Source organism: Microbacterium aerolatum (genome assembly GCF_007988825.1).
GTDB classification, from domain to species: Bacteria; Actinomycetota; Actinomycetes; order Actinomycetales; family Microbacteriaceae; genus Microbacterium; species Microbacterium aerolatum.
The window spans coordinates 57,203-168,295 of record NZ_BJUW01000006.1 but is presented as its reverse complement, the minus strand read 5'-3'; the positions used below and the strand labels follow the sequence as shown (position 1 = coordinate 168,295).

Annotated in this window: 115 protein-coding genes, 3 tRNA genes and 1 pseudogene (2 of these 119 only partly in view); 60 read left to right on the top strand and 59 right to left on the bottom strand. The window is 68.0% G+C overall.

Features of this window, described 5'->3' with window-relative positions:
• Nucleotides 1-541, top strand: the end of a protein-coding gene (locus tag MAE01_RS08580; RefSeq protein WP_147039139.1) for an ABC transporter ATP-binding protein. The gene continues 596 nt to the left of window position 1, outside the view; only the last 541 of its 1,137 coding nucleotides appear in the window; the start codon falls outside the window, past its left edge; its stop codon occupies nt 539-541.
• Nucleotides 534-1,331, top strand: a complete 798-nt coding sequence (locus MAE01_RS08575; RefSeq protein WP_147039138.1) for an efflux permease Rv1217c-related protein — start codon at nt 534-536, stop codon at nt 1,329-1,331. Before MAE01_RS08580 ends, MAE01_RS08575 begins: the two co-directional genes overlap by 8 nt.
• A gap of 34 nt (nt 1,332-1,365) precedes the next feature.
• On the opposite strand, the gene MAE01_RS08570 is transcribed toward MAE01_RS08575, so the two are convergent.
• Nucleotides 1,366-1,563, bottom strand: a complete 198-nt coding sequence (locus MAE01_RS08570; RefSeq protein WP_147039137.1) for a CDGSH iron-sulfur domain-containing protein — start codon at nt 1,561-1,563, stop codon at nt 1,366-1,368.
• Nucleotides 1,560-2,648, bottom strand: a complete 1,089-nt coding sequence (locus MAE01_RS08565; protein ID WP_229718263.1) for an iron-containing redox enzyme family protein — start codon at nt 2,646-2,648, stop codon at nt 1,560-1,562. Before MAE01_RS08565 ends, MAE01_RS08570 begins: the two co-directional genes overlap by 4 nt.
• A gap of 189 nt (nt 2,649-2,837) precedes the next feature.
• Here MAE01_RS08565 and MAE01_RS08560 point away from each other — a divergent pair, with 189 nt between their 5' ends.
• From MAE01_RS08560 to MAE01_RS08550, 3 genes are read left to right on the top strand one after another with little or no spacing between them, the layout of a single operon-like run.
• Nucleotides 2,838-3,242, top strand: a complete 405-nt coding sequence (locus MAE01_RS08560; protein ID WP_147039136.1) for a GntR family transcriptional regulator — start codon at nt 2,838-2,840, stop codon at nt 3,240-3,242.
• Entirely contained in the window at nt 3,239-4,138 is a 900-nt protein-coding gene (locus tag MAE01_RS08555; protein WP_147039135.1) for an ABC transporter ATP-binding protein, read from the top strand. The genes MAE01_RS08560 and MAE01_RS08555 overlap by 4 nt, the downstream gene beginning before the upstream one ends.
• Entirely contained in the window at nt 4,138-4,824 is a 687-nt protein-coding gene (locus MAE01_RS08550) for a hypothetical protein (protein ID WP_147039134.1), read from the top strand. The genes MAE01_RS08555 and MAE01_RS08550 overlap by 1 nt, the downstream gene beginning before the upstream one ends.
• A 42-nt stretch (nt 4,825-4,866) precedes the next feature.
• Here the strand turns inward: MAE01_RS08550 and MAE01_RS08545 are convergent, their stop codons facing one another.
• Nucleotides 4,867-5,457: a winged helix-turn-helix domain-containing protein gene (locus tag MAE01_RS08545; RefSeq protein WP_147039133.1), complete on the bottom strand. Its 591-nt coding sequence runs from the start codon at nt 5,455-5,457 to the stop codon at nt 4,867-4,869.
• Nucleotides 5,458-5,532: 75 nt separating this feature from the next.
• Between MAE01_RS08545 and MAE01_RS08540 the strand changes: the two genes are divergently transcribed.
• Both MAE01_RS08540 and MAE01_RS08535 read left to right on the top strand, forming a co-directional pair.
• Entirely contained in the window at nt 5,533-6,957 is a 1,425-nt protein-coding gene (locus MAE01_RS08540) for an MFS transporter (protein WP_147039132.1), read from the top strand.
• A 57-nt stretch (nt 6,958-7,014) separates the two neighbouring features.
• Nucleotides 7,015-7,818: a MerR family transcriptional regulator gene (locus MAE01_RS08535; protein WP_147039131.1), complete on the top strand. Its 804-nt coding sequence runs from the start codon at nt 7,015-7,017 to the stop codon at nt 7,816-7,818.
• A 100-nt stretch (nt 7,819-7,918) separates the two neighbouring features.
• On the opposite strand, the gene MAE01_RS08530 is transcribed toward MAE01_RS08535, so the two are convergent.
• Complete coding sequence (locus tag MAE01_RS08530; RefSeq protein ID WP_147039130.1) at nt 7,919-8,137, bottom strand: SCO4848 family membrane protein; 219 nt, start codon at nt 8,135-8,137, stop codon at nt 7,919-7,921.
• A gap of 74 nt (nt 8,138-8,211) precedes the next feature.
• Between MAE01_RS08530 and MAE01_RS08525 the strand changes: the two genes are divergently transcribed.
• From MAE01_RS08525 to MAE01_RS08505, 5 genes are all read left to right on the top strand, one after another.
• Nucleotides 8,212-8,829 (top strand): RNA polymerase sigma factor, encoded by a 618-nt coding sequence (locus MAE01_RS08525; protein ID WP_229718264.1) that lies wholly within the window; start codon nt 8,212-8,214, stop codon nt 8,827-8,829.
• Nucleotides 8,822-9,271, top strand: a complete 450-nt coding sequence (locus MAE01_RS08520; protein ID WP_147039128.1) for a hypothetical protein — start codon at nt 8,822-8,824, stop codon at nt 9,269-9,271. The genes MAE01_RS08525 and MAE01_RS08520 overlap by 8 nt, the downstream gene beginning before the upstream one ends.
• Nucleotides 9,272-9,302: 31 nt before the next feature.
• Nucleotides 9,303-10,880 carry a S8 family peptidase gene (locus tag MAE01_RS08515; RefSeq protein ID WP_147039127.1) on the top strand — a complete coding sequence of 526 codons (1,578 nt, stop codon included), beginning with the start codon at nt 9,303-9,305 and terminating at the stop codon, nt 10,878-10,880.
• 215 nt (nt 10,881-11,095) lie between these two features.
• Nucleotides 11,096-13,537: a CHAT domain-containing protein gene (locus MAE01_RS08510; RefSeq protein ID WP_147039126.1), complete on the top strand. Its 2,442-nt coding sequence runs from the start codon at nt 11,096-11,098 to the stop codon at nt 13,535-13,537.
• A 229-nt stretch (nt 13,538-13,766) separates the two neighbouring features.
• A complete protein-coding gene (locus tag MAE01_RS08505; protein WP_147039125.1) occupies nt 13,767-14,360 on the top strand; it encodes a short chain dehydrogenase in 594 nt (197 codons plus the stop codon).
• Here MAE01_RS08505 and MAE01_RS08500 read toward each other — a convergent pair.
• Complete coding sequence (locus MAE01_RS08500; protein ID WP_147039124.1) at nt 14,357-14,656, bottom strand: chorismate mutase; 300 nt, start codon at nt 14,654-14,656, stop codon at nt 14,357-14,359. The two genes, MAE01_RS08505 and MAE01_RS08500, sit on opposite strands and share 4 nt — an antisense overlap.
• Nucleotides 14,657-14,717: 61 nt before the next feature.
• Here MAE01_RS08500 and MAE01_RS08495 point away from each other — a divergent pair, with 61 nt between their 5' ends.
• Nucleotides 14,718-15,989, top strand: coding sequence for an AI-2E family transporter (locus MAE01_RS08495; protein WP_147039123.1), 1,272 nt, complete (start codon nt 14,718-14,720; stop codon nt 15,987-15,989).
• Here the strand turns inward: MAE01_RS08495 and MAE01_RS08490 are convergent.
• The 8 genes from MAE01_RS08490 to MAE01_RS08455 all read right to left on the bottom strand — a co-directional run bounded on the left by MAE01_RS08490 (nt 15,986) and on the right by MAE01_RS08455 (nt 23,258).
• Entirely contained in the window at nt 15,986-16,648 is a 663-nt protein-coding gene (locus MAE01_RS08490) for a hypothetical protein (RefSeq protein WP_147039122.1), read from the bottom strand. The two genes, MAE01_RS08495 and MAE01_RS08490, sit on opposite strands and share 4 nt — an antisense overlap.
• Nucleotides 16,649-16,661: 13 nt before the next feature.
• Entirely contained in the window at nt 16,662-17,585 is a 924-nt protein-coding gene (locus tag MAE01_RS08485; RefSeq protein WP_147039121.1) for an ABC transporter substrate-binding protein, read from the bottom strand.
• Nucleotides 17,586-17,607: 22 nt separating this feature from the next.
• Nucleotides 17,608-18,345 carry an ABC transporter permease gene (locus tag MAE01_RS08480; RefSeq protein ID WP_147039120.1) on the bottom strand — a complete coding sequence of 246 codons (738 nt, stop codon included), beginning with the start codon at nt 18,343-18,345 and terminating at the stop codon, nt 17,608-17,610.
• Complete coding sequence (locus MAE01_RS08475) at nt 18,342-19,025, bottom strand: ABC transporter permease (protein ID WP_147039119.1); 684 nt, start codon at nt 19,023-19,025, stop codon at nt 18,342-18,344. Before MAE01_RS08475 ends, MAE01_RS08480 begins: the two co-directional genes overlap by 4 nt.
• A 1-nt stretch (nt 19,026) precedes the next feature.
• The gene (locus MAE01_RS08470; protein ID WP_147039118.1) at nt 19,027-19,869 is read right to left on the bottom strand and encodes an ABC transporter ATP-binding protein; all 843 of its coding nucleotides are present in this window, start codon (nt 19,867-19,869) and stop codon (nt 19,027-19,029) included.
• A gap of 25 nt (nt 19,870-19,894) precedes the next feature.
• Complete coding sequence (locus tag MAE01_RS08465) at nt 19,895-20,197, bottom strand: DUF427 domain-containing protein (protein WP_147039117.1); 303 nt, start codon at nt 20,195-20,197, stop codon at nt 19,895-19,897.
• A gap of 117 nt (nt 20,198-20,314) precedes the next feature.
• A complete protein-coding gene (locus MAE01_RS08460) occupies nt 20,315-21,739 on the bottom strand; it encodes a dihydrolipoyl dehydrogenase family protein (RefSeq protein WP_147039116.1) in 1,425 nt (474 codons plus the stop codon).
• Nucleotides 21,740-21,863: 124 nt separating this feature from the next.
• A complete protein-coding gene (locus MAE01_RS08455; RefSeq protein ID WP_371861768.1) occupies nt 21,864-23,258 on the bottom strand; it encodes an MFS transporter in 1,395 nt (464 codons plus the stop codon).
• On the opposite strand from MAE01_RS08455, the gene soxR reads away from it, so the two are divergent.
• On the top strand, nt 23,257-23,790 hold the full coding sequence (gene soxR / locus MAE01_RS08450; RefSeq protein ID WP_147039115.1) for a redox-sensitive transcriptional activator SoxR: 534 nt from the start codon (nt 23,257-23,259) through the stop codon (nt 23,788-23,790). The two genes, MAE01_RS08455 and soxR, sit on opposite strands and share 2 nt — an antisense overlap.
• Nucleotides 23,791-23,930: 140 nt before the next feature.
• Here the strand turns inward: soxR and MAE01_RS08445 are convergent, their stop codons facing one another.
• The gene (locus MAE01_RS08445; RefSeq protein WP_147039114.1) at nt 23,931-25,139 is read right to left on the bottom strand and encodes a lactonase family protein; all 1,209 of its coding nucleotides are present in this window, start codon (nt 25,137-25,139) and stop codon (nt 23,931-23,933) included.
• Nucleotides 25,140-25,343: 204 nt separating this feature from the next.
• A complete protein-coding gene (locus MAE01_RS08440; RefSeq protein ID WP_147039113.1) occupies nt 25,344-26,627 on the bottom strand; it encodes an adenylosuccinate synthase in 1,284 nt (427 codons plus the stop codon).
• Nucleotides 26,628-26,778: 151 nt separating this feature from the next.
• Between MAE01_RS08440 and MAE01_RS08435 the strand changes: the two genes are divergently transcribed.
• The 8 genes from MAE01_RS08435 (at nt 26,779) to MAE01_RS08395 (ending at nt 34,143) form a co-directional block, all read left to right on the top strand.
• Nucleotides 26,779-27,384 (top strand): hypothetical protein, encoded by a 606-nt coding sequence (locus MAE01_RS08435; protein ID WP_147039112.1) that lies wholly within the window; start codon nt 26,779-26,781, stop codon nt 27,382-27,384.
• A 460-nt stretch (nt 27,385-27,844) separates the two neighbouring features.
• Complete coding sequence (locus tag MAE01_RS08425; protein ID WP_147039110.1) at nt 27,845-28,810, top strand: AAA family ATPase; 966 nt, start codon at nt 27,845-27,847, stop codon at nt 28,808-28,810.
• Between the two features lie 24 nt (nt 28,811-28,834).
• Entirely contained in the window at nt 28,835-29,722 is an 888-nt protein-coding gene (locus MAE01_RS08420; protein WP_147039109.1) for a DUF58 domain-containing protein, read from the top strand.
• Entirely contained in the window at nt 29,709-30,197 is a 489-nt protein-coding gene (locus tag MAE01_RS08415; protein ID WP_147039108.1) for a hypothetical protein, read from the top strand. Before MAE01_RS08420 ends, MAE01_RS08415 begins: the two co-directional genes overlap by 14 nt.
• The gene (locus tag MAE01_RS08410) at nt 30,188-31,174 is read left to right on the top strand and encodes a VWA domain-containing protein (protein WP_229718122.1); all 987 of its coding nucleotides are present in this window, start codon (nt 30,188-30,190) and stop codon (nt 31,172-31,174) included. The genes MAE01_RS08415 and MAE01_RS08410 overlap by 10 nt, the downstream gene beginning before the upstream one ends.
• Nucleotides 31,171-32,187 carry a vWA domain-containing protein gene (locus MAE01_RS08405; protein WP_147039107.1) on the top strand — a complete coding sequence of 339 codons (1,017 nt, stop codon included), beginning with the start codon at nt 31,171-31,173 and terminating at the stop codon, nt 32,185-32,187. Before MAE01_RS08410 ends, MAE01_RS08405 begins: the two co-directional genes overlap by 4 nt.
• Nucleotides 32,188-32,299: 112 nt before the next feature.
• Nucleotides 32,300-33,058, top strand: coding sequence for a hypothetical protein (locus MAE01_RS08400; protein ID WP_147039106.1), 759 nt, complete (start codon nt 32,300-32,302; stop codon nt 33,056-33,058).
• Complete coding sequence (locus tag MAE01_RS08395) at nt 33,052-34,143, top strand: hypothetical protein (RefSeq protein ID WP_147039105.1); 1,092 nt, start codon at nt 33,052-33,054, stop codon at nt 34,141-34,143. The genes MAE01_RS08400 and MAE01_RS08395 overlap by 7 nt, the downstream gene beginning before the upstream one ends.
• A gap of 115 nt (nt 34,144-34,258) precedes the next feature.
• Here MAE01_RS08395 and MAE01_RS08390 read toward each other — a convergent pair whose 3' ends face one another.
• From MAE01_RS08390 to idi, 10 genes are all read right to left on the bottom strand, one after another.
• Nucleotides 34,259-34,960: a ZIP family metal transporter gene (locus tag MAE01_RS08390; protein WP_147039104.1), complete on the bottom strand. Its 702-nt coding sequence runs from the start codon at nt 34,958-34,960 to the stop codon at nt 34,259-34,261.
• 142 nt (nt 34,961-35,102) lie between these two features.
• Nucleotides 35,103-36,323: a ferrochelatase gene (locus MAE01_RS08385; protein WP_229718121.1), complete on the bottom strand. Its 1,221-nt coding sequence runs from the start codon at nt 36,321-36,323 to the stop codon at nt 35,103-35,105.
• The gene (locus MAE01_RS08380) at nt 36,320-37,798 is read right to left on the bottom strand and encodes an SDR family oxidoreductase (protein ID WP_147039103.1); all 1,479 of its coding nucleotides are present in this window, start codon (nt 37,796-37,798) and stop codon (nt 36,320-36,322) included. Before MAE01_RS08380 ends, MAE01_RS08385 begins: the two co-directional genes overlap by 4 nt.
• Nucleotides 37,795-38,676, bottom strand: a complete 882-nt coding sequence (locus tag MAE01_RS08375; protein WP_147039102.1) for a prenyltransferase — start codon at nt 38,674-38,676, stop codon at nt 37,795-37,797. The genes MAE01_RS08380 and MAE01_RS08375 overlap by 4 nt, the downstream gene beginning before the upstream one ends.
• Nucleotides 38,669-39,001 (bottom strand): lycopene cyclase domain-containing protein, encoded by a 333-nt coding sequence (locus MAE01_RS08370; RefSeq protein WP_147039101.1) that lies wholly within the window; start codon nt 38,999-39,001, stop codon nt 38,669-38,671. The genes MAE01_RS08375 and MAE01_RS08370 overlap by 8 nt, the downstream gene beginning before the upstream one ends.
• Entirely contained in the window at nt 38,998-39,336 is a 339-nt protein-coding gene (locus MAE01_RS08365) for a lycopene cyclase domain-containing protein (RefSeq protein ID WP_147039100.1), read from the bottom strand. The genes MAE01_RS08370 and MAE01_RS08365 overlap by 4 nt, the downstream gene beginning before the upstream one ends.
• Nucleotides 39,333-40,892 carry a phytoene desaturase family protein gene (gene crtI, locus MAE01_RS08360; protein WP_147039099.1) on the bottom strand — a complete coding sequence of 520 codons (1,560 nt, stop codon included), beginning with the start codon at nt 40,890-40,892 and terminating at the stop codon, nt 39,333-39,335. The genes MAE01_RS08365 and crtI overlap by 4 nt, the downstream gene beginning before the upstream one ends.
• The gene (locus tag MAE01_RS08355) at nt 40,889-41,755 is read right to left on the bottom strand and encodes a phytoene/squalene synthase family protein (protein WP_147039098.1); all 867 of its coding nucleotides are present in this window, start codon (nt 41,753-41,755) and stop codon (nt 40,889-40,891) included. The genes crtI and MAE01_RS08355 overlap by 4 nt, the downstream gene beginning before the upstream one ends.
• Nucleotides 41,752-42,813: a polyprenyl synthetase family protein gene (locus tag MAE01_RS08350; RefSeq protein WP_147039097.1), complete on the bottom strand. Its 1,062-nt coding sequence runs from the start codon at nt 42,811-42,813 to the stop codon at nt 41,752-41,754. The genes MAE01_RS08355 and MAE01_RS08350 overlap by 4 nt, the downstream gene beginning before the upstream one ends.
• Nucleotides 42,806-43,348 carry an isopentenyl-diphosphate Delta-isomerase gene (gene idi / locus MAE01_RS08345; protein WP_229718120.1) on the bottom strand — a complete coding sequence of 181 codons (543 nt, stop codon included), beginning with the start codon at nt 43,346-43,348 and terminating at the stop codon, nt 42,806-42,808. The genes MAE01_RS08350 and idi overlap by 8 nt, the downstream gene beginning before the upstream one ends.
• A gap of 64 nt (nt 43,349-43,412) precedes the next feature.
• Here idi and MAE01_RS08340 point away from each other — a divergent pair, with 64 nt between their 5' ends.
• The 6 genes from MAE01_RS08340 (at nt 43,413) to MAE01_RS08315 (ending at nt 51,542) form a co-directional block, all read left to right on the top strand.
• Complete coding sequence (locus tag MAE01_RS08340; protein ID WP_147039096.1) at nt 43,413-43,967, top strand: MarR family winged helix-turn-helix transcriptional regulator; 555 nt, start codon at nt 43,413-43,415, stop codon at nt 43,965-43,967.
• A 47-nt stretch (nt 43,968-44,014) separates the two neighbouring features.
• Nucleotides 44,015-45,460, top strand: coding sequence for an argininosuccinate synthase (gene argG, locus MAE01_RS08335; protein WP_147039095.1), 1,446 nt, complete (start codon nt 44,015-44,017; stop codon nt 45,458-45,460).
• A 246-nt stretch (nt 45,461-45,706) separates the two neighbouring features.
• Nucleotides 45,707-46,342 carry a TetR/AcrR family transcriptional regulator gene (locus MAE01_RS08330; RefSeq protein WP_147039094.1) on the top strand — a complete coding sequence of 212 codons (636 nt, stop codon included), beginning with the start codon at nt 45,707-45,709 and terminating at the stop codon, nt 46,340-46,342.
• A complete protein-coding gene (locus MAE01_RS08325; protein ID WP_147039093.1) occupies nt 46,339-46,944 on the top strand; it encodes a hypothetical protein in 606 nt (201 codons plus the stop codon). The genes MAE01_RS08330 and MAE01_RS08325 overlap by 4 nt, the downstream gene beginning before the upstream one ends.
• Nucleotides 46,941-48,761 (top strand): YhgE/Pip family protein, encoded by a 1,821-nt coding sequence (locus MAE01_RS08320; RefSeq protein WP_147039092.1) that lies wholly within the window; start codon nt 46,941-46,943, stop codon nt 48,759-48,761. The genes MAE01_RS08325 and MAE01_RS08320 overlap by 4 nt, the downstream gene beginning before the upstream one ends.
• A gap of 138 nt (nt 48,762-48,899) precedes the next feature.
• A complete protein-coding gene (locus MAE01_RS08315; protein ID WP_147039091.1) occupies nt 48,900-51,542 on the top strand; it encodes a penicillin acylase family protein in 2,643 nt (880 codons plus the stop codon).
• Nucleotides 51,543-51,545: 3 nt separating this feature from the next.
• Here the strand turns inward: MAE01_RS08315 and MAE01_RS08310 are convergent, their stop codons facing one another.
• Nucleotides 51,546-52,307, bottom strand: a complete 762-nt coding sequence (locus tag MAE01_RS08310; RefSeq protein WP_186806178.1) for a GntR family transcriptional regulator — start codon at nt 52,305-52,307, stop codon at nt 51,546-51,548.
• A gap of 252 nt (nt 52,308-52,559) precedes the next feature.
• On the opposite strand from MAE01_RS08310, the gene MAE01_RS08305 reads away from it, so the two are divergent.
• Genes MAE01_RS08305 through ehuA form a run of 4 tightly spaced genes read left to right on the top strand, consistent with a single transcriptional unit; the run spans nt 52,560 to nt 55,668 of the window.
• Nucleotides 52,560-53,453 (top strand): transporter substrate-binding domain-containing protein, encoded by an 894-nt coding sequence (locus tag MAE01_RS08305; protein ID WP_147039089.1) that lies wholly within the window; start codon nt 52,560-52,562, stop codon nt 53,451-53,453.
• A 19-nt stretch (nt 53,454-53,472) separates the two neighbouring features.
• Nucleotides 53,473-54,207 carry an ectoine/hydroxyectoine ABC transporter permease subunit EhuC gene (gene ehuC / locus MAE01_RS08300; RefSeq protein ID WP_147039088.1) on the top strand — a complete coding sequence of 245 codons (735 nt, stop codon included), beginning with the start codon at nt 53,473-53,475 and terminating at the stop codon, nt 54,205-54,207.
• Entirely contained in the window at nt 54,204-54,869 is a 666-nt protein-coding gene (gene ehuD / locus MAE01_RS08295) for an ectoine/hydroxyectoine ABC transporter permease subunit EhuD (RefSeq protein ID WP_147039087.1), read from the top strand. Before ehuC ends, ehuD begins: the two co-directional genes overlap by 4 nt.
• A 16-nt stretch (nt 54,870-54,885) precedes the next feature.
• On the top strand, nt 54,886-55,668 hold the full coding sequence (ehuA, locus tag MAE01_RS08290) for an ectoine/hydroxyectoine ABC transporter ATP-binding protein EhuA (protein ID WP_307723752.1): 783 nt from the start codon (nt 54,886-54,888) through the stop codon (nt 55,666-55,668).
• Between the two features lie 36 nt (nt 55,669-55,704).
• Here the strand turns inward: ehuA and MAE01_RS08285 are convergent, their stop codons facing one another.
• Entirely contained in the window at nt 55,705-57,075 is a 1,371-nt protein-coding gene (locus MAE01_RS08285) for an MFS transporter (RefSeq protein WP_229718119.1), read from the bottom strand.
• A 92-nt stretch (nt 57,076-57,167) separates the two neighbouring features.
• Between MAE01_RS08285 and MAE01_RS08280 the strand changes: the two genes are divergently transcribed.
• Complete coding sequence (locus MAE01_RS08280) at nt 57,168-57,932, top strand: alpha/beta fold hydrolase (protein ID WP_229718118.1); 765 nt, start codon at nt 57,168-57,170, stop codon at nt 57,930-57,932.
• 94 nt (nt 57,933-58,026) lie between these two features.
• On the opposite strand, the gene MAE01_RS08275 is transcribed toward MAE01_RS08280, so the two are convergent.
• The 8 genes from MAE01_RS08275 to MAE01_RS08240 form a co-directional block, all read right to left on the bottom strand.
• Nucleotides 58,027-58,902 carry an endonuclease domain-containing protein gene (locus MAE01_RS08275; RefSeq protein WP_147039086.1) on the bottom strand — a complete coding sequence of 292 codons (876 nt, stop codon included), beginning with the start codon at nt 58,900-58,902 and terminating at the stop codon, nt 58,027-58,029.
• 246 nt (nt 58,903-59,148) lie between these two features.
• Complete coding sequence (gene mnhG / locus MAE01_RS08270; protein ID WP_147039085.1) at nt 59,149-59,538, bottom strand: monovalent cation/H(+) antiporter subunit G; 390 nt, start codon at nt 59,536-59,538, stop codon at nt 59,149-59,151.
• The gene (locus MAE01_RS08265; protein WP_147039084.1) at nt 59,535-59,804 is read right to left on the bottom strand and encodes an MrpF/PhaF family protein; all 270 of its coding nucleotides are present in this window, start codon (nt 59,802-59,804) and stop codon (nt 59,535-59,537) included. The genes mnhG and MAE01_RS08265 overlap by 4 nt, the downstream gene beginning before the upstream one ends.
• Nucleotides 59,801-60,373: a Na+/H+ antiporter subunit E gene (locus MAE01_RS08260; RefSeq protein WP_229718117.1), complete on the bottom strand. Its 573-nt coding sequence runs from the start codon at nt 60,371-60,373 to the stop codon at nt 59,801-59,803. Before MAE01_RS08260 ends, MAE01_RS08265 begins: the two co-directional genes overlap by 4 nt.
• Nucleotides 60,370-61,923, bottom strand: a complete 1,554-nt coding sequence (locus MAE01_RS08255) for a Na+/H+ antiporter subunit D (protein ID WP_147039083.1) — start codon at nt 61,921-61,923, stop codon at nt 60,370-60,372. The genes MAE01_RS08260 and MAE01_RS08255 overlap by 4 nt, the downstream gene beginning before the upstream one ends.
• Entirely contained in the window at nt 61,920-62,489 is a 570-nt protein-coding gene (locus MAE01_RS08250; protein ID WP_147039082.1) for a Na(+)/H(+) antiporter subunit C, read from the bottom strand. Before MAE01_RS08250 ends, MAE01_RS08255 begins: the two co-directional genes overlap by 4 nt.
• On the bottom strand, nt 62,489-65,434 hold the full coding sequence (locus MAE01_RS08245) for a Na+/H+ antiporter subunit A (protein WP_147039081.1): 2,946 nt from the start codon (nt 65,432-65,434) through the stop codon (nt 62,489-62,491). The genes MAE01_RS08250 and MAE01_RS08245 overlap by 1 nt, the downstream gene beginning before the upstream one ends.
• Before the next feature lie 95 nt (nt 65,435-65,529).
• Nucleotides 65,530-66,594 carry a LacI family DNA-binding transcriptional regulator gene (locus tag MAE01_RS08240; RefSeq protein ID WP_147039080.1) on the bottom strand — a complete coding sequence of 355 codons (1,065 nt, stop codon included), beginning with the start codon at nt 66,592-66,594 and terminating at the stop codon, nt 65,530-65,532.
• Nucleotides 66,595-66,652: 58 nt separating this feature from the next.
• Here MAE01_RS08240 and MAE01_RS08235 point away from each other — a divergent pair, with 58 nt between their 5' ends.
• From MAE01_RS08235 to MAE01_RS08225, 3 genes are all read left to right on the top strand, one after another.
• Entirely contained in the window at nt 66,653-67,882 is a 1,230-nt protein-coding gene (locus MAE01_RS08235) for an MFS transporter (RefSeq protein ID WP_147039079.1), read from the top strand.
• A gap of 9 nt (nt 67,883-67,891) precedes the next feature.
• The gene (gene nucS, locus MAE01_RS08230; RefSeq protein WP_147039078.1) at nt 67,892-68,587 is read left to right on the top strand and encodes an endonuclease NucS; all 696 of its coding nucleotides are present in this window, start codon (nt 67,892-67,894) and stop codon (nt 68,585-68,587) included.
• Nucleotides 68,588-68,685: 98 nt separating this feature from the next.
• On the top strand, nt 68,686-69,366 hold the full coding sequence (locus tag MAE01_RS08225) for an HAD hydrolase-like protein (protein ID WP_147039077.1): 681 nt from the start codon (nt 68,686-68,688) through the stop codon (nt 69,364-69,366).
• A gap of 70 nt (nt 69,367-69,436) precedes the next feature.
• On the opposite strand, the gene MAE01_RS08220 is transcribed toward MAE01_RS08225, so the two are convergent.
• Nucleotides 69,437-69,643: a cold-shock protein gene (locus MAE01_RS08220; protein ID WP_147039076.1), complete on the bottom strand. Its 207-nt coding sequence runs from the start codon at nt 69,641-69,643 to the stop codon at nt 69,437-69,439.
• Between the two features lie 375 nt (nt 69,644-70,018).
• Between MAE01_RS08220 and MAE01_RS08215 the strand changes: the two genes are divergently transcribed.
• Nucleotides 70,019-70,192, top strand: coding sequence for a CsbD family protein (locus tag MAE01_RS08215; RefSeq protein ID WP_147039075.1), 174 nt, complete (start codon nt 70,019-70,021; stop codon nt 70,190-70,192).
• A 33-nt stretch (nt 70,193-70,225) separates the two neighbouring features.
• Nucleotides 70,226-71,317: a carboxylate-amine ligase gene (locus tag MAE01_RS08210; RefSeq protein WP_147039074.1), complete on the top strand. Its 1,092-nt coding sequence runs from the start codon at nt 70,226-70,228 to the stop codon at nt 71,315-71,317.
• Here the strand turns inward: MAE01_RS08210 and MAE01_RS08205 are convergent.
• Entirely contained in the window at nt 71,279-71,833 is a 555-nt protein-coding gene (locus tag MAE01_RS08205) for a small multidrug efflux protein (RefSeq protein ID WP_147039073.1), read from the bottom strand. The two genes, MAE01_RS08210 and MAE01_RS08205, sit on opposite strands and share 39 nt — an antisense overlap.
• Before the next feature lie 112 nt (nt 71,834-71,945).
• Between MAE01_RS08205 and MAE01_RS08200 the strand changes: the two genes are divergently transcribed.
• The gene (locus tag MAE01_RS08200; protein WP_147039072.1) at nt 71,946-73,172 is read left to right on the top strand and encodes a sensor histidine kinase; all 1,227 of its coding nucleotides are present in this window, start codon (nt 71,946-71,948) and stop codon (nt 73,170-73,172) included.
• The gene (locus tag MAE01_RS08195) at nt 73,169-73,771 is read left to right on the top strand and encodes a response regulator transcription factor (protein WP_147039071.1); all 603 of its coding nucleotides are present in this window, start codon (nt 73,169-73,171) and stop codon (nt 73,769-73,771) included. Before MAE01_RS08200 ends, MAE01_RS08195 begins: the two co-directional genes overlap by 4 nt.
• Before the next feature lie 3 nt (nt 73,772-73,774).
• On the opposite strand, the gene rarD is transcribed toward MAE01_RS08195, so the two are convergent.
• The gene (gene rarD, locus MAE01_RS08190; protein ID WP_267901851.1) at nt 73,775-74,689 is read right to left on the bottom strand and encodes an EamA family transporter RarD; all 915 of its coding nucleotides are present in this window, start codon (nt 74,687-74,689) and stop codon (nt 73,775-73,777) included.
• Between the two features lie 176 nt (nt 74,690-74,865).
• Here rarD and MAE01_RS08185 point away from each other — a divergent pair, with 176 nt between their 5' ends.
• Nucleotides 74,866-75,750 (top strand): AraC family transcriptional regulator, encoded by an 885-nt coding sequence (locus MAE01_RS08185; protein ID WP_229718116.1) that lies wholly within the window; start codon nt 74,866-74,868, stop codon nt 75,748-75,750.
• 135 nt (nt 75,751-75,885) lie between these two features.
• Here the strand turns inward: MAE01_RS08185 and MAE01_RS08180 are convergent.
• Nucleotides 75,886-75,968, bottom strand: a tRNA-Leu gene (locus tag MAE01_RS08180).
• A 245-nt stretch (nt 75,969-76,213) separates the two neighbouring features.
• On the opposite strand from MAE01_RS08180, the gene MAE01_RS08175 reads away from it, so the two are divergent.
• From MAE01_RS08175 to pknB, 7 genes are read left to right on the top strand one after another with little or no spacing between them, the layout of a single operon-like run.
• On the top strand, nt 76,214-76,897 hold the full coding sequence (locus MAE01_RS08175; RefSeq protein WP_147039069.1) for an FHA domain-containing protein: 684 nt from the start codon (nt 76,214-76,216) through the stop codon (nt 76,895-76,897).
• The gene (locus tag MAE01_RS08170) at nt 76,894-77,406 is read left to right on the top strand and encodes an FHA domain-containing protein FhaB/FipA (protein ID WP_147039068.1); all 513 of its coding nucleotides are present in this window, start codon (nt 76,894-76,896) and stop codon (nt 77,404-77,406) included. Before MAE01_RS08175 ends, MAE01_RS08170 begins: the two co-directional genes overlap by 4 nt.
• 7 nt (nt 77,407-77,413) lie before the next feature.
• Entirely contained in the window at nt 77,414-78,724 is a 1,311-nt protein-coding gene (locus MAE01_RS08165; RefSeq protein ID WP_147039067.1) for a PP2C family protein-serine/threonine phosphatase, read from the top strand.
• Complete coding sequence (locus tag MAE01_RS08160; protein ID WP_147039066.1) at nt 78,721-80,106, top strand: FtsW/RodA/SpoVE family cell cycle protein; 1,386 nt, start codon at nt 78,721-78,723, stop codon at nt 80,104-80,106. The genes MAE01_RS08165 and MAE01_RS08160 overlap by 4 nt, the downstream gene beginning before the upstream one ends.
• Complete coding sequence (locus tag MAE01_RS08155; RefSeq protein ID WP_147039065.1) at nt 80,106-81,557, top strand: peptidoglycan D,D-transpeptidase FtsI family protein; 1,452 nt, start codon at nt 80,106-80,108, stop codon at nt 81,555-81,557. Before MAE01_RS08160 ends, MAE01_RS08155 begins: the two co-directional genes overlap by 1 nt.
• Nucleotides 81,554-83,296 carry a protein kinase domain-containing protein gene (locus MAE01_RS08150; protein WP_147039064.1) on the top strand — a complete coding sequence of 581 codons (1,743 nt, stop codon included), beginning with the start codon at nt 81,554-81,556 and terminating at the stop codon, nt 83,294-83,296. The genes MAE01_RS08155 and MAE01_RS08150 overlap by 4 nt, the downstream gene beginning before the upstream one ends.
• 60 nt (nt 83,297-83,356) lie before the next feature.
• Nucleotides 83,357-85,063 carry a Stk1 family PASTA domain-containing Ser/Thr kinase gene (gene pknB, locus MAE01_RS08145; protein ID WP_147039063.1) on the top strand — a complete coding sequence of 569 codons (1,707 nt, stop codon included), beginning with the start codon at nt 83,357-83,359 and terminating at the stop codon, nt 85,061-85,063.
• 270 nt (nt 85,064-85,333) lie between these two features.
• Here the strand turns inward: pknB and MAE01_RS08140 are convergent, their stop codons facing one another.
• Genes MAE01_RS08140 through MAE01_RS08135 form a run of 3 tightly spaced genes read right to left on the bottom strand, consistent with a single transcriptional unit; the run spans nt 85,334 to nt 86,914 of the window.
• Nucleotides 85,334-85,960 (bottom strand): anthranilate synthase component II, encoded by a 627-nt coding sequence (locus MAE01_RS08140; protein ID WP_229718115.1) that lies wholly within the window; start codon nt 85,958-85,960, stop codon nt 85,334-85,336.
• Nucleotides 85,957-86,112, bottom strand: coding sequence for a hypothetical protein (locus tag MAE01_RS15945; RefSeq protein WP_186806177.1), 156 nt, complete (start codon nt 86,110-86,112; stop codon nt 85,957-85,959). Before MAE01_RS15945 ends, MAE01_RS08140 begins: the two co-directional genes overlap by 4 nt.
• Nucleotides 86,113-86,122: 10 nt before the next feature.
• A complete protein-coding gene (locus MAE01_RS08135; protein WP_147039062.1) occupies nt 86,123-86,914 on the bottom strand; it encodes a class E sortase in 792 nt (263 codons plus the stop codon).
• A 78-nt stretch (nt 86,915-86,992) separates the two neighbouring features.
• Between MAE01_RS08135 and MAE01_RS08130 the strand changes: the two genes are divergently transcribed.
• Nucleotides 86,993-87,232, top strand: a complete 240-nt coding sequence (locus MAE01_RS08130) for a cell division protein CrgA (RefSeq protein ID WP_147039061.1) — start codon at nt 86,993-86,995, stop codon at nt 87,230-87,232.
• A gap of 179 nt (nt 87,233-87,411) precedes the next feature.
• Here the strand turns inward: MAE01_RS08130 and MAE01_RS08125 are convergent, their stop codons facing one another.
• The gene (locus MAE01_RS08125; protein WP_147039060.1) at nt 87,412-88,305 is read right to left on the bottom strand and encodes a rhomboid family intramembrane serine protease; all 894 of its coding nucleotides are present in this window, start codon (nt 88,303-88,305) and stop codon (nt 87,412-87,414) included.
• A gap of 23 nt (nt 88,306-88,328) precedes the next feature.
• Nucleotides 88,329-88,886: a peptidylprolyl isomerase gene (locus MAE01_RS08120; RefSeq protein WP_147039059.1), complete on the bottom strand. Its 558-nt coding sequence runs from the start codon at nt 88,884-88,886 to the stop codon at nt 88,329-88,331.
• Nucleotides 88,887-89,051: 165 nt separating this feature from the next.
• On the opposite strand from MAE01_RS08120, the gene MAE01_RS08115 reads away from it, so the two are divergent.
• Both MAE01_RS08115 and MAE01_RS08110 read left to right on the top strand, forming a co-directional pair.
• The gene (locus MAE01_RS08115) at nt 89,052-89,543 is read left to right on the top strand and encodes a DNA helicase (RefSeq protein ID WP_282186477.1); all 492 of its coding nucleotides are present in this window, start codon (nt 89,052-89,054) and stop codon (nt 89,541-89,543) included.
• Nucleotides 89,544-89,644: 101 nt separating this feature from the next.
• A complete protein-coding gene (locus tag MAE01_RS08110) occupies nt 89,645-90,064 on the top strand; it encodes an aminoacyl-tRNA deacylase (protein ID WP_147039153.1) in 420 nt (139 codons plus the stop codon).
• A gap of 11 nt (nt 90,065-90,075) precedes the next feature.
• On the opposite strand, the gene MAE01_RS08105 is transcribed toward MAE01_RS08110, so the two are convergent.
• A complete protein-coding gene (locus MAE01_RS08105) occupies nt 90,076-90,498 on the bottom strand; it encodes an NUDIX hydrolase (protein ID WP_147039057.1) in 423 nt (140 codons plus the stop codon).
• A gap of 61 nt (nt 90,499-90,559) precedes the next feature.
• Nucleotides 90,560-91,693, bottom strand: a complete 1,134-nt coding sequence (locus MAE01_RS08100) for an aminotransferase class V-fold PLP-dependent enzyme (RefSeq protein WP_147039056.1) — start codon at nt 91,691-91,693, stop codon at nt 90,560-90,562.
• A 97-nt stretch (nt 91,694-91,790) separates the two neighbouring features.
• On the opposite strand from MAE01_RS08100, the gene MAE01_RS08095 reads away from it, so the two are divergent.
• Together MAE01_RS08095 and MAE01_RS08090 are read left to right on the top strand one after the other, a co-directional pair.
• Nucleotides 91,791-92,234, top strand: coding sequence for a hypothetical protein (locus tag MAE01_RS08095; RefSeq protein ID WP_147039055.1), 444 nt, complete (start codon nt 91,791-91,793; stop codon nt 92,232-92,234).
• Nucleotides 92,235-92,452: 218 nt separating this feature from the next.
• A complete protein-coding gene (locus MAE01_RS08090) occupies nt 92,453-93,529 on the top strand; it encodes a 3-deoxy-7-phosphoheptulonate synthase (protein WP_147039054.1) in 1,077 nt (358 codons plus the stop codon).
• Between the two features lie 19 nt (nt 93,530-93,548).
• On the opposite strand, the gene MAE01_RS08085 is transcribed toward MAE01_RS08090, so the two are convergent.
• A complete protein-coding gene (locus MAE01_RS08085; protein ID WP_147039053.1) occupies nt 93,549-94,067 on the bottom strand; it encodes an alpha/beta fold hydrolase in 519 nt (172 codons plus the stop codon).
• Nucleotides 94,068-94,167: 100 nt separating this feature from the next.
• Here MAE01_RS08085 and MAE01_RS15940 point away from each other — a divergent pair, with 100 nt between their 5' ends.
• Nucleotides 94,168-94,329 (top strand): hypothetical protein, encoded by a 162-nt coding sequence (locus MAE01_RS15940; RefSeq protein ID WP_186806176.1) that lies wholly within the window; start codon nt 94,168-94,170, stop codon nt 94,327-94,329.
• A 61-nt stretch (nt 94,330-94,390) separates the two neighbouring features.
• On the opposite strand, the gene MAE01_RS08080 is transcribed toward MAE01_RS15940, so the two are convergent.
• The 8 genes and pseudogenes from MAE01_RS08080 to MAE01_RS08045 all read right to left on the bottom strand — a co-directional run bounded on the left by MAE01_RS08080 (nt 94,391) and on the right by MAE01_RS08045 (nt 101,722).
• Nucleotides 94,391-94,463: transfer RNA gene (locus MAE01_RS08080), tRNA-Ala, on the bottom strand.
• 28 nt (nt 94,464-94,491) lie between these two features.
• Nucleotides 94,492-94,565, bottom strand: a tRNA-Ile gene (locus MAE01_RS08075).
• A 53-nt stretch (nt 94,566-94,618) separates the two neighbouring features.
• Nucleotides 94,619-95,584, bottom strand: a complete 966-nt coding sequence (locus MAE01_RS08070) for a DUF4097 family beta strand repeat-containing protein (RefSeq protein WP_147039052.1) — start codon at nt 95,582-95,584, stop codon at nt 94,619-94,621.
• A gap of 29 nt (nt 95,585-95,613) precedes the next feature.
• Nucleotides 95,614-96,291, bottom strand: coding sequence for a response regulator (locus MAE01_RS08065; RefSeq protein ID WP_147039051.1), 678 nt, complete (start codon nt 96,289-96,291; stop codon nt 95,614-95,616).
• Nucleotides 96,279-97,550 carry a sensor histidine kinase gene (locus MAE01_RS08060; protein ID WP_147039050.1) on the bottom strand — a complete coding sequence of 424 codons (1,272 nt, stop codon included), beginning with the start codon at nt 97,548-97,550 and terminating at the stop codon, nt 96,279-96,281. The genes MAE01_RS08065 and MAE01_RS08060 overlap by 13 nt, the downstream gene beginning before the upstream one ends.
• 188 nt (nt 97,551-97,738) lie before the next feature.
• Nucleotides 97,739-98,225: pseudogene (locus MAE01_RS16175) on the bottom strand (helix-turn-helix domain-containing protein); the annotation flags it as partial.
• A gap of 169 nt (nt 98,226-98,394) precedes the next feature.
• The gene (locus MAE01_RS08050) at nt 98,395-99,573 is read right to left on the bottom strand and encodes an acetyl-CoA C-acyltransferase (protein WP_147039048.1); all 1,179 of its coding nucleotides are present in this window, start codon (nt 99,571-99,573) and stop codon (nt 98,395-98,397) included.
• Nucleotides 99,566-101,722 carry a 3-hydroxyacyl-CoA dehydrogenase NAD-binding domain-containing protein gene (locus MAE01_RS08045; protein ID WP_147039047.1) on the bottom strand — a complete coding sequence of 719 codons (2,157 nt, stop codon included), beginning with the start codon at nt 101,720-101,722 and terminating at the stop codon, nt 99,566-99,568. Before MAE01_RS08045 ends, MAE01_RS08050 begins: the two co-directional genes overlap by 8 nt.
• Nucleotides 101,723-101,865: 143 nt before the next feature.
• On the opposite strand from MAE01_RS08045, the gene MAE01_RS08040 reads away from it, so the two are divergent.
• The 5 genes from MAE01_RS08040 to MAE01_RS08020 are packed head-to-tail and all read left to right on the top strand — an operon-like array spanning nt 101,866 to nt 105,388.
• Entirely contained in the window at nt 101,866-102,351 is a 486-nt protein-coding gene (locus MAE01_RS08040) for a VOC family protein (RefSeq protein ID WP_186806175.1), read from the top strand.
• Between the two features lie 42 nt (nt 102,352-102,393).
• Nucleotides 102,394-102,906 (top strand): nuclear transport factor 2 family protein, encoded by a 513-nt coding sequence (locus MAE01_RS08035; RefSeq protein WP_147039045.1) that lies wholly within the window; start codon nt 102,394-102,396, stop codon nt 102,904-102,906.
• Between the two features lie 20 nt (nt 102,907-102,926).
• Nucleotides 102,927-103,358 carry a PaaI family thioesterase gene (locus MAE01_RS08030; protein ID WP_147039044.1) on the top strand — a complete coding sequence of 144 codons (432 nt, stop codon included), beginning with the start codon at nt 102,927-102,929 and terminating at the stop codon, nt 103,356-103,358.
• Nucleotides 103,359-103,373: 15 nt separating this feature from the next.
• Nucleotides 103,374-104,585, top strand: a complete 1,212-nt coding sequence (locus MAE01_RS08025; RefSeq protein WP_147039043.1) for a CaiB/BaiF CoA transferase family protein — start codon at nt 103,374-103,376, stop codon at nt 104,583-104,585.
• Entirely contained in the window at nt 104,582-105,388 is an 807-nt protein-coding gene (locus MAE01_RS08020) for an enoyl-CoA hydratase/isomerase family protein (RefSeq protein ID WP_147039042.1), read from the top strand. Before MAE01_RS08025 ends, MAE01_RS08020 begins: the two co-directional genes overlap by 4 nt.
• Nucleotides 105,389-105,612: 224 nt before the next feature.
• Here MAE01_RS08020 and MAE01_RS08015 read toward each other — a convergent pair whose 3' ends face one another.
• From MAE01_RS08015 to MAE01_RS08000, 4 genes are all read right to left on the bottom strand, one after another.
• Complete coding sequence (locus MAE01_RS08015) at nt 105,613-106,452, bottom strand: ATP-binding cassette domain-containing protein (protein ID WP_147039041.1); 840 nt, start codon at nt 106,450-106,452, stop codon at nt 105,613-105,615.
• Complete coding sequence (locus MAE01_RS08010) at nt 106,445-108,193, bottom strand: dipeptide/oligopeptide/nickel ABC transporter permease/ATP-binding protein (protein WP_186806174.1); 1,749 nt, start codon at nt 108,191-108,193, stop codon at nt 106,445-106,447. The genes MAE01_RS08015 and MAE01_RS08010 overlap by 8 nt, the downstream gene beginning before the upstream one ends.
• A gap of 92 nt (nt 108,194-108,285) precedes the next feature.
• Entirely contained in the window at nt 108,286-109,224 is a 939-nt protein-coding gene (locus tag MAE01_RS08005; protein ID WP_147039039.1) for an ABC transporter permease, read from the bottom strand.
• Between the two features lie 88 nt (nt 109,225-109,312).
• A complete protein-coding gene (locus MAE01_RS08000; RefSeq protein ID WP_186806172.1) occupies nt 109,313-110,821 on the bottom strand; it encodes an ABC transporter substrate-binding protein in 1,509 nt (502 codons plus the stop codon).
• Between the two features lie 196 nt (nt 110,822-111,017).
• Between MAE01_RS08000 and MAE01_RS07995 the strand changes: the two genes are divergently transcribed.
• Nucleotides 111,018-111,093: the 5' end (the start) of a MarR family winged helix-turn-helix transcriptional regulator gene (locus MAE01_RS07995; RefSeq protein WP_147039037.1), read on the top strand. Its footprint extends 527 nt past the window's final position; 76 of the gene's 603 nt are visible here — the first part of the coding sequence; its start codon is at nt 111,018-111,020; its stop codon lies off the right edge, out of view.

The following is a 111,093-nucleotide window of genomic DNA, read 5'->3' as shown; positions in this document are numbered from 1 at the left end:
GCAGACCGCCGATGAGGTCGCGGTGCTCGCGAGCGGGCGCATCGTCGCCGAGGGCGACGTCGCGTCACTGCGACTCGGATCCGTGCGCCGCGTGCGCGTGCGCATCCGCGGGGCGGATGCCGCGGTCGCGCGTACCGCGTTCGAAAAGATCGCGGGGGTCGAAGGTCTGGATGTCGCCGCGACCGCTGCCCCTGCGGTGAGCGGCGACCCCGCGACGGGTGCTTCGACCACCGCCTCGGCGACCGGTGCGAGCGTCCACCTCTCCGCGACGATCGAGGGCGCGGTCGATCCGTTCGTGAAGGCGCTCGCACAGTACGAGGTGCTGGACCTGACGGTCGAAGAACCCGACCTCGAGGAGTCGGTGCTGCGGCTGTACGGCGATGCCACCGGAGCCGATACGTCGGCGCCCCCTCCTGCCGCCGACGCCCCCAGTAAACGACGTCGCCAGGTGGAGGCTTCGGCGGCAGACGGGGGCGTCGATGAGGACGCACCGCGGTCGCGCCGCTCGCGGAGCCACGGACGGGAGGGCGATCGTGCGTAGCCTCCTGCCGGTGTTCCGGCGCAGCATGCGCGAATCGTGGCGCAGCCTTCTCGGCTGGACACTCGGCATCGCCGCCGTCCTGTTCCTCTACCTGCCGCTGTATCCGAGCCTCGGCGCGAGTGCCGAACTGCAGAGCCTGATCGATTCGCTGCCGCAGGAGCTCATCGACACCCTCGGGTACGACCAGATCGCCAGCGGAGCCGGCTACACCGAGGCCACGTTCTACGGCCTGCTCGGATTCCTGCTGCTGACGATCGCAGCCGTGATCTGGGGTTCGTCGCTCGCCTCGGCCGAGGAGAGCGGGCGCGCCGAACTCGATCTCGCCCACGGCATCGGTCGCAGCCAGTACGCCCTGGAGACGGCACTGTCGGTGCTCGTGCGCCTGCTGTGGCTCGGCGTGTTCGCGGGCCTGGTGGTGTGGGCCATGAACGGGCCGGCCGAGCTCGAGCTGGAGCCCGCGCGGATCGTCGGCGCGAGCGTCTCGCTCGTCGGGCTGGCGTTCCTCGCGGCGGGCGCTGCGCTGCTCGCGGGTGCCGCGACCGGCCGCCGCATCTGGGCCACCGGCGTCGGTGCCGGCATCTCGGTGCTCGGGTACATCCTGCAGGCGCTGGCCAAGCAGTCCGGCGACCTCGAGTGGCTGAACGCGCTGTCGCCGTACGCCTGGGTGTACCGGCAGTCGCCGTTGGCGGAGGGCGTCGACCTCGGGGGCCTCGCCCTCACCTGGGCGGTCGCGGTGGTGCTGGCCGCGGCATCCGCACTGGCGCTGCGCGCCCGCGACCTTCGCGGCTGACGCCCGGCGGCGCGCGGCTCGCGACCCGCGACGCTCACTCCGCGCGGAAGCCGACCGACTTGTGCGTCCCGTCGCAGTACGGCTTGATCGTCGAGACTCCGCAGCGGCAGAGGGCGACGGTACGGCGCGTGCGCGGGACTGCCCTGCCCTCATCGTCCAGGATCTCGATGTCGCCGCGAACCAGGAGCGGACCGTTGGGGCAGGGGGTGATGCTGACCGGCGCGTCCGTCATGCTGCCACCGTTCGGTCGATCGAGCGCGCCGCTTCGGAGTCGCGCAGCGACGACTGACCGGCGTTCCAACGCTCGAGGATGAGGTCGCCGGCCCACCCCTCCACGGCGAGGCAGGCCGCGGCGCCGAACACGATGTCGCCCACGAGCTCCGGCTCATCCTCGGCCAGCGATCCGGCGAGATCGCGTCCGGCGATCTGCTCGTGCACGGCATCGGCTTCGACGTGCTCGTCGTAGTACGCGGCGACGTCGTCGCCGAAGCCGACGCGGCGGAGCCCCTCCGCGACGAAGCGGCACGGGATGGACGAGGTCATCTCGAACGCGGCGAGATGACCGACGGCGGCACCGCGAAGGCGCCGGTTCATGCCGAACATCGTCATGAGGTTGAACGCCGCCAGCGTGACCGCGGGAACCGCGTCGACGTAGCGGCCGTAGGTGTCGTCGAGTCCGGCACCGCGGAGGCTGCTCGCGTACATCACCTGATGCATCCGCTGGTGGCTTCCGCCGCCGTACTCGTCGGCCTGGATCTCGAGCAGCGCCGCCTTCGCCCGCCCAGTCAGCCGCGGGATGGCCCAGGAGTGCGCGTCCGCCTCGCGCAGCGTGTAGATGCTGTGCTGCGCCAGATACTCGCGCGCCTGAGCGGCATCAGCATGTCGCGCGATGTAGCGCGAGAGGCTCGGACCAGGGGTCGGCTTGGTCATCTCGAACAGAGCCTCGGCAACCTCGCCCGCGCGCGGCGCGGGTTCCACGAGTGGTCCGACCTGCCGCCGAACCGCCGCCTCGAAAGCACGCTCGAGGATCAGGCGGGCCTCGATCAGTCGCGTGTCCCATTCCCAGTCGGCTCCGTGCTGCGCGAGGGAGCCGTAGCAGAGCGCGTACAGCAGGAACAGCGACAGCTGAACGTCGTCGTCGCGTGCGGCATCCTCCACTTCCTCGGCCGCCGCGGCGAGCGCGGCGAGGTCGTCGGCGCGATTCGCGTCGCCGGTCAGGATGCCGAGGATCGCATCGCTGAGCGCACCTCGGGATTCGATTGAAACGGCCCCCAGTTCGTATGCCGAGGTCGCCGTCGCGGGCATCACGTCCGTCACTGTCTCCTGCTCCTTCTGCTGTGGGCGCGCAGGCGGCGCCATCGTCGGGGACGTTACGCGCCGGCACGACGATGCGCAGGGGTCTTGACGACCGTCCGCGCACGAGGCTAGGGCGAAACGGGTGTTGACACACACAGGGTTAGATGGTTACCTAGTCGAGTAAGTAACCAGCTGACCACCGGAGGCATCGTGATCGAAGAAGGCAAGGCGCTCTTCATCCAGATCGCCGAGCAGATCGAGGACCAGATTCTCGACGGCTCGCTGGAAGAGGAGTCCAAGGCGCCCTCGACCAACGAGCTCGCCGCCTTCTACCGCATCAACCCCGCCACCGCCGCGAAGGGAGTCGCCATGCTCACTGAGAAGGGCGTGCTGTACAAGCAGCGCGGAATCGGCATGTTCGTCGCCACCGGCGCCCGCGCGACGCTGCTCACCGAGCGGCGCTCCGCGTTCGCCGACCGCTACATCGATCCGCTCCTCGCCGAGGCCCGCACGCTCGGGCTCGGCGCCGAAGACCTGGCCGCCCTCCTGCGCGAACGCGCCGCCGCGGCATCCACCACCGCGTCCTCCGCGAAACCTGAAGGGAACCCCGCATGACCGCCGTCATCGAGGTGCACAACCTCACCAAGCACTACAAGGACAAGAACGCGCTCGACAACGTGTCGCTCGACATCGACGGCGGCGCGATCTACGGACTGCTCGGCCGCAACGGCGCGGGCAAGACCACGCTGATGTCGATCCTCACCGCGCAGAACTTCGCCTCCTCCGGCGAGGTGCGCGTGTTCGGCGAGCACCCGTACGAGAACACGCGGGTGCTCAGCCGGATGTGCTTCGTCCGCGAGAGCCAGAAGTACCCGGATGACGCGACACCGCGGCACGCGTTCAAGGCGGCCAGCCTGTTCTTCGAGAACTGGGACCAGGCCTTCGCCGACGAGCTCATCAAGGAGTTCCAGCTGCCGACGAAGCAGACCATCAAGAAGCTCTCGCGGGGCCAGCTCTCTGCCGTCGGCGTCATCATCGGGCTCGCCTCGCGCGCTGAGCTGACGTTCTTCGACGAGCCCTACCTCGGGCTCGACGCGGTCGCCAGGCAGATCTTCTACGACCGGCTGATCGAGGACTACGCGGAGCACCCGCGCACGATCATCCTCTCGTCGCACCTGATCGACGAAGTCGCCAACCTCATCGAGCGCGTGATCGTGATCGACAACGGGAGGATCCTGCTGAACGAGGAGACGGATGCCGTACGCGACCGCGCCGTGACCGTCATCGGAGACGCTGCCAAGGTCGACACCTGGGCCGCCGGCCGCGAGGTCCTGCACCGCGAGGCGCTGGGACGCGTGGCATCCGTGACCGTGCTCGGCACGCTCGGCGCGGACGAGCGGGCGGAGGTCGTGGCATCCGGCCTGGACCTCGCGCCGGTCTCCCTCCAGCAACTCATCGTCCGCCTCACGCAGAAGGCCCAAGCCAGCACAGAGACCGAGGAGGTCGCCTGATGTCCCGCATCCTGAACGTCGTCCGACTGCAGCTGATCAACAGGCAGACATTCATCTGGGTGCCGCTTATCATCCTCGGCGGCGCGCTGCTGGTCTCGATCGCCATCTACGCGATGATCCCGGTCGACGAGCCCAAGTACGGTGGCGGCAGCCAGGCTCCGCTCTGGTACTTCTTCGGCATCGGTATCGGCGCCCTGTCCTACACCTTCCCGTTCTCGCAGGCGCTCAGCATCACGCGGCGTGACTTCTTCCTCGGCACGATGCTCACGGCGGCCGCGGCGTCGGCGCTGCTCGCGGTCATCTTCATCGTCGGGGGCGCCATCGAGCTCGCCACGAACGGGTGGGGGATCAACGGCTACTTCTTCCACCTGCCGTGGGTGTGGGAAGCCGGTCCGCTCGGCGCCGGATTCACCTACTTCGTCGTCGCCCTGCTGTTCTTCGTGATCGGGTTCACCGCAACCACGGTGTTCAAGACCTGGGGAATGACCGTCCTCACGATCGTCTGGGTGTCCCTCGCCGTGCTGATGGTCGGCGTCGCCTTCCTCATCACCCGGCTTGAGCTGTGGGCGCGGGTGTGGGCGGGCGTCGTCGAGCTCGGCGCCGTCGGCCTCGCGGGCTGGATGCTGGTCGCGACAGTCGTGATGATCGTGATCTCGTTCTTCGTGATCCGGCGCGCGAAGCCGTAGTCCTGCTGTGATCTGAGGGGTGGATGCTGCGGCATCCGCCCCTCAAATCGTGTCGTCGGCCGCGATGATGTCGAGGGCCCAGAGGCGGTTCTCCGGATCGTCGGGGTCGTGCGCATCCTGCACTTCCTTCATGACCTCCTGAATCCGACGTTCGAGCTCCCGGAACTCCACCTCGGTCAGACGCAGGTTGCTCTGCGCGAACGTGCCGTGGATCTCGGCCGTCCGTCCCGACACGTACTCGGGCACCCAGGCCATGACGCGCCGGACGAGATCGATGTGGTCGTCGGCGAGCGCGGACATGAGCACCCCGCCGAGCACCTCATCTGCGACCGGATGCTCCGGAGAACCGATGTTCCACGCCCCCTCGACCGACTTCCAGACGCGATCGCGTCGGTCGCGGGCGAGTTCGGGAGCCTCTTCGATGAGTCCGGCCTCGGCGAGCACCCGCAGGTGGAAGCTCACGCTGTTCGCCGGAACGTCGAGGTCCGCCGCGACATCGGCCGCCCTGGCGTGCCCGCGCCCCGCGATCACCTTGGCGATGCGCCGCCGGAGCGGGTGCGCGTAGGCCTTGAGCATCTCGGTCGTCGCCTGCTTGGCGTCGGGATGCACCGGCTTCGGCCGCTCGTCGCTCATGGCCCGAGTCTACTCACAACAAAAGTTGCGCAATTACTATTGCGCAATGATCATTGCGGATCTACCATCGATCGCATGACCACCGCCACCGCTCCCCACAGCCTGACCCGCAACGGGCGCTACGCCGCCTGGCTGGTCAGCGACACGGCCAAGGGCCTGGCGAGCGCACTGTTCGGCTTCGCGATCCCGCTGATCGCCCTGTTCGTAACGAACGAACCCGCCCAGGCCGGGGCGATCAGCGCGGTCGGGATGACGATCCGTACGGTCACGACCGTGTTCGGCGGCGTGCTCGCCGACCGCCACCGCCGCATCGTGATGATGGTGATGGGCTCGCTCGTCGGCGTCGTCCTCTCGGTCGCGTTCACGGTGCTCGCGCTGACCGATGCGCTCACGTTTGTGACGCTGCTGATCATGGAGATCCTGCTGGCCGCCCGCACCGGACTGTTCGACATCGCCGGCGAGAGCGCGCTGAAGGAGATCGTGCCCGACGACGCGATGGGCAGGGCGCAGGCCGCGAACCAGGGCAGGGATGCCGTGCTGCAGCTGGCCGGTGGGCCGCTCGGCGGCGTGCTTCTGGCCGCCGGAGCATGGTTGATCGGCGCCGCGATGGCCGTGTGCCATCTGATCGCCGCCGTGACCGCGTGGTTGTTGCAGAGCTCGGCCGTGGCATCCACAGCCCCCGCCCGCTCGGAAAACGGGGACGAGTCGGCGCGTCGCCGGAGTGTCAATGCGCGACGCGCCGACGACACGCCAGATGATCCCGGTTTTCCGGATGAGGCCGCGGACAACGGGCAAGGGGCGGATGCCGCGGCATCCGACACCGGTCTCGTCGCCGCCGCCATCGCGGTCGGCAAACCCAACGCCCTGCGCGAGGTGCGCGAGGGGTTCGGGTGGCTGTTCTCCCGCGTCGACCTTCGCGGCGTGCTGTTCGTGGCGACGATCGTCAACCTCGGCTTCAGCAGCGCCCTGACCACCGTCATTTACGCGCTGCAGCAGCAGGGCCACACGCCGCTGACGATCGGACTGCTCGCGACCGGCGCCGGGGTGGCGATGCTCGTCGGCGCCCTGTTCGCGCCGCTGCTGGTCTCGCGCGTCCGCGCCGGAACGGTCATCATCGGCGGTCTGGCCGTGTCTGCGATCGGGGTGTTCGCGCTGATCCCGTTCCACTCGCCGCTGCTGCTCACGCTCGTGCTCGCCGGGATCGTCCTCTTCATCCCCGCGGTCAACGCCGCCCTGATGGGCTACTTCATGGTCGCCACGCCCACCGAGATGCTCGGCCGCGCCAACAGCGCCTCGGCTGTGCTCGGCATGGGCGCGATGCCGCTCGCGCCGCTGGTCGCCGGCATCGGCCTGTCGCTGATCGGCCGCGAGGCGACCCTCGTCGTCGGCGCCGTGATCTGCGCGATCGCCGTGCTGCTGGCGGTCTCGAACGCCGCTCTGCGGGCGCTCCCCGCCGAGTCCGGCTGGGCCGCGCACGCCGGGCAGTTCGCGATCCGGTAGCCCGATGCCGCACGCGATACTTGACCCTGACACTGTGGCAGGCAGGAGAACGGAAGCATGCTGTCCATCGGAGCGTTCGCGCAGATCGGCCAGGTGACCCACCGGATGCTGCGGCACTGGGACACCGCCGGGCTGCTCGAGCCCGCCCACGTGGACGAGTTCAGCGGCTACCGCTCCTACGATCCGTCACAGCTCGAGAGGCTGCACCGGATCGTGGCCCTGCGTCAGCTCGGCTTCGGCCTTGATGACATCTCCATGATCCTCGACCAGGGCGTCGATGCCGAGCGCATCGGCGGCCTGCTGCGCGTCCGCCGCGCAGAGGTCGAGGAAGAGCACCGGATCGCGGCCGAACGACTCGTCGACGTCGAGCGGAGGCTCCACCTCATTGAGAAGGAGAACCAGATGTCCCAGATCGAGATCATCGAAAAGCCCCTGCCCGCCGTCCGCCTGGCCGCCCGGCGGGCCGTCGTGACATCACAACCCGAGGTCGCAGGCGTCGTCGGCCCCGCGTTCGACGCCGTCGCCGGAATCATCGGCGGCGACCCAGGCACTCTTGAGACACCGATCGCGCAGTACGAGAACGTCGAGGACGGCATCTCTTTGGTCGTCGGGTACACGTACACGGGACCTGAGCGCGACGGAGTCGAGATCGTCGGGCTCCCGGCTGTGGATGCCGCCGTGTGCGGCATCCATCTGGGTTCGATGGACGGAATCGCCGAAAGCTGGCACGCGATCCACACGGAGATCGTCGCGCGCGGACTCGTCCCTGCGGGACCGTGTCGTGAGCTGTACGTGCGAGCCGTGTCCGATGATCAGTCCGACTGGGTCACCGAACTGCAGCAGCCGGTCGCGCGCGCCTGACGGCAGGCCGCTGGGCAGGCTGAAGGCTTCGACTCCGGCGCTGCGCGCCTGCGCTCAGCCCGGTCGATGACCCGCGGCGCCGGGCGGGCGGATGCCGCCGCTACAGCGCCCCGACGAGCGCGGCGATACCGGCGATGACCGAGACCAGAGCGAGCACCAGCGCGACCGCGATCAGCACCGCGTGCACCTTGAGGAACGCGGTGGCGCGGCCTTCGGCATCCCGGGCCCGCGGGTCGCGCGCGACCCGCTTGTAGAACTGGGGCCACACGACCGCATTGAAGGCGGCGTTGATGAAAAGGAGCACGGCGAGAGCGATCACCTCTCCAGAGTAGGCGCGTCATGTATCAGGAAACGCTTGCCGTGCTCCTGGTAGGTGTGAGCACAATGATCTTCATGACCGACCCTTCACCCGGGGGCGCTGTCAGTGACGGTTCGGCGCGGTGGGAGCGTGCGGCCGATCTGTTCGCCGACTGGCGTTCCGGAAACGGGCGCGCCATGGACGATCTGGTGCGCCTCATGACCCCTGTCCTGTGGCACGTCGTGCGCGCCTACGGCCTTGAGCGCACACTCGCCGAGGACGTCGTGCAGACCACCTGGCTCGCCCTCGTGCGCAGCCACGAGAAGATCTCCGACTTCCGGGCGATCTCCGGCTGGCTCACGATGACCGCTCGCCGCGAGGCGTGGAAGGTCTCGAAGAGCCACCGGCGAACGGATGCCACCTCCGACGAGGTGCTCGAGCCGATGCTCCCGACACAGGAATCCGCAGAGACCGAGGTCGCGGCATCCGACGAATCGCGCCGCATCTGGAAGGCCGTGGCGGCCCTGGATGAGCGCTGCCGGCGACTGCTGCGCGTGATCGCCTTCGACGACCGCCCCGACTACGCCGCGCTCGCCACCGAACTCGAGATGCCCGTCGGCAGCATCGGACCGACCCGCAGGCGTTGCCTGGTGAAACTGCGCACGCAACTCACCCACCGCGGCGACTTCGGCGAAGGGGGGCGCGATGACTGACACCGATGCGGAACTGCTCCCACGACTGCGCGCCGCAGCCGAGCAGCTCGACCCGCCGCCGTCCGATCTCGCCGAGCGCGTGATCGCGGCGATCGCGATGGCCGACATCTCACGCGAATACGCGCTGCTCACCCTGATCGACAACGCCGAAGCCGCCGTCCGCGGCAGCGACGGCGAGACGACGACGCTGCAGTTCAGCGACGGGTCGGCCAGCATCCTGCTGCACGTCAGCCACACCGAACGCGGCCGCCGCCGGGTGGACGGCTGGGTGGATGCCGGCGCCGTCGAAGTGCACCTCACCCAGGACGACCGCACCTTGACCACGACCCCCGACGACCAGGGACGCTTCGCGTTCGAGGACGTCGCTCCGGGCCTCTGTCGCGTGCGCCTGGTCGTCGGCGGCGATCAGAAGGATCTGCTCACGCCTCACTTCGAGGTGTGAGGACTGAAGCGTCGAACCGAGAGGGAGAGCGATGGCGCAGCCCGAGAACTGGAGTTGGCAGGACCGTGCGGAGGGGTCGATCCCCCGTGGAGCGGCCCTGGATCCGACCGTGGAGCCGGTTGACGGCATCCGCGCCTACCCCACCGCATACTTGCCGGATCGGATGCTGATCTCCGAGAACCTGGACGGTGAGAACGGCGCATACGATCGCGACCTGCGCGCCCTGACCCAGGCCGCCGACTCGTTCGGCTGGCAACTCGAAGTAGAGGACGACGATGTCGTGCGCGCAGGGCGCGGCAAGCAGATGCTGCCCGGCATCCCCGGCGTGCACCGCGCGGTGCTGACGACGCCGGAGATCCCACGCGAGGGCGAGTCACCCGTTCCGCCGGATGCCTGGCGGGTGTTGCAGCGGGCCCGCCGGATCGTCCGCGGCCCGATGCCGAGGGCGAGCCTCGAGCACGTGCTGGCGATCGATCCCGTGGGCCTCAACCCGTTCACGCGCACGAACCCGTTCACCAGGACCAACCCGTTCACCCGCACCAACCCGGTGCGCGGTGCGGGACCGGTCGGCAGCGACGACTACCTCGAGCCGGGCCGGGGCGGCAGGCAGCCGATCTCCTGGATCGGCGCGGCACCGGTTCGCGGCGACGTCGCGCGCAAGCAGCGGCGGGCGGTCGTGGCAGTGCTCGACACCGGGTGCGGGGAGCACGAGTGGCTGCCCGACTCGATCGTGACCAGGTCGATCGACCTCGACGGCCTGCCGATCGGGCTGACCGGCGATGACGACCCGGAGAAGTATCCCGACCTGTACGGCCAGCTCGACGATGAGATCGATGCGGTTGCTGGCCACGGCACGTTCATCGCGGGGCTGATCCGGCAGACGGCGCCGGATGCCGACATCCTCTCGATCCGCGTCTCCGGTTCGCTGGGCGTGGTGGATGAGAGCACGTTCCTGCAGGCCCTCGCGGCCGTGATCGAGCTGCAGCGGCGGTTCGTGAACGGCGAGGACGGTGGGCACCCGATCGACGTGCTGAACCTGTCGCTCGGGTACTACCACGAGACGCCGCTGGACGGACAGTTCTCGCTCGTGCTGCACGACCTGCTGCACACCGCGCGGTCGCTGGGGACGGTCGTGGTGTGCTCGGCGGGCAACGATGCGATCGACCGGCCGTCGTTCCCCGCATCGCTGTGGGCGTGGCCGGGCGCCGACAACGGGCTCGCACCCGACAAGGCCGTACCGCTGGTGTCGGTCGGGGCGCTGAACCCGTCGCGTCGGTCGCTGGCACTGTTCTCGAACGTCGGGCCGTGGGTGCGGACCTACGCACCCGGCGCCATGGTGGTCTCGACGACACCGGCATTCACCGGTGGCACTCAGGCGGCGACGCGGGCGGACTTCGGCGGGTTCGAACGGCAGACCGTCGACCCCGACGACTACCGCGGCGGATTCGTCGCGTGGAGCGGCACGTCGTTCGCCGCGCCGTACGTGGCGGGCAAGGTCGCAGCGCTGCTGGGGGCGCTGCCGGTGGATGCCGCGGCATCCGCGTCGGCCGCGAAGAAGGCCGTGGCTGAGGTGCTGGCGGTGCTTCCGCCGGACGCTCCGTTGGGTTGAGCGGTGCGGCTGGGGCAGGCTTCGACTCGCTGCGCTCGCTCACCCCGTTTCGTCTTCGGCGGCTGCGCCGCCTTCGCTCAACGACCCGCAGCAGCTGCCACCCACGGGTCGTTGAGCGAGCGCAGCGAGACGAAACGGGGTGAGCGACGAGCGCAGCGAGGAGTCGAAGCCTCCCCGCCCTTCCGCGAAAGCGGCGGACACGGCATCCTGAACGGATGGGGAATTCTGCGCGCGAGCTGTACGAGCGCGGACGCGCAGCATCCAACGCCCAGCGCTATTCCGAGGCGCGTCGTCTGCTCGGACGCGCGGCGGCGGCAGCGGCACCGGACGACGCCGACCTGCACGCGCGGATCGCGGGCACCACGGCGTACGTGATGGCGCAGACTGGCGAACCCGCCCGCGCCGAGGCCATCTGCCGCGAGGCCCTCGACCGAGAAGGTGTGGGCGAGGAGACCAGGGCGATCCTGGCCGGACAGCTCGGCGTGCTCTTCACCCGGGCAGGCCGGCTCGGCGAGGCCGAGGACATGCTAACCCGCGCCATCGACCACCTCGACGGTACGGCGCAGGCGAACTGCCTGCTGAACCGCTCACTCGTGCACATGCACCGCCGCGCGTTCGACGCCTGCACCGCCGACCTGGAGCGCGCCGTCACGATCTATGAGGCCGCGGGCGAACGCGAAGCGGCAGCCGAGGCGCGACACAATCTCGGCTATACCGCCCTCCTGCGCGGCGACCTCGTCGAGGCGCTCGACCTGATGGCGCAGTCCCGTCCGGTGATCGCGGCGGGCTCTCCGGTGAACGCCGCGATGAGCGATCTCGATCGCGCGGAGGTGCTGCGTGACGCCGGCCTGGTCGATGAGGCGGAGCACCTGCTCGAAGATGTCGCCGTCACGTTCGGCTCGGCCCGCATGCGGCAGGCTCGCGCCGAGGCCGAGTTCCACCTCGCCCGCTCGCTGCTGCAGCACGATCCGCAGCGCGCCCGGCAGGTGGCGAAGACCGCCGCCGCGCGGTTCCGGCGACTGGGCGCGGACAGCTGGGCCGCCCGCAGCGAGGCGATCCGCCTGGACGCCGAGCTGGATGCCGGCACCGCACCGCCTGAGGCCGTGTTCGCCGCGACGGCCGCCGAACTCGACCGGGCCGGGTTCCCGAGCGAGGCGACCGCCGTACGGCTGAGCGGCGCGCTGGCCGCGATCCGCCGCGGCGGGCAGAGCCGGCCGATCCGGGTGCCGCCGCACGCCCCGACCCCGCTCCGGCTTCGGGCGGCGGAGGTCCGTGCCGTCCGCGCGCTGTCGCGATCGCGGCTCGCCGAGTCGCGCCGCCATGCCGCCGACGGACTCGACCTGCTCTCGCAGTGGCAGCGATCGTTCGGGGCACTCGACCTGCAGGCGTCGCTCGCCATGCACGGCACGAACCTGGTGTTCGCCGGACTGTCCGCCGCTGCCGAGAGCCGCGACCCCGAGACGCTCTTCGACTGGTCGGAGCGCGCCCGGCACCTCAGCCAGCAGGTCGCCCCGGTGCGTCCGCCGCACGACGGCCGGCACGCCGCCGACCTCGGCGAGCTGCGGATGCTGCGCACCGAACTGTCCGGTCAGGAGTGGACGACGCATCCGCGGGTCCGTCTGCTGCGCGACCGCGTTCGCGAGCATCAGTGGACAGCGACCGGCGCCGGAGACAACCGTCCGCGCATCACGCTCGACCGGCTGCGCGAAGAACTGACCGGTGACGACGACACCACCGCCGCGCTGTCGTACGTCTACACGGGCGACCGGATGCTGTGCGTGATCACGACATCCGACAGCAGCACCGCGGTGACGCTCGATCATGCGGAGATCTTCCGTGCAACGGACGGGCTGCGCGCCGACCTCGACGTCTCGGCGTCGATCCGCTCCGGACCGATGGCGGCGGTCGTCGCCCGCGCGCTGGACGAGCGGTTGCGCCGACTCGACGAGGCGCTGCTCACACCGGTCCGCGATCGGCTCGGCGACCGCCGCGCGGTGCTGACCGTGCCCGGCATCCTGGCAGGCATCCCGTGGGCCATGCTCCCGACCATGACCGGTCGGCCCTTCACCCTGGCGACGTCGATGTCGCGATGGGTGCAGGATCGCCGCACCGGGCGCTCCCTGCAGAGGGCCGGGTTCGCGGCCGGCCCGCGGGTGCCGCGCGCCGCCGACGAGGTGCGCACCGCGGCTTCGGTGTGGGAGCGCGCGGTCGTGCTCACCGCGGACGACGTCCGAGTGGATGCCGTGACGGCACTCGCCGCCGACGTCGACGTTCTGCACATCGCCGCGCACGGCAGGCACGCGGCAGACAACCCGCTGTTCGCGGGCTTCGAGCTCGCCGACGGCACACTGTTCGGATACGACGTCGACCTCATCCCGCGCGTGCCGGACACGGTCGTGCTGTCGGCGTGCGAGCTCGGCAGATCCTCGGTGCGCTGGGGCGAGGAAGCGCTGGGAATGACGAGGGTCTGGCTGCATGCCGGTGCCCGCAGCGTGATCGCGGCGCCATCCGTCGTGCCGGACGACGTGGCGAGCGAGCTGCTCAGTGCCCTGCACACCGGGCTCAGCAGCGGCCGCTCCCCTGCGGAGGCGCTGGCGACGGCATCCGGGCAGACCGGGCTGCGCGCTCCGTTCCAATGCCACGGCGCCGGATTCTGAGGAATTTCTCCATTCGATGTATCAGGAGAGGGCCGACGCGCTCTTGATCATCGGAAGGTGTCACGCGGACGCCCCACAGGGGCAAGAGGGTGACGCGGTCGCGCTGGGGATGCGTGGGGGCGCAGCGACAGACACCGACTACTCAGGAGGGCGTCGCGGAATGCATCCGCGGCGCCCTCCGTTTCGTGACAGCGGCCTGGCTCGCGGGCCCGCGCATAGGATCGACGGCATGAGGATCCTCGTCATCGGCGCAACCGGACGCATCGGCAGCGTCGTCACCTCGGACTTCGAATCCCGCGGGCACGAAGTGCTGCGCGCCTCACGCAGCAGCCAGTGGAGCGTCGACATCACGGACCCCGCGTCTGTGCGTGACCTGTTCGACAGGGTCGGCGAGGTGGATGCCGTGGTCGCCGCCGCCGGATCCGTTCCGTTCGCGCACCTCACCGAGCTGCGCCGCGACGACTATCTGCAGGCGTTCATGTCCAAGGCGCTTCCGCAGATCGACATCGTGCGGTGCGCGCTGGACCACGTGCGCGATGGCGGCTCGATCACTCTGACCACGGGAGTGCTCGCCCGCGAGCCGATCGCGACGGGGGCTGCCGCTGCGGTCGCCAACGGCGCCGTGGAGTCGTTCGTGATCACGGCTGCGGCGGAGGCGCCGCGCGGCATCCGCATCAACGCCGTCTCGCCGAACGTGCTGGAGAGCTCGAGCGGGCAGCATGCGTTGTTCGCCGGCCAGCGGCCGGTGCCGGATGCCGAGATCGCACGCGCCTACACGCTCGCCGTGGAAGGCCTCGTGCGCGGGCGGATCCTGACTCTCTAGCGGCCCTCGGCCGCCTCGGTGTGATGGCGGATGACCTCGGCGACGATGAAGTTGAACCACTTCTCGGCGAACTCGGGGTCGAGGTGCGCCTCTTCGGCGAGCGCGCGCAGGCGCGCGACCTGCTGCTCCTCACGCGCCGGGTCCGAGGGCGGCATCGCGTGCTCGGCCTTGAGGACCCCGACCTGCTGGGTCGCGCGGAATCGCTCGGCGAGCATGTAGATCAGGGCGGCGTCGATGTTGTCGATCGTGCCGCGCAGGCGCAGCAGTTCGGCGCGGGGGTCGTCGGCGTCGGTCATGGCTCTCCCTGTTCGTCGGCGGTTAAGACGATATCGCGGGACCGGGCTCTAGAGTTGGCGCATGAGCAACGATCTGCCTCCCGCGACAGACGACGCCCGTCCGCAGGAGGACGCGCCGACCTCACGTGCGGAGGCCGCGACGCGTGCGGATGCCGCCTCGCGTGCGGATGCCGCGGCGAAGACCAAGAAGGCTCCGAAGGCCTCGAAGGCGAAGAAGCCGGAACCCGTCGACCCGGACATCACTCCGAAGCCCGTCGTCGAGCCGCAGCCCTCTTCGCGTTCGTTCTGGACGCGCATCGACCGGCCGTTCGTGTTCGGGTTCCTCGTCACCCTCGGCGCGCTCACCGCCATCCTGCTGGGGCTCGCGCTGTCGAACCTGTCGACGGTGATCATCTACATCGCACTGGCCCTGTTCGCGGCGCTCGGACTCGACCCCGCCGTGCGCTTCCTCGAGCGCCGTGGTCTCGGACGCGGGTGGGGTGTGCTGATCGTGCTCGTCGCGCTCATCGCCGTGCTCGCACTGATCCTCTGGACGATCATCCCGGTGGTCGTCGAGCAGATCACGATGTTCGTCAAGAGTGTGCCGGGCCTCGTCGGCGACTTCATGGCCAGCGACGTCTACGCCGCGCTCGAGGCGCAGTTCGGCGATCAGTTCGAAGACCTCGTCAGCGACGTGCAGGGGTTCCTGACCGATCCGGGCAACATCGCGGCCATCGGCGGCGGTGCGCTGCAGGTCGGCGCCTCGATCGCGAATGCCATCTCCGGTGTGGTGATCGTGCTCGTGCTCGTCATCTACTTCGTCGCCACTCTGCCGGGCATCAAGCAGGCGATGCTGCGCCTGGTGCCGGCACGCGACCGCGAGAACACCGAGATCATCACCGATCAGATCACCGACTCGGTCGGCGGGTACGTGATGGGAATGGTGACCCTCGCGTTCATCAACGCCCTGGTCGTGCTGCTGCTGTACACGGTGATGGGGCTGCCCTTCCCGCTGCTGCTGGCGGTGGTGGCGTTCCTCATCACGCTGATCCCGCTGGTCGGTTCGCTCATCTTCTGGGTGATCGGTACCGGCATCGCGCTGTTCGCCGACCCGATCCTCGCGCTCGTGTTCGCCGTGATCTACCTGGTGTACATGCAGGTGGAGTCGTACTTCCTCACCCCGCGCGTCATGAACCGGGCGATCTCGATCCCCGGCTCGCTGGTCGTGATCGGCGCCCTCGTCGGAGGAACCCTGCTCGGACTGCTCGGAGCGCTCGTGGCCGTGCCGGTGACGGCATCCATCCTCATCATCATCAAGAAGGTGTGGATCCCGCGGCAGGACTCCAGGGTCTAGAGATCGCCGTCGAACAGCCCGCCGTCGAGCAGCCAGTGGTTGCGTAGACGAAGGGCCCGCTCGGTGCTGGCCAGGAGGGTCGCCACCAGCAGCGAGATGTTCGCCCACGCAGGGAGCTGGACGGGTGACGTGAACTCGCCGATGTTCTCGGAGACCCATGGGATGTGCGTGATCTGCTCGACGATCTGCGGGATGCCGAGCACGACCGCCACGCCGAGCACGATGAACGACACCGCACCGATCGCGCGCCCCGTCGTGGGGTGCTCACGATCCAGCCGGGCGCGGCGCCCTTCGGCCGATGCTCGGTCCGGTGACAGTTGCGTCTCGGAGCCGTCTGCGGCGATGAAGTGGCATCGCTTCAAGCCGTACCCGCTCGCGACGACCTCGATCGTCCCGCCCGGCGCCGCGAATGCGGCGGGAAGCTTCGACACCGCCACGTTCACGCCGTCCCGGTAGAGCTGCGCGATCACTTCACCGTTCGAATCGCCCCAGAGCCGGACGTCGACGGACCACGTGTGCGGCAGCGCATCCTCCTCGACGATTCGGGTGTGGAACAGCGCGCGCGAGAACAGCTGCCACCAGCGGAAGCGCCGGAGAGCGTGCCCGTCGCCGGGCTTGACCTTCTTCGCCGCTCGCCGGCGCTTCCTGTCCGAAGCCACGTGGATCCGGTCCTTACTCGACGAGGCCCTTCTCGGCCAGCCATTCGGTGGCGATGTCCTCGGACGACATCTGGTCCACCGTGCTCTGCACGCCGAGTGCGACAAGGTCGTCGACCGACAGCTCGGCGCTCACGGCGTTGATGACGTCGGCGATCTCGTCGGCGATGTCGCTGGAGGCGATCGGCACGACGTTCGAGGCGAGGATCAGGCTCTCGGGGTCTTCCAGCGCGACGATGTCCTCGGTCTGGAATCGCGGATCGGCGGAGTAGATGTCTGCCACCTGGATCTCGCCGGCGATCAGGGACTCGAAGGTGGTGTCGCCGGTCGCCGAGAACGCGAGATCGAGCCCGTAGACCTCCTTGGCACCGGCGGGACCGTACGGACGCTGCTCCAGCTCGGGCGCACCGCCGAGCGTGACAGTGCCCTCGACGTTCGCGAGATCGGCGATCGAGGTGAGGCTGTTCGCATCGGCGAACTCCTGGGTGACCGTGTAGGTGTCCTGGTCGCTGGCCTCGGCGTAGTCGAGGGCCGTGAGTCCCTCCGGCAGCGCGTCCTGCAGCGCGGCGTAGACGTCGTCGGGGCTCGTGGCGTCAGCGGCGTCGTCGTAGAACTCCAGCAGGTTGCCGGTGTACTCCGGGAACAGGTCGATCGCGCCGGACTCGACGTCGGGGATGTATGCGTCGCGCTGCCCGATGTTGAACTGGCGGTCGACCGTGAAGCCGGCGCCCTCGAGCGCCTGCGCGTAGATCTCGGCGATGATCTCGTTCGAGTAGTACGCCTGTGAGCCGACGACGATCGTGTCGGAGCCGCCCTCTCCTGCGGTGTCGTCGGTGGGCGCGTCCAGCGGATTGCTGCTCGCGCAGCCGGCGAGCGCGAGGCCGGCTGCGAGTGCGACTCCGGTCGCGAGGGCGAGGCGTGACTTGCGTGCGGTGAACATGGTGTTCCTCTCTGGTGGGAAGTCAGGCGGATGCTGTGGCTGTGGCGGATGCCGCGCGGCGGGCCGCGCGCGGTGCGGGGCTGCCGGGCTTGGCGACCCGGATGCCGGCGGGAACCGCGGCACGCTGCGCGAGGGCGAGCAGCAGGTCGGCGATGAGGGCGAGGACGGCGACGAGGATCGCGCCGCCGAGCACCTGGTCGAAGCGCTGCAGCGGAATGCCCTGGATGATCGGCCAGCCGAGTCCGCCGAGATTGACGTAGGCGGCGATGGTGACCGTGGCGATGACCTGCAGTGTGGCCGAGCGGAGGCCGCCGACCAGCAGCGGCATGCCGAGCGGCACCTCGACCTTCCAGAACACCTGCCACTGGGTCATGCCGGTGGCGCGCGCGGCGTCGATCACGTGGCGGTCGATCGCCTCGAGTCCGGTGTATGCACCGGCGAGCAGGGACGGGATCGCGAGCAGCACGAACGTGATGGTGGCGGCCTCGGGCACGCGCAGCACGCCCAGCAGCAGCACGAGCAGCACCATCAGACCGAACGACGGCACTGCGCGCGCGGCACCCGAGACGGCGACGGCGACTTCGCGCCCGCGGCCGGTGTGCCCGATGAGCCAGCCGATCGGGACGGCGATCAGCGCGGCGATCAGTACCGAGACGACGGTGTAGAACAGGTGCTGGCCGAGCAGGACGGGCAGCGCGTACTGCCCCTCCAGCCGTTCCGGGGAGAACAGCCAGGCGAGGGCGTCGGCGAACAGGTTCATGCGGCCGCCCTCATCGGGAGGACCCGGCGACGCGTGCTCTTCACACCGGCGCTGCGCGTCCACGGCATGATCGCGCGACCGGCGAGCAGGAGCAGCAGGTCGATGATCAGTGCGATGACGACGACCGCGAGGACGCCCGCGAGCACCTCGGGGATGATGCGGCGCTGCAGCCCGTTCGTGAACAGGTAGCCGAGGTTGGTGACACCGACGAGGATGCCCACCGTGGCGAGCGAGATGGTGCTCACCGCTGCGACGCGGAGGCCGGCGAGGATCACGGGGCCGGCGAGGGGGAGGTCGACCGTCCAGAACCTCCGGCCGCCGCCGTAGCCCACCGCCGAGGCGGCCTGTCGCACGTCAGGGTCCACCGAGTCGAGGCCGTCGGCGACCGAGCGCACGAGGATCGCGACGGCGTAGATCGTGAGCCCCACGACGAGGTTGGCCTCGCTGCGGGCGGAGTAGCCGACCACAGAGGGAAGCAGGATGAGCAGCGCCAGCGAGGGGATCGTGTAGAGCAGCCCGGTGAGCACGATGACCGGGCCCCGCACGAGCCGGTACCGCCAGGCGATCCACCCCAGGGGCAGCGACAGGACGAAGCCGAGCACGATCGCGATCGCACTCTGGCGCAGGTGCACGAGGGTGAGCTCGAGGATCAGATCGAGGTTGTCGGTGACCCAGTTCACATCACCCGCCGTCCCCGACCACGTCGGCCGTGTCATCCAGCAGCGCCCCCTGGGTGCGCCCCTCGGAGTCGACGACGACGCGGCCGCGCGGGGTGTCCTTGATGCGCAGCGCACGGCGGCCGCGCTCGGCGCCGATGAAGGCGGAGACGAAGTCGTCGGCGGGGTTCTCGATGATCTCGCTCGGGCTGCCGACCTGCTTGATGCGCGCGGCCTTGTCGAGGATGACCACCTGATCGCCGAGCAGGAACGCCTCGTCGATGTCGTGCGTGACGAACACGACGGTCTTGTCGAGCTCGCGCTGCAGCCGGATGAGCTCCTGCTGCAGGTCGGCCCGCACGATGGGGTCGACGGCACCGAACGGCTCGTCCATCAGGAGGATGTTCGGGTCGGCTGCCAGGCCTCTGGCCACGCCGACGCGCTGCTGCTGGCCGCCGGAGAGCTGGCTCGGGTAGCGGTCGGCGAGTGCGCGGTCGAGTCCGACGGTGTCGATCAGGTCGAGAGCGCGCTCGTGCGCCCGCTTCTTCGGCGTGCCGTTCAGGCGCAGCACGGTCGCGACGTTGTCGATGACCGAGAAGTGCGGCATGAGCCCGGAGTTCTGCATGACGTAGCCGATGCTGCGGCGCAGGGTCACCGGGTTCTTACCGAGCACGCTCTCGCCGTCGATCTCGACGTCGCCGCCGGTCGGCTCGACCATGCGGTTGATCATGCGCAGCAGCGTCGTCTTGCCGCTGCCGGACGACCCGACGAACACGGTCGTCTTGCGCGAGGGCAGCACGAGGCTGAAGTCCTCGACGGCGAGCGTGCCGTCGGGGAATCGTTTGGATGCCGAGCGGAACTCGATCATGCGCGGGCGGGTCCCTTCGTTCGGGCTATGGTCCGACCTCCACGTCGGGCGAGAACGCGATGTGCCCGGAGATGTCCTTGCCGAGTCGCTCGAACGCCGTCGCGTACGGATTCGGGTAGCCCCATGCCGCATCGACGTGGGTCTCGCCGTCGACGACAGCGGAGTAGTACTGCGCCTCGCCCTTCCAGGGGCACGTGTACGGGGTAGGGCTCTCGACGAGTACGCCCTCCTTCACGGACGACAACGGGAAGTACCAATTGCCCTCGATCGGGATGAGGTCGCTGTCGTCGGCCTCGGCGATGACGGTTCCTGCGAGTACAGCCTTCATGGTGATGCCTCCTCGGATTCGGTTTCGAGCGTATGGGATGCCTCGGACATGCGGGGCGGATTCAGCGGGCGTTGACACACATCAGGTGTTCGGAGCAGTGCCGCGACCGGATGGGGCTCACGCCGAGTCGCGGCCGTAAGCCTCGAGCATCCGCAGCCAGATCTCGCTGACGGTCGGGTAGGAGGGCACCGCGTGCCACAGTCGTGCGATAGGCACCTCGCCGACGACCGCGATGGTCGCCGCGTGGAGCAGGTCCGCGACGTCGGGACCGACGAACGTGACGCCGAGGATGACGTCGCGATCGGTGTCGACGATCATGCGCGCCTTTCCGCTGTAGCCGTCCTCACGCAGGCTCGCACCGGCGACGGAGCCGAGGTCGTAGTCGACCACGCGCGTCGTGTATCCGGCATCCTCGGCCGCCTGTGCGCTCAGGCCGACCGATGCGACCTCGGGTTCTGCGAACACGACCTGCGGGACCGCGGCGTGATCGGCGGTCGCGACGTGCCGGCCCCACGAGCCGTCGTCGACGTCCTCGCCCTTCGCGCGGGCCGCGATCACGTCACCGGCGGCGCGCGCCTGGTACTTGCCCTGGTGGGTGAGCAGCACGCGCCCGTTCACGTCGCCGACCGCGTACAGCCAGTCGGTGCCCGGCACCAGCAGGGTGTCGTCGGTCTCGATCGACTTCCCCGGTTCCAGCCCGACCGTCTCGAGGCCGATGTCTCCGCTGCGCGGGGTGCGACCGGTCGCGGCGAGCACCTCGGCCGCGACGATCTCCTCGTTGTCGCCGATCGTGATCGTCACGCCGTCGCCGTCGCGCCGCACGCGGGTCGTGGCAGTGTGAGTGCGCACATCGACGCCCTGTGTGCGCAGACCCTCCGCGACGAGTTCGCCGGCGAACGGGTCCATGCCGGAGAGCAGCTCGCCGCGCGCGATGAGCGTCACGGCGGAGCCGAGTCCCGAGTAGGCCGTGGCCATCTCGACGCCGACGACGCCTCCGCCGATGATGGCGAGGGATGCCGGGATCTCCTGCGCGCTCGTCGCCTCGCGGCTCGTCCAGGGCGCGGCATCCCTCAGTCCGTCGATCGGCGGAATCGTGGCATCCGTGCCGGTGCTTACGGCGACCGCGTGGCGCGCCTTCAGGACGCGGGCGGCGCCGTCGGCATCCGTGACCGTCACCTCGCGTTCGCCGCTGAGGCGGCCGTGTCCGCGCACCAGGTCGATGCCGGCGGAGTCGAGCCAGGCGACCTGGCCGTCGTCGGACCAGTCGCTCGTGAAGGAGTTGCGGCGGGCGAGAACGGCGCGCACGTCGAGCGGCCCTGTCACCGCCTCGGCCGCGCCGGCGACGTGCTGCGCCGCGCGCAGCGCCTGGGCCGAGCGCAGCAGCGCCTTCGACGGCATGCACGCCCAGTACGAGCATTCGCCGCCGACGAGCTCGCTCTCGACGATGACTGCGGTGAGGCCGGCTTGCACGGCACGGTCGGCGACGTTCTCGCCCACCGGCCCTCCGCCCAGGACGATCAGGTCGTATTCGTCTGTCGACATGGTGACGCCTTCTTCCGGTCGGACGTGGGAGAGCCAGTCTTCCCGAAGTGAAACCGTGTGTCACGGGGTTTGTTCCCCCTGCGATCTCGTTCGTGAAGATCCTGCCCGTCGATTCCCGCACAACTCAGGAGAGCGGAGGCGCCGTATCCGGACCGGACTTCACCCTGGGTGCCAGGACGACCGCCGCCGCCGCGAGCAGCGCGGCCAGTGCGAACACCGCGACGAACGCGAAACCCCCTGCCGCGAGCGCCGCGAAGAGCACGCCGGTGACCGCCAGCGCCAAGGCGGTACCGAACGAGTCGGCGACCGTCATTGCGGCGCTGTTGAACCCCTGGTCGTCCGGTGCCGACATCGCAAGCGTCAACGCGCTCAGCCGCGGGCTCGCCAGCCCCATTCCGCCACCGGCGAGCACCCATGCGGCCACCACCACGAGCGGAGAGAGTTCGAGCAGCGCGGTCGTGAGCACCGCAGTGACGCCGGTCAGTACGAGGACGGTGCCGATGCGCACGGCGCGTTCGCTGGCGAGCCGCATGCCCAGCTTCCCTTGCACGATGGAGGCCCCGGACCACGCCAAGGCGCCGCCGGTCAGAGCGAGACCCGCGAGCGTCGGGGTGAAGCCGTAGGCGCCCGTGAGCAGGTACGGCAGATAGATCTGCGTTGCGAAGAAGCCTGCTGCGAGAGCGCCGCGGACGAGGATGGCGGCAGGGAGCCCGCGTCGCGCGCGCAAGGTTCTCCTCGGCACCAGCGGACGCACCGCGACCAGGGCGACGACGACGGCGACGGCGGCCAGCGCCGGCCCCACGGCCGGAAGGTCAGCGACGAGGTTCAGCGCGAGCACGGCGATCGAGGCCAGCGCCGCCCATCCGAGTCGCCCGAAGGCCCACGGCGCGGCGCGTCCCGCGCCGCCGCGCTCGAGCCCTCGCAGCGCCGGGATGACCATGAGCAGCGCCGCCAGCACCAGCACGACGACGCCGAGGAACACCCAGTGCCAGCTGAAGAGCTCGGTCACCACACCGGCGACAGTCGGCCCGATCAGTGAGGGCACGACCCACGCTGCGGCGAATCCGGCGAAGATCGCCGGATGGAGTCGCTGCGGGTACACCCGCGCGACGACGACGTAGAGCGCGACGGTCAGCGCGCCGCTGCCGAGCCCTTGGATGAACCGGCCGACCACCAGGATCTCCATGGTGGGCGCGAGTCCCGCGATGAGCAGGCCGATGACGAAGACGGCGACGGACGTGTACAGCGGAGCCGTGGGTCCGCGACGGTCAGCCCAGTTGCCGGCGCCGACCATGCCGATGACTCCGGTGGCCAGCGGCCCGGCGAAGGCGAGCGCGTACAGTCGCTCGCCTTCGAGATCGGCGCTCACCACGGGCATCACGGTCGTCACCGCCAGCGATTCGAACGCCCCGAGGAAGACGAGCGCGCACGCGCCGATCGTGATCCATGCGTAGGCGCCGCTCATGATTCCCGGCGCGATGCCCTGCGGCGTCCGCACCTCACCCGTGTCCGTTGTCATGAGGATGAAGCTAGGACCTCAACTATGGTTGAGGTCAAGTCCGACGATCGGAGGAGACACCATGCCGCAGCTCGAGGGCGACAAGGACCGTCGCATCACGATCGGTGAACTGTCGCGGCGCAGTGGCGTCGCCGCATCCGCCCTGCACTTCTACGAACGCAACGGACTGATCGATTCCGAGCGCACGGACGGCAACCAGCGCCGCTATCGCCGCGACGCGCTGCGCCGGGTGGCGTTCATCCGGGTGTCGCAGCGGGTCGGCATCCCGCTCAAGGACATCCGCTCGGCTCTCGACTCTCTGCCTGACGGGCGCACGCCGACCAAGAAGGATTGGGCACGTCTGTCCCAGCGGTGGCGCGACGAGCTCGACGCCCGCATCCGCCAGCTCGAGCACCTGCGCGGAGATCTGGACGGATGCATCGGATGCGGCTGCCTGAGCCTGACCTCCTGCGGACTTCAGAACCCCGGTGACGTGCTCGGCCTGGAGGGCTCGGGGCCGATCAGGTGGACGGGGTCGCCGGCGGCGGAGTGAGCGCGCGCGTCGCGTGCACGACTTCGGACCTCGCAGCGGAAACGCCGGGCCGGAGGCGGATGCCGCGGCGTGTCGGCGGCCGGATCCGAAGTTGTGCGCGGGGTGGACAGCGGACGGGCAGGATGCTGGCGCCCGCAAGATCAGCGGGCGAGCAGGATGCTGGTGGGTGCCGGTGCCGCGGTGCGGTGGCGGATGCCGCGGGGCGCACCCGTGCGCTCGTCGAGGTCGAGGACGCTGATCTCGTCCGATCGCTGCCCGGCGACGAGCAGGGCGCCGTCGTGCACGAGGTGATGCCGCGGCCACTCCACGCCTGATTCGGCGAGCGCGAACGGCTCGACGATCTCGCCCGCGCCGCGCACACGCAGGGCGGCGATCGTGTTGCTGCCGCGAACGCCGGCGTAAAGCGTCTCGCCGTCGCGGGAGCGGGACAGCTCGGACGGGTAGTCGATGCCGACCTGCGCCGCCGGGCTCACGGTCGTGGCCGCGGCGAGGGCCCAGCGTCCGTCCGCGCCGGCGGCGAGCGTGAACACCTCGCAGGAGTACTCGGTGACCACGTGCAGGTTGCCGCTCGGGTGCACGACCATGTGCCGCGGGCCGACGCCGTGCGGCAGGACGACCTGGTGGTCGAGGACGAGCCCGGACCGGCCGGCTGCTGAGTCCGTCGAAGCACGCCAGATGCGCACGAGGTCGAAGCCGAGATCGGTGGTCGCGATTCGGCCGTCCGGCAGGAACGCCGCGGCGTGCGCATGCGAGGCGCGGGACGGGGCCTCGACGGGCTCGGGCTCTGGTTCGGGATCGGGTGTCGCGTTCAGCCCCAGGGCCTCGTCGAACAGCAGCAGTCCGGTGCGCGGCGCTTCGGGCTGCGGTTCCTTGAGCGATGCGAGCACCTCGGCGAAGTCGATCGCGCGCGGCTGGTTGGTGCCGGCATCCGTCCCGTAGGGGTCGGTCGCGGCATCCCCGGCCGAGGCCGCGCCCGGCCGGCCACCGGCATCCAGCGCGATGCGCACCACGCGTCCGTCGCCGTAACAGCTCGCCACGAGGTAGCCGCCGCTCGGGGCGACGGCGACATGGCAGACGCCGGAACCGGCCTCGACGGGGTCGCCGAGCGGCACCAGCGTCGACGGGCCGTTCCGCACGAATGCCTGCACCGTGCCGGAGCCCTCGAGTGCGGCATAGACGACGTCGAGACTCGGGTGCGCCGCAAGCCACGACGGCGAGGCCGCCGCCGCGACGACGCCGCGATAGGCGAGGGTGGCGGGTTCACGCCCCTCGTCTCCTTCGAGCAGGCCGATGCCGCCGGCATCCCCGTCCATGTCGGCGCCGTAACCGCCGATCCAGAACTGCGTCATGGGTGCATCCTCACGCTCGGGCCTCGCCGGGGGTCGCAAGTTGTCGCCACCGAGCCGTCGAGGCGACCATTTGCGCCACCTCCCGGACGGCGCCCCGCGGGAGGGGTCGCAAAATGCCGCACCGGACGCGGTTCAGCGACCATTCGCGCCACCTCCCGAACGCCGCACCTCGCGAACGCCGCACCTCCCGAACGCCGCGAAGCGTCACACGAGGTCGTGGCGGACGATCACCTGGTCGCGCTCGGGGCCGACGCCGATGACGGAGATCCGCGTCTTGCTCATCTTCTCGAGCGCGAGCACGTAGTCCTGCGCGGTCTGCGGCAGGTCCTCGAACGTGCGGGCGGTGGAGATGTCTTCCTTCCAGCCCGGGAAGTACTCCAGGATCGGCTTCGCGTGGTGGAAGTCGGTCTGGTTGACCGGCACGTCATCGAAGCGCGTGCCGTCGACGTCGTAGGCGACGCACACCGGGATCTGGTCGAGCCCGGTGAGGATGTCGAGCTTGGTGAGCACGAGGTCGGTGATGCCGTTGATGCGCGTGGCGTACCGCGTGATCGGGGCGTCGTACCAGCCGACCCGGCGCGGACGGCCGGTGGTCGTGCCGAACTCGAAGCCGGCCGAGCGCAGCCAGTCGCCCTGCTCGTCGAACAGCTCGGTCGGGAACGGACCGGAGCCGACGCGGGTCGTGTACGCCTTGACGATGCCGACGATGCGGTCCAGGCGCCCCGGTCCCACCCCGGAGCCGGATGCCGCACCCGCCGCCGTCGCGGTGGACGAGGTGACGAACGGGTAGGTGCCGTGGTCGATGTCGAGCATGGTCGCCTGACCGCCCTCGAACACGACGATGTCGCCGCGGTCGAGCGCCTCGTCGAGAAGGTGGCCAGTGTCGGCGACCATCGGGCGCAGCCGCTCGGCGTACGCGAGCAGGTCGTCGACGATCTCGTCGCACGTGACGGCGCGGCGGTTGAAGACCTTCACCAGCAGGTGGTTCTTCTGGTCGAGCGCGCCCTCGACCTTCTGGCGCAGGATGTTCTCGTCGAACAGGTCCTGCACGCGGATGCCGACGCGGTTGATCTTGTCGGCGTAGGCCGGGCCGATGCCGCGGCCGGTGGTGCCGATGTTGCGCTTGCCGAGGAAGCGCTCGGTGACCTTGTCGAGGGTGCGGTGGTACTGCGTGATGATGTGCGCGTTGGCGCTCACCTTGAGCTTGGAGACGTCGATGCCACGGGCGGACAGCGCGGTCAGCTCGTCGAAGAGCACCTCGAGGTCGATGACAACGCCGTTGCCGATCACCGGCGTGACGCCGGGGGACAGGATGCCGGACGGCAGCAGGTGCAGCGCGTACTTCTCGTTGCCGACCACGACCGTGTGGCCGGCGTTGTTGCCGCCGTTGAACTTCACGACCCAGTCGGTCCGGTCACCGAGCAGATCGGTTGCCTTTCCCTTGCCCTCGTCGCCCCACTGGACGCCGACGATCACGATTCCTGGCATGGGTGAACCCCCTGGGCTTTCGCCCGTGCTTCGCCGGGTTTGCACCGGCTGATGAGCTGGCCCGATTCGGGCGATTCCATCCTACCGAACGGCCTCTGCGGCACGTCGGGGCGCTAGCCTCGTGGGGTCCGCGCAGTCGAGGAGCACCGAGTTGACGACCATCACCGCCGAGGAATGGAACGACGTGCTGTTCGGCGCGGCCGACCTGGAGACCGGTCCCTCCGGCGGTCGGATGCCGCATCGGATTCCCGCGGGACTGCGGCGTCAGCTGGACGGCGACGCGATGTTCGAGTGGGTGGAGTCGTGCTCCGCCGGCGTGCGGATGCGGTTCCGCACGAGCGCCGACCGGATCGCGCTGACCGTGGCGAGCACGACGCTCGCCACGAACGGGGTGCATCCGCCCATCGCGCTCGTGGTGCGTCAGGGCGATGATCGATCGCTCGTGCCGCTCGGCGACCCCACCGTGGTCGAGATCGACGCGAAGCGGAGGGTCACCGGCATCCGTCCCGCCGCCCCGGAGACGGTGAGCGTCGCGGTCCGTCCCGAGCAGCCCGTCGAGATCCGCCTGCCGCACAATGCCCGTGTCGAGCTCATCTCGCTCACCGCCGACGGCACGATCGAGCCTGCGCCGCCGTCGGGACGGCGCTGGATCCACTACGGCAGCTCGATCAGTCAGGGCATGGATGCCGTCGCCGCCGATCGCACGGGCGCGCACGCGCGAGATCATCGCCGATGCCGTCGCTTCTCGCGGAGATGACGCGCTCACCTGCATCGACGGGCGCGAGCTGCTGGGCGCCCACGAGGCCGACCGGCTCTACGATCGCCTGCACCCGGATCAGCTCGGACTGGACCTCATCGCCGAGCGCTTCGTCGCGATGATGCGCTGAGGTGCGCCGGAGCCGTCATCGCGCTTCGTGCGACGATTACGCTGTTCCGAGGGAGGGCGCCGCGACCGTCCCGCATGCGAGGAGACAGCAATGAGTGAGCCGCACGCCCAGAGCACGGGGATGCCCGCAGCCCCGCCGCCCCCGCCCCGCCCGCCGGCGCCCGCCGCTCCGGTCGTGTCGCAGGTTCCGGGCCCTTCGACAGGCTCAGGGACCGGAACGAGCTCACGGGCCGGAATAGGCCCAGGGACCGGAACAGGCTCAGGGACCGGAACAGGCTCAGCGACCGGCAGCGCGGGCTCAGGCGCAGGCGGCGCCCCGACCGATGCCGAGATGGCACGGGCCGGCCAGATCCTCAAGGTCATCTCCAGCGCCTACTCGGCGAAGATGGTCGGCCAGGACCGCCTGCGCACCAGCCTGCTGATCTCGCTGATCGCGGGCGGCCACATCCTGCTCGAGTCCGTCCCAGGGCTCGCCAAGACGACTGCGGCATCGACCCTGGCCGACACGGTCAAGGCGACCTTCAAGCGCATCCAGTGCACGCCCGATCTGCTGCCCAGCGACATCACCGGCAACCAGATCTACGACGCCCAGACCGGCTCGTTCCGCACGGTGCTGGGTCCGGTGCATGCCAACTTCGTCCTCCTGGACGAGATCAACCGCTCGAGCGCGAAGACCCAGTCGGCGATGCTCGAGGCGATGCAGGAGCACCAGACCACGATCGGCGGCGAGGTGCATCACCTGCCGAAGCCGTTCCTCGTCATCGCGACCCAGAACCCGATCGAGCAGGAGGGCACCTACGAGCTGCCCGAGGCGCAGATGGACCGGTTCCTGCTCAAGGAGATCGTCGAGTACCCGAGCCCCGCCGAGGAGCTCGAGGTGCTCAGCCGCATCGACTCCGGCGTGCTCGATCCCGACCGGCACGTCGCCAGCGCCGTCTCGCTCGAGGATGTGCAGCTGCTGCAGGACGTCGCATCCCGCATCTACGTCGACGCCGCGATCCGCAACTACATCGTCTCGATCGCGTACGTGACCCGGAATCCTGCGCCGTACATCGGCGAGGAACGCGCACGGTTCATCAAGTACGGTGCGAGCCCCCGCGCGAGCATCGCATTCCTGCAGGCATCCCGCGCGCTCGCCCTGCTGAACGGCCGCGCGCACGTGCTGCCGGAGGACATCCGCACCCTCCGCCATGTCGTGCTCCGGCATCGCGTGCTGCTGACGTTCGAGGCGGATGCCGAAGGCATCCGGAGCGAGGAGATCATCGACCAGATCTTCGCCGCGGTGCCGACGCCGTAGCCCTTCGACAGGCTCAGGGACCCGATGGCAAGTCTGATCACGCAGGTGAAGAGCAAGCTCTTCATCCACTCGTCGCAGAAGTCGATGCACGCGCTCGACGGCGCCTACGCGTCGCTGCTGCACGGCCGCAGCCTCGACTTCGAGGACCTGCGCGCGTACGAGTACGGCGATCAGGTGCGCGACATCGACTGGCGGGCGACGGCGCGGATGGACGTGCCGATGGTCAAGCGGCATCGCGCCAACCGGATGCACACGGTCCTGTTCGTGGTCGACACCGGACTGTCGATGACCGCGCTCGCGCACGACGAGAAGCCGAAGAGAGACCTCGCGATCCTCGCCACCGGCGCCCTCGGCATCCTCGCTCTGCGGCATGGCGACGACTTCAGCGTCATCCATGGCGATGCACAGCGCATCCGCCGCCGTGCTCCCGGCCGCAGTGAGGGAGCGCTCGAGCACGCGCTGCGCACGATCGACCAGGAGATCGCGACCGCGAGCGCACCCAGCGACCGCGACGCGCTGCTCTCGTTCGTCGCGCGCACGATCGCGCGCCGCTGCATCGTCGTCATCGTCACGGACGAGGCGCCGGTCACCGACGAGACCGAGCGGATGCTGCGCCGGCTGCGCGTGCAGCATGACGTCGTCTGGGTGACGATCCGCGATGCCGACCCTGTGCTCGATCACGTCTCGCACGCCACGCGTGCCGACGTCGGCACGCGTTGGGCGATCCCGGATTTCGTGCACGGCGACCCGGAGGTGCGCGGCGAGATCGTCGCGCAGGCCGAGGCGGATGCCGCGCGGCGGGACGATCTGCTCGACCGGCTCGAGATCAGCAGGGCCGCCCTCGAGACCCAGGATGCCGCGGTGGGCGAACTGCTGCGCATGCTGAATCGGAGGACTCATGTCCGCAGCTGACGAGTTCTACCCGCCGGCGCAGTACGGCTGGGGCTGGATGCTGCTCGCGCTCGGCGTCATCGCGCTGCTGATCCTGCTGGGCTGGCTGCTCTTCTTCCTCACCCGTCCGAAGCGCAGCATCGTCCTGCCGGGTGCCGAGCAGATCACGCCACCGGCGGGCGATGTCCTTTCTATGCTCCGAACGGAATACAACGCCGAGATCGATCGCATCGAGGGTGCATACCGCTCTGGCGCCATCGATGCGCGGGCCGCCAACCTCGAGCTGAGCCGGGTCGTGCGCACCTTCGTGAACGAGTACAGCGGGCTGGAAGCACCTGTGCTGACCCTCGACGATCTCGTGCGCCAGGGCGTCCAGCCCGAACTCATCGACGCGGTGGGCCGGCACTACTACCCGAGCATCTTCCGCCGTGGATCCGCCATCGATCCGCATGCCGGTGCCGAGGCAGCGCGCCTGGTGGTGAAGACATGGCACTAGCGAACGGGTGGATCCTTCTCGTCGCGGTTGCCGTCGTCATCATCGCGATCGCCGTCGGGCTCGTGATCGGGCTCCGCCGCAGCGCGCGGCACCGTGCAACTCCCAGCGCGCCGATAGCGCGCGCCGAGCGCCTGCGCGCTCTGCCGTCGTTCCGCAGGGCTGTGCAGCGGCGGACCACGGCGCTGGCCGGCATCCTCGCCCTCGGAGTCATCGCCGCGGTGGTCGGCGGTGTCGTCGCCGCCCGGCCGATGTCGTCGCAGACCATCCAGCCGGTGAACACCAGCCGCGACATCATGCTGTGCCTGGATGTCTCCGGATCCATGAGCGATGTCGACGTCGAGGTGCTGACTGTGTTCGAGGACCTGCTCGACGGCTTCGAGGGCGAGCGGATCGGGCTGACGATCTTCAACAGCTCGCCGGTGCAGGTCTTCCCGTTGACCGACGACTACGACTTCATCCGCACGCATCTGGAGAGCATCCGGACGAGCTTCGACTTCATGGAGGACATCCCGGAGCACTGGGTCGGCACGCTCAACGGGCCTGGCGCCTCGCTGATCGGCGACGGGCTGGCCTCGTGCGCCATGCGATTCGATCACCTGGACGACGAGCGCAGCCGCTCCATCATCCTCGCCACCGACAACGAGCTCGCCGGTGCCTCGATCGTCACGCTGGAGGAGGCAGCGAACTATGCGGCATCCGTCGGTGTCCGCGTGTTCGCGCTGAACCCCGTGCAGGGCGTGAACAGCGAGATCAGCGAGGAGCTGGTGGCGGCGGCGCGCGCCACCGGCGGCGAGGCGTACGGGCTGCGTGAGACGACGACGGTCGCCGACATCGTCGCCGACGTGCAGGAGCAGGATGCCACGGAGCTGCGCGGCCAGGCGCAGGTGGTCTGGACCGACGCCCCGAACCTGTGGCTCGTCGCGCTGCTCGTGCTGACCCTCGGGTTCATCGTCCTGATGTGGAGGGTCCGCCTGTGATCTTCCAGCCCGTGCTCAACGTGTTCCTCCTCGTGCTGCTGTTCGCGCCCGTGGCGGGTCTGGCGGTGTGGATGCTGGTCCGCTCGGTGCGCCGCACCGCCGACGGTGCCTCCGGTGCCGGCCCCGTCATGTGGTCGCTGCGACTGGTGATGGTGCTCGCCTGCTTCGCGATGCTGCTGCGCCCCGGCATCCCGGGCGGAGCTGTACAGACGCTCGCGACCGACACCGACGTGGTCATCGTGCTCGACACCACGGCGAGCATCGTCGCCGAGGACTGGTACGGCGACCGGCCGCGGCTCGAGGGCGCGCGTGCGGATGTGCAGGCGATCGTCGACGAGTACCCGGGCGCGCGCTTCGCGCTCATCACCTTCGACGCGGCCGCCGAGCAGCGCCTTCCGCTCACGACCGACACCACGGCGCTGATGTCGTCGCTCGAGATCCTGCGTCCCGAGGTGACCGCGCAGTCGCGCGGCAGCTCGATCGGGATCGCGAACGCGATGCTGCAGGAGACGCTGGCCGCAGCGGCTCAGAGCGCACCGGACCGCTCGCGCATGGTGTTCTACCTCGGCGACGGCGAGCAGACGGCTGCCAGCGATCCGGAGTCGTTCAGCGGCAGCGCCCAGTTCGTCGACGGCGGTGCGGTGCTCGGCTACGGCACGGACGAGGGCGGCCCGATGCGGATCACGTCTGGCTCGTTCGAGGCCGGAGACCCCGGGTACATCGAGTACCAGGGCGCACCGGCGATGTCGGTGCGCGATGACGCCAACCTGCAGACCATCGGCGACGAGCTCGGCGTGCCGCTGCAGATCCGCGACGCGGCCGCTCCGATCGACCTGCCGACCGCGCCCGCGACCACGACGAACTACGCCGAGTCCGGCGAGGTCGGCAACGTGATCGAGCTGTACTGGGTGTTCGCGATGATCATGGTGCTGCTGCTGGGCGTCGAACTCGCGCGCGCGGCGATGCTCGCCGCGCAGCTGCGCGGTCTCGCGCTGCGAGGAGATGCTCGATGACGACTGCACCGGAACAGAACAGGCTTCGACTCCCTTCGGTCACTCAGCCCGTTTCGACTGCGGCTGCTGCGCAGCCTCCGCTCAACGACCCGCGTTCTGGCGGAGGTGACTCATGACCCCCGCTCCTTCGGATGCCGCGGCCGCTCTGCTCGCCGCGAATCGCCGGCGCCGCAGCATCCGTCGCTGGCTCGTGATCGGCACGCTGCCGATCACGCTGGCCGCGCTGCTGTTCGTCGGCAAGCTGCTGAGCATGTACGGGTTCGCGCACCAGGCGATCTCGACGTACGTCGTCGGCGACTACTCGGGGTCCACGAGCGCGGCACAGGGTCAGGAGTTCCTGAACTGGTTCGAGCCGTACAAGGCGCCGTACAACATCGGCACGGCCCGGGCCGGCGCGGAGGAGCTGGATGCCGCGCGCGGCAAGCTCGACGAGGCGCTCACACTGGCCTCCGGTCTCGAGGTCTGCGCTGTGCGGGTCAATCTCGCGCTCGTGATCGAGCGGCAGGGCGACGCGGCGCTGAGCGACGGCGACGGACCCGGTGCCGCCGAGCTGTACGGCGAGGCACTGCGCGTGACGGCCGAGACGCCGGAGGAGTGCAACAGCGAAGAGGCAGACTCGCAGTCGCCCGACCCCGATCGCAGCATGAGCGACACGCTCGAGGACCTCGAGAACCGGCTGCAGGAGAAGCAGCAGCAGAGCGACCAGAACCAGCAGCAGAATCCGGACGGCGGCGAGGACGGCGAGCAGCAGCCCCAGCCCGGTCAGGACGAACTCGACGAGCTGCAGAAGAAGCTCGAGCAGGGGGCGGAGGAGCGTCAGGAGAACCAGGGCGACGACACCCCCGGCGGCGGGACGGACAAGCCATGGTAGATCCGCAGCGCGCGCGCTATATCGCAGGCGTCGAGGGCGCCCCGCCCGTCCCTCCGCCCGGCGGTTACCACGGCGCGCGTCGCACGTCGGCGCCGACCGATGCGCCTTCGCCGATCGTCAGCTCGGCCACCGTGCCGAAGGACAAGCAGCCGGCGAACGCGATCGGCTGGGTCGCCCTGCTGAGCGCGATCCTGTTCGCACTGGTGCTGCTCAGCGCGCTGCTGGCCGGCGGCACGGAACTGCTCTACGGCGCGACGATGCTGGCGCTGCAGCTGATCGTACTCGGCGTCGTCGTGGCGGCGGTGCTCACCCCGCGCGGCCGGGTGCTCGGAGCATCCGCCCTGGTCATCACGCTGCTGCTGAACGTCGCCACGGTCGGAGCGGCGAGCGCGCTGCAGACCTCGGCATCCGGCAGCTACGACGGCCAGAAGTCGGCGGAGCAGAAGCACGAGGAGGCGTTCCCCGGCATCAAGGACATCTCGTCGAGCCAGATCCTCGCGCAGCCCTCGCTCGAACAGGTGCGCGCGCAGAGCGATGCGGCGCTGGCCGAGATCCGGGAGCGGCTGAGCGACCGGTACGGCTACACGTGGACAGAGGTCGGGCCGGAGGATCTGCGCCCCGAGCGCAACGGCTACGGCGGCGAGTCGATGCTGGTGCAGTACATCTCCGTGCCGTGGATGACGAACGAGCCCATCCAGGACTACGACCGCAAACTCGACGTGATGAGCGTCATCCAGGACGTGCTCGTCGAGTACGGCATGTACGGGATGTACTCGTTCAACGATCCGTCCTCGAACCTCGACGACGCGATCCTGCAGCGGTTCTACGGCTCGAACGACCCCCGCACGCAGCACACCTGGGAGTGGTACACCGACAACTATCCCGATCCGATGCGCTTCTACGCCGTGATGTACGACCTCTCCAACGACCCCGCCGGCGAGCTGCGCGCCGAGCGCGAGGCCGACAGCGCGAAGTCCGGCGAGCCTCTGGAGGGGCTGCAGATCTACTTCCTCGCGCCCGAGCTGCTCAGCGAGGCCGACCGCGCCGAGTTCGAACAGCGGCTGCAGGAGTACCCCGGGTTCTGATTCGCCCGGCCGGTTCGGAAAACCCGGACCATCTGGCGTGTCGGCGGCGTGTCAGGGCTCGACGCACCGTCGACACGCCGACTCGTCTGGGTTTTCCAACTCTGACCGACGCCGCTCAGGACGCCAGTGACAGCCCGGCGGCGAGCGCGAAGCCGAGGACCGTGGCGAGCCCCGTGGACTCCTTCGCCTTGGACTGGGCGTCGGGGACCATCGAGTCCACGAGCATGACGAGCAGCGCCCCGGCCGCGAAGCCGCTCGCCCCGGCCTGGAACTCGGGGCCGACGGCATCCGCCAGTGCGAAACCGGCGATCGTCGCGAGGGCGCACACGACGGCGACGCCTGCCCACAGCCCGAGCACGCGTGCGCGCTTCATGCCGCCGTCCAGCAGGTCGGCGGCGGATCCGATCGACTCGGGCAGGTTCGAGACGACGATCGCGATGACGAGGGCGACGCTGACGCCTTCTCCGGACGCGAGTCCGATGCCGAGGACGAGCTGTTCCGGGATGCCGTCGAGCAGCGCGCCGACGGCAAGCGGGCCTCCCGCCCCGTGCGAGGCGGATGCTCGCCGCTCCACGATCCGGTCGGCGACGTAGTACGTCAGCGCACCGGCGGCGACACCGACGACGAGCGGGATGGGACCGGCGAGATCCAGCCCCTCCTCCCACAGCTCGAAAGCGATCGACGCCATGAGCGCTCCGGCGCCGAAGCCGAGCACGATGCCGAGCAGGCGCGGTGGCCACTTCCGCAGCATCGCCAGCACCGCACCGACGAGCAGCGGCGCCGCCGCGACCGCGCCCCACAGGATCGCCTCGCCCATGCAGCCACCGTAGCGGCGGCATCCCGTCGGCCCCCAGGTGGAAAACAGACATCGACTGGCGTGTCGTCGGCGCGCCGGCCATCGACACTCCGGCGACACGCCAGATCGTCCGGGATTTCCAACGGCGGCAGCGGCCGAAGGGCTACGGCTGCAACCCCGCGATCGCCGGCTTGAAGCCCAGGCGCGGGTTCGCGCAGCATCCGCCCCTGCACACGTCGTACCAGGGCCCGATCTCGGTCTCGTTCAGGCGCTGCTCGACGGGGATGCCGGCGATCCGCTCCCGCACCAGATCGACGAGCGCCGCGACGAAGGCGGGGTGCGTGCCGGGGGTCGGCGTGCGCGCGAACCACAGGCCGTGCTCCTCCGCCGTCTCCCGAGCTTCCGTGTCGAGGTCCCACATGACCTCCATGTGGTCGCTCACGAACCCGAGCGGCACGACGATCACCGCGCTGCGGCCCTCGAGCGCCTCGGTCGTGTCGTTGATGTCGGGCTCGAGCCACGGCTGCGACGGCGGACCCGAACGCGACTGGAAGACGAGCTGCCAAGAGATCTCCGGCGCCGTCTTCGCGATGACCTCGCGTGCGACGGCCAGGTGCTGCGCGACGTAGCCGCCGCCGTCCACCCCCGTGAAGTCGGCGCCCCCGGAGAGCGCGGCGTCCTCGGTCGGGATGCTGTGCGTCGAGAACAGCACCTCGATGCGGGTGTCGTCGTGGCCGGCCTGCCGCGCCGCGGCGAGCGCGTCGCGCAGACCGTCGACGAACGGGCGGATGAAACCGGGATGCGAGAAGTACTGCCGCACCTTGTCGATCTGCACCTGGCTCTGAAGACCCGCGGCCTCCAGGGCGTCGGCCCAGTCCTCGCGGTACTGGCGGCATGACGAGTACGAGGAGTACGCGCTCGTCGGAATCGCGATCATGGTGCGGACGCCGTCGCCCGCCGCCTGAGCCAGCGCCTCGTCCAGGTAGGGCGCCCAGTTGCGGTTGCCCCAGTAGACGGGGAGGTCGATCCCTTCGCCGGCGAGCGCCGCCCGCAGCGCCCGCAGCAGTTCGCGGTTCTGTTCGTTGATCGGGCTCACACCGCCGAAGTGGCGGTAGTGGTGCGCCACCTCCTCGAGCCGTTCGTCCGGAATGCCGCGGCCGCGGGTGACGTTACGAAGGAACGGCAGCACATCCTCCTGCCCCTCCGGGCCGCCGAATCCGGACAGCAGGATGGCGTCGTAGACCATCGGCTGCGTGGCGTGCTCCGGCCCCTCCCGCGTCGCGGCGGTGGCGGAGGGGACGGCGGCGCCGTCCTCCACGTGCACGCCCGTGGCCGCGGGCGGCTTGGTCTCCCGCCGGGGTCGCGCGTTCATGTCGGTGCTCATCGTCCTCGCTCCTTTCCGTCCTTCTGCTCCGCCTCGTGCAGGATGCTGGCGGCCATGCCGTTGAAGATGATGCCGTGGAACGGCAGCAGCACGAGCCAGTACAGCCGGCCGCTGAGGCCCTTGGGGAAGTACACGGCGCGCTGACGATACGCGCTTCCTTCCTCGGCCTGTTCCACCCCGAGTTCCAGCCACCCGCGACCTGGCATCCTCATCTCGGCGCGCAAGCGCAGCATCCGCCCGCGCTCGATGGATTCCACCCGCCACACGTCGATGACGTCTCCGCTGTTCACTCGCGAGGGATGCCGGCGACCTCGCCGCATCCCGACCCCGCCGACCAGTCGGTCGATCCAGCCGCGGGCGGCCCACGCCAGCGGGAAAGAGTGCCAGCCCTTGTCGCCGCCGATCGCCTCGATCACGTCCCACACCGCGCCAGTGGATGCCGTGGTCCTGCGCTCACGCAGGTCAGTGAAGACCGTGTGCCCCGCCCAGTCCGGGTCGCTCGGCAGGGGGTCGCTCGGGGCGCCAGGCACCGTCGCGCTCTGCCAACTCGTCTCGACCTCGCCGTCGGCTTCACGACGCAGCGCCAGGCGTACGGCGGTGCGGTAGGGCAGCAGCCCCTCTTCGGGCGGCGGGATGTGGGCGTCGATGTCGTGCTCGATCATGACGCAGTCGTTCTGCAGCGACGCAATGATCGGAACCGCGATCTGCCGCGGGACAGGGCTCACCAGGCTCACCCACTGCGAGGCGAGCCACGGCGTGAGGACCGGGAGGGCTGCGATGTGACGCTGCGGAAGGCCGGCTTCAACCGCGTAGCCGTTCATCATCTGTCCGTACCGGAGGATGTCGGGGCCGCCGATGTCGAACGTGCGGTTGAGCGTTCCTTCGACATCGACGGCTCGAACGAGATAGCGCAGCACGTCGCGGACGGCGATGGGTTGCACCCGGTTTCGCACCCATCGCGGCGCCGGCATGTACGGCAGCACCTCGGTCAGGTGCCGGATCATCTCGAACGACGCCGACCCCGACCCGATCACGATCCCGGCTTGGAAGACGATGGCCGGAACGGGGCAGTCCAGGAACACCTGGCCGACCGCCGCGCGGGAGGCGAGGTGCTCCGACAGCTCGACGTCGTCGGGATGCAGTCCGCCCAGATACACGATGCGCTGCACGCCGGATGCCGTGGCGGCCTCGGCGAAGGTATCGGCGGCCTGCTTCTCGGCTGAGCGGAACCCGCGGCCGGCGCTCATGGCGTGCACGAGGTAGAAGGCGACGTCCGCTCCCCTCATCGCTCGTCGCGTCGCGACCGGGTCGGAGAGGTCTCCGGAGAAGACCTTCACCCGGCTCCGCCATGGCACGTCGCGCAGCTTCCATGTCGAGCGGACGTACACGCTCACCTCGAACCCGGCATCCAGCAACTGCGGCACGAGACGTCCGCCGATGTATCCGGTCGCACCGGTGACGAGCACGCGCGTCATGCGAACAGCCCCTCGATCGTGCAGACAATGAGCAGCATCGTGATCGCGAATCCCACCGCGTAGTTGATCGCGAGGAATCGGCGCCATGCACGGTTGGCCTCGGCCGAGTGCGCGTCGTCGATACGCAGGAACGGCGCGACGATCGCGATGTACGGCACCGCCGCGAGCGCGGCCAGGTTCGCCGGCCACGGGACGAAGAGCATGAGTACCCCGGCGAGCGCCCACAGCCCGACGGCGATCCGGACGGTCGTGGCAGCTCCGAACACCGTGGCGATGGATCCGATCCCGGCATCCCGATCGGGGACGATGTCCTGCACGGCGCCGAACGCGTGGCTGGCCATGCCCCAGCAGAAGAACGCGATCATCGTGATGACGATCGCCGGTGTGACGGTCGTGCCTGCAAGGGCGAGCGCGTACAGCGCCGGGGTGACGAAGTGCGTGCTCGAGGTGATCGAGTCGAGAACCGGGATCTCCTTGAACCGCAGACCTCGCACCGAGTAGGCGAGCACGGCGAACAGGCTGATCGCCAGCACGAGCCAGGACATCGGCCGGTCCGCGCCGAGCACGACCAGTGCGATCACGAACGGGATCGCGAGCACCGCGGCGGCGACCAGCGTCGTGCGGTGCAGCCTGGGCGGGAGCTTCGCGCCCTCCGCCCCGCCCTTGCGCGGGTTGGCGAGATCGGACTCGTAGTCGAACACATCGTTCACGCCGTACATCGCGAGGTTGTACGGCACGAGGAAGAAGAGGGTCCCCACGATCAGCACGACATCGATCGTCCCGATGGTCAGCAGGTAGACCGCGGCGAACGGGTACGCGGTGTTGATCCAGCTCAGCGGCCGGGAGGCGATGAACAGCGCCTTCGCGGTCTCAATCATGGCCGCCATCCCCTCTGCGGGAGCCGCCGAGCAGCTGCCAGACGCCCGACAGCAGTAGTGCCCCGACGATCGGATAGAGGAAGTCCTCGAGCGGCATCAGCCCCAGTCGCAGTCCCGAGATCTGCTCCGTGCCGTAGTCGAAGAAGCCGGCCATCATCATCACGTTGTCGAACACCGCCGTCAGGATCAGAAGCGCGCCCGTCGCCGCGGCCCACGACGAGAAGTAGCGGTCGGCGGTTCTGCGGCGGGTCGCGTGCAGCGCACCGAGGGCGAAGACGATGAGCCCCGCGCCGAGGAAGGGGAGCGACATGAGCAGGTAGGTCACCGGGCGTCCTGCCTCTCGCGCCGCGGTTCCTCGCGCCACCGTCGCCACCCGCTGAGCAGAATCAGCGTGAGATAGCAGAGGAACAGCAGGAAGAGCAGCTCCTCGAGGGGGAATTCAGGAGCGAGCAGGATGCCGGTGGCCCAGGACGAATCCAGATGGCGGAAGACTCCGAGCCCGATGCCGACGGCATCCCATGCGACGAAGAAGACCACCCCGATGGCGAGCGTCGCCGTCGCGATCAGCGGGCGTCGGCGGAAGACCAGCCCGAAGCGGACGTCGAGCAGCACCAGGCAGGCCGTGCTGACGACCAGCGAGACCGCGTAGACGGCACTCACGATTCCTCCAGGGGGCCCGGCGAGTGATCCCCGCGCACGTGCTTGAGCACGAGCTCCGCGCTGATCAGGCACATCGGGAGCCCGACGCCGGGAACGGAGGTCGCCCCCGCGTAGAACAGCCCGTCGACGCGACGCGACCGCGTCACCCCGCGGAAGAACGCGCTCTGGGCGAGGGTGTGCGCCGGCCCCAACGCGCTTCCCCGGAAGCTGTTGAACTGCGATGCGAAGTCGGCCGGGCCCACCGTGCGCCGCACGACGATACGCGAGGCGAGATCGGGGATGCCCGCCCACGCGGCGATCTGTGCGATCGCGGCATCCGCCACCTCGCCCACCGCCGCGTCGCCCGCGGAGCCGACGCCGCCGTGCCCGATCGAGGTGTCCGGCGGCAGCGGGACCAGCACGAACAGGTTCTCCGCTCCGGCCGGCGCGACGCCGTCATCGGTCGCACTCGGCTTGCAGACGTAGATCGACGGCGTCCCCGGAACCCGCGGCGACGGCCCGAAGATCGCGTCGAAGTTGTCGTGCCAGTCCTCGGAGAAGAACAGCGTGTGGTGCCGCAGTTCGGGCAGCGCGCCGTCGACGCCGAGCATGACGAGAACGGCGCTGGGCCCGGTGATCTGCTTCTGCCACCGTTTCGCCGGGTACGACCGGTCGGCCTCCTCGAGCAGCACGGTCTCGGTGTGGTGCTCGTCGATCGCCGAGACGATGATGTCGGCCTCGAGCCGGCTCCTGCGACCGTCGCGCTCGAACTCGACCGCGCGTGCGGCGCCGTTCTCGCTGCGGATCGCGGTGACATCGCTGCCGGTGAGCAACTCGACGCCCTGTGCGCGTGCGATCTCGACGAGCGAGTCGACGAAGGCGCGGAAGCCCCCACGCGGATACTGCACGCCGTCGACGAGATCCATATGGCTCATCAGGTGATAGAGCGCCGGCGCGTCGAACGGCGAGGTGCCCAGGAACACGGCCGGGTAGCCGAGGACCTTGCGCAGCAGCGGATCGCGGAACCGCCGGGCGACGAACGACCACAGCGATCGCACCAGCAGCGGGATCACCGCCGGAGCGGCCGTGAACACCGCGGGATTCGCGAAGTCGCGCCAGGAGGAGAACGGGTTGTAGAGGAACGAGGCGACCGACGCGCGGTAGGTCTTGGTCGCGGACGCCAGATAGCGACGCAGGCGGATGCCGGCGCCGGGCTCGCGGCGTTCGAAGAGCTCGGCGACGGCGTCGGCCCCCGTGCTGACGTCGATGTGCTCCGCGGCGGCCACCCCCGTCGGCTCGTCATAGACCCGGTAGCCGGGCTGCAGCGGCACCAGCTCGATCTGCTCGGCGGTCGTCGTGCCCATCAGCCGGTAGAAGTGCTCGAACACCTCGGGCATGAGATACCACGACGGGCCCGTGTCGAACGTGAATCCGTCCTGCTCCCAGGCGCCGGCCCTGCCGCCGAGTTCGGCGTTCTTCTCGAGCACCGTCACCCGGTGCCCGTCTCGTGCGAGCAGGCACGCCGTGGCGAGCCCGGTCACGCCGCCGCCGATGACGACGACCCGCGGAGCCGTCATCGTGCCGCCTTCATCCCCATGGCGCGCACGAGAATGCGCGCCTTCACGGGGTCGGGCACGCGCACGCGGGTGTGCGCCAGGACCGCCGCAGGAGTCGACTCGATGCGGTCGGTGAGATCGCGGAACATCGCCTGCGCGGCCCACACCGACGGGCGGCACGCTGTCGTCAGCAGAGGGATGGCGGCATCCGCCGCGCGCAGGTCTTCCCTGATGGACCGGACGATCTCGCCCTTCGCCTCTTCCGTGAGCTCTTTCGCCGTCCCGGGGAAGTACGTGCGGCCCAGCTCGTCGTGGTCCTCGGCGAAGTCGCGGAGGAAGTTGACCTTCTGGAACGCGGCACCCAGGCGGCGAGCGCCGTCGCGCAGCACGCGGCGCTCCTCCTCTCCTCGGACCCTGCCGGTCTCGAACACCGCGAGGCACATCAGGCCCACGACCTCGGCCGAGCCGTAGATGTACTCGTCGAGTCCTGCTTCGTCGAATGTCGCGTCGTCGAGGTCTCTCCGCATCGATGCGAAGAACGGGCCGCACAGGTCCATGCCGATCCCGTGCTGACGCGCGGTCAGGGCGAACGCGTGCACGATGAGGTTGGTGCTGAACCCCAGCTTGAGTGCCCTGGCGGTGTCGGCCTCGAGCTCGTCGAGCAGGATGCCGCGGGTGGCCTTGTCCACACCGGCGGCCTCGGCCGGACCGTCCACGAGCTCGTCGGCAAGACGCACGAGGGCGTAGATGTGCGCGACATGCTCGCGCATGGGAGCGGCCAGGAGCCTGCTCGCCCAGCCGAACGACGTCGAGTAGCGCCGGATGACCGTCGAGGCGCTGGCCTTCGCGGTCGCGTTGTAGAGCTCGATCCCCGTGTCGCTCATGCGTCCCGCGATCCGCAGGCGTGCGTGAGCGCCGCCAGCTGTTCCCTCAGGGCCGCGGGGATGTGCGCGTCCCCGATCAGCCGGTGGACATCGTCACAGCGTTCGGCGATGACGGATTCGACGGCGGCGAGCGCCCCCGACTCCTCGACCACCCGGCGAAGCCGCTGTCCGCCGATCTCGTCGAGCTGCTCGTCACCGAACAGGGCGGCGACCTCGGCCCACCCTGCCGAGGAGCGCGCGTACGCGACCAGGAGGGTCTCCTTCCCCTCTCGCAGGTCGCTGAGCGTCGACTTGCCGGTGCGCCGCTCATCGCCGAACAGACCGAGGACGTCGTCGCGCAACTGATAGATCACTCCGATGCGCCGGGCGATCTCGGTGAGCTCGTCGACGATCGGCTCGCCCGCGCCGGCGAGGATCGCCGCGAGCGCGAGCGGTGCCTGGAACGAGTACGCGGCGGTCTTCTGCTCCGCCATCCTCAGCACGTCATCGGGGCCTGCAGGATCGAGATGCAGGCTGAGCCACACGTCACGGTGCTCCCCCGCCGCGCTCTCGTACACGGCATCCTCGAAGGCGTCGAGCATCGCGGCGCGTCGATCGTCGTCGACATCGATCCGCGCGAGGATCGAGTGCGCCATCGTGAGCATCAGATCGCCGGCGAGGATCGAGGATGCCTCGCCCCAGGCCCGTGCGGCGTCGCGCTCTGCGCCGAGCAGCATCGCGTCCGTCGCGAACCTGCCCGTGATGTTCAGCTCACCCCTGCGCGTCAGATCCTGGTCGATCACGTCGTCATGGATCACCAGCGCGATGTGCAGAAGCTCCACCGCACATGCCGCGTCGATCGCCGCTCTCTCGTCGGTACCGCCCAGGGCCCGGTAGGCGTCGATCAGCATGCGCGGCCGGACCCGCTTGCCTCCGCGTGCGATGTGCTCAAGGGATTCCCAGAGCTGCTCGAACGGCGGCGCGAAGGATCGCGACCGAGCTCGTGCGGCCGTCAGCAGCTCGCCGAGACGCGCGTCTAAGGTGGGCACGAGCTGTGCGGTGGCGGTCATCTCAGACATCGGCGTTCTCGGTCATGCGCGCCAGGTGCGGTGCCAGCTCGTCGAGGTGGGAGACGAGCCAGGGGCTGAACGCCCAGGGTGCCGCGTCAACGGCGGTGGTCAGGGCCGACGGGGTGGTCCACTGGAACTCGGCGACCTCGTCGGGGTTCGGGGCGAGAGCGGACGCCGTCCTCGCGATGAACACCGGGCAGTGCTCGTTCTCCTCGATGCCGGATGCATCGCGGGCCGAGTAGCCGAAGTCGGGGATGACGCAGACGACGTCCGACACCTCAGAGCCCAGTTCGAACGCCACCCGGCGGCGCACCGCCTGTTCCAGCGACTCCCCCGGCCCTGGATGCCCGCACACCGCGTTCGTCCACACTCCCGGCCAGGTGCGCTTCGCGAGCGCCCGCCGAGTAACGAGCACCCGGCCGGCATCGTCCACGATGTGGCAGGAGAAGGCGAGGTGCCGAGGCGTGTTCGAGCCGTGCACGCTCTCCTTGCTCTGCGTTCCGACGGCTTCACCGCGGTCGTCGACCAGAATGACCATCTCCATGCGACGGCCTCCATTTCTCTAGCCTGGCGAACATTATGCCCAGCGTAACAGCTAGGATGTGATCATGCACAAGTCAACCCGAGGGCGGGCAGAAGAGAAAGAGATCCGGTACTTCGCAGCGGATTCCGATCTCATCGATCGCACCGGCCTCTCGGAAGGGGAGATCGACCAGTGCTACCGCGTCCTCGAGGCGCTGCGGGAATGGCAGGTCGCGTCGCGTACGTTGTCTGAGGCATCCAATCGCTACATGAAGCTCAACGAGAGCGACATGCGCGCGATCCGAATGATGATCCGCGCACAGGATCAGGACCAGCTCGTGACGCCGAAGGACATCGCGCGAGAAGTCGGCATCTCCAGCGCGTCGACGACGAAGCTCGTCGACCGGCTCGTCGCAGGGGGTCATGTCATCCGCGTGCCGCATCCGAACGACCGCCGCACCACCTGCCTCGAAGTGACGGAGGCCACCCGGCGATCCGCGCACGACACGATCGGGCGTCAGCACGCCAGGCGGTTCGCTGCCGTCGCCGCGATCAGCGCCGACGAGCGCGCTGCGGTGATCCGGTTCCTCCGCGGAATGGTGGACGCGGATGCTCCGCAGGGAGAGCTCGCCTCCTCCTGAGGAGCAGCCCGCAGGGCGACACGCCGCGCGCCGATAGACTGGACACCATGTCCAAGGTCCTGCAGTCCCTCCCCGTCGGCGAGCGCGTCGGCATCGCATTCTCCGGTGGTCTTGACACCTCCGTCGCCGTCGCGTGGATGCGCGACAAGGGAGCAGTCCCCTGCACCTACACCGGCGACCTCGGCCAGCCCGATGAGGACGACATCGAGTCGATCCCCGGGCGTGCGCTCGAGTACGGCGCCGAGATCGCCCGCATCGTCGACTGCAAGACCGCGCTCGTCGAAGAGGGCTTCGTCGCACTGCAGTGCGGCGCCTTCCACATCCGCTCGGGCGGAAAGACCTACTTCAACACCACCCCGCTGGGGCGTGCCGTCACCGGCACCATGCTCGTGCGCGCCATGAAGGAGGACGGCGTCGACATCTGGGGCGACGGCTCCACCTACAAGGGCAACGACATCGAGCGGTTCTACCGCTACGGTCTGCTCGCCAACCCGCGCCTGCGCGTGTACAAGCCCTGGCTGGACGCCGACTTCGTCACCGAGCTGGGCGGCCGCCAGGAGATGAGCGAATGGCTCGTCGAGCACGGCTTCCCGTACCGCGACTCGGCGGAGAAGGCCTACTCGACGGACGCCAACATCTGGGGCGCGACGCACGAGGCGAAGACCCTCGAGCACCTCGATGTCTCTCTCGAGACGGTCGACCCGATCATGGGCGTGAAGTACTGGGACCCGTCGGTCGAGATCGAGACCGAGGACATCACCCTGACGTTCGAGGCCGGTCGTCCCGTCGCCATCAACGGCGTCGAGTACACCGACCCGGTGGCCCTCGTCCTCGAGGCCAACGCGATCGGCGGCCGCCACGGCCTCGGCATGAGCGACCAGATCGAGAACCGCATCATCGAGGCGAAGTCGCGCGGCATCTACGAGGCGCCCGGCATGGCGCTGCTGTTCATCGCCTACGAGCGCCTGGTCAACGGCATCCTCAACGAGGACACCCTCGCCACCTATCACGAGCAGGGCCGGCGCCTCGGCCGCCTCATGTACGAGGGACGCTGGCTCGAGCCGCAGTCGCTCATGCTGCGCGAGTCGATCCAGCGCTGGGTGGGCCTCACGATCACCGGCAGCGTCACGATCCGCCTGCGCCGCGGCGACGACTGGACGATCCTCGACACCACCAGCCCGAACCTGTCGTACGGCCCCGAGAAGCTCTCGATGGAGCGCGTGGGAGATGCCGCCTTCGGCCCCGTCGACCGCATCGGCCAGCTCACCATGCGCAACCTCGACATCGCCGACTCGCGCTCGCGCCTCGAGCAGTACGCGGGCCTGGGACTGGTCGGCGGCGCCACGGGCGAGCTCGTCGGCCGCGTCACGGCGGGCGAGGCATCCGAGATCACTGATCGCGTCGAGGACTCGGTCTCCGACACGGACGAGAAGCTGGCGGATGCCGTGGACTGGGCGTCCGAGGCCGCCGCGTTCGACTCCGGCACGGACTGACCCCACCCTCCCCCTCGGCGGCTTCGACTCCGTCGTTGCGCGACTGCGCTCAACCCGTTTCGTCTGCGGCGCTCCGCGCCTTCGCTCAACGACCCGCAGGCGCTGTTCCCGCACGCGCTCTCTCCGCGGGTCGTTGAGCAAGCGGAGCGCGACGAAACGGGGTGAGCGAGCGCAGCGAGTCGAAGCCGTTCTGAGCATTCGCTGAACTAACTTGCACAGGACTGTGCAAGTTTCTAGAATGGTGCGGTGACACCGACCCCTCGACCACCCCGCGCCGACGCGCAGGCCAACCGCGAGAGCATCCTCTCGGCCGCTCGCGAAGTCCTGGCGCAGGATCCGCGCGCCTCCATCGACCTCATCGCGCGGACCGCCGGCCTCACGCGCCGAGCGCTTTACGGGCACTTCGAAGACCGCGCCGCACTCGTGAACGAACTCATCGTCACCGGCGCTCAGCGCTTCAACGACATCGCGGATGCTCCGGCCACCGGCGACGCGCGGCTCGATCTCGCCCGCCTCGCCTCACGGCTGTGGGATGCCGCCGCGCATATCCAGCTGGTTGCGGCCATGGCGCTGGACGATGACCACGTCGCCGCGACCGCGGCCGCCCTCGCACCGGTGCGCCGCATGCTCGCCGAGATCGTCGCGCGCGGCCAGGCGGACGCCTCGCTGCGCACCGACCTGAGCGCCGAGATGCTCGCCCGCCTCATCGAGGAGACCGCCCGCGCCGTCGTGAGCCGCGCACCCCTGTTCACCGAGAACCCGGCGAGCCGGCCCGGCTCGATCGCCGTGCGCGCCGTGCTCAGCATCGCAGGGCTCTCCTGGCGAGAGTCCGATGAGCTGCTGCGCACGAACGACGACCTGCTGACGGAGACGTCGCGATGAAGGTCGAGCTGCTGGGCATCTCGAAGGGGCGGCAGGGCCAGGCCCTGCCCGAGACGACCCTGGCGTACCGCACGGGGGAGGCCACTGTGGCCTTCGCCGAGACCGAGCAGCGCCCGACCGTGCTCGGACTCATCGCCAGTGGTCGCATGCGCCCGGACACCGGCAGCGTCACGATCGACGACGCGAAGGATGCCGCGCTGCTGCGCCGCCGCGTCGCGCTGTGCGACGCGCCAGACGTCAACGACCCGCACCCGGACGTCGCCGTCGCCGGAGTCGTCGCGGAGGAGCTCATGTTCGCCGGCCTCGGAGCCACTCCCCTGCACGCACGCCGCTGGCTGAAGCACATCGGCTATCCCGAACTCGCCGGCGTCCCGTTCAGCGCCGTCCCCACCGCGGCCCGGGTCCGGCTCCTGTGCGAGCTCGCCGTGCTGCGCGAGGGCGTCGAGGGTCTCGTACTCGCGCATCCCGATCGGCACGGCGGACGTCCGGAGTCCTGGTGGCCGATCGTCCAGGAGTTCGCCGATCGCGGCCTCGCGATGCTCGTGATCGTCGGGGGCGCGGCCGCCGCAGCGATCGAGCGGATGCCGGAGGCGCAACGATGAAGGTTCCCGCCATGGTCGCGGCCGAGCTGCGCCGGCTGACCTCGACGAAGATGGGCCTGATCGCGCTGATCGCGCTGATGCTGGTGCCCGTCCTGTACGGCGGGCTCTACCTCTGGGCCAATCAGGACCCGTACGCGAAGCTCAGCGAGGTGCCCGTCGCGCTCGTCGTCGACGATGCGGGTGCGCCGTCGGCATCCGATCCGGAAACGCAGATCAACTACGGCGAAGACGTCGCCGAGACGCTGATCGACGGCGCCGCATTCGACTGGCAGAGGATGGATGCCGGCCAAGCCGCCGACGCGCTGCAGGCCGGAGACGTCGACTTCGCCGTGACCATCCCCACCGACTTCTCGACCGCGCTCACGTCGGCATCCGGCACCGAGCCGCGCCAGGCTCTGCTGCAGCTCGCCACCAACGACGCCAACAACTACCTGGCCTCGAGCATGGGCGCCCAAGCCGTGGAGAAGATCCGCAGCACGGTCGCCGAGAAGGTCGGCACGGAGGCTGCCAGTCGCCTGCTCACCGGCCTCGCCGATGTGCGCGCCTCGCTGGTGGATGCCACAGACGGAGCATCCCAGCTGGCCGACGGCGCGGCATCCGCCCGAACGGGCGGCACCGAACTGGCCGACGGCACCGCGCAGCTCTCCGCGGGATCCGCACGCCTCGCCGACGGCTCGCGGCAGCTCTCCGACGGCGCTCGGCAGGTCGCAGAAGGCAACGCCCAGCTCGCCGCCGTCGCGCACCGCGTCAGCGGGGCAGCCCGCGACGTCGAGGACGCACTGCCGCAGGTGCGCTCGGACATCCGTGCCGCCCTCGTCGAGCGGGGACTGACGGGTGCCGAGATCGATGAGGTCATCGCCGCGCTGCAGCCGCTGGAGGATCGAGCCGAATCCGCAGCAGGACAGGCGCAGACCGCGATCGCCGACATCGACCGGCTCGCGGCCGGCGCGTCGACGCTGGCGTCGAGTGCGGCCACCCTGGCCGACGGCGCCGCGACCCTCGCCGAGGGTGCGGCCTCGGCGAACAGCGGTGCCGCCGCCCTGCGCGACGGGCTGAGCACGCTCGCCGACGGGACGGTGCAGCTGCGCGACGGACTCTCCTCCGGTGTCGAGCAGATCCCGGCATCCACGGCCGAGCAGCGCACGGCCCAGGCGAACACGATCGCCGATCCGGTGCGGGTGTCGACCGACGACGGCGCAGCCGCCGACGACTACGGCGCGGGCCTTGCTCCCTTCTTCGGGGCGCTGGCGGGCTGGATCGGCATCTATGCGCTGTTCCTCATCGTGAAGCCGGTCTCCCGTCGCGCCGTGACCGCCCTGCATTCACCGCTGCGCATCACGCTCGCCGGCTGGCTGACCCCGTCGCTGCTCGGGGCGCTGCAGATGGTGGCACTGATGGGCGTCCTGACGCTTGCGCTCGGCTTCCGGTTCGACAACTTCCTGGGCGCCCTCGGGATCCTCGTCGCGGCATCCGCCACCTTCACCGCGATCATCCTCGCGCTCAACGTCTGGCTGGGTTCGGTGGGCCAGTTCCTCGGGCTCGTCCTCATGGTGCTGCAACTGGTCACCGCCGGAGGCACGTTCCCCTGGCAGACGCTGCCAGGACCGCTCGCCGCACTGCATCACGTGCTGCCAATGGGGTTCGTGGTCGATGCGATGCGGCAGCTCATGTACGGCGGCGACATCGCACGGGCGTGGTCCGACCTCGGCATCCTGGCCATCTGGCTCATCGGCGCCCTCCTGCTCGCGGCGATCGGGGTGACCAGGATGACCCACCGGCGCACACTGCGGGATCTCCAGCCGAGCCTGATCGGATGACGGCACGGCGGCGAAACTCCTCCACAAGTCTTCGGACCGGAAATCCCCCGATCGGTTAGGCTTCGAGGGCGCGGACCCGAAACGCGCTCCGGGATTCGGTGACACCGAATCCCACCTGCGACCCTGAAAGCTGTGCCGATGACGACCGAATCCGTTGACCCTGCCCCCAGGCGCCTCGGCGCCAAGATCGGGAGGATCGCCTTCCTCGTCGTCGCAGGGCTCACCGTCATCGTGGTCGCTGCCGCGTTCTTCGTCGTCTGGACGATTCAGCGCTCCTTCCCGCAGACGTCCGGCGAGCTCCAGGTCGACGGCCTGCAGTCCCAGGTGACCGTGCAGCGCGACGCGCTGGACGTGCCGACCATCACGGCCGACTCGTCCGCCGACCTCTTCTACGCGCAGGGGTACGTGCACGCGCAGGACCGCTTCTTCGAGATGGACTTCCGCCGGCACGTCACCAGCGGCCGGGTCGCCGAGATGTTCGGCGAATCCCAGGCGGCGACGGACATGTTCCTGCGCACCCTGGGGTGGCGCGACATCGCCGAGCAGGAGGTCGAAGCCCTCGACGAGACCAGCCTGTCGTACTACCAGTCCTACGCGGACGGGGTGAACGCCTATCTCGCCGAGAATGACGGCGCCGACGTATCCCTCGAATATGCCGTTCTCGGCATGCAGAACGCTGACTACGAGATCGAGCCGTGGGAACCGGCGGATTCGGTCGCCTGGCTGAAGGCCATGGCCTGGGATCTCCGCACCAACATCGAGGACGAGACCGAGCGAGCGATGCTCGTCGCCGAGACCGGAGACACCGCGACGCCCGACGACAGCCTCGCCCTCCTCGAACAGCTGTACCCGGCCTACCCGTTCGACGAGAACCCCGTGATCGTCCCGAGGATCTCGACTGTGCCGGCGCTGGAGACCGACGCCGCCACGGCATCCTTCACCGACCCCGCTGACGACGCCGGAATCCAGAACGCCGTCACGACGATCGAGTGGGCCGAGGCCGACACCGTCATCGAGGCAGCGAGCATGCTCCTCGGGGATGCCGGCGAGGGCATCGGCTCCAACTCGTGGGTCGTCTCCGGCGAGCTGACCGAGAGCGGGATGCCGCTGCTGGCCAACGACCCGCACCTGGGCGCGGCGCTGCCGAGCGTCTGGTACCAGGTGCAGCTGCGCTGCTCGACGGTCAGCGAGGCGTGCCCGTTCGATGTAGGCGGCTTCTCGTTCTCGGGCATGCCGGGCGTCGTCATCGGCCACAACGACCGGGTCGCCTGGGGCTTCACGAACCTCACCACCGACGTGGCAGACCTGTATGTCGAGAAGGTCGACGGAGACGAGTACTGGCGCGACGGCGCTCTCGAGCCGCTCGACGTCCGCGAGGAGACCATCAAGGTGGCCGGTGGTGACGACATCGACCTCACGATCCGCTCCACCGTGCACGGCCCGATCATCTCCGGTCTCACCGACGACTTCACTGCCATCGCCGACGGCGAGGTCTGGGCCGACGGCACTGGCCTCAGCCAGGGCGAGACGGATGCCGCCGCCGGCATGTCCGGCGAGTACGCCGTGAGCCTGCGCTGGACCGCCCTGGACCCCGGCACGACCGCACGGGCGCTGTTCGCACTGAACACGGCGCGGGACTTCGACGGCTTCCGCAAGGCGGCGTCCCTGTTCGACGTCCCCGCTCAGAACCTCATCTACGCGGACGTCGACGGCAACATCGGCTATCAGGCACCGGGTCGGCTGCCCATCCGCGGCGCGGGCGACGGCTGGTTGCCGCAGCCCGGCTGGGACAGCGCGTACGACTGGACCGACTACATTCCCTTCGACGAGCTGCCGGTGTCGTACAACCCGAGCTCCGGCTACATCGTCACGGCGAACAACGCCATCGTCACCGACGACTACGACCACTTCCTCTCCCGCGACTGGGACTACGGCTACCGCGCCGCGCGTATCGCGCATCTGATCGAGCGCAAGGCCGCCGCCGGTCCCCTCACGGCCGCCGACCTGCGCGACATCCAGAACGACAACGAGATGTGGATCGGCAAGAAGCTCGCCACGGTGATGGGCGACGTCGAGGTAGAAGGCAAGGGGCCGCAGGAGGCGGTGGCGCTGCTGCGCACGTGGGACGCGCAGAACAACGCCGACTCCCCCGCCGCGGCGTACACCAACGTGCTCTGGTCGAACCTGGTGCTGAACCTTTTCGCCAACCGCGAGCAGCCGCTGCCGTACGGCGGCCAGGGCCGCCTGTTCACGGTGGTCGACGCGCTGCTCGACGACCCGGCCGATCCGCTGTGGACCAACGAGCAGATAGACGTGTCCGGCATGGAGGAGATGCTCGCCCTCTCTGCCGAGCAGGCCTATGACGAACTCGTGTCCCTGCAGGGCACCGCCGCCTCGCGCTGGAACTGGGGCGGCCTGCACGCGATCACCCTGACGAACGAGACGTTCGGCTCCTCCGGCATCGCCCCGATCGAGATGCTCTTCAACCGCGGCCCGTACCCGGTCGGCGGCGGCGCATCGGTCGTCAACGCGACAGGCTGGATGATCGGCGAGTCGTACGCGACCACGACGGTGCCCTCGATGCGCATGGTCATCGACCTGGCCGACTTCGACGCCTCATCGTGGAACCACCTCACCGGCGCGTCCGGCCACACCTTCCACCCGCACTACGTCGATCAGACCGAGAACTGGGCCGCCGGCATCCAGACCGTCTGGGCCTACACGCCGGATGCCGTGGACGAGGCGACCGTCGACACCCTGGTGCTGTCGCCGAAGAAGTGAGGGTCAGACCTCGTCGGTGAACTCGATCGGCGTCATGGTCGGGATCGCCTCGGTGACGGGGCGCTCGACCGTATCGACGTCCTCGTCCTCGCCGGTCAGCCGTGCGACGGCCTCGGCGAACTGCTGCTCGAGTGCCGCGAACGCCGCTGACGTGTCGCCTGCGGCGAGCGCGTCGAGCAGCTGACGGTACGTCTCCGAGATGGAACGTCGCACCGTGTAGCCGTTCGGATCGCTGAAGCTGGCGATGCGCGTCTCGATCACGAGCGTCGACATGTAGTGGCTCAGGCGGCGGCTGCCTGCGGAGTCGACGAGCAGCCGGTGGAACTCGATGTCGGCGTCACCGATGGCGACGGCATCCTCGCCCTTGCTGGCCTCGACCAGCGTCGCGTAGGCGCGCTCGATCGAGCCGATGACCGCCGAGGCACCGGTCTTGATGATCAGTCGCGCCGCCTGCGCCTCGATCGCGAGTCGGGCGTCGTAGACGTCGGCCACGTGCTCGGGTCCGATGACGCTGACCCGCATTCCCCGGCCGGGGGATGCCGTGAGCAGACCCTCCTGCACGAGGCGCTGCGTGGACTCCCGCAGCGGGCTCCGGCTGACGCCGAGCTGCGAGGACATCTCGACCTCGCCGATCGGACTGCCCACCGGCAGGGCTCCGGTGAAGATGGCCTTGCGCAGCTCGGCGGTGATCAGGTCGACGGTCGACGGGCGCGCCACGCGAACCATCGAGATCGGGGTCACCGAGCGCGGAGTGTGTGAGGCCATGTGCATCCCTTCAGCCCGTAGCCGCCGTCATGTCGTGCGCGAAACAGCGGACATCTCATTGTCGATGCTCCGCGTCCGGATGCGAAGTCGACTCGGCGATTCAGTCTGCCTCAAGATCACGTTTTTGTATACGTGTCGACAATCTGCGCGTCTGACTGTACATATCCTGACATATTCCTTAGTCTGGGGCACGGTCAACGGCCGCCTGCGGCGCGCCCGCGAACGCAACCCGATACGGAACGCGAGGACATCATGACGAAGAGAACGACACGGATCGGCATCGCCACGGCGGCGATCGGCACCCTGACCCTCGGCCTTCTGGCCGGGTGCGCATCGGGCGGCGGCGGGGACACCGAAGGCATGAACACGCTTGAGAAGGCACAGGAAGAGGGCACCATCACCCTCGCGGTCGCCTCCGAGCAGCCCTACTCCTGGGTCGAGGACGGCGAGGCCACCGGCGCCACGATCGCCATGCACAAGGAGATCTTCAGCAACCTCGGCATCGACAACCTCGAGATCGAAGAGGTCGACTGGAACTCCCTCATCCCCGGCCTCAACGCCGGACGCTGGGATGTCGTCAGCGCCGGCATGTCGATCCTCCCCGATCGCTGCGCAGAGGCTGCGTTCAGCGACCCCGAGATCATGTACACGACCGCCCTGGTCGTCCCCACCGGCAACCCGAAGAACCTGAGCGACCTCGACTCGATCGCCGCAGGCGGCGGAGACGTGACGCTCGCCGTGCAGTCAGGTGCGATCGAAGAGGGATACGCCTCCGACCTCGGCATCTCCAACGTCATTCAGGTCGACAGCGCGACCGCCGGCATCGAGGTCGTGCAGGCCGGCCGTGCCGACGCGTTCGCGCTCACCGCGGTCTCGATGAATTGGATGACCGAGAACATGGACGACGTCGAGACCACGGACGCGTTCGTGCAGGAGATCGACGGCGTCGAGCAGATCGGCGCGGGCGCCACGGTGTTCCGCCAGGACGACACCGAGCTGCTCGAGGCTTACAACGAGGAGCTCGCTAAGATCACCGCCGATGAGAGCACCTACCTCGGCCTGGTCGAAGAGTTCGGCTTCACCGCCGAGAACCTGCCCCCGGCAGATCTCACCACCGAGCAGCTCTGCTCGGGCGAGCTCGGCTGAGGCCTGATCCCGCACTGACGTGACTGAGAATCTCGAAGCGCTCGGGAGTGCGCTGCCCTATCTGCTTGAAGGGGTGTTCATCACCCTGCAGCTGACCGTGGGCGGCGCTCTCCTGGCGATCGTCGTCGCCATCGGGTTGGGCCTGCTGGCACGATTCGACAACATCATCCCGCGCGGGTTCGCGCGCATCGTCATCGAGCTGTTCCGCGGGACGTCGCTGCTGGTCCAGCTGTTCTTCTTCTTCTTCGTACTGCCGCTGCCGCCGTTCAACATCGAGCTGCCCGCCGTCTTCACCGGCATCCTGGCGCTCGGGCTGAACTACGGGGCCTACGGCGCCGAGATCGTGCGCGGGTCGATCAACTCCGTCGATGCCGGCCAGTGGGAGGCGACGACGGCGCTGAGCATGTCGCGCACGCAGCGCATGTGGCGCGTGATCTTCCCGCAGGCGTGGGCGCTGATGCTGCCCTCGCTGAACAACCTGCTGATCCAGCTGCTGAAGGGAACGGCGGTCGTCTACCTGATCACGATCGTCGACCTCACCGCCGAGCTGAACCGCCTCCGGGTGCAGACCGACGTCTTCTTCGCCTACGGGCTGGGACTGCTGATCTACTTCGCGATCGCCTACCTGCTCACGCTGGGCATGAACGCCCTTGAGACCCGCGCCAAGCACCGTCTCGGACAGGGCGGGAAGTGGCGCGACACCATCACCTCGACGCCGATTCCAGACGCCAAGGGGGCGGGCCAGTTCGGATGAACGACGACAACAGTTTCTGGAGCTGGGACCACGCCGCGGCGGCCTTCCCGGAGATCCTCGAGAAGTTCCTCACCGTCACGCTCGTCGTGACGATCATCGGCAGCATCATCGCCGCCGTGCTGGGCCTGGTCATCGCCCTCGGTCGCCGCACCACGCCGCGGCCGGTGAGCGCGGTGATCACGCTCGTGATGAACTTCATCCGGATGACCCCGCTGGTGGTGCAGCTGCTCTTCGCGTACTACGTCTTCACGACGGTGTCCCCGCTCATCCTCGGCACCATCATCATCGGCATCCACTACGCCACCTACATGGCCGAGGTCTACCGCGCCGGCATCGACGCGGTGCCGCCCGGCCAGTGGGAGGCGACGACCGCGCTCTCGATGTCACCGGGGCGCACCTGGACCGCCGTCATCATCCCTCAGGCGCTGCGTTCGACGCTCCCGGCGCTGGCCAACTACGTGATCTCGATGTTCAAGGACACCCCGTTCCTGATGGTCATCACGGTCGTCGAGATGGTGCGCCAGGCGCAGCTGTACGGCAGCAAGAACTTCCGCTTCGTCGAGGCGATCATCATCGCCGGCCTCATCTACCTGGTCGCGAGCCTGCTGAGCTCGCTGCTGGCCAGGCGATTGGAGAAACGTCTTGAATACACCACCGCTTGACACCCACACGGGTGCGATCACCCTCGATGACGGCGAGCTGCCGGCGATCCTCTTCAACAAGGTCGAGAAGCGCTTCGGCGACCACGTCGTGCTGCACGACCTCGACTTCACCGTGCGCAAGGGCGACCGGGTGACCCTCATCGGGCCCAGCGGCTCCGGCAAGACCACCATCCTTCGGCTCGTCATGACGCTGGAGGAGGCGAACGAGGGATACATCCTCATCGACGGCAAGCCTCTCACTCACTATGAGAAGGACGGCAAGCGGGTCGAGCTGAAGGAGAAGCACAAGAACGAGATGCGCAAGCGCATCGGGATGGTGTTCCAGCAGTTCAACCTGTTCCCCAACATGACGGTGATCGAGAACATCATCGAGGCGCCGGTGCACGTGCTGGGGCTCTCGAAGAAGGATGCCATCGAGCGCGGCCGCGCCCTGCTCGAGAAGGTCGGGCTGCCCGACAAGGAGAACGCGCACCCCACTCAGCTCTCCGGCGGACAGCAGCAGCGTGTGGCGATCGCGCGAGCGCTCGCTATGGAGCCCGAGATCCTGCTGCTCGATGAGGTCACCAGCGCCCTCGACCCCGAGGTGGTCGGCGAGGTGCTGAACATCCTGCGCGACATCGCCCGGGACACGGATGTGACGATGCTGATCGTGACGCACGAGATGCAGTTCGCGCGAGACGTGTCGAACCGGGTGCTGATGTTCGACAGCGGCCGCATCGTCGAGGAGGGCACCCCCGAGCAGATCTTCAGCGACCCGCAGGAGCAGCGCACCAGGGACTTCCTCTCGGCTGTGCTCTGACGCGAGTCCCGGCCGGGCGTGAGGTCGCGCCGCCGCTCAGTCGGCGATGCGCGGCTCCACGGCGGTCGTCGCGCGATGCGCGATCGCGGCGATGCCCAGCGCCGATCCGAGGAAGATGACGGCGAGGATGGCCCAGCCCGCGAACCCGAGTTCGATGGCGGTCGCGTTGACCAGGATCGGTGCCGCGAGCGCCGAGATGGAGAAGCCCATGCCGAAGACGCCCTGGTATGCGCCGGCGCGTTCAGGATCCGCCAACTCGAAGCTGAGCCCCCACGCCCCGGCCTGCGAGAGGACTTCGGCGAACGTGTGGCCGACGGCCGCGATGACGAGCACCACGATCGCGAACCACGCGGGCAGCCCTGCGGAGAGCGCATAGACGATGCATGCGGCGGCCATCAGCCAGCCGGCGAGCATCGTGACTCGGCCGGCGGTGCGGATGTCGTGGGTGCCGCGCGACATCGGCACCTGGAAGATCACCACCAGCGTGGTGTTCACGATCAGCAGGATCGCGACCATTACCTCCGGCGCGTTCGTGGCGGTGGTGATCCACAACGGCATCCCGACCTCCGCGACGCCGAACTGCATGCCGAAGATCGCCGAGAGCAGGGACAGCAGCAGGTAGCGCGGGTCGCGCCATGGCGAACGCCGATTCCAGTCGCGACGTGACGCCCGCGCGGCAGCCTTGTTCGCCGAGGTGTCGATCGATCCCGTCTCCGTGCGCACAGGTTCGACGATCGCGCGGGCGGGCGCGTCGACTCGTGCCGGCAGTCGCAGCAGCGCGAGCGCTCCGAGCACGCCCAGAGCGCCGGCCACGACGATGACCGCCCGATACGCCCATGCGGTCCCGCTCGCCAGCGCCACCGCCGCGATGCCTGCGCCGAGCGCGATGGAGAGGTTGGTGACGGTGCGCAGCACGGCCCTCGCGTGTACCCGCTTGTCGGGGGAGAAGCCGCGGGCGATGATCGCGGAGCGCGCGGAATGACCGATGGTGTCGAAGAAGTTCCCCGCGCACGCGATGACCAGCGCGCTGACGAAGTCGCCGACGAAGGCGTAGCCGATCAGGAACAGGCCTCCGAGCGCTTCGAACGCGAATGTCAGCCGTCGCGCGCTCCAGCGATCGGCCAGCCAGCCGCCGAGGAACGACGCAGCCACCCCGAAACCGCTCGCGGCGGCGAGGACGACAGCGGCCTGGGTGCCGCTGAGTCCGATGATCTGCGTGAAGAAGAGAACGGTGATCGCGAAGAACACGCCGCGGCCGATGCGTGACACGGCGGTTGCGGTGACGAGTGTCCGCAGGACCGGATCCGCCATGCTGGTTCGGACCCACACGCGTAGACGGGTGAGTGCGTCTGCTGATCGTGCCTTCTCGATCTGACTCTCATCGGCGGCGGAGTCTTCAGAAAGCACACGTCATCCTCGCATATCTTTGACCGCTGGTTCGTCGACTGCTGAGCTGTGCTGCTCGCGGCGGCGAGCGGCAGCTCGGCTACGCTCGGATTGTGCCGCCGTCTCGTCTCCTCGCCCCCGATGGCGCGGCGGCATCCGTGGTGAGCTTCCGCCATGGGAGCGCGTCGCTCGTCGCCGAATCGTTCGGCGAGGGCGAGCGCACGTACGTCCTGCTGCACGGGATCGGCATGGGGCGCAGCGTCTTCGTCGATCTCGCGTCGCGCCTGAGCGGACGTGTCATCGGCATCGACCTGGCCGGCTTCGGCGAGGCCCCCGAGCCAGAGGCACTGCTCAGCATGCCGGCGCACGCCGATCTGGTCGCCGCCTTCCTCGGCGCCCACGACATCCGGGATGCCGTGATCATCGGCCACTCGATGGGATGCCAGGTCGCGATGGAGATGGCGGTGCGAGCACCGGACCGGGTCGGCGCCCTCGTGCTCGCCGGTCCCACTGTCGACGCGAGCGCCCGCACGCTGCCTCAGCAGGCGTGGCGGATGCTGCGGGACGTCCTCCGCGAACGCTCGGTGGTGATCTGGCGCGGGCTGCGCGAGTACGTCCGCGGCGGCCCCCACGTCTTCGGCAAGATCCGAGCCATGCTCGATCATCGTCCGGAGGATCTCGGCCCTCGCATCCACGTCCCCGCGCTCGTCGTCCGCGGCTCGGACGATGAGGTCGTGCCCGAGCAGTGGGCTCGGCGGCTCACCGCCACCATGGAGCACGGCGCGTACGCCGAGATCCACGGTTTCCGCCACGAGACGATGATCTTCGACGCAGTGCCCGTCGTCGCCCTGATAGACGAGCTCGTCGACAATCTCTGACGCGGTGGCGGCTGCGCCGCACAGCTCAGGAGATCTGCTCGGTTTCCCTGCATCTGGGGCTTCGTTCCGGCCGCGGGCCGCGGATTCTCCTGAGTTATGCGGCGCGAGCACGACGCATCCGCCGACCACAGGTGTCAATGATTTCCGCGATCTGCTCCCGGACGACCGCGGAGTCGAACAGAATGTCCGACGCAAGCGGACGAACGGTGGTGTAGCCGAGGCGGGCGGCTGCAATATCTCTTCGGCGATCCTCCGTTTGCTTCTCCCACCCTTCGTGGAATTCCTTGCTGTCGCATTCGATGATGAGCCAGCCGTCAACGACGAAGTCCACTCGCCCGACACCCGGGATCGATACCCGCGTCGCGAAACGAACGCCGAGCGTACGGAGAATCAATCGCATGAACGTCTCCGGCCCGGACTCGGCTGACTGGTCGACTAGATCCAACAGGGTGCGCAGTCGGATCGGGAGGCTTCCGAAGAGCTCCTCCAACTGCGTCCGTGTGGCGAGTCGCAGATGAAGGATGCTGTCGAGGGTCGCGATCGCCGCTCGTGGTTCCTGGCAGAGGATCGACTGCCGGGCGGCATCCCTGATCGATACGACGTGTCGGTGGCCGCCCGCCAGTGTCCACCGCGACCAGTGCATCACTGTCGATGTCGACTGGCGGTCCCGAAGGCGCGACATACGGGGCGCGAGGTGCATGTGCAGCCCGGACGACTTCAGCACGAAGACGCCGAGCATCTGCAGCAGCGTCAGGCACGCCACTCTTCCCCCTATCCGCACCGCTTCGGCAACCTCCGGGTCCACGTCGGGGTACGCGTAGTGGTCTCGGCGCAGCCGCAAGAGTGCGCCGGCTCGCACCGCGCGAGTGATGTCGCCTCCCGTTGCACCGTCTCGAAGCAGATCGCCACGGGAGAACACCGTCGGGGCATAGGTCCGCGCAACTCGCTCAGCTGTCGTCTTCTTGTTCATCCTCCGAATCGTCGCGGGTCCGGGAGTCGCGCAAACGCCCAGAACCCGAGATCTGTGGGTAACCGGTGGCTCCGGGCTGCGGTGCAGAACGAGTGGGCGCGCCCGGTTCGCCCGCACAACTCAGGAGGTTTCGGCTGGATTCGCGACAACTCGGCAACCTGCGACTCCGTTTGGCCCGTTTCTCCGGAGTTGTGCGGGACAACGGGAGCGGACGGCGGGTTGCGGGAGTCGATGCGGCGGACGGCGTCAGCCGGCGGCGGGCGGGGTCTGCTTCGACTCGGCGAGCTCGTCGATCACGAGCGTCCGCTCCTCTGGCGTGCCGTTGCGGTACGCCTGACGGCCGACGATGTGAGCCGACAGCGGCGCAGTCGCGAACTGCATCAGTACGATCGGCGCCACCAGTGCGAGACCCAGCAGGATTCCGCCGACTGAACGCTGAGACAGCGCGACGGCCAGGCAGATCAGGACGACCCCGAGCACCTGAGGCTTGGTCGCAGCGTGCAGCCGCGACGGTACGGCACGGAAGTGAAGCAGCCCGACCGCGGCGGAAAGGCACAGCACCGCGCCGAGGAGGATCAGCACGAGCACCGCCACGTCGATGACGGCATTCGGGATCTCGAATCCGAGCACGTTCATGATGTCGTGTTGTCCCTCCTTGCGACATACCGCGCGACGGAGATGGATCCGAACACCCCGACCGCGGCGATGATCAGCAGCACGGGGATGCTGCGGGTGTGCCCGTTGATCGCCATCTCCGCTCCGAGCACGCACATGATCTCGGTGAGCAGCACGTCGGACGCCACGGCGCGGTCGAGGATCGACGGACCGCGGATGATGCGGACCACGGTCAGTATCGCCGCGACGCTGAACACGACGACGATCGCCAGCATCAACCAGTTCATCGCTCGCCTCCCGCCCGTTCGTCCGCCTTGAGCGCACGATACTGCGCCGGGCTGCCGAGCGCTCGGATGATCCGCCGCTCCCACCGCAGCACGGCCTGCCGCTGCTGCTCGACGTCGTCGAGATTGCGAACCCCGATGATGTGGAGATACAGGATGCCGCGATCCCGATCGGCCTCCACGACCAGCGACCCCGGGATCAGCGACGAAGTGATCGAGACGTGCGTCATGATGAGGTCGTCGGCGTATCTCAGAGGCACTCCGATGATCGCCGCTCCCGGCTGATGCCGGAAGTCGAAGACCTGAACGGTCACCGCCAGTGCACCACGAAGGACCGCCCAGAGGAACTGCGTCACGAACAGCGCGCCGTACCAGAGGTTGATCCGGCCGGAAAGCTCGACCGTCGGCAGTCGGAACACACGGGTGACGAAGATCGCGACGACCAGGCCCGTGACGAGCGCGAGCACCGTGAACTGGTTCCACACCAGCATCCACAGCACGATGAGCCAGGCGAGGAACGGCACCTGCAGAGCGATGTCGCGCATCAGGCCGCGGCGGGAGTCAGGACTCACGGGTCGACCTCCTCCTCGAGCTGGACGAGGTTGACCGGCTGCAGCAACGAGTCGCCGATGCTGGCGCACAGCGCGTACAGAGGCCCGGCGAACACCGTCAGCAGGACGGTCACCCCGACCATCCCACCGGTGGCGACGATCATGATCCGCGGGATGCGGCGACGCTCCTGCTGCTCGTCTGCGGCGGGCGCATTGCCGAGGTAGGCCGTGCGGACCTCGGTCTCTGTGGAGTCCTCCTCCTCGCGCCAGAAGGCGAGGTTCCACGCCCGCATGAGCGCGTACAGCGTGAGGAGGGAAGTGAGGATGCCGCCGAAGATCAGTACGATCATGACCGGCGTGCCGACCGATGCCGCGGCCTCGAAGAGCGCGAACTTGCCGATGAATCCCGAGAACGGCGGCAGGCCGCCGAGGTTGATCGCGGGGACGAAGTACAGCACGGCAAGGAGAGGTGCCGCTTTCAGGAGTCCCTTCACGCGCAGGATCGACGTGCTCCCCGCGCGACGCTCGATCAGTCCGACGGCGAGGAAGAGAGTCGTCTGCACGATGATGTGGTGGACGATGTAGTACACCGTCGCGCCGATCGCCGCGGGCGTCGCTATCGCGAGGCCGAAGATCATGTAGCCGACGTGACTGACCAGGGTGAACGACAGGATGCGTTTGAGTTCCGCCTGCGCCACCGCGCCGAGCACTCCGACGATCATGGTCGCGAGCGCGACGATCAGCAGCAGCAGGTTGATGTCGTTGCTGGCGAAGAGCTGGGTCTCGGTGCGGATCAGCGCGTACACGCCGACCTTGGTCAGCAGGCCGGCGAACACAGCAGTGACCGGCGCCGGCGCGGTCGGGTACGAGTCCGGCAGCCAGAACGAGACGGGGAAGATCGCGGCCTTGATGCCGAAGGCGACGACGAGCATGAGGTGCAGCACGAGCTGGGTGTCCTGCGGGAGCTCACTCATCCGCTCGGCGATCTGCGCCATGTTCACCGTGCCGAGCGCGCCGTAGACCATGGCGATCGCCGCGAGGAAGAGGATCGACGAGACCAGCGAGACCACGATGTACACCGCGCCGGTGCGGATGCGGGACTCGGTGCTGCCGAGCGTGATCAGCACGTACGAGGCGACCAGCAGGATCTCGAATCCGACGTACAGGTTGAACAGGTCGCCCGCGATGAACGCGTTGAAGATCCCCGCCGCCAGGATGAGGTATGACGGGTTGAAGATCGAGATCGGTGTCTCATCAGCTCCATCGGCTGCCCCCTGGCCGATCGAGAACAGCAGGACGGCGACGAGCACGATGCTCGAGATCATCACGAGCAGCGCGGCGAGCCGGTCGACGTAGAGAACGATGCCGAACGGCACGGGCCATCCGCCGACCGAGACGGCCAGCGGCGCCCCCTGGTCCACGGCGATCAGCATCACTGCGGCGATGATCGCCACCGCCGTGAGGCTCGCCACCGTCACGAAGACCTGCAACCTCGGGCTTCGCCCGAACATGAGCGCGATGGCCGCGCCGAGCAGGGGAATCGCGACGAGAAGAGGAACGAGAGCGCTCACGGGCGATCCTCCTCTTCGTCGTCTGATGTCGTGGAGCCGGACGCTGAGCCTGTCGAGGCGTCCGGTGACCACGCACGATCCACCGGAGCATCGTCGTGGATCGACGGGTGATCACGCATCTGGAGGACCGTGATCGGAGCCGTGCGCACGTCGACGAAGTCGGTCGTGGCGTCGTCGCCGCCGGTCTCGTCTTCGTCGTCCATGACGTCTTCGTCGGCGTCCGTGCGCGCGCGCAGCGCGATGTCGGCCTCGTCGTCCTCCACCGTGTCGGCCTGGCCCAGTTGCCACGAACGGTAGATGAGCGCAAGGAGGAATGCCGTCACGGCGAAGGTGATGACGATCGCGGTGAGCGTCAGCGCCTGCGGGAGCGGATCGCTGACATCACTGAATCCGAAGAAGGGCGCGTTTCCCGGCACGCCCATGACGATCAGCAGGAGCAGGTTCGTGGCGTTGCCCAGCAGCATGAACCCGATGAGCACGCGCGTGAGACTGCGTTCGAGCATCGCATACACCCCGGCGGCGAACAGCACCGCCATCACGATGATCAGCGTGAGGGAGACGTCCATCAGATGCCCACCCCCCGCGTGCGGGTCTGCTGGGTCTGACGGTCGACCTCGGCACCGAGGCTGCGCAGCACATCCAGCACGAGACCGATCACCACGAGGTAGACGCCGATGTCGAAGATCGTGGAGGTGACGAACTCCATGTGCCCGATCCCGGGGATCTCCCACTCCCAGAAGGTGCTCGTCAGCGGCGCGAGGTCGAAGAACAGTGGCACCACCGCTGTGCCGACGGCGAGGATGAGACCGGACCCCAGCAGGCGGCCGGCATCGGTCGGAGCGGCGGCCCCGAGCTCCCAGCGCCCGCCGGCGATGTAGCGCATCACGAGCGCCATGCCCGCGACGAGCCCCCCGGCGAATCCACCGCCTGGCTGATTATGCCCGGCGAACAGCAGATAGATCGACACGACGATGATCGTGTGGAACAGGATGCGGACGATCACCTCGAGCAGGATCGAGCGGTTCTCGGGATTCATCTGCTGGCCGCCGATCAGCCAGGCACGAGGGCTGCTCCGATTGTCGGCGGTCTGGAATCGTACGCCCTCGGTCGTCTCAACCAGCGGCATGATCCGCGCCTTGCGGCGGACGCGCTTGGGGAGCGCTGGGCGCTGTCCGAGCATGTCCGAGCGATGGGTGACGAACACGAGAGAGGCTACGCCCGTGGCAGCGAGGACGAGAACGGACAGCTCACCCATGGTGTCCCAGCCGCGGAGGTCCACCAGTGCGACGTTGACCACGTTCTGCCCGTGCCCGATCTCATATGCGAGCTCGGGGAACGAGATCGAGATCGGGGCGGCGATCCGGGACTGCGTGGCGATGATCACGACGAAGGCCATGGTCAGGCCCACGCCGACCGCGAGGAGTGCGCGCGGGATGCGGGAGACCGAGGCGTTGTGCTCGCCCATGCGCGACGGCAGACGCCGCAGCACCAGCGCGAACGTCACCAGAGTCACCGTCTCCACGAGGATCTGCGTGAGGGCGAGATCGGGCGCACCGCTCGTCGCGAACAGGGCGACCATGCCGAGGCCGGTGACAGAGACCAGCACGACGCCGGTGTAGCGCTTGCGCGCCTGCACGGCGAAGACCGCCGCGACGGCCATGATCGGGGCGACCGCGATCTGGGTGGGGGTGTGCCAGGCCGACAGGTTTATCTGGTCCACGTCGCTGGCGAGCAGGGCGGTGACCTCGGCCGCCACCACGACGATGAAGATCGTGCCGACGTACACCGGCAGCGAACCGCGCTGGGTGAGCGTGGTGGTGATGACCGAGAGCCGGTCGACGCCGCGCATCACGAGGGCGTAGACGTCGGCGGCGGTGAACGGCAGCAGTCGCGGCCTGGCGTCCCAGCCGGTGCGGCGGGTCAGCAGGAACAGCCCGAAGCCGAGCAGCAGCGAGAGGGCGGAGATGCCGAGCGCCGGCTCGAATCCGTGCCAGAGCGCGAGGTGTCCTGGACCCTCCGTCGCGATTCCCTCCGCATCGAGCCCCGGTATCGCGGTGAGGGCATAGCCCTGCAGCGCGGTGTCGAGCGCGGGCGCGCCGATGCCCGCGGCGACCGTGACTCCGGCAAGGATGATGGGCGCCGACAGGAAGCCCACCGGCGGGTCGGGCCACGCGGTGTCCGGCACCCGCTCGCCGCTCTTGTCGCGCCTGCGCCAGAACGCTCCCCATAGGAAGCGGACGCCATATGCCGCGGTGAGCATGGATCCCAGCGCGATGCCGATAAGGGCGACCAGACCCCACACGGATCCGCCGATCGCGTCGTCCAGCAGCCCGGTGAGGGCGGACTCCTTCGCCACGAACCCGATCATCGGCGGGAGGCCGGCCATGGAGGCCACCGAGATGAATGCCGCTGTCGCCATGACGGGTGCCTGTCGGCCGACGCCGGACAGCTCGGTGATGTCTCGGGTGGAGAGCTGTCGGTCGATGATGCCGACGATGAGGAACAGCGCCGACTTGAACAGCGCGTGCGCGATCACCAGCGCGAGCCCCGCCAGCGCGGTCGCCTGGGTGCCGTAGCCGACCATGACGGTGAAGAAACCGAGCTGGCTCACCGTGCCGAAGGCGAGCACGCGCTTGAGGTCGGTCTCGCGCAGTGCCTGGATGCCGCCGAGCAGCATCGTGAACACCCCGAGCGAGATGATGATGGGGCGCCACGGCTCGGACAGCGCGAACACCGGCGCGAACCGCGCGATCAGGTAGATGCCGGCCTTGACCATCGCCGCCGCGTGCAAGTACGCGCTCACCGGGGTGGGTGCGGCCATGGCGCCGGGCAGCCAGAAGTGGAACGGGAAGATCGCGGACTTGCTGATCGCGCCGACCAGAAGCGCGACGATCGCGGCATTCACCATCGGACCGGTCGGCCCGAGGTCGATGATCTCGATGATGCTCGTCGTTCCGGCATCCACCGCCAGCAGGACGACGCCGACGAACATGACCAGGCCGCCGAGCGTGGTCACCAGCAGCGCCTGCAGGGCAGCGCGTCGGCTGGCCGCTCGGCGCCGGTAGTGCCCGATGAGCAGGTAGGACAGGATGCTGGTGACTTCCCAGAACATCACGAGCATGATGATGTCGTCTGTGAGCACCAGGCCGTACATGGCGCCGGCGAAGCCGAGCAGGACACCGGCGAACTGGCCGAGTTCGGTGGTGTCGTCGAAGAAGTACCAGCGGCAGTACAGCAGCACGAGCGCGCCGACGCCGGTCACGATGAGGGTGAGCACCCAGCCGAGCACGTCCATGTGCATGGAGAGGTTGAGTCCCAGCTGCGGGATCCACGAGACGGTCTCGAACGGAGACGGATCCGCTGCCAGGACCTGCGGCGTCATCATGAGCGCGTGGACGAATGCCGCTGCGGGAATGAGTGCGGCGATCGCGAACGCCTGGGCTCCGAGCCAGCGAACCAGAACGGGGAGAATCAGGGCCCCGATGAGGAACACAGCAAGGAGCACGATCATCGGCGGCTCCTCAATGGCTCGTCGGCCACGAAGGCGCAGGCGGGCAGGGTTTGTCCCAGTTTACCCGCCGGTGATCGTGCTGAGGTCCAGAATCGTCACGCCGCAGGCGCTGCCGTGGTCGTCCCGGCGCGGAATCGGCAGGTGAAATGCAGGGACGCCGCCGGCTCGCCGCGCAGCATGCGCGCCACCTGCTCCCCCGCGGCGCGGCCCTTCTCCATCGCCGGCTGCACCATCGTGGTCAGCACGTGCTCGCCGATGCCGTCGACGCGGATGCCGTCGAACCCGGCGACGCTGAGATCCTCCGGCACGCGCAGGCCGAGCTCCTCTGCGGCACGGATCACGCCCGCCGCGAGCAGGTCGCTCTGCGCGAGCACCGCGGTGGGCCTGGATGCCGGATCGCCCAGCAGCGCGCGTCCGGCGATCACGCCCTCGTCGATCGAGCTGGCAGCAGCCGAGACCGCCGGCGACTCGGGGTAGACGTCGCGGATCCCGGCGAGCCGATCGATCGTGACGTCGACCGTCGCGCTGGCGAGCCGGTCTGCGGAGATCAACCCGCGCTCACGCCGGCTGTCCGTCGCGAGGGTCACGGCCACGACCTCGGTGTGCCCGAGCAGCTGCACGTGCCTGGCCACTTCGGCGGCCGCCTCGCGGTTGTCGAGAGTGATGCGCGGGACGCCCTCCCCCGCGTCCCCCTCGATCACGACGACCGGCAGGCCCCGGCTGCGGAGCACGTCGAGGGATTCACGTGTGCGGACGGAGCATCCGATCAGCACGGCGGCGTCGACAGGAGCGGTCGTGAGCGCGGAGACCTCGTCGTCCGCCGGGTCGTCGCGCAGCAGCAGGACGCCGGCGCCGAGCGAAGCGATGCCGTCGGTGAGTCCGTCCATCATCGGGATCGTCACCGGGTCGAGGAACGCGGCGCGCAGCTGGCCCTCCAGCACGACCGCGACGATGCCGCTGCGGCCCCGGCGGAGGGACGCGGCCATCGGATCGGGCCCGGAGTAGCCGAGTGCGGCAGCCGCTTCGAGCACCCGGTCCCGCGTGGCATCCGAGACCTTCGTCTTGCCGCTGAAGACGACCGAGGCCGTCGACGTCGACACTCCGGCTTCGCGGGCGACGTCGGAGAGCGTCGCCCTGCGCGGTGCGGATGAAGCGGCCATAGTCCGAGGATAGCCGCACCGAGTTTCGCTGATCGAATCGATTCGATAGGCTCTGCGCATGGATTCAACGCTCACCCGCGCCCAGTACGTCCGCTGGCGCAACGCGATCTTCGCGATCTTCCTCGCCAGCGGCGTCTCGATCGCGACCTGGGCGTCGCGCGTGCCCGACATCAAGACCGCTCTCGACATCGACAACGCGCAGATCGGGCTGCTGCTGCTCGGCATGGGAATCGCCTCGATCATCGGCATCTCGACCGGACCCGCGGTGATGGCGCGCACGGGTGCGCGGCGCGGGATGCTCGTGACGATGATCATGGTCGCCACAGGGCTCGTGCTGATCGGCGTCGGCACCACGGTGCTCGCCTCGTTCCCGGTCGTGGTGGTCGGGCTCGTGCTCTTCGGCCTGGGCAACGGCGCACTCGACGTCATGATGAACGTCGAGGCCACCGCCATCGAGCAGGAGGCGGGCAAGACGATCCTGCCGCTGTTCCACGCGTTCTTCAGCTTCGGCACCGTGATCGGTGCAGGGCTCGGCTGGGCCGCTGCCCAGACCCACACCTCGGTGGTCGTGCACGCGTCGGGCGTGGGGACGGCGATCTTCATCGCCTCGTTCGTGTGCATCGCGAACGTACCGAACCGCGATGCCGTGCTCGATCCGCACGAGCCCGGCGAGAAGCCGCACTGGCGCAAGCGGATGCACGTCGCGCTGACGGCCTGGCGCGAGCCGCGCACCTACGCGCTCGGCGTCGTCATGCTCGGGATGTCGTTCGCCGAGGGTGGCGCGAACGACTGGCTCGCGCTCGGGACCGCAGAGGATCACGGCGGTGGCACCGCGATGGGCGCAGCCGCGCTGACCGTGTTCTCGGTGTGCATGACGGCGGTGCGCATCTTCGGCGGCCCGCTCGTGGACCGGTTCGGACGCGTGCTCGTGCTGCGCGTCCTGTCGGTGGCTGCTGCCGGCGGCATCCTGCTGTTCATCCTCGCGCCGTCGCTTCCGCTCGTGTTCGTCGGCGCCGCGCTGTGGGGCATCGGCGCCTCGCTCGGCTTCCCGCTCGGCATGTCGGCGGCTGCGGACGACCCGGCCAAGGCTGCGGCTCGCGTAAGCGCGGCCGCGACCATCGGGTACATCGCCTTCCTCGGCGGGCCCCCGGTCCTCGGCGTGATCAGCGAGCACATCGGCCTGCTGAACACCCTGTACATCCTGGTCGGTCTGGTCGTGGCATCCGGCCTCGCCTCCGGTGCCGCCAAGCCCCTGGTGAAGGAGAGCACCGCGCTCACGACGAAGTAGGCTCGTCGGGTGCGCCTCGTCATCGCCCGCTGCTCCGTCGATTACACGGGACGGCTCAACGCCCACCTGCCCCTCGCCACGCGTCTGCTCGTGCACAAGGGCGACGGCAGCCTGCTCGTGCACTCCGACGGCGGCAGCTACAAGCCGCTGAACTGGATGAGCCCGCCGTGCAGCCTCACCACCGAGGAGCCCGGCGAGGAAGAGTCGACCGCCGGCGTCATCGACGTGTGGCGCGTGACGCACAAGAAGACCGGCGACGCGCTGCGGGTGCAGATCTACGAGGTGCTGCACGACTCCGCGCATGAGCTCGGCATCGACCCCGGCCTGCAGAAGGACGGCGTCGAGGCCGATCTGCAGCGGCTGCTGGCCGAGCAGGTGGAGCTGATCGGCGAGGGCACGACGCTCGTGCGCCGCGAGTACCCGACGGCGATCGGCCCGGTGGACTTGATGGTTCGGGATGCCGCGGGCGCTGCCATCGCGATCGAGGTCAAGCGCCGCGGCGACATCGACGGCGTCGAGCAGCTCACCCGCTACCTCGAACTGCTGGGCCGCGACCCCCACCTCGCCCCGATCACGGGGATCTTCGCCGCCCAGGAGATCAAGCCGCAGGCGCGCGTGCTCGCCGAGGATCGCGGCATCCGCTGCCTCGTGCTCGACTACGACGACATGAAGGGCATCGAGTCCGGAGTGCCGCGATTGTTCTGAGCCCACCGGTCGCTGAACCCAAGACGGGTCGCTGATCCCAAGACCGGTCGCTGAACCTGTCGAAGCGCCCGGCACCCGCCGCAACCTAGGCTGGAACCATGCCCCACTCCCCCTATACCTGCGTGCTCTGGGACGTCGACGGCACGATCGCCGATGCGACGCCGGGCATCTTCCCGCGGCTGCTCGAGGTCTTCGCCTCGTTCGAGCTCGCAGCTCCCGACGCGTCCGAGCTGTCGCGCTGGGTGGGCCCGCCCATGTACGAGTCGTTCCAGACTCTCGCGGGGCTCAGCCCCGAGCAGGCGTCCGAGGCCCTCACCCGCTACCGCGCTCTCGCCGCACGCGACGGGTATGCGGCATCCGTCGACATCTATCCCGGCGTCCCCGACGTGATCCGCGCTGTGGCCGCGGCCGGCATCCCGCAGGCGACGGCGAGCACGAAGCCCGAGAATCAGGTGCGCGCCATTCTCGAGCACAACGACCTTCTCGGGCTGTTCACGGCGATCTCCGGCGCACGCAGCGGGGCGATCGGTCGCAGCGACAGCAAGCAGGACGTCATCGGCTGGGCGCTCGAGCGTCTGGAAGCCGCGGGCGTCGACACCTCGAGGCCGGTGCTGATCGGCGACCGCCACCACGACATCGAAGGGGCCGCCGCGTTCGGCATCCCGGTCATCTTCTCGGAGTGGGGCTTCGGCGACGCGTCCGAAGCTGAGCCTGCCGCGTTCCGCGCGGCGGACGCCGACGCACTGCGGTCACTGCTCCTGGTCGAGCAGGCCGCTTAACGCACAGCACTCCCCGTCGAGGCACGCGGGTGACGTGCTCTCGAGCGGGGAGTGCGTGTGTGTATCTGCCTCAGAGAGGGCGGATGTTCTCGGCCTGCAGGCCCTTTGGGCCCTGCGCCACTTCGAACTCGACGCGCTGGTTCTCGTCGAGGGAGCGGTAGCCGCTTGATTCGATGGCGGAGTAGTGCGCGAAGACGTCGGCGCCGCCGTCATCGGGGGAGATGAAGCCGAAGCCCTTCTCCGAGTTGAACCACTTGACCGTGCCTTGGGTGCTCATGTACTGCCGTTCTGCTGGAATGTCGCCGGGGTGCCCCGACGATGCCCACATTATCTGCGCAGGGTCTGAGCGGAATAGCTGTGACCAGAAGGTAACCCAAATGTTGCAAGAGGCCGCAGAACGTAAGCGGCCCTCACCGCGGGGGGAGCGATGAGGGCCAAAGACGACCGGAGGGTGCGTCAGAGACACCCTATCCCGATTCGGAAGCCTTTGTCCCCCATTTGGGGGACATTTTCTCGTCGGCGTGTCTCTTAACCGCGGGCTGCGTTCTTAGTCAACCCCTTCGCACGATCCGCACCGCCGTGCGACCGTATTGCACGGATCGCTTGATCCGTATTGTTCGGATCTTCTGATCCGCGACGAAAGGAATGGATCATGGGCATTGGAGACAAGGCGAAGCACACCGCTGAGGACATGGCCGGCCACATGAAGGAAGCCGCCGGCAAGGCCACAGACAACGAGAAGCTCGAGGCTGAGGGCAAGGTCGACCAGGCCAAGGCCGACTTCAAGAAGGCCGGAGACGACGTCAAGGACGCCTTCGACAAGTGACGTCGATCCTCTCCCTCGTCCGAGACGATCATCATGGCGCGTTTCGGAATCGAAGAGGAGTTCCAGCTCCTCGATGAGGACACACTCGTTCCCGTTCCGCTGGGCAGCGCCGCACGCGCGGTGCTGCCCAGCGGCGCGGGCGAGGTCAAGAAGGAGTTCCTGACCTCTCAGGTCGAATTCTCCACCTCTCCCGTCGGCACGCTCGCCGCAGCTCGTGAGGAGTTGACGGCGTTCCGTCGGGAGCTCGCATCGTTCGCGCGTGACCATGGCGCGGTCGCGATCGGCTCGGGCACGCCGTTCGGCGTCGGACCCGAGGCATCGGTCGTCGAGTCCGAGCGCTACGACACCGTGGCCGACTGGCTCGGACACATTGTCGACAGCCACCACGTCGACGCGCTTCATCTGCACGTCGAAGTGCCCGACGAAGAGGATCGCGTGCGCGCCCTCAACGCCGTGCGGCCCTGGATGCCGACGTTGCTGGCCGTCTCGGGCAACTCCCCCTTCGCCGACGGACACGACACCGGTCACGACAGTTGGCGGACGGTGATCATGCGGCGGCTCCCGCTCTCGGGCTGCCCGCCGCAGTTCCGCGACATGCATCACTACCGCACCGAGGTGGACCGCCTCATCGCCCAGCACGTCATCCCCGACGTCGGCTCGGTGTGCTGGGCGGCCCGCTTGTCGGCACAGTACCCGACGGTCGAGCTGCGTCTCTTCGACGCCCAGCTCAGCACGGATGATGCCCTGCTGGTCGCCGCTCTGGGCAGAGCCCTGGTGGAGACCGCCGTCGGAGCCGACGACCCGGTCCGCACCGGAGACGACATTCAGGCATCCCTCTGGTCTGCCGCCCGCCACGGAATGGAGGCCACACTCGTCCACCCGTCGAACGGAGAGCTGGTCGCGGCGCGAGATGCCGTCGGCCTGCTGGTGGAGACGATCGCCCCCGCCCTGAAGGCCAGCGGAGATCTCGCCTTCGTGGAGGATGCACTCGCTCGGGTGCTGCAGACGGGCACCGGTGCGCAGCGTCAGCGCGCCGCATACGCGGAGAGCGGGATAGAGGCCCTCCGCGCGCTGCACCGGTTCGCGTCAGACGGCGAAGTGCACGATGCCGCTCGCCAGCAGTGAGAGCGCCGTCGTCCAGCCGACGATCGCGACCGCCTGCCAGATGAGAATCCGGGCCTTGCCGACGCCGATCGCGGCGAGCATGGTCGCGGTGAACTGGGTCGGCAGCAGCAGCGGGCCGAGCAGGCTGACACCGGGGACCCCGTAGCGGTCCAGGGCGCTCTGGAACTTCTGCTTGCGTGCGGCCTTGCGTGCGCTCCCGTCTTCGACGAGGCCACCGTGGGACTCGGCATCCGGAATACCTCGCCCGTCGGCGCCGACCACAGCCTTCGCGCGACGGCGATTGACGACGGCCGCCCGCGCGCTGGAACTGGCGAGCACGAGAAGCGCGACGCAGAGGAAGTTGCCGACGATGGCGGCGATGGCCGCGATGATGGGCGGGATGCCGCCGAGGATGCCGATGGTCGCGGCTCCTTCGCCCTCGATGAAGGGGACGGCACCGGCGAGCGCGACGATGAGCGGCTGCACGAGCTCGGGCACCTGGGCGACGAGGTTCTGGAAGGTCTCGATGAGGTTCATGACTACAGTCCAGCCGGTCGCGCGGCACCCGGGAAGTGAGCCTGTGTCACCTCTCACAGGGCACTCTGCATGGCCGATGGGTGACATCTGTCACGCCCATAGGCTGGGGAGCATGAGCACTGTCCTGCCCGATGCGATCGGAGCGCGCCGCCTGAACCGGGGCATCACGGCGACCTGGTGGTACACGGTCTCCGGCGTCATGGTCTTCCAGGTGATGGTTGTGTTCATCTGGCTGAGCATCTTCGGCGGCATGAGCGTCGATCCCGTCACCCTCGCGACCGTCGGAATCGGCGGGCTCGTCTGGTGCGCGGCGAGCCTCCCGCTTCTGCTGCAGTACCGGCACCGCGACGACACCGCGGGGCCGGTCGCCGGCTGGCGCAGCACGCTCATCCCGCTCGCGATCGCCGTGGTCTTCGGGATCGTCAGCGGCGTCGTCAGCGGTCTCTGGCTCGTCGGCGCCGTGCCGCTCATCCAGTCTTTGGCGCTCCTGAACTGGCCGCGGGGCGTTCGCCTGCGGCTACTCGTCACCGCGATGGTGCTGCTCGCCGCGCTCTGGTTCATCGACTGGCGCACGGCGTTCCCCGATGCGGATGCCGAGATCTCCAGCGCGTGGGTCGTGTTCGGCGTCTTCGGTGTGGGCCTTCCCGCCATGACCGTGATGTCGCTGTGGTGGTGGGACGTGCTGGTCACGCTCGATCGGGCTCGCGTCGCCGAAGCGCGGCTGGGTGCGACGCAGGAGCGGCTGCGCGTCGCGACGGACGTGCACGATCTGCAGGGTCATCATCTGCAGGTGATCGCTCTGCAGCTCGAGCTGGCGGAGCGGCTGCTCGACAAGGATCCGGATGCCGCGCTCGAGCAGCTCCGCCTGGCACGAACGAGCGTGACCGAGGCTCGCCAGGGCACCCGCGACCTCGCGATGCGGTTCCGCGGCGTGCCGCTGCCCGACGAGATCGCCAACGCCGTCGATCTGCTGCGGGCGGCGGGGACGTCGGCGGATGCCGAGGTCTCCCCCGATGCGGCTGCGGCACCGGCATCCGTCCTGGGCCCGGTGATCCGCGAGACGACCACGAACGTGCTGCGGCACGGCGGCGGACGATGGGCCCGGCTGTCGCTCACGCGGCAGGGCGGGTCCGGCGAGCAGGGTGCGGCCTGGCGGTACGAGATCGTGAACGATGCGGCATCCGACCCTGCGTCCGGCGATGACGGCTCCGGGCTCGATGGGATCAGCCGGCGCGTGGCGGAGGCGGGCGGTGAGGTGCGTGTGGAACGGACCAAGACGGAGTTCCATGTGGTCGTGACCGTTCCGGACCGTGCGCCAGGGAAGGATGTGCGGCGATGATCCGCGTGCTGCTCGCCGACGACGAGGCGATGATCCGGTCGGCGCTCGCGGCGCTGCTGCGTCTCGAAGACGACATCGACGTGGTCGCCGAGTGCGCGGACGGACTGCAGGCGGTGGCCCTCGCGGAGAAGCTGCAGCCCGACATCTGCCTGCTCGATCTGGAGATGCCCGGCCTCGACGGCGTCGAGGTCGCCGAACGGCTGAACCGTTCGGTCGCCACCCGCTGCGTGGTGGTGACGAGGCATGCCCGCCCCGGCGTGCTGCGGCGAGCGCTGGCATCCGGAGTCGCCGGGTTCCTGCCGAAGTCGCGCGATGCGGATGAGGTGGCCGAGGTGATCCGTCGTGTCGCGGCAGGCGCGCGGTACGTCGATCCCGAGGTCGCGGCCGATGCGCTGAGCGATGAGCGCAGTCCGCTGACCGACCGTGAGCTGGACGTGCTGCGCGCCGGTCGGCGCGGTGAGACGACGGGTCAGGTCGCCAAGGCGCTGTCGCTCGCGCCGGGGACGGTGCGCAATCACATCTCGGCCGTGCTGGCGAAGCTGCACGTCGCCACCCGCCAGCAGGCGGTGCTTATGGCCGAGGAGCGCGGCTGGATCTGACCGCTACAGCGGCGGTTCTTCCAGGTGCTCGCGCCTGCGTCGTCCGCCGCTGAGGCCGAGCAGCACGAGCGCGATGACGATCGGGATGTAGACGAAGGCGTCGGCGACCGTGAGGATCTCGTCCAGAAGCAGGGAGGCGCCCAGCAACAGGACGGGCTCGAGGTAGGACAGCAGTCCGAACAGCGACAGCGGCAGCAGGCGCGAGGCGAGGATGTAACAGACCATCGCCACCGCGCTCAAGGTCGCCATGATCAGCATCGACGGCCACGTCGCAGGGATGCCGCGCCCAGGATCGGTCGCGTACGGGACCACGATCACCACGATGGCCGGGATGACGAGCAGCACGATCTCGATGAAGAACACCTGCATCGAGTCGATGCCCGCCCAGCGGCGGAGGGCGAAGTACACCGGGTAGAGTCCGGCGATGATCAGCACCGGCCAGTTCACTCCCCCGGCGATGACGGCCTGGGCGAGCACGCCGACGCCGGCCGCTGCCACGGCGGCCCACTGCAGCACGCGCAGCCGGTCGTGGAAGAACAGTCGCCCGACGAGCACCATCACCAGCGGCAGCAGGAAGTAGCCGAACGCGATGTCCTGGGCGTGCCCGTTGGCGGGGCCCCACATGAACACCCACAGCTGCACCCACATGATCGCGGTGTTCACGAGCACGATGACGATCAGCTTGGGGCTGCGCGCGATGCGCCGCGTGACGGTCTTCAGCCGGTCGCGCGGGCCGGCGGCCGCATGCACCGCACCGAGGGCGATCAGGAGGAACAGCGCCCGCCAGGAGGTGGTCTCCTCGGGCGTGAAGCCGTCGAGGTGCCCGCCGAGCAGGCTGATCGCGCCGAACAGGACGGATGCCAGGACGGATGCCGCGACCCCGCGGCCGGCGGTCTGGGGGAAGGCAGAACGTGAGATGGAGCGCTCCGGGGTGTGAGGGACGCTCCAAATCTAGCCGTGGGTGGCCGAGACGCGGTTTGCAGCATGAGACGGGCGCTGACACCACCCGTTTCGTGCAGCAGCACCCGTTTCACGACCAGACTGGATCGGACCGCAACTGTCGGGCGGCGGCAGCGCCCGGGCTTCAGGCTGGAATGCGAAGGGAGATCGTCGTGATCGCAGAGCTCAACCGGCTGCTCGAGGCCATCGAGGCGGAGCTGTCAGAGGACATCGACGTCGGAGCGCTTGCCGGTGGGTTCGGGACGACCGAGTACCACCTGCGCCGGATGTTCTCGTCGCTGGCGGGGATGCCGCTGTCGGAGTACATCCGGCGGCGACGCATGACCGTGGCGGCCGCGGACGTCGCCACCGACGGGCGGATGCTGGACATCGCCGTGCGCTACGGCTACGGCTCGACCGAGGCTTTCGGGCGGGCGTTCCGCGCAGTGCACGGGGCGAGCCCGGCCGAAGTGCGCGCTGACGGTGGTCCCCTTCGATCGCAACCGAAACTCAGGTTCCGCCTGACCGTCGAAGGGAACAGTTCCATGGACACCCGCATCACCCACCGACCCGACTTCCGACTCGTGGGGCTCGCCGCACGCGTGCCGCTCATCCACGAGGGCGTCAATCCGCACATCCAGGCGCATGTCGCCGGCATCCCGGCATCCGAGCATGCCCGCCTGAAGGCTCTTTCTAACACCGAGCCGGCGGGGCTGCTGCAGGTCAGCGCCGACGTCGATCCCGACTACGCCGAGGGCAGCGAGCTCACCTACCTGCACGGCGTGGCGGTGGATGCCCAGGCCGCGACGCCCGAGGGTCTCGACGCGATCGAGGTTCCCGCCGGCGACTGGGTCGTCTTCCGCACCTCCGGTGCCTACCCCGCGGCTCTCCAGGAGGCGTACGCCGCATCGGCGACGGACTGGTTCCCGTCGACCCCGTGGCGCCTTCGCCCCGGCCCATCGATCGTGGCCGTGCTCGAGCGCGCGGAGGACTTCAGCACCGCGACGACGGAGCTCTGGATGCCGATCGAGCGGGCATGATCCGCTGAGACGAGGTCTGCGGCATGAGACGGGTGCTGGTGCCGCCTGTCTCGTGCGGCAAACCTCGTCTCGCGGCAGATATGCGAATGGCCCCCGATCCTGGAAAACCCAGGTCGGGGGCCATTTCGCTCGCTGTGCGCGAGGGGGGACTTGAACCCCCACGTCCATAAGGACACTGGCACCTGAAGCCAGCGCGTCTACCATTCCGCCACTCGCGCGAGCGTCTTGTTCCGAAGAACTCAACTTCACGAGGATAGCACGGCAAAAGGGGGCGCTCGAATCGGGGTGAGGCTTCGACTCGCTGCGCTCGCTCAACCCGTTTCGTCTCGCCTTCGGCTCGCTCAACGACCCGGAGGAACCGCCTGCGAGCATCCGGAGGAGGGTGCTCGGAGACCCCCGAAGGGGCACATATTCAGCACACCTGGCTACGATGTTGCTACCGCCGCCATGCCAGAGGAGCCCAGTGGGACTACTTGACAGCTTTGAGAAGGGTCTTGAGCGCGCCGTAAACGGCGCCTTCGCCAAGACCTTCCGCAGCGGCATTCAGCCGGTGGAGATCGCATCGGCGCTCCGCCGCGAGGCCGACATCAAGGCCGCCGTCGTCAGCCGCGACCGCATCATCGTCCCGAACAGCTTCGTCGTGCGCCTCAGCGCCGATGACTACGACCGGATGCACGCACTCGGCGGTGCGCTCACCGACGAGCTGCACGCACTGCTGACCAAGCACTCCAAGGCGCAGGGCTACAGCTTCGCCGGCCCGGTCTCTATCGCGCTCGAGTCGGATGAGAAGGTCGCCACCGGCACGGTGCGCGTCAACTCCGGCACGATCGAGGGCCGCGTCAGCTGGCAGGCCGTCATCGATGTCGACGGGCGTCGCCATTCCCTCGCGCGCGCCCGCACCGTCATCGGCCGTGGCAGCGACGCCGACATCACGATCGCGGATGCCGGATCCAGCCGCAAGCACGTCGAGATCCTCTGGGATGGCGAGCGCGCCATGATGCGCGACCTCGGCTCGACCAACGGCACCAAGGTCAACGGTCAGAAGGTGCGCGAGGCGCCGCTGCCCAGCGACACCACGATCACGATCGGCCGCACCGACCTCGTCTTCCGCGTCGTCGCGGTCGCCGCCGAAGGGGCCGCCCGGTGAGCGAACTGGTCCTCCTGCTGCTGCGCATCGGCTTCCTGGTGCTGCTGTGGTTCTTCGTGTTCGGCGTCGTGTACTCGCTGCGCGCCGACCTGTTCGGCGTGAAGGTGCGAAAGCTCCCCGCCGAGGCAGCCACCGGTGCACCGGTCGCTGCGGCCCCTGCCCCGGCAACCAAGCCCAGGGCGGCGGCCCGAAACGGCAGCCCCGCCACGACCGCCACCGTCTCCAAGCTCGTCATCACCTCCGGCCCCAAGGCCGGTCTCGAGCTGCCGCTGGGCACCGAGCCGATGACGATCGGGCGCTCCAGCGAGTCCGGACTCGTCATCCGCGACGACTACACCTCCAGCCACCACGCGCGGCTCCTGCTGCGCGGCGACACCTGGACCATCCAGGATCTCGACTCGACCAACGGCACCTTCCTCTCCGGCAAGCGCCTGAACTCGAGCCCCGCCTCGATCAGCGTCGGCGACACGGTCAAGGTCGGCGCCACGACCTTCGAGCTGCGGGCCTGAACTCGGCATGGTCTTCGAAGGATCGAGCTCCGCGATCTCCCACACCGGGAAGGTCCGGTCCAACAACCAGGACTCCGGTTACGCCGGAGCGAACCTGTTCGCCGTCGCCGACGGCATGGGCGGGCACGCCGGCGGCGACGTGGCATCCACGATCGCCATCCAGCAGCTCGAGCAGCTCGACCAGGCGTTCGCGTCCACGGACGACGCGCAGGCGTCCCTCCAGGCCGCCACCACCACCGCGGCGAACCATCTCATCCGCGCCGCCAAAGAGCAGCCAGAGCTCGCCGGGCTCGGCACCACAGTCAGTGCGATCATCATGGTCGACGACCACGCCGTCATCGGCCACATCGGCGACTCGCGCATCTACCTGTACCGCGACGACGAGCTGACCCAGATCACGGCCGACCACACCTTCGTGCAGCGCCTGGTCGACTCCGGCCGCATCACGCCAGAAGAGGCGCGCTACCACCCCCGCCGATCCGTGCTGATGCGCGTGCTCAGCGACATGGACAACGACCCCGAGCTCGACATGTTCGTCATGCCGACGCTCCCCGGCGACCGCTGGCTGCTCTGCTCCGACGGTCTCTCCGGCGTCGTCGACGAGGCGCACATCCTCAAGGCCATGCGCATGAGCCTCCCCCCTGGCCGCACCGCCGACAACCTGCTCAAGCAGGCGCTCGACGGCGGCGCCCCCGACAACGTGACGATCGTGCTCGTCGAGGTCGGCGGGCTGCATCCGCTCTCCTCCGGCACCGCCACGATCGTCGGCGCGGCATCCACTCCGTCGGGCGTGCTGATCCCGGCGGCACGCGCCGCCCGCACCAGCTGGCTGCACCCGGTCCGCCAGGCGGCCAACGACCCGTCCCACTTCGAGCCGGCCGCCGATTACCTCGAAGAGCTCATCGAGGAGGATCGCCGCCGCGCCAAGCGCCGTCGCATCGGCTGGATCGCCGCCCTGCTCGTGGTCATCCTCGCGCTCACCGGCGCCGGATTCCTCGCCTACAACTGGACGCAGACGCGCTACTTCGTCGGCGCCGACGAGGACAGCGTCGTGATCTTCCAGGGCGTGCAGCAGAACATCGGCCCGATCTCGCTGTCCACCGAGATCGAGGACACCGGCATCCTGCTGGCGAACCTGCCGCCGTACCAGCGCTCCTCGGTCGAGCGCACGATCACGGCGCGGTCCCTCGCCGACGCCATGGCGATCGTCGACCGCCTGCGCGCCGGCGAGGTCGCGGTGACCGGTGAGACGCCCAGCCCGACTCCCACCCCCACGCCGGAGGGCGCTTCCGACGGCACCGACGGAGGAGGCGCATGACCACCGACGTCACCGCCGACACCGCGGTCATCAAGGCACTCAAGCGGATGCGGATGCCGCAGACGCAGCGCAACCGCGAGTTCTGGCTGCTGCTGTTCGCCTGCGCCATCAGCGGCGCAGCGCTCGCACTCGTGCAGCTCGGCGCGCTCGGGCTCATCGACCCGTTCATCCTCTTCATCGGCGGCGGCCTGGCCGTCCTCGCCTTCGCGCTGCACTTCGTGCTGCGCGCCGTGGCATCCGACGCCGACCCGTTCGTCCTCCCGATCGCGACCCTGCTGACCGGACTCGGCATCGCGATGATCTACCGGCTCGACATCGCCGACGGGAACACCGGCTGGGACGCGTACTCGACGAGGCAGCTGGCCTGGACGGCGATCTCGCTCGTCGGCGCCATCGCCGTCGTGATCCTGCTGCGCAACTACCGCGTCCTGTTCCGGTACACCTACCTGTTCGGCCTCGCCGGCATCCTGCTCCTTCTGCTGCCGTTCGTCCCGGGGCTCGGACGCACGGACGCCGGCGCCGACGTCTGGGTGTCGCTCGGCGGGGTCGTGTCGTTCCAGCCTGGTGAGATCGCCAAGATCTGCCTGGCGATCTTCTTCGCCGGCTACCTCGTGCGCACTCGCGAGAGCCTCACCTCGGTCGGCAAGCGGTTCCTCGGCATGACCTGGCCGCGGATGCGCGAGCTCGGGCCCGTGATCGTCGTCTGGCTGATCTCGCTCGGCATCATCGTCATCCAGCGCGACCTCGGCACCGGAATGCTGATCTTCGGCCTGTTCATCGCCATGCTCTACATCGCCACGGGAAAGACCAGCTGGGTACTCATCGGCCTCACGATGGTCGTCGCCGGCGTGCTCGCCGCGACCCAGATCCTCAGCTATGTGCAGGGGCGCTTCACGAACTGGCTGGATGCCTTCAACCCCGACGTGATCGCCGCGCAGAACGGCAGCTACCAGCTCGTGCAGGGCATCTTCGGCCTCGCGCACGGCGGACTCATCGGCACCGGACTCGGCCAGGGACGCCCGCAGATCACGCCGCTCGCCGAGAGCGACTACATCGTCCCCAGTCTCGGCGAGGAACTCGGCCTGATCGGCCTGTTCGCGATCCTCTGCCTGTACATGGTGTTCGTCAGCCGCGGCATCCGGATCGGCATCGCCGGGCAGGACGACTTCGGCAAGCTCCTCGCGAGCGGCCTCTCGTTCACGATCGCCCTGCAGGTGTTCATCATGGTCGGCGGCGTCACCCGCGTCATCCCGCTGACCGGTCTCACGACTCCGTTCCTCGCCGCCGGCGGCTCATCGCTGGTCGCGAACTGGCTGATCGTCGCGCTGCTGCTGCGGATCTCCGACGGCGTGCGCCGCCAGCCCAGGGTGGTGATCGGCTGATGACGAAAGAGATGCGCCGCCTCACCATCGTGATGCTGTTCATGTTCCTGTCGCTGTTCGTGGCGACCAGCTGGATCCAGGTCGTCGAGGCCGACAACCTCGCACAGGCCGACCGCAACACCCGGTCGCTGCTGGACAGCTACGAGATCCAGCGCGGATCGATCATCGCCGACGGCATCCCGATCGCGTCGTCGACGCCGTCCGACGACGAGTACCAGTACCAGCGCGAGTACCCCGACTCGGCGATGTGGTCGAGCGTTACGGGCTACTTCAACCCGGCGCTGCAGTCGGCCACCGGCATCGAGGCCGCACTGAACGGCGACCTGTCCGGCACCGGCGCCAGCGCGTTCCTCGCCGAGATCGAGCGGATCGTCTCGGGCCAGCCCCAGCGCGGCTTCAGCGTCGAACTGAGCCTGGATGCCGAGGCGCAGCGCGCCGCATACGAAGGGCTCGGCGACCTGCAGGGCGCGGCCGTCGCGATCGAACCGTCGACCGGGCGGATCCTGGCCATGGTCGCCAGCCCTGGTTTCGACGCGAACACGCTCGCCGTGCACAGCGCCTCACAGGCCCAATCGGCGTACGACGAACTCGACGCGCAGCGCCCCAATCCCCTGTTGAACCGCTCGATCAACGAGGTCAACCCTCCCGGCTCCACGTTCAAGGTGCTCGTCGCCGCCGCCGCGTACGCCACCGGCGAGTGGACACCCGAGTCGACGCTGCCGAACCCGGCCCGCTACACGCTCCCCGGTTCGAACTCGCAGGTCGCCAACGCCTGGCGCGGCACCTGCGGGTCCGGAGACACCGTGACCATCGCCGAAGCGCTGCGCCTGAGCTGCAACATCCCGATGGCCGAGCTGGCCGTCGAGCTGGGCGACGACACGATCCGCGAGATGGCCGAGAAGTTCGGCTTCAACCAGGAGTTCGAGACGCCGCTGCCGGTCACCGCATCCAGCTACCCGCGGGCGCTGGACGACGCGCAGACGGCACTGACCGGTTTCGGCCAGGGGAAGGTCACCTCGACGGCCCTCCAGGTCGCGATGATCTCGGCAGGCCTCGCCAACGACGGCCTGGTGATGAAGCCCCGTCTGGTGGATGCGGTGATCGGCAACGACCTGTCCACGGTCCGCGAGTACGCGAACGAGGAGTTCGGCCGCGCGACCGAGGCGGACGTCGCCGATGACGTCACGGCGGCCATGGTCGCCAGCGTCGCAAACGGTGCGGCGCAGGGTGCAAGAATAGACGGAATCGACGTTGCCGGTAAGACGGGAACGGCCGAGAACGGCGACGCTCCGCACACACTGTGGTTCACCGGTTTCGCACCGGCGAACGACCCGCAGATCGCTGTGGCGGTCGTCGTCGAGAACGGCGGCGGTTTGGGAAAGGCGGGATCCGGTGACACGCTCGCCGCCCCGATCGCGAAGAGGATCATTGAGGCGGTGCTTAACGGATGAGGCCGACGCAGGGTGTGTCGTTCGGTGGTCGATACGAGCTCCAGTCGCGTATTGCGATCGGTGGCATGGGTGAGGTCTGGGAAGCGACCGACCACGTCATCGGGCGAACCGTCGCGATCAAGATCCTCAAGGACGAGTACATGGGGGATCCCGGGTTCCTCGAGCGCTTCCGCGCGGAGGCCCGGCATGCCGCACTCGTCAACCACGAGGGCATCGCCAGCGTGTTCGACTACGGCGAGGAGAACGGCAGCGCCTTCCTCGTCATGGAGCTCGTTCCCGGCGAGGCCCTGTCCACCATCCTCGAGCGCGACGGCTCGCTGAGCGCCGACAAGACGCTCGACATCGTCGCCCAGACGGCATCCGCTCTGCAGGCCGCGCACGCCGCCGGCCTCGTGCACCGCGACATCAAGCCCGGAAACCTGCTGATCACCCCGGACGGCCGCGTCAAGATCACCGACTTCGGCATCGCCCGCATCGCCGACCAGGTTCCGCTCACCGCGACCGGCCAGGTCATGGGCACGGTCCAGTACCTCTCCCCCGAGCAGGCGTCCGGCCACCCGGCATCCCCCGCGACCGACACCTACTCGCTGGGAATCGTCGCCTACGAGAGCCTGGCGGGCAAGCGTCCGTTCACGGGCGAGTCGCAGGTCGCGATCGCGATGGCGCAGATCAACGAGCAGCCCCCGCCGCTGCCGGCGACCGTCCCGATCCCGGTGCAGAACCTCGTCATGGCGATGATCGCCAAGAAGCCCGCCGATCGGCCCTCGTCGTCCGCGACGGTGGCCCGTGCCGCGCAGGCGCTGCGCCGCGGCGACCTGAACTCCGCCGCCATCGCCGTTCCCGCCATCGCCGGCGGTGTGGGGGGCGACGATGCGACGCGCATCCTGACCACGGGCATCGACGACGGCGCCACGCGTGTGCTGCCGACCACCGCCCAGCTGGCCACCGACGAGGTGGCAGAGGAAGAGGCCGGCAAGAAGAAGAAGCGCAGCCCGTGGACGTGGCCGCTGATCGCGCTGATCGCGCTGCTGGCGATCGTCCTCGGTGGCACGATCTTCGCCCTGATGAACCAGGGCGAGCCGGATCCTGATCCGACCACGTCTTCTCCCCCGGCGACGTCTTCCGAACCGACTCCGACCGAGTCCGAGACGCCGGAAGCCGTGAACGTCGACTCCCTGAACCTCGTGGGCATGACCTGCGACCAGGCCACCGCTGCGCTCCAGGCCGAGGGACTCGAGGCGAACTGCGTCACCGGCGACCCGGCCCCGAAGGAGTCGGACCAGGGCGTGATCTACCGCGTGACCACCGGCGGCAACCAGCCGGTGGGCGCGACCATCGAGATGCTGTACTACGCCGAGCAGACAGCGCTGCCCGACCCCGCAGCGCCGAACCTGCCAGACACGGCCGAGTCCGGCAGCGAAGTCCAGGTCACCTGGACCGGATACAGCTGCCCGTCAGGGCAGGGCCAGGTCAGCGCCTATAACTTCACGGTCCGCGGCGGCGTGTTCACCGTGAACAATCAGGCCACCGCATCCTTCGGCACCGATGCGCGCACCGGAGCGATCCAGGTGACCGGCGCGGCAGGCGAGGCTCTCGTCGTCAGCTACACCGTCACGTGCTCCGGCGGCAGCGCCGGCGAGCGCACGACCGCGACCTCCCCCGAAGACGTCGCCTCGATCGAAGCGGGCTCCGTCGTCCCCGATCCGGGTGAAGGGATCACGCCTCCTCCCGCCGAGTGATCAGGTTGCAGCGGGTAATCTTGCAGGGCAATAGGAGTTGAACATCCAGGGGGACTGAACGTGTCGACAGAGCCGCGCATCATCGCTGAGCGATATCGCGTGGACGAGCTCATCGGGCACGGCGGGATGGCGAAGGTCTTCCGCGGCTACGACATCACGCTCGGCCGTGACATCGCCATCAAGATCCTCGACCCCTCGCTCGCCCGCGACACAGCGTTCCGCACGCGCTTCCGTCTCGAGGCCCAGGCGGCCTCGCGGATGTCGCACCCGTCGATCGTGCGCGTCTACGACGCCGGTGACCCCTCCTCGGCCGAGGGCGGACCGGTCGCCGGTGCTCCCGGCAGCGAGCCCTACATCATCATGGAGCTGGTGCAGGGGCGTCAGCTGAAGGACATCATCTCGGGCGGCCCCGTTCCCGTCGAGGATGCCGTGCGCTACGTCGACGGGATCCTCGAGGCGCTCGACTACTCCCACCGCGCCGGCGTCGTGCATCGCGACATCAAGCCGGGCAACGTGATGGTCACCGACAAGGGCCAGGTCAAGGTGATGGACTTCGGCATCGCGCGCGCGGTGTCCGATTCGTCATCGACCGTGGCCGAGACGACGCAGATCCTCGGCACGGCCGCCTACTTCTCGCCAGAGCAGGCCAAGGGCGAGCCGGTGGATGCCAGGGCCGACCTGTACTCGACGGGTGTCGTGCTCTACGAGCTCCTCACGGGTCGTCAGCCGTTCCGCGGCGATTCGCCGGTGGCGGTCGCCTACCAGCACGTCAGCGAGACGCCGCTGCCACCGACCGAGGTCAACGAGGATTCGCCGCGCTCCCTCGACCCGATCGTGCTGCGCGCGCTCGCGAAGGACCCGTACCAGCGGTACCCGGATGCCGCGTCCTTCCGGGTCGCGCTCGACGGCGCGGTCTCCGGCAAGGCCCCGACGAAGAAGCAGCTCGGCGCGCTCACCAGCGAGCTGTACGGCCCCAGCCCGCGTCAGGCGCAGGAGACGGCGCGTTCGCTGCGTCAGCTCAGCACCGACACGACGATGGCCCGGACGCAGTCCGGCCCCCCAGTGGCCTGGATCTGGGCTGGTGTCGCGCTGCTCGCCGTGCTGCTGATCTCAGTACTGCTCTGGGTGATCATGATGCCGCGCGGCGAGCAGATCCCGGCATCCTCCCGCATCGTGCCCGATCTCGTCGACGTGTCGTACGAGCGTGCGCAGGCCGATCTGCTGGAGATGGACCTTCTGTCGGAGGTGGTCTACGAGGCCAGCGCCGACGTCACCGAGGACAACGTGATCCGCACCGACCCGGTCGCAGGGCAGTCGGTGAAGATCGGTCAGACCGTGACCGTGTACGTGTCCAGCGGCGCGGAGACCGTCACAGTGCCCACGCTGGTCGGACTCTCGCAGACCGCGGCGGCCGAGGCCTTGAAGGATGCCGGGCTCGAGCTCGGCAGCGTGATCCAGCGCAACGATCCGCAGAGCGCGGCTGACACCGTGCTCGAGGTGACGAACGTCAAGGAGGACGACGAGGTGGCGCCCAAGACCGCTGTCGATCTCGTCGTCGCCTCGGGGCGCGTCACGCTTCCGGACGTCACCGGATGGACCGTGGATGCCGCGACCGCCAAGCTCGAGGAACTCGGTCTGACCGCGATCCCCGTCGAGTCGGCGGACTGCGCGGCGACGAACCCGGCCACGGTCGCGTCGATGTCGGCGGCGCCGGGCGATGTGGCCGTGCACTCCGAGGTCGAGATCCGGTACTGCGCGGGGGAGTAGTCGCGAGTGGCTGGGCGGGGCGGTTTCGACTCCGGCGCTACGCGTCTGCGCTCAACCCGTTTCGTCTGCGGCGCTCCGCGCCTCCGCTCAACGACCCGCAGTTTTCGCTTCCTGAACCCCTCCCGGACAATGCCGCAGGTCGTTGAGCGAGCGGGTGTGCCCCTTGCGGGTCGTTGAGCGAAGGCAGCGCAGCTGCCGGAGACGAAACGCGTTGAGCGAGCCGAAGGCGAGTCGAAACGTCCTCGCGTGCGAAGGCGAGTCGAAACGGTCCTACGGCCGAAGCTGCTCTGAGCGCTCCACGGCATCCGCCGAGCCGATCGACGCGAGCCAGTTCGCGAGCAGGCGGTAGCCGTGCTGGGTGAGCACGCTCTCCGGATGGAACTGGACGCCGAGGATCGGCAGCTCCCGGTGCGCGATCGCCATGACGGTTCCGGATGCCGTGCGAGCCGTGACCGCGATCTCGGCGGGCAGCTCGGCCTCCGCGAGCGCGAGCGAGTGGTAGCGGCCGACGTCGAAGGGCGAGGGGATGCCGTCGAAGAGTGCTGATCCGTCGTGCTCCACGGTCGAGACCATGCCGTGCATGAGCTCCCGCGCCTCGGAGACATCGGTGCCGAACGCCGCGCCGATCGACTGGTGTCCAAGACACACGCCGAGCAGCGGCATCCTCCGCTCGGCGCACAGCGCCACCACGTCGACGGAGGCGCCGGCATCCCGGGGGCTCCCGGGCCCTGGGGAGAGCAGCACGCCGTCGTAGCGGGGGATGAGGGCGGCGAAGCCGCCGCGATCCGCGGCATCCGCCTCGATCATGTCGACGACGGCACCGAGTTCGCGCAGGTAACCGGCGAGCGTGTGCACGAAGCTGTCGTGGTTGTCGACCACCAGCACCCGCACGCTCACTCCAGATCGACCTCGCCCGGGGCGATGAGCGGGCTCACCCACGGGAAGACGTAGAAGAACAGCCCATAGAGGACCGCCGCGACGGCGACCAGCAGGATCAGCACCCGCAGCCACCACGGGCCGGGAAGGATGCGCCACAGCGCTGCGTACATGTCAGGGCTCCTAGATGGACGGGGAAGCGACGTCGCCGACCGGTTCGAGGGAGTCGGGCGGGCCCTCGCTCCGGGGCTGGAACCCCTCGAAGACCGCGTAGCCGACGATGCGCTCTGCGAGCGAGTAGAGGGGAGAGCAAGCGGTCAGGGTGAGATAGCGTTCGCCGGTCTCCGCACCCGGCACCTGCGGCACATCCATCAGCACGTCGACGGAGTCGGGCGTGACGTACTCGAGCGTGCGGAAGCGATAGGTGAACCATCCCTCCTGCGTCTCGACGACGATCGCGTCGTTCAGGCGGAGCTTGTCCATGCGGTTCAGCGGGGCGCCCCAGGTGGTGCGGTGTCCTGCCACCGAGAAGTTGCCCACCTGGCCCGGCATATCGGACTGGTCGTAGACGCCGATCCAGCCGTTGTCGAGCGTGACGGGGCGCGTGGTGCCGCCGGCGATGGCGACGTTGTATTCGCCGCCGAAACGGGGGATGAGCATCTGGGCGAACTTCTCACCGTTGGCGGGATGCTCGAGCGCCGGCGGTTCGTACCAGATGTCGCCGTCCTCCTCTTCGACGGCGGGCGGCGGCTCGGGCGCCGGCAGCTGCGCCCACTCACGAGAGACGGCCTGACCCGCAGTGTTGCTCTGCGCGCCGATGATGATGTCGCCGATCCACATCTGCCACGCGACGAAGAGCATCACGAGCACCCCGGCGGTCAGCAGCAGCTCGCCCAGCACGCTGGTGAAGGTCGCTCGCGACCGCGCACGCTGAGGGCGTCGGCGTCGGGACGGCTGCGCGGCGGAGGCAGTCATAGCGCGATCCTATCCGGCGAACTTCTGCCATCATCCGGTGAATCGAATGGAGCGGGTACTCATGGGTAGAATGACGGCATGGCACGTGACCGAAGCAGCGAAGAGCCCGTCGTCGAGCGCGCGGAAGGCGAGCAGGCGCCCAACGCCGTGTGGTTCAAGCCGGTCATGCTCGGATTCATGCTGCTGGGCCTGGCCTGGATCCTCGTGTTCTACATCTCGGGCATGCAGTTCCCGATTCCGGGCATCGGCTCCTGGAACCTCGCCATCGGTCTCGGCATCGCGCTGATCGGGTTCCTGATGACCACGCGCTGGCGGTAATCCGTCCTCTGACTTCTCGAAGGCCTCCTCGCTCAGCGAGGGGGCCTTTCGTCTGCCCCGGCGGGAATCACTGATCCGGAGTTATCCACAGGTTTGTGCACAGGGTGGGGAGAATTACACCGGTGTTATTCACAGGGGTGGAGAACCCTGTTAACAACTGCTGACCGGGACTTGCAGAGTCAGGAGAGCAGGATCAGGGGCGGCACGAACGCGACCACCACGAGCAGCACAGCCACGACGGCGGCCAGCAGGAGGATCTGCCAGACGCGCTGCGAGCGCTTGCGGGTGCGCGTGAGGATGAAGGCCACTGCCGCCCCGACGATGGCGCCACCGAGGTGCGCCTGCCAGGCGATGCCGCCGACGAAGAACCCGAACGCGAAGTTGATGCCGAGCACGACGAGGATGCCGGTGACGTTCGCACCGATGTGACGCCCGATGATCAACAGGGCCGCCATGAGTCCGAAGACCGCGCCCGAAGCGCCGACGGTGGCCGTCGTGGGGGCGAGCACCGCGACCATGACTGATCCGCCCAGGCCGCTGATGAGATAGAGCGCGAGGTAGCGCGCCCGGCCGAGCATGGGTTCGAGGCTCTGGCCCAGCATCCACAGCGCCAGCATGTTCAGGGCCAGATGGATGAAGCCACCGTGCACGAACAGGGCGGTGAGCAGGCGCCACGGCTCGAAGATCCCGCCGTTGAGGTTCGGATACAGGTAAGGCGCGGCGAACCAGAGCGTGTTGTCGAGCTGATCACCGACCCCGGGGATCAGCTGCACCAGGCCGATGAACGACGTGATCGCGAGAAGCGCATAGGTGACGACCGGCTTGCCGGAGCGCACGGGCGTGGCGATGGCAGTCGAACGGCCGCCCCACCGCCGCTGTGCGCGCTTCTGCGCAGGGGTGCGATTCTGACGCTCGGCCTTCATGCACTCCGGGCAGATGACGCCGACCGCGGCCTGCGTCTGGCACTCGGGGCAGATGGTGCGCATGCAGCGCTGGCAGAGCACGAAGCTCTGCCGATCCGGATGGCGGTAACAGTAGTTGTCGCTGTTGCTCGCGAATTCAGAGGACGTCATCCGGATCGGCCAGGCTTACCGGGTCAGACCGCGGCGATCTCGACCGACTGCAGGACGACGTCCTCGACCGGGCGGTCGCCGGCACCGGTGCGCACGGCGGCGATCTCGTCGACGACCTTCTTGGAGGCGTCATCGGCGACCTCGCCGAAGATCGTGTGCTTGCCCATCAGCCACGGCGTCGGGTCGGTGGTGATGAAGAACTGCGAGCCGTTGGTGCCCTCGACCTCACCGGTGATGGCGTTGCGGCGGAGACCGGCGTTGGCCATCGCGAGGATGTAGGGCTCGTTGAAGTTCAGCTCGGGGTGGATCTCGTCGTTGAAGTTGTAACCGGGGCCGCCGACGCCCTGACCGAGCGGGTCGCCGCCCTGGATCATGAAGTTCGGGATGATGCGGTGGAAGATGACGTCCTTGTACAGGGGGCCCTCGCCCGGCTTGCCGGTGGCGGGGTGGGTCCAGTCCTGGGTGCCGTCGGAGAGACCGACGAAGTTCTTGACGGTCTTGGGGGCGTGGTCGCCGAACAGGTTGATGACGATGTCGCCGTGGTTGGTGTGCAGGGTTGCGACGTGTGAGTGCTGAGCCATGCGTCCATTCTCGCAGAGCTTGCCGGGAGCGGGCCGGAAGCGCGTCGGGACGATAGCGTGCCCGGCTCCGGATGACAAGGGCCCACATAATCAGTGCCCCTACACAGCCTCGTCTGGCAAGATGGGGAACCCGTACTCCACATCGACAGGAGAACAATCGTGAGCATGACCCGCAAGCGGAAGAAGGAACTGCGCCGTCTGCAGCACGACGCCACCGAACTCTGGGAGCACCAGCAGGAGCTCGTCGGCCACGCGGCCGGCGTCGCACGTGAGGCCGGCCGCCAGCTCGGCAATGTCGGCCGTGAGCAGGTTCTCCCTGTCGTGCAGGACACGTACAACCGTCGTGTCGCCCCGACTCTGGATCGCGGCGCGAAGCTCGGTCGCCACGTCGTCGACGACAAACTCGTCCCGATCGTGGGCGGCGTCGTGGGCAGCGCGCTGACCGCATGGGACGTCGCCAACGCCAAGCGTCAGGGCCTCACCTTCTCGCAGGGCCGCATCGTGAAGAAGAAGAAGGGCCCCGGCCTCGGCTCGGTCGTCGCGATCATTCTCGGCGCTGCCGCCGCCGCCGGCGTTCTCTACGCCGCATGGCAGGCGCTGCGCACGGACGACGAGCTCTGGGTTGCGGACGACCCGCTCTCCGCGCCGGACGCGTGACCGATTCCACTGCTTCGACCCCTGACGCCTCACACGGCTCAGGGGTCGAATCGTCTGGCCTCCAGCGCGTTCGGGATGCCGCCGCAGCGCATGGTCTCGAGATCGAGATCCGCGAACGGCCGGATGCCCGCAGCCTCCACGAGGCCGCGGAACTGCTCGGCATCCCGGCATCCGGCATCGTGAAGACCCTCGTCGTCAAGCGCTCCGACGACACCTACCTGTTCGCGCTGATCCCCGGCGGCCGCTCGATCTCGTGGCCCAAGCTGCGCGCCCTGGTGGGCGTGAACAAGCTGCGCCTTCCCGAGCCCGACCTCGCCCTGGCGGCGACCGGTTACGAACGCGGGACGATCGTGCCCATCGGCAGCACCACCGACTGGCCGATCTACGCCGACGAGACAATCGTCGGCCAGCGCATCGCGATGGGAGCCGGAGCCCACGGCTACAGCCTGTTCGTCGATGCCGACGCGCTGATCGCCGCCTACGGCGCGACGATCGCCGACATCTCGGTTCCGGAAGCGTAGACTCGGCGAGATCAGATGACTTCGGCCATGCGCAGCGCGATGTCGACGAGCTTGACGCGCTGCAGCTTCGCCACCTCGTCGAGCGTGAACCAGCCGGCCATGTCGGTGGAGCCGTCCTGCTCGAACTGAAGCGTCCCGCCGGTGACCTCGGCCGAATAGAGGATGCGCAGCGTGTGCAGCGGGGCATCCGCCTTGTGTGTGCGCCGACCCGTCGGGATCACCCGCGAATGGATGCCGAGCAGCTCCTGCAAGCGGACCGTGTAACCGGTCTCCTCGCGCACCTCGCGGCGGGCCGCATCCTCCGGATCCTCACCGGCCTCGAGCCCTCCGCCTGGCATCGTCCACGCGGCCCTGCGGCCCTCGGTCCAGCGCGCCAGCAGCACCCTGCCGTCATCGTCAGTGATGACCGCGTACGCCGCGACGCGCAGATCCATGGGTCAACCATAGTGCGGCGGGATTCGCGCGAATGACGCTGTGACTTCAATGCTGGGCTACTCAGCGGCCCATCGCGTCGAGCGCGGCCTCCAGGCGCGCGACGGTGCCGTCGACGTCGGCGAGCTTGTCGAGCCCGAACAGTCCGATGCGGAACGTGGAGAACCCGGCGGGCTCGTCGCAGTGCAGCGGTACGCCCGCGGCGATCTGCAGTCCCTGCTCCTTGAATGCCGAACCGGACTTCAACGCCGGATCGTCGGTGTGCACGACCACGACGCCGGGGGCCGCGAACTCCGCGGCGGCAACCGAAGGCAGCCCGCGCGACGCCAGCAGCTCGCGCACGCGCGCGCCGAGTTCGACCTGTGCGTCCCTGAGGGCAGCGAATCCCCGATCGCGCGTCTCGACCATCGCGGCGAGGTTGCGGATCAGCGCATCGGTCGGCATGGTCGCGTGATACGCGGGGCGCCCTGCGCGGTACTCGTCGGCGATCGCGAGCCACTTGGCGAGGTCGATCGCGAAGCTCGTCGACGGGCGAGTGGTGACGGCGTCCCGCCCGGCCTCGCTGAGCATCACGTAGCCGGCGGCGGGCGTTCCGCTCCAGCCCTTCTGCGGTGCGCTGAGCAGCACATCGACACCGAGCGCGTCCATGTCGACCCACATCGCGCCGGAGGCGATGCAGTCGAGCACCAGCAGACCGCCGACCTCGTGCACGGCATCCGCGAGCGTGCGCACATAGTCATCGGGGAGGATCATGCCCGAAGCGGTCTCCACGTGCGGGGCGAAGACGACCTCCGGCCGGCGCGCGCGGATCGCCGCGACGACATCGTCGAGCGGGGCGGGGGACCACGCTGACTGGGCGTCCTCGCTGTCGGGCCGCGCGGTCAGCACCGTGACGTCGTCGCTGATGCCGCCGACATCCAGGATCTGCGACCAACGGAACGAGAACAGTCCGTTGCGCACCACGAAGGTGCGGCGGCCCGTCGCCAGTTGGCGGGCCACGGCCTCCATGGCATAGGTGCCACCGCCGGGGACGATCGCCGAGGTGTGCGCGTTGTACGCCTCCTCGAGGATGCCGAGGATCTGCTGCATCGCGCCGACGAAGCGGGTGGACATGTGGTTGAGCGAGCGATCCGTGAACACCACGGAGTACTCGAGCAGGCCATCGGAATCGACGTCATCGTGCGGCAGTGCGGTCATGCGCCCAGCATCCCATACGGCACCGGATCGATCAGAAATCGAGAAGCGAACGGACTCGAGACCTTCGTAATCTGTGATCACGACGAAGGAGAGACAGATGAGCGAGAAGAACTTCACCGCCGAAGAGCGCGACGCCATGAAGGCGAAGCTGGCGGAGAGCAAGACCACGAAGTCCCGGGCCAAGAAGAGCCCGGAAGAGGCGCGAGCCGAGGGCACGGCCGAGATCAAGGCCAAGATCGCCGACATGCCGGACGAGGATCGGATGCTGGGCGAGAAGGTCTTCGCGATGGTCGCCGAGACCGCACCGCACCTGATGCCCAGAACCTACTACGGCATGCCGGCCTGGGCGAACGACGCGGGCAAGGTGGTCTGCTTCTTCAAGCCGAAGTCCAAGTTCAAGGTGCGATACGCGACGTTCGAGTTCGAGGCTCCGGCGAACCTCGACGACGGCAATGTCTGGCCGACCGCCTACGCCGTCACCGCGCTGACGGATGCCGACCTGACGTTCCTCGCGGAGCGAGTGCGACAGGCGGCGAACTGAGCGCCTGTCTCGACGACGGTCAGCGGTCCGTCTGCGATGGGGTAGGGTCGTTCGCATGACAACCCGTTGGTATGCGTATTTCGAGTCGGCTCTGGAGGGGCCGGCGCAGATGTAGCGCCTACTGACCTTCAGAGCCGACAAGCCAGAGCATTTGCTCTGGCTTTCGCCGTTTCGGCGGGCTCTGCATCCCGGGTCCGCCTTCACACAGGACAGGACCCATGAGCACCATTCACGCCACCGAGACCACCGCCGACCTGCACGTCGCGAGATTCACGACGCTGCCCGCACCCGGCGACATCGCCGACGAGCTTCCGATCGGCGAAGAGCGATCCGCTCTCGTCGCCCGCACGCGTGACGAGGTGCGGGCGATCATGGCGGGGGAGGACGACCGTCTGCTCGTCGTCGCGGGCCCCTGCTCGATTCACGACACGCAGGCAGGGCTCGAGTACGCCGGTCGTCTCGTGCGCGCGGCCGAAGAGCATCGCGATGACCTTCTGATCGTGATGCGCACCTACTTCGAGAAGCCGCGCACGACCGTGGGCTGGAAGGGTCTCATCAACGATCCGCACCTCGACGGCAGCCACGACATCGAGGCGGGCCTGCGGATGGCGCGCGGCTTCCTGCGCGACGTCACCGCGCTCGGGATGCCGTGTGCGACCGAGTTCCTCGAGCCGATCAGCCCGCAGTACACCGCCGACCTCATCACCTGGGGCGCCATCGGCGCGCGGACCACCGAGAGCCAGATCCACCGGCAGCTGGCGTCTGGCCTGTCGATGCCGATCGGTTTCAAGAACGGCACGGACGGCGGGCTCCAGGTGGCACTGGATGCTGCGGCCGCAGCATCCGCTCCGCAGGCGTTCCTCGGCATCGGCGCCGACGGGCGTGCGAGTCTCGTGTCGACGACCGGCAACCCCGACACCTCGGTGATCCTGCGCGGGGGAGCGGACGGTCCGAACTACGACGCCGCCCACGTGGCCGAGGCGGCCGCCCGTCTGGATGCCGCGGTGCTCACTCCGCGCGTGATCGTCGACGCGAGCCACGCCAACAGCGGCAAGGATCACGTTCGTCAGGCGGTCGTGGCGGCCGAGCTCGGTGCGCAGATCGCCACGGAAGGTGCCGCGATCGCCGGGGTCATGCTGGAGAGCAACCTCGTTGCTGGCGCGCAGAAGCTCGATGTGTCGGCCGGGCGGACGCGGCTGACCTACGGGCAGAGCGTGACGGATGCCTGCATGGACTGGGATGCCACGACCGGCGCGCTTGCTGCGCTGGCGGAGGGGGTGCGGCGGCGGCGCTGATCCGGCGCCCCCTCGCGGGCTACGCGCCGAGCAGCTCCGGCAACTCGTCCTCGAACTGATGGCCGCCCGTGGCGTGCGCCTCGACTCGGGCGCCGGGCAGCATCCGGGTGTTGAGAGCGAGGTGCGCGAAGGGGACCACGGTGTCATCGCGGCAGTGATGCAGGGTGAGCGACTGCGGCGGCTCGGGGCCGTCGAAGTCGTACTCCTCGACCTCCCAGCCGTCCGCTCCCCAGTTCGGCATCGCGAGCAGGTGCACCCGGCGCACGCGCCACGCGCGTTCGCCGAGGACCGTGAGGAGGATCGACCCGCCGAACGAATGCCCGGCGACGAGATCATCAGGGCCCAGGTCGGCGACGGCGCTGCGGATCGGCAGGGCCCAGCTCTCGACGGACATGTCCTCGTCCGACATTCTCGGCATCACGAGATCTGCGTCGATCGATGCGGCGAGCCTCGACGCGAGTGGACCGTCTTCGACGAATCCGCCGGCGCCGTGGAGGAACAGCAGCGTCGTGCGCGCTCGGGACCTTCCCTGGACCATGGGCTCAGAGTATTCCGTGTCAAGGGGCGGGCACATCCCCTGTCGCGGTCATATCGTCGGTATCGACGCCGCCGCAGCGGCCTTGAAGAAGGGAACGCGCATGAGCCTCAACAGCGACCGCAACGACATCAGCACCGAGCCATCGCCAGGGCCGGAGGAGAACGACAATCTCGGGGCGCAGGACGGCAAGGGCGATCCGCCCACTGTGCCGCCATCGGACGATGAGGACGACGACGTGGATGCCGAGGATCCCGGCGAGTGAAGCCGGCCCACTGACCGACGAAAGAAGCGCCGCCCCGATGGGGCGGCGCTTCTCGTTTCTGTGGAGCCTAGGAGATTCGAACTCCTGACATCCTGCTTGCAAAGCAGGCGCTCTACCAACTGAGCTAAGGCCCCGAACGGGTATTGAATTGGAGTGAAACGGTGGGGCTACCAGGACTTGAACCTGGGACCTCTTCATTATCAGTGAAGCGCTCTAACCGCCTGAGCTATAGCCCCGTCAACCTCCAAGACTTTACCGGAGATCGACGGAAAATCCGAATCGAGCGCGATCAGTCCGCAGCGCGCAGAATGGCGCTGCCGGCGGACACGGTCGCATCGATCGTGTACCGCGAGTCGCTCGACGTGTTGAGCCGGTTGTCGAGGGACCCCGCGCTGACGTTCTGCGTCAGGTCGTAGGCCTCATCCGGCAGCGTCAGCTCGAGCGATCCGGCGCTGACGTCGATCGTCACCGACCGGGGTGCGGTGTTCGCGAGCTCGGCGACGAGCTTGCCCGCCGAGACCGTGAAATCGGCCTCATCGACGTCGAACAGCGACAGATCCGCCCTGCCGGCGCTGATGTCGGCGTCAATCGACGACGCGGAACCCTCCATGCTGAGTCCGCCGGCACCCACCTCGATGTCGACCTCGCCGTAGGTGCCCTCGATGTCGAGGCTCCCTGCGCTCAGCGAGAAGTCGGCGTCGAGCTTGGCGTTCTGCAGGCTGTCCGGCAGGGTGAGCACGACGGTCTCGTCCTCGTTGAACCAGTTGCCGCCGAACCAGTCGCCGCCGAACCACCATCCGAATCCGCGCTGCGGGCTCCCCACGACCAGCTCGTCGCCGTCGCGCTCAAGGGTCCAGTTGCCGCTGCGGCCGCCGGTGACCTCGAGGGTCGCCTCCTCGACATCGCCGAAACGAGTGGTGACGTCGCTGGCGCCGACGTCGACGGAGAGGCTGTCGATGCCGTCAACCGCGAGGCTCTGCGTGTCGCCGCCCCGTTCGGCGTGTGCGACTGATCGGACATCGTGCACCGCGCCGAAGGCGGCGGTGCCGCCGGCGCCCAGCAGCACCACGCCGCCGAAGACGGCGATCGCGATGGCGGCGGCACGTGCACCGGAGCCCTGCGGCTCCGGGGGTGCGCCACCCCCTGAGGGTGCGCCGCCACCGGAAGCGGAGCCGGCGGATGCCGCGGGCGTCGCCGGCGGGGGAGTCAGGGGAACGTCGTGCCCACCCTGCGGACTCTGCGGTTCGGTGTTCATCGTGCTGCTCCTGTCATCGCTTTCGCTGCTCATTGCTGGGTGCCGGTCGGCGTCTGGCCGCCGGTGTTCTCGATGTGTGCCAGGGCCGCGAGCACGCGCCGGTTGCCCGACTCGTCCTGTTCGAAGCCCAGCTTCTGGAAGATGGAGGTGATGTTCTTCTCGACGCTGGCCGGTGAGAGGAACAGCAGTCCCGCGATCGCCTGGTTCGACTTGCCCTCGGCGATCAGTGCGAGCACGGTGCGCTCGCGCTCGGTGAGCCGCAGCATCCGATCGTCGCGATTCCGCCGGGTGAGCAGCTGCGCCACGACCTCGGGGTCGAGCACCGATGCGCCCTCCGCGATCCGCTCGACGGACGCGAGGAACTCGGCGACATCCGCGACCCTGTCCTTGAGCAGGTAGCCGAGCGGACCGCCCTGCGCCGCGATCAGATCGCTGGCGTAGCGCTCCTCGACGTACTGCGACAGCACCAGCAGCGGCAGCGACGGATGGGTCGTGCGGAGTCCGAGCGCCGCGCGGATCCCCTCGTCGGTGAACGTCGGAGGAAGACGCACGTCGAGGATGCAGAGCTCGGGCCTCGATGTCTCGACCGCTTCGGTCAGCCCCTCGGTGTCGGGGAGGGCCGCGACCACCTCGTGGCCGGCATCCTCGAGCAGACGCACCAGGCCTTCACGCAGCAGGACGGAGTCCTCACAGATCAGGATGCGCATGGCACGCTCACCTCCAGGGAAGTCGGACCGCCCTGCGGGCTGTCGATGCGGAACGTCCCGCCGGCGGCGAGCACGCGGTTCGAGATGCCGTCGAGGCCTCCGCCGGGCTGCACCTGCGCGCCGCCCATGCCGTTGTCCTCGACTCGCGCCCAGAGCACATTGCCCTCGCGCAGCCTCACGACCACGCGGCACTCACTGGCGCGGGAGTGCTTGGCCGCGTTCGTGAGCGACTCCGCGATGGAGAAGTACACGGCGGCCTCGGCGTCGCGGCTGCATCGGCCGTCCATCCGCACGTCGAGGTGCACCGGGATATGCGACCTGCTGGCGAGTGCCGACAGCGCAGCATCCAGTCCTCGGTCATCAAGGACGGAAGCGTGGATGCCGCGGGCGAGCTGGCGCAGCTCGGTGATGGCGGCTTTCGTCGAGGTGTGTGCCTCGGAGATGAGCTCCTTCGCGGCGGTCGGATCGTTGTCGATCTTCTGCTGTGCGAGCCCGAGAGTCATGCCGACCGAGACGAGCCGGGGCTGAACGCCGTCATGCAGGTCGCGCTCGATGCGCGTGCGCTCGACGTCGGCTGCGCGCACGGCGCCCTCGCGCTGCGCGGAGGTGGTGCGCACCCGCTCGGTGAGCTCCGCCTCGCGGTTCGGCACGATCAGTGCCCGCGAGATGGTGCGGTGCAGCAGCGCGAGACCGATGATGCCGGCCGCCGCGGCCACGACACCGAGGATGCCGAACAGCGGAGCCCATCCGGCGTCGATCAGGTTGCCGAACGGTGCGATGGTCTCCCCACCCGCGAACAGCGGGGTGAACGAGTAGATCGCCGACCACACCATGCCCCAGAAGAGCCGGATCACCAGGGCGCCGAAGATGCATGCGATGGCGAAATTCGCCAGGGCCCGCCACATGCGTCCGTCGATGCTCTGTCGCCCGAGCGACCGGATCCAACCGCCGAATCCCGGGGCCCGTCGACGTCGGGGCTGCAGGTCTGCGACGTCGAGGCCGTACAGTCCGCGGACGCGGACCACCTCGAACCAGCCGACGCCGTACAGCGCGTAGACGAGACCGACCAGGAAGACGATCCCGATGCCGAGGACGAACAGGAGGCCGACGCCCGTTCCGAACAGAGCGGCGAGGACGCCGATCACGCCGCCTCCGACGACACCGAGCGCGGCCAGGTGCAGGACGGTCATGAACAGACGCAACGGCGGCGCGGTGCGCGGCTTGTCAGCCGGTGCGGAAGGGACAGTCTGAGTGGTCATGCCTCAAACGTAGGCCGCACGCCCAGGCCGCCGACACCGAGTCAACCGGAGAGCTGGATTCGGGTTTTCCGTACTGTCACTTGGTTTCCGGGCCGCGGCACTTGTTCAATGTGCGTGGTTTGAGTCCACGTTCGATACTTGTACCTCACAGGGAGGCTGTGAACGCGGGCTGAGGGCGTTCGGCCGCCGGAGTAGGCGACTCGCGAGTTTGTCGTCGACAGCGTGATGTAGGTACCGGTAGCCGCGCGGAGCCTGCCCGCCCGCACGAGCGCTCTTGCCGCGGGTGACGTCGGCTCCGTGGTCTGGGGCGGATCCGCGGCCGTGGGCCCGTCATCCGCTGCCGTCGGCTGGCCAGCAGTCGGCCCACCGTGGATCGGGGCAGGTGCAAGTGATACGCGATCCGCTGCGGGCCGCATCGGCGGGAGAACGCAACGCGATGATCCGCCGCTCGGTTCTGTGCGCAAGCCGGTACGGCGAGACCAGTGGTCCCGAGCTGCGGTCCGTCAACGCCAACCCGGACCGATACCGATCTGCCCACCGCTTCGCCGTTGCCGGCGAGCACTGAAACTGCTCCGCAGCACGCCGCAACGGTCACCCCTCATGAACGATCAAGACATCGATACGACGACGCCCTCCGGTGTCAAGTCGCGTTAGCGGAATCACGAGGACTTCCATGGACTGGATGCGAGTGTGGTAACCCAGATCCTTCCCGGCGGCCTTCGCCTACCTCACCCGTTCACAACTGGCGGGGAAGTACGGCTAGCGGGCGCAGCCATTGGTGATGAACGACGAACTTCGGGGTTATGGCATGCGGCAGTGCGGTTGCCCACACACTCGCTCTCGGTCACATCGTCTCGAACAGAGCCGCAGCGCCTTGACCTCCGCCGACGCACATTGTGACGACTACCCGTTTGACGTCACGCCGACGAGCTTCCAAGAGCCCGTGACCCGCCATGCGTGCGCCAGAGCAACCGTACGGATGCCCCAGAGCTATCGCACCACCATTGACGTTGAGCAGCTCGTCAGCGATTCCCAACTCGTCCTGGCAATACAGCACCTGACTCGCGAAAGCTTCATTCAGTTCCCAAAGGTCGATGTCATCGACCGTGAGACCTGCGCGGTTCAGAAGTTTCGGCACCGCCAGAGCGGGGCCGATGCCCATCTCCTCCGGCGCGCATCCCGCAACCGCGAACCCCACGAATCGACCGAGGGGCTCAAGGCTTCGACGATGCGCTTCGCCTTCCTCCATCATGACGACGGCGGAAGCGCCGTCCGAGAATGGACTCGCCGTCCCGGCCGAGACCACGCCGCCGCGCAGCGCCGGGCGAATCACCGAAACCGCAGCGTACGTCGTGCCCTCTCGAATCGTCTCGTCACGCTCCACCCGTACGTCGCGGGTAATAAGAGCGCCGCTTTCAGGGTCAGTGATGCCCATCACGGTATCTACCGGAATGATCTCTTCGGCGAAGATTCCGTCTGCTTGCGCGCGGCTTGCGCGCTGTTGGCTGCGCACTCCGTACTCGTCCTGTCGTTGCTTGGAGATTCCGTAACGCTCAGCGACGACTTCTGCGGTCCTGAGCATCGGCCAGAAGAGGTCCGGCTGATTGCGCTCAAGCCATTGCTCGTGCGCCATCGTCGTATTGAGGGTGTTCTGGACGAGAGATATCGACTCCACGCCGCCGGCGACGACGACGTCGCATTCGTCGGCGATGATGCGTTGTGCCGCACTGACGAGAGCTTGGAGTCCGGAAGCGCAGAACCTGTTGACGGTCTGACCGGCCACCGAGATGGGCAACCCTGCTCGCAAGGCACTGGCTCGACCGATGTTGTTGCCACTGGCGCCCTCTGGTTGAGCGCACCCGAGTATGACGTCACCAACTTCGTCGGGCGAGACTTTCGCCCGGCGCACCGCGGCCTCGATCACCGCACCGCCGAGCGTGACGGGATTGGTCAGGTTGAAGCCGCCACGCCACGACTTTGCGAGGGCGGTACGGGCGGTTGAGACGATGACGGCATTACGCATTGATTTTGCTCCACTGTGCCAAGGGACCGTTGCCGTCAGCGAGCGCGACGATCAACGGGTGAGGTTGCCAGAATTCCGGATGCGACGGCACCGTCTCGTGTAACGTCCGCATGGTGCGAACGACGTTTCTCAGACCGACCTGGTCGGCCCAGAACATCGGACCGCCCTTCGATGCGGGGAACCCATAACCCTGCACCATCGCGACATCGATGTCGCTCGCCCGCATTGCAACGCCTTCTTCCAGTACATGCGCAGACTCGTTGACCAGAGCCAGCACACAGCGCTCGACGATCTCCTCGCTGGTGAACTCGCGCTGCTGAATTCGCAACTTCTCTGCGTGTGGACGAATCATGTTCGCGACTTCAGCGTCGGCCTCCGGAACTCCTCGCTCGTTGTAGCGGTACCAACCGCGCCCGGTCTTGCGGCCCAGGAGTCCACGCTCGACGAGAAGTTCAGCGACTGCCCAATCCTCGTCCATTCCACCGCCGCGAGCAGCTCGAGCCTGCGAAGGAATGTCGTTACCCACAAGATCCAGTACTCGGAACGGTCCCATACGGTATCCCCACGCCTCAAGAGCGGTGTCGACCTGCGCGGGAGTCGCGCCCTCGAGCACCATCTGCATGGCCTGTCGGGTGTACGCGTCCATGACGCGATTGCCGATGAAGCCGTCGCTGTTGCGAGCTACGACCGCGATCTTCTTCAGGCGCTTGCCCACGCTCAATGCAGTCGCGAGGGTTACCGCCGACGTCGACTTCGCCTGCACGATCTCGAGCAGACGCATCACGTTGGCGGGACTGAAGAAGTGCATGCCCACGACGTCATGGGGCCGGCCAGTGACTGCCGCGAGCGCGTCGACGTCGAGTGATGATGTGTTCGTCGCGAGAATCGCGCCGGGCTTCAGCGTCGCATCCAGAGTTCTGAATACTGCCTTCTTCACATCTAGGTCTTCGAAGACAGCCTCGACCACGAGGTCGACATCTGCGGCATCGTCAACGCTGTGCGTCGAGGAGATCAATTGCTGCCGCTGCGTCGTTTGATCAGCGGTGGCACGGCCGCGCGCGCGGTTCTTCTCCAGTTCGTCATGGATGATCTGCAGCGTGGCTGAGAGAACCTCAGCGTTCGGGTCGACCACGACGACGGGATAGTCCGCGTTGACGAAGGCCAGCGCGATGCCACGTCCCATCGTGCCCGCACCGACCACCGCCACCCGGTCGATCTGCTTTGGTTCAGCGCATGTGGCGGCTCCTCCACGTCCGGCCTTCTTAGTGGCGAAGAACTGGTATCGCGCTGCGCGTGCGGGAGTGGCATCCGCCAGCTCTTTGAAGCGCGCGAATTCTACCTTGAGTCCGCGATGAAATGTGGAGGCCGTCATGCCCGCTGCCATCGACTCGATAGCTGCCGCCGCCCCCACGTGGCTCGTCTTCGATGAAGCGATCTTCTGCGCGGCAAAGGCCAAGTACGCTTCGCCATGCTCGTGCTCAATATCGCGGTCCTGCAGTCGGGGCAAGGGGCGGAGGTGTGCGATTTTCCGAGCGAACTCGACCGCGACGTCGCGAACATTCTCTTCTGTCCAAAGGTCAGCAATGTCGGTGTCTACAAGGTCGGTGCCTGCGAAGATCCCTCCGGTCGTGATCATGTTCAGGCCACGTTCGAGTCCGACGGCGCGCGGCAGCCGCTGCGTACCTCCCGCGCCCGGAATGAATCCGAACGTCGCTTCGGGCAGACCAAGACGGGCCCGTCGGGCGACGATTCGATAGTGGCAGCCCAGTGCGAGCTCAAGGCCGCCGCCCAGCGCATCACCGTCGATGGCGGCGATGACGGGCTTGGTCATCGCAGCGAGAATACGAAGGATCGTGTCGTGCAGCGATGGCTCGATCAGACCTATTCCGGTGTCAAACTCGTTGAGGTCCGCGCCGGCTGAGAACCTTTCACTCGCGCCGACGAGCACAACGGCATCTACTTGACAGTCCCGATCTGCCCGCTCCAGTTCGATGGCCAGAGCGGTTCTCACGTCATGCGCGAGCGCGTTCACCGGAGGATTCGAAAGCGTCAGAATCGCAACGGTTCCCTCCGTCGTGCGTAGCACTTTGTCCGTCCTCGAGGGATTTTCAGTGCGCATTCGCGGCTCGTCCTTCTCGCGTGATTCCATCAGATCTCCTTCGTCGCGGCCGTCTAAGGCGTCAGCCCTGGCAGAGGACGAAGCGCGTCACGACCATCCTCATCGTTGCACAAACTTGCTAGAAGTCTAATATAGTGGGCAGTCCCGACGCCTTCGAGAAAGGACGAGATCACGTGAGCGAACCCACATCTACCGTCTCCACACCCGGAGTTTCTGGCGTATCACTACTGAAGGTCCCGGTTTCGGATCTGCTGGCAAGTGCCGAATGGTATTCGCGAGTCTTCAGTGCCACCCGGCTCGCGCAGTTCGATCATTTCGACGAGCAAGGGCAGCTCTACGCTGTGATGCTCGCGGTACCCGGACTGACCTTCCCGATGCAATTACGCCTGGCCCCCCGCACAGCGCAGGCGATTGCCGGATTCGATCCCGTCGGATTCGCTGTGCCTACCCGCGACGATCTCGAGCAGTGGGAGAGCTTTCTCTCCGACCTCGGCATCGAGAACTCAAAGGTGCTTCGCGGACTCGTGGGATGGTTCCTGATCGTTCGTGATCCGGATGGCCTCTCTATCCGGCTCTTCAGTGACGAGCACCACGACGTCGACCCCGACAACGCCGTCACCGACTCACCATGGCTCGAGTACCCGGCCGAGAGCCACTAGAGACGCACCCCGACGAGATCGAGAGAGTGAGATGTATCTGAAATGACGACACACGCGACCCCGTCCGCCGACGAACGATTCCAGATCATGGACCTGAGCGCCCGCTATTCGTGGGCGCTCGACACGGGAGACACCGACGCTCTGCTTCGATGCTTCACCGAAGACGCCGACTTCGGCGACCTGGCGATCGGCGCCGAGGCGAAAGGCCACGACCAGATCCGCCGACTGGTGATGCAGCGGTACCACGGCAACCCGATCTTCCCCGGGCGCCAACACCAGATCGGTCAGACGCTCTTCACCCCCGATGAGAACGGGAGAACAGACCGCTGGCATTCCAAGTCGTTCGCCCAGGTGCTCGCACTTCGCGATATCGGACCGTACCTTTATTGGATCGGCTATTACCGCGACATCGTCGTCAAGGTGGATGGCGAGTGGCTCTTCGAGCAGCGAATGGCGAGCAAGTGGATGGGTGATGTACTGGGTGGGTTCCCCGCTGATTCGATCGCACCACTCATCATGGAACGCCCCCCGGGCTTCTTCGACCCGCTCAACTAGACGGAGGGAACACCCAGTTGATGGACGATCAACTCACTCGCCCCGACCTCTTCGTTTCTGCCATGCACGCTCAAGATCCCACGGCAGCGGCCCTGGGCATCCAACTCGCACATTGCGAAAGCGGGCTCGTGACGATTACACAGCCGGTAACGGATGAGATGCTCAATGCGAGCGGGATCGTGCACGGCGGATACCTCTTCCTGCTCGCCGATACCGCCTTGGCATACTGCTGCGCGTCAATGGGGCGGCGATCTGTAACCCGAAGCGCTGACATCTGTTTCATCGCCCCGGCACGCGTGGGCAATGAGCTCTCGGCCACCGCTCACCATAAGACCACCCATCGAAGAAACACGATCATCGACGTCAGTGTTTTCTCCGGCGAGCATTTGCTCGCAGAGTTCCGAGGCCACGGAGTGCTGGTCCCGCCCGCGACCGCACCGCTCGACGAGTAGAAAGCGAACCCCGCAATGCAGTCACCCCTGAAAGGCATACGCGTCCTTGACCTGAGCAGAGCAGTCGCCGGCCCTCTTTGCAGTTCACTGCTGTCAGACCTCGGTGCGGACGTCTTCAAAGTGGAAGGCGCCCCTCACGGAGACCCGGCACGCGCATGGGGTCCTTTCGACGACGACGTCAGTCTGTACTTCTCCTCCGTGAACCGTGGAAAGTCCTCCATCGCGTTGGACTTCCGAGCACCAGGAAGTATTGACCTCATCCGAGAACTGATCGCTCAAGTCGACGTTCTCATCGAGAACTTCCGCCCGGGCGTGATGGCCGAGATGGGTCTTGATCCTGAAGAACTGCGGCGCGAGCATCCTCAACTGATCATCTCCAGCGTGAGCGGTTACGGATCTATCGGCCCCGAGCGCAGCACTCCTGGCCTCGACCAAGTCGCGCAGGGCATGTCTGGCCTGATGTCCGTCACGGGACCGGATAAGAAATCGTTCTATCGCCTCGGAGTTCCAATCGTCGATGAACTCGCCGGCATGTTCAGCGCACTGGGCATCGTCGCTTCACTCGTCGGCCGCGAGCGCGGGGGAGAGGGCTCGCAGGTTCAGACGTCACTGCTAGAAGCGGGGATCTCGGCGATGATCTTTCAAGCCCAGCAGTATCTGAGTCTTGGAACCGTCCCCGAACCTCAGGGAAACCATCATCCCGTCATCAGCCCCTACGGCGCCTTCAAGGCCGCGGACATGCCACTGACGATCGCTGTCGGCACGGCAAAGCATTGGGTCCTGTTCTGCGAAATGCTTGGCGAGCCAGATCTTGCGACGCGCGAAGAGTACGCAACCGGTGCGCTGCGAAGCGCCAACGGCATCGCGCTGAGGGCCGACATCGAGCGCCTCCTCGGCGCGCAGACCGCCTCGCATTGGTTGAGCAGACTGCGCGAGATGGGCATCCCCTCAGGCCCGATCTACACCGTCGACCAGACATTCGCCGATCCGCAGGTGCAGGCTCTGGAGATGGTCCAGCATGTGGCGGACGACCAGGGAAGGACGGTGCCAGTTCTTCGTGGACCACTGTGGATCGACGGTGTCGCCACCGAGGTCCGCTCCGCTGCGCCGGGCCTCGGCAGCCAGGGTGAGGCTGTACTGCGGGAGTTCGGAATCGCGCAAGAGCGCATCGACGCGTTCATCGGCTCCGGCGTGCTGCATGTGCGCCCACGCCAGGAGACCACATGACCGGCGCGCCCAAAGCCGCAATCACCGTCGGAGTTGAGGATTCCGTCGCCACGCTGACACTGGTCAACCCCGGGCGACGCAATGCTCTGCCGCCATCGGTGTGGCTTGAGCTGGCGCGCAGCGTGGAACATCTCGCCATGCGTCCGGATGTGACCATTTTGGTCATCACCGGCCACGGCGACGATTTCTCGACGGGTCTAGACCTGCAGGACGCCGGGAAAGACGACGCTGATCAGCCTCAGGTGGGCAGCGACGGTGCCGTCGCCCTGGTCGAAGCGGCTCTCGCCGACTGCCCGAAGCCCGTCATTGCTGCGATCGGCGGATATTGCATAGGCGCGGGGATGGCCGTGGCGTTGGCCTGCGACCTGCGCATCGCCGCAGCCGATGCATCGTTCGCGATGACGCCGGCGAAGATCGGTGTCATCTATCCCGCGTCGTCCATTCAGCTTCTCCTGAACCAGGTCGGCCCGTCCATCACGAAGCGGATGCTTTTTACAGCGGAGTTCGTGGATGCGACGCAGGCGCTGCGGATCGGACTCGTGGAGGAGGTCGTCCCTGTTGAAGAACTTGCGGATAGCGCACTCGCACTCGCAACGGTGATCGGGAAACGATCCCAGCTCACTGTGCAGGCGACGAAGGACATCGTGCGCACACTGCTCTCAGATCCTCCCGCCGTCTCAGACCGCGAGAACTTCTGGGTGCAGGAATCCCTCGACGGCCCCGACCAGCGTGAAGGACTGCGCGCGTTCAGTGAGCGACGTGACCCGGTCTTCACGTGGCGCAGTCCGAGCAGTCGACGCTGACCATAACGTTTCGCTCGGGGTCGACGTCGAAACCGCTGCCACGGCGGCCTTCGACGCCATCGACGATGACCGCGAGAAAATGCGTTACGGAACTGACGCGTCCTCTTCTGGAGCGATCGTTGCATGGCGACCGGGCGAAAGATAGCCCTCACCTGCGCTATGGCGAAACGCCGGTGATGTCGACTGCACAATCGGGTATCACCAGCGTTTCGGTGTGAGGTGAGTTACGCCAGCTCTGAGCCACCTGCCATCGCGAGCCTGAGCTCACGCCGCTCTCGCTGAACGATGGGATCCGGTACGGGCGCTGCGGCGACAAGTTGCTTCGTGTACTGCTCACGCGGTGTGTCACACACTTCGGCCGGCGTGCCCTGCTCAACAAGTGCTCCCTTGCGCAGGACCAGCACTCGCTGGGCGAAATGTCGAACGACGGCGAGGTCGTGCGTGATGAACAAGTAGGCCAGCCCAAGTTGTTGCTGAAGTTCGCCGAGCAGCTCGAGCATCGTTGCCTGGGTCGATACATCAAGTGCGCTCGTGGGCTCGTCGCAAATGATGAGTTTCGGGCGCAGCACGAGCGCGCGTGCGATCGCAATCCGCTGGCGTTGACCTCCGGAGAACTTCGCCGGATAGCGCGTTGCGCTGTCTGCGGGAAGCCCAACGCGCTCAAGCATCGCCTGGATGGTCACCCTCGCCTGTGCATCGTCCATATGGCCCTGTGCGATCAACGGCTGTCGGAGAATGTCACCAATCTTCTTGGCAGGATTGAGTGAGCTGTACGGATCTTGAAAGACAACCTGCAGGTCGCGCGCGAGACGGCGCTGATCTCTGCGCGAGCGGAAGGTGACATCTCCGCCTTCGAAGGCGATGCGGCCGCCGGCGACCGGAGCGAGCCCCAGTATCGCGCGACCGATCGTGGATTTGCCCGATCCAGATTCCCCGACCAGGGCGAGCGTCTCCCCCTGCGCAATCGAGAAGCTCACCTTGTCAACGGCTGTGAAGCGCTGCCGTCGGTGACCCGCGACCGGGTACTCCACAGAGAGTTCGTTCACATCGAGAAGCTCAGACATGAGAATCCCCCAGTTCGATCAGGCTCGGCGTCGCATCCATGAGCTTCTTCGTGTACTCGTGACTCGGGTTCGTAAACAGCTCGTTGACCCCAGCGGTCTCGACAATCCTGCCCTTCTCCATGACGATCACGCGTTCGCAGATGTCTGCAACCACGCCCAGGTCATGCGTGACGAAGAGAATCGACATGCCGAACTTCTCCCGCAGAGAGCGCAGAAGGTCGAGGATGCCGGCCTGGACGGTGACGTCCAGCGCCGTCGTCGGCTCATCCGCGATCAGCAGGTCAGGTGAACCGGCAAGCGCGATGGCGATCGCGACACGCTGCGCCATACCCCCAGATAGCTGGAAGGGGTATCTGCGCATGACAGCATCCACATCGGGCAATCCAACCTCCGCAAGCAGTTCCATCGCCGTCTGCTTCGCTTCTGCGCGACTCAGGTTGCGATGGCGTCGCAGTGGCGCGGTGAGCTGAGCGGCAACGGTGAAGCACGGATCAAGCGCGACCATCGGCTCCTGCGAGATCATTCCGATGCGCTTGCCCCGCAGCTGAGCGAGAGCAGATTCAGGCAGCGGAACGAGATCCGCACCGTCGAAGATGATCTTTCCCTGCGAGACGAATCCCGGATAAGAGATAGCGCCGAGCACGGCCAGCGCCGTCATGGTCTTCCCGGATCCAGACTCCCCCACCAGACCGACGAACTCACCACGTGCGACATCGAAGTCGATGTTCCTGACGACGTCGACGTTCTCCTCCTCTGCAGGGAATGTGACCGTGAGCCCACGAACGCTCAAGAGCTGATTGTTACCGGCGTCTCCCTCTGCCTCTACGACAGGGGCGGGCTTGTCGATTCGGGATCGAACCTTGGACACCGAGTGATTGAGTGCGCGCCATAGCATGCTGAACCGATGACGCTTGCCGTCACCGTCGCGCAGTGCGTCGCCGATGAGGTTCGCTGCGGTGATGGTGAACACCAGTACCAGACCCGCGGGAATGAGAAGCCAAGGCTGCTGATTGAGGTACTTCGAGGCCTCAGAGATCATCGCGCCCCAGTCCGGACTGGGCGGGGGCGGGCCCAGTCCAAGGAATCCGAGGCTGGCTTGGATGAGAAGCGCGACGCCGAAGGTCAGACTGCTCTGGATGATCAGCGGGCCGACGACGTTCGGCAGGATGTCGCTGAACAGGATTCGGCGCTGCGAGAATCCTGCCACTCGCGCAGCATCCACATACAGTTCGTCACGCACGGCCCGCGTTGATGCCTGGGCGAGACGTAAGTATGACGCCGAGACGAGTATGCCGAACGTCGCCATCGACGCGGTGATGTTGCTGCCGAAGATGGCGGCGAAGGCGAGCAGGATGACCAGAGCAGGCAGCGAGAACAGTAGGTCGGCGAGCCGGCTCGCCAGAGCGTCGATCCAACCGCCTCGGTATCCGGCGATGATGCCGATCGTTCCGCCGAGTACCAAGGCGATCACCACCGCCTCAAGTGCCCCCAGCAGCGCTCCCTGACCACCCCAAAGAATTCGGGAGAGTACATCTCGTCCGAGCGAGTCGGTACCGAGTAGATGCTCAGCGGAAGGCAGTTTGAGCGCGTCTGAGAGATCCTGCTGGAGCGGATCTGCCAGCGGCAGAAGTGTCACGAGTGTACAGGCGAGGACGATCAGCACGAGCCAGATCAGACTGGCCAGGCTCAACGGATTCTTGTAGAGCGGCTTGAGGAATGCCCACCGTGATTCGGACTTCACAGACCGGATCGGCACCAACGACGTGCGAACGCCTGACCGGCGCTTTGCCAGAGACTGTCCGGCGCGGCCGGGGTTTTCCAACTGTTCAGACATTACATTCGCACCTTCGGGTTGAGCCACGCGTTGATGAGATCAACGACGAGGTTGACGATGATGATCATGATGGCGGTGACGAGAACGATGCCCTGTACGACAGGGATATCGCGCCCGCTGATCGCGGCGATCATGTACTGGCCGAGACCGGGAAGCGCGAACACCTGCTCGATCACGACCGCGCCGCCGACGACGTGGATGAACTGGAAGCTCAGCGTGGTCACTACCGGAATCGCAGCATTTCGCAGTGCATGCTTGAACACGATCGTTCGCCGTGGGGTCCCCGAAGCCAGCAGCGTTCGGATGTTGTCCTGTCCGAGAACCGTGAGCATCGACGCCCTGGTCTGTCGCGCAATCGCCGCCACTCCGGCGAGCGCGATCGCTGCCACCGGAAGGATCAACGAGTGCGCCCATCCCCACGGTGAAACCTCGAAGGGCACATATCCCGTCGCCGGAACGAGGCGAAACGTCAGGCTGAACACGAGCACCAGCAGAATACCGAGCCAGAAGTTGGGGATCGATGCGCCAAGCACGGAGACGACCTGTGCGGACTTGCCCAACCAGCCGCCCTTCAGCGCGCTGATGAGTCCGAACGTTCCGCCCACGACGAGGGTGACGGCGATCGACAGCAACGCCAGCGACAGCGTCACGGGAAGTCTGCTGAGGATCGTCTCGAGCACAGGGAGGCCTGTGCGGATCGAGTTTCCGAGGTCGCCTTGAACTGCGGCGATCATCCAGTTGAAGTACTGCACGTGCACCGGTGCGTTCAGGCCCAGATCTTCACGAACACGCTCGTACTGCTCGGGACTCGCGTCTGGACCGAGAATGCTTACGGCCGGGTCTCCTGGGATGAACTGCACCAGCAAGAATGTCAGGGTCGCGATCACGAAGAGCAGCGGGATCGCGCCTGCCAATCGTCGCCCTATCACTTTCAACATACGGGGGTATCTTTCTGGTTCTCGCGGAGCGGGAAACGTCGATGGAAGGGCGCGCACTCCGGTGTATGCCGGAGTGCGCGCCGTGACTTCAGCCTGTGGGTTGCATGCTGAAGATGGAGGGCTTCATATGCCCTGCTGGGCGTTCCAGATTCGTCACTTCGTCGTTGTAGAACGTGAAGCCGATCTCCTGGAGCACGACGACCATCCATGCGTTCTCAACGCTGATCTTAGAGATCTCCTGGAAGGTTTTGCGCCGCTCGTCCTCGGGCTGTTCCAGCGCCTCGGCGTAGAGCTCGTTGATCTTCGGATCCGACGCTCCTCGCGCATTGCGCGAACCGTTGGGCAACAGCAGCCCCTCGACATCCGGCACGGTGCTCTGGCTCGAGAGCGTCGTGACCGTGAGGGTGTTATTGCCTGCGATCGATGTCTGAACGAACTCAGCGAACGGCATGGTGTCGATCGTCAACGTCACTCCGACGTCGGCGAAGTATCCGGCCATCGCCGAGACGACGTTCGCCAGTCCGGGGAATGTTGTGGCAGTGAGCTCAAGACCATCGCCGTACCCGGCTTCGGCGAGCAGGTCCTTCGCCTTCTGCGGGTCGTATGTGTAATAGTCGTCGAGTTCGGGATCGTACGCCTCGGTGTCGGGCACGAAGACCTGACTCGTCGGGCGACCGGGCATGAGGTTCTCGGCGATCGCCTCACGGTCGATCGCGTAGTTCAGAGCACGGCGGACGAGAACGTTACCGAGTGCAGGCACATCGGCGCCCTGTTGGTCGACGAAGTACATCGCGACCGTCGGTCCACCGCCTTCGAAGACGTTCAGTCCAGCGGCTTCCGCAGCCTCGAGGTTCTCAGCACTGCCCCAGCTCACATCGACCTCGCCGGACTGCACCGCGCTGTACGCAGCCTGCGCGTCCTCGATGATCCGGAAGACCATTCGGTCATACGGCACCGAATCTGCGTCCCAGTAATCCTCATTCTTTTCGAATGTGAAGATGTTCTCGGCGATGGATTCCGAGACGATGTAAGCGTAGGGGCCGGCTCCCACCGGCTCGCTCTTGAGGATCTCCGGTGTGGCGAGTGCTTCCGGGCTGACCATCATTCCGATGTGCTGGCTGAACATAAACTGCAGATCGGGCATCGGCGCTGACCAGTGCAGTACGAGCTGGGTGTCGCTCACGACCTCGATATCATCCAGCGTCGCCAGTAGTGTTGCAGATCGGCCGTCCGATGCTTTGAAGTACTCGAGGTTCGCTTTGACCGCTTCAGCATTGAACTCCGCTCCGTCGGTGAATGTCACGCCTTCACGCAGCGTCATGCTGAACGTGCGGTTGTCGTCCCACCCCCACTCGGTGGCCAGCCCGGGGACAAACTTTCCGTCCGCGGTCGCATTCAGAAGGCTGGCGTATGCAGCCTGCTGTACCTGGCTGTACTTGCCCCAGGCCCAGCCTGCCGGATCCCATCCGCCGGGAGGCGTCAGGTCGACAGCGATCGTGAGTGAGTGAGATTGGTTCTCGTCTGCGTTCGGTGTTGTGCCGCCTCCACACGCCGTCAGGGCGAGACTTGCCGCCACGGCGAGGGCGAATATTTTCATGCGAGCGTGCAGTTTCATCATTGAAGCTCCGATCGGGAAAAGGTGCGTCGGGAGAACGTCTTCCACGTTACTAGAAGTCTAACCAACTACATGTTACGTTGTCTGTCAAGGACGATTCGGTTCCCGGAATCCGCGACTCTGCGGCACCGCGCGCCGAAGCGCTTCGCTCGTTCACCTTCGACCTAATGTGTGAGAGATGACCGCTCAGGAAACTGAAAATGATGCCGTTGACGCCAAGTCATTCGATGAACTCACGCGTCAAGCGAGCGTTG

Bases quoted from the DNA above. Each gene is read 5' to 3' on its own strand.
- MAE01_RS08375 (WP_147039102.1), bottom strand. From the start codon at position 38,676: ATGATTGAGACCGCGAAGGCGCTGTTCATCGCCTCCCGGCCGCTGAGC.
- MAE01_RS08005 (WP_147039039.1), bottom strand. From the start codon at position 109,224: ATGTTGAAAGTGATAGGGCGACGATTGGCAGGCGCGATCCCGCTGCTC.
- ehuD (WP_147039087.1), top strand. From the start codon at position 54,204: ATGAACGACGACAACAGTTTCTGGAGCTGGGACCACGCCGCGGCGGCC.
- MAE01_RS08355 (WP_147039098.1), bottom strand. From the start codon at position 41,755: ATGAGCGACACGGGGATCGAGCTCTACAACGCGACCGCGAAGGCCAGC.
- MAE01_RS08070 (WP_147039052.1), bottom strand. From the start codon at position 95,584: ATGAACACCGAACCGCAGAGTCCGCAGGGTGGGCACGACGTTCCCCTG.
- MAE01_RS08535 (WP_147039131.1), top strand. From the start codon at position 7,015: ATGCTGTCCATCGGAGCGTTCGCGCAGATCGGCCAGGTGACCCACCGG.
- MAE01_RS08510 (WP_147039126.1), top strand. From the start codon at position 11,096: ATGGGGAATTCTGCGCGCGAGCTGTACGAGCGCGGACGCGCAGCATCC.
- MAE01_RS08215 (WP_147039075.1), top strand. From the start codon at position 70,019: ATGGGCATTGGAGACAAGGCGAAGCACACCGCTGAGGACATGGCCGGC.
- MAE01_RS08505 (WP_147039125.1), top strand. From the start codon at position 13,767: ATGAGGATCCTCGTCATCGGCGCAACCGGACGCATCGGCAGCGTCGTC.
- MAE01_RS15945 (WP_186806177.1), bottom strand. From the start codon at position 86,112: ATGTACGCAGCGCTGTGGCGCATCCTTCCCGGCCCGTGGTGGCTGCGG.
- MAE01_RS08120 (WP_147039059.1), bottom strand. From the start codon at position 88,886: ATGGCTCAGCACTCACACGTCGCAACCCTGCACACCAACCACGGCGAC.
- MAE01_RS08460 (WP_147039116.1), bottom strand. From the start codon at position 21,739: ATGTCGACAGACGAATACGACCTGATCGTCCTGGGCGGAGGGCCGGTG.
- MAE01_RS08200 (WP_147039072.1), top strand. From the start codon at position 71,946: ATGAGCACTGTCCTGCCCGATGCGATCGGAGCGCGCCGCCTGAACCGG.
- MAE01_RS08515 (WP_147039127.1), top strand. From the start codon at position 9,303: ATGGCGCAGCCCGAGAACTGGAGTTGGCAGGACCGTGCGGAGGGGTCG.
- argG (WP_147039095.1), top strand. From the start codon at position 44,015: ATGTCCAAGGTCCTGCAGTCCCTCCCCGTCGGCGAGCGCGTCGGCATC.
- MAE01_RS08015 (WP_147039041.1), bottom strand. From the start codon at position 106,452: ATGTCTGAGCTTCTCGATGTGAACGAACTCTCTGTGGAGTACCCGGTC.
- MAE01_RS08020 (WP_147039042.1), top strand. From the start codon at position 104,582: ATGACCGGCGCGCCCAAAGCCGCAATCACCGTCGGAGTTGAGGATTCC.
- MAE01_RS08380 (WP_147039103.1), bottom strand. From the start codon at position 37,798: ATGACGCGCGTGCTCGTCACCGGTGCGACCGGATACATCGGCGGACGT.
- MAE01_RS08235 (WP_147039079.1), top strand. From the start codon at position 66,653: ATGGATTCAACGCTCACCCGCGCCCAGTACGTCCGCTGGCGCAACGCG.
- MAE01_RS08410 (WP_229718122.1), top strand. From the start codon at position 30,188: ATGGCACTAGCGAACGGGTGGATCCTTCTCGTCGCGGTTGCCGTCGTC.
- MAE01_RS08440 (WP_147039113.1), bottom strand. From the start codon at position 26,627: ATGCCAGGAATCGTGATCGTCGGCGTCCAGTGGGGCGACGAGGGCAAG.
- MAE01_RS08540 (WP_147039132.1), top strand. From the start codon at position 5,533: ATGACCACCGCCACCGCTCCCCACAGCCTGACCCGCAACGGGCGCTAC.
- MAE01_RS08570 (WP_147039137.1), bottom strand. From the start codon at position 1,563: ATGACGGACGCGCCGGTCAGCATCACCCCCTGCCCCAACGGTCCGCTC.
- MAE01_RS08165 (WP_147039067.1), top strand. From the start codon at position 77,414: ATGGTCTTCGAAGGATCGAGCTCCGCGATCTCCCACACCGGGAAGGTC.
- MAE01_RS08325 (WP_147039093.1), top strand. From the start codon at position 46,339: ATGAAGGTCGAGCTGCTGGGCATCTCGAAGGGGCGGCAGGGCCAGGCC.
- MAE01_RS08485 (WP_147039121.1), bottom strand. From the start codon at position 17,585: ATGTTCACCGCACGCAAGTCACGCCTCGCCCTCGCGACCGGAGTCGCA.
- soxR (WP_147039115.1), top strand. From the start codon at position 23,257: ATGAGGATGAAGCTAGGACCTCAACTATGGTTGAGGTCAAGTCCGACG.
- MAE01_RS08385 (WP_229718121.1), bottom strand. From the start codon at position 36,323: ATGAGCACCGACATGAACGCGCGACCCCGGCGGGAGACCAAGCCGCCC.
- MAE01_RS08495 (WP_147039123.1), top strand. From the start codon at position 14,718: ATGAGCAACGATCTGCCTCCCGCGACAGACGACGCCCGTCCGCAGGAG.
- MAE01_RS08550 (WP_147039134.1), top strand. From the start codon at position 4,138: ATGTCCCGCATCCTGAACGTCGTCCGACTGCAGCTGATCAACAGGCAG.
- MAE01_RS08030 (WP_147039044.1), top strand. From the start codon at position 102,927: ATGGACGATCAACTCACTCGCCCCGACCTCTTCGTTTCTGCCATGCAC.
- MAE01_RS08045 (WP_147039047.1), bottom strand. From the start codon at position 101,722: ATGGAATCACGCGAGAAGGACGAGCCGCGAATGCGCACTGAAAATCCC.
- MAE01_RS08000 (WP_186806172.1), bottom strand. From the start codon at position 110,821: ATGAAAATATTCGCCCTCGCCGTGGCGGCAAGTCTCGCCCTGACGGCG.
- MAE01_RS08465 (WP_147039117.1), bottom strand. From the start codon at position 20,197: ATGAAGGCTGTACTCGCAGGAACCGTCATCGCCGAGGCCGACGACAGC.
- MAE01_RS08350 (WP_147039097.1), bottom strand. From the start codon at position 42,813: ATGTCTGAGATGACCGCCACCGCACAGCTCGTGCCCACCTTAGACGCG.
- MAE01_RS08185 (WP_229718116.1), top strand. From the start codon at position 74,866: ATGCGAAGGGAGATCGTCGTGATCGCAGAGCTCAACCGGCTGCTCGAG.
- MAE01_RS08470 (WP_147039118.1), bottom strand. From the start codon at position 19,869: ATGATCGAGTTCCGCTCGGCATCCAAACGATTCCCCGACGGCACGCTC.
- MAE01_RS08125 (WP_147039060.1), bottom strand. From the start codon at position 88,305: ATGACGTCCTCTGAATTCGCGAGCAACAGCGACAACTACTGTTACCGC.
- MAE01_RS08245 (WP_147039081.1), bottom strand. From the start codon at position 65,434: ATGATCGTGCTCCTTGCTGTGTTCCTCATCGGGGCCCTGATTCTCCCC.
- MAE01_RS08390 (WP_147039104.1), bottom strand. From the start codon at position 34,960: ATGGGCGAGGCGATCCTGTGGGGCGCGGTCGCGGCGGCGCCGCTGCTC.
- MAE01_RS08095 (WP_147039055.1), top strand. From the start codon at position 91,791: ATGAGCGAGAAGAACTTCACCGCCGAAGAGCGCGACGCCATGAAGGCG.
- MAE01_RS08225 (WP_147039077.1), top strand. From the start codon at position 68,686: ATGCCCCACTCCCCCTATACCTGCGTGCTCTGGGACGTCGACGGCACG.
- MAE01_RS08320 (WP_147039092.1), top strand. From the start codon at position 46,941: ATGAAGGTTCCCGCCATGGTCGCGGCCGAGCTGCGCCGGCTGACCTCG.
- MAE01_RS08085 (WP_147039053.1), bottom strand. From the start codon at position 94,067: ATGGTCCAGGGAAGGTCCCGAGCGCGCACGACGCTGCTGTTCCTCCAC.
- MAE01_RS08265 (WP_147039084.1), bottom strand. From the start codon at position 59,804: ATGAACTGGTTGATGCTGGCGATCGTCGTCGTGTTCAGCGTCGCGGCG.
- MAE01_RS08310 (WP_186806178.1), bottom strand. From the start codon at position 52,307: ATGGCCTCACACACTCCGCGCTCGGTGACCCCGATCTCGATGGTTCGC.
- MAE01_RS08400 (WP_147039106.1), top strand. From the start codon at position 32,300: ATGACCCCCGCTCCTTCGGATGCCGCGGCCGCTCTGCTCGCCGCGAAT.
- MAE01_RS08250 (WP_147039082.1), bottom strand. From the start codon at position 62,489: ATGGACGTCTCCCTCACGCTGATCATCGTGATGGCGGTGCTGTTCGCC.
- MAE01_RS08275 (WP_147039086.1), bottom strand. From the start codon at position 58,902: ATGAACAAGAAGACGACAGCTGAGCGAGTTGCGCGGACCTATGCCCCG.
- MAE01_RS08545 (WP_147039133.1), bottom strand. From the start codon at position 5,457: ATGAGCGACGAGCGGCCGAAGCCGGTGCATCCCGACGCCAAGCAGGCG.
- MAE01_RS08340 (WP_147039096.1), top strand. From the start codon at position 43,413: ATGCACAAGTCAACCCGAGGGCGGGCAGAAGAGAAAGAGATCCGGTAC.
- MAE01_RS08205 (WP_147039073.1), bottom strand. From the start codon at position 71,833: ATGAACCTCATCGAGACCTTCCAGAACCTCGTCGCCCAGGTGCCCGAG.
- MAE01_RS15940 (WP_186806176.1), top strand. From the start codon at position 94,168: ATGAGCCTCAACAGCGACCGCAACGACATCAGCACCGAGCCATCGCCA.
- MAE01_RS08445 (WP_147039114.1), bottom strand. From the start codon at position 25,139: ATGACGCAGTTCTGGATCGGCGGTTACGGCGCCGACATGGACGGGGAT.
- MAE01_RS08115 (WP_282186477.1), top strand. From the start codon at position 89,052: ATGACCCGCAAGCGGAAGAAGGAACTGCGCCGTCTGCAGCACGACGCC.
- MAE01_RS08050 (WP_147039048.1), bottom strand. From the start codon at position 99,573: ATGCGTAATGCCGTCATCGTCTCAACCGCCCGTACCGCCCTCGCAAAG.
- MAE01_RS08555 (WP_147039135.1), top strand. From the start codon at position 3,239: ATGACCGCCGTCATCGAGGTGCACAACCTCACCAAGCACTACAAGGAC.
- MAE01_RS08160 (WP_147039066.1), top strand. From the start codon at position 78,721: ATGACCACCGACGTCACCGCCGACACCGCGGTCATCAAGGCACTCAAG.
- MAE01_RS08220 (WP_147039076.1), bottom strand. From the start codon at position 69,643: ATGAGCACCCAAGGCACGGTCAAGTGGTTCAACTCGGAGAAGGGCTTC.
- MAE01_RS08415 (WP_147039108.1), top strand. From the start codon at position 29,709: ATGTCCGCAGCTGACGAGTTCTACCCGCCGGCGCAGTACGGCTGGGGC.
- MAE01_RS08065 (WP_147039051.1), bottom strand. From the start codon at position 96,291: ATGCGCATCCTGATCTGTGAGGACTCCGTCCTGCTGCGTGAAGGCCTG.
- MAE01_RS08100 (WP_147039056.1), bottom strand. From the start codon at position 91,693: ATGACCGCACTGCCGCACGATGACGTCGATTCCGATGGCCTGCTCGAG.
- MAE01_RS08035 (WP_147039045.1), top strand. From the start codon at position 102,394: ATGACGACACACGCGACCCCGTCCGCCGACGAACGATTCCAGATCATG.
- MAE01_RS08025 (WP_147039043.1), top strand. From the start codon at position 103,374: ATGCAGTCACCCCTGAAAGGCATACGCGTCCTTGACCTGAGCAGAGCA.
- MAE01_RS08210 (WP_147039074.1), top strand. From the start codon at position 70,226: ATGGCGCGTTTCGGAATCGAAGAGGAGTTCCAGCTCCTCGATGAGGAC.
- MAE01_RS08525 (WP_229718264.1), top strand. From the start codon at position 8,212: ATGACCGACCCTTCACCCGGGGGCGCTGTCAGTGACGGTTCGGCGCGG.
- MAE01_RS08060 (WP_147039050.1), bottom strand. From the start codon at position 97,550: ATGACCACTCAGACTGTCCCTTCCGCACCGGCTGACAAGCCGCGCACC.
- MAE01_RS08500 (WP_147039124.1), bottom strand. From the start codon at position 14,656: ATGACCGACGCCGACGACCCCCGCGCCGAACTGCTGCGCCTGCGCGGC.
- crtI (WP_147039099.1), bottom strand. From the start codon at position 40,892: ATGACGGCTCCGCGGGTCGTCGTCATCGGCGGCGGCGTGACCGGGCTC.
- MAE01_RS08240 (WP_147039080.1), bottom strand. From the start codon at position 66,594: ATGGCCGCTTCATCCGCACCGCGCAGGGCGACGCTCTCCGACGTCGCC.
- mnhG (WP_147039085.1), bottom strand. From the start codon at position 59,538: ATGAACGTGCTCGGATTCGAGATCCCGAATGCCGTCATCGACGTGGCG.
- MAE01_RS08150 (WP_147039064.1), top strand. From the start codon at position 81,554: ATGAGGCCGACGCAGGGTGTGTCGTTCGGTGGTCGATACGAGCTCCAG.
- MAE01_RS08195 (WP_147039071.1), top strand. From the start codon at position 73,169: ATGATCCGCGTGCTGCTCGCCGACGACGAGGCGATGATCCGGTCGGCG.
- MAE01_RS08090 (WP_147039054.1), top strand. From the start codon at position 92,453: ATGAGCACCATTCACGCCACCGAGACCACCGCCGACCTGCACGTCGCG.
- MAE01_RS08420 (WP_147039109.1), top strand. From the start codon at position 28,835: ATGGCAAGTCTGATCACGCAGGTGAAGAGCAAGCTCTTCATCCACTCG.
- MAE01_RS08105 (WP_147039057.1), bottom strand. From the start codon at position 90,498: ATGGATCTGCGCGTCGCGGCGTACGCGGTCATCACTGACGATGACGGC.
- MAE01_RS08315 (WP_147039091.1), top strand. From the start codon at position 48,900: ATGACGACCGAATCCGTTGACCCTGCCCCCAGGCGCCTCGGCGCCAAG.
- MAE01_RS08520 (WP_147039128.1), top strand. From the start codon at position 8,822: ATGACTGACACCGATGCGGAACTGCTCCCACGACTGCGCGCCGCAGCC.
- MAE01_RS08305 (WP_147039089.1), top strand. From the start codon at position 52,560: ATGACGAAGAGAACGACACGGATCGGCATCGCCACGGCGGCGATCGGC.
- MAE01_RS08455 (WP_371861768.1), bottom strand. From the start codon at position 23,258: ATGACAACGGACACGGGTGAGGTGCGGACGCCGCAGGGCATCGCGCCG.
- MAE01_RS08480 (WP_147039120.1), bottom strand. From the start codon at position 18,345: ATGAACCTGTTCGCCGACGCCCTCGCCTGGCTGTTCTCCCCGGAACGG.
- MAE01_RS08425 (WP_147039110.1), top strand. From the start codon at position 27,845: ATGGCACGGGCCGGCCAGATCCTCAAGGTCATCTCCAGCGCCTACTCG.
- MAE01_RS08155 (WP_147039065.1), top strand. From the start codon at position 80,106: ATGACGAAAGAGATGCGCCGCCTCACCATCGTGATGCTGTTCATGTTC.
- MAE01_RS08135 (WP_147039062.1), bottom strand. From the start codon at position 86,914: ATGACTGCCTCCGCCGCGCAGCCGTCCCGACGCCGACGCCCTCAGCGT.
- idi (WP_229718120.1), bottom strand. From the start codon at position 43,348: ATGGAGATGGTCATTCTGGTCGACGACCGCGGTGAAGCCGTCGGAACG.
- MAE01_RS08130 (WP_147039061.1), top strand. From the start codon at position 86,993: ATGGCACGTGACCGAAGCAGCGAAGAGCCCGTCGTCGAGCGCGCGGAA.
- MAE01_RS08395 (WP_147039105.1), top strand. From the start codon at position 33,052: ATGGTAGATCCGCAGCGCGCGCGCTATATCGCAGGCGTCGAGGGCGCC.